The organism is Paractinoplanes globisporus DSM 43857, from assembly GCF_000379645.1.
Taxonomy (GTDB): Bacteria; Actinomycetota; Actinomycetes; order Mycobacteriales; family Micromonosporaceae; genus Actinoplanes; species Actinoplanes globisporus.
This window is the reverse complement of sequence record NZ_KB903300.1, coordinates 1-112,843: the sequence shown is the minus strand read 5'-3', so window position 1 is coordinate 112,843 and position 112,843 is coordinate 1. Positions and strand designations below refer to the sequence as shown.

Genomic DNA, 112,843 nt, shown 5'->3' with positions numbered 1-112,843 from the left:
AATGCCGCGGCCCCGGACCACCGCCCGCCGAGCATCCACCCACCCTGTGAGGGAGATCGTCATCGTGATGTTGTTCGAGTGCCTCGTCGAAGGCAAAGTCACCGCCGCCCCCGAGTCCGACACCACCGCCAACGGCAAGCCGTTCGTCCGCTTCACCATCGAGCACGAGCAGGGCTACCACGACGCCGGCCGCGGCTGGGTCACCACCGGCCGCACCGACTACCGCGTCACCTGCTGGGACAAGCGACTCATGCCGGCCCTGACCGGCATCCGCCGCGGCCAGCGAGTCCTGGTGCGCGCCACCCGGTTCAACATCCTCAACGACAACGACACCGGCGAGCCGATCTTCAACCTGACCCCCGACTACGTCCGCGTCCTCGAAGCCACCCCCGAGCGGCCCCGGCAGCGCGACGGGCACATGGTGCGCACCGCGCACGGCGAGGACATCCACGCCGACAAGTACCCCGACGTCGTCACCAACCGGGACCTGATCCATCACCGCTGACCCGACACGGCCGAGGGCCGCCCCGGTACACCCGGGCCGGCCCTCGGGTCGTTTCACGGGAAGGAGCATGCGTTGCCGTCGCCTCACAACCAAGCCGCCCGCCAGCCCCTGCCGACCACACCGATCACGTCACCTGATGCCGACAGGCTCGGAATGCAGGGCAGCCGCCGATCGGCCTGCCCCAGTGCAGCGGGCACCGAGCCGGGGCCCGACGCGGCGCGCTGGCCTGGACGCGCGCTGACCGACACCACCTGGTCGCCGACGGAGCAGCCGGCCACCTGCTGTGCCGGCTGGTACTTCGAGCACTCCATCGCATGCCCGGTACCGCACGTGCCCCGCAACTGCAGCGACTGCCACGCCGCGCCCGGCACCTCGCACGTCTACCCGGCCTGCTCCTGGTACCAGTAACCCGGCGAGCAACCAGCCCGCTGCTAACCCGCGCGATCGCCGACCGCCGCCCGTGAGCAGCTCAGGTCAGAGAGCAGCACCGGCCGACAGGCGTCGTTCATCGCCGGGACCTCGCGCTGCCACGGCCGCCCGTCCGACGCTCCCCGGCTGTTACGTTGGCCGGGCCCGCAGGGAGCGCCAGTGCCCGCCGCGTCCGTCGCCGGTCGTCACGGCGAACACGGCGGGGCGCGCCGAGCCGCCGCCCTCGCCAGCTCCCAGAGATGACCGAACCGGCCACAACCGGCAAGCCGGGAAAACATCTTGGAAGCGCAGCGCCGAAGATCCCCTCACGACCGGAACGCCGCGCTTCCAAGATCTTTTACCCCAAGAAACAGGCTTGCCCGCCGCGGCCGGCCCGGTCTCCCCGTGGCCCCTGTCAACGCGGCAGCCCCGGTGCGAACCGGTGAACGCCGCACCGGTCCGCACCGTCGGAGGCCACGCCATGAGCACCAACACCACCCCTGCCAGCTCCCACGAGCACTCCACCGCCGGCACCAGCGCCGCGACGGCTGAGCCCGAACCGGCTCAGCACATCTCCGGCGGCGAGGCCCCGCTCACCCGGCACCTGGCTCACTCGCTCGTTCACGTCGTCGGCCTGATCGCCGCGCACACCGCCGCTCTCATGGTCCTCGAGAAGACCCCGCTGCTCGCACTGCTCTCGCTGCACTGACGGCGCCTTCGCCCGGGTGGGTGTCTGATCCGGACATCCACCCGGCGCACCGCGCCGGCTGCGATCTGGCTCAGCCCGTGGACGACACGGCAGGACGCTTCGTTGCTCGAACGCGCGGCCGTGCACGGGCCCGCAGTGCTGGGCCGAACGCCGCGCGCCTGCTCGTCGGCTGCGGTGGCCACCGAGTGTCACCGGCGCTGCTTTACGTGGCGGAACACGGCCTGCGCATCTCACCACCATCACGTGGCCTCTCGCCCTGGCCGCACTGCGCGAGGAAGCCGCCAAACGGACCGTCCGCGTGACGGTCCGCATGGCCTCTGCGGGCGTGTGCCACCTGTCGAGACCGCGCGAGCGCCCCCGTCTATCCGAATCGCCAACACCCACCCCCGGAGACACTGATGGACAACGTCGTGACCGTTCGTGGCCCCTTCGCCGCCTCACCCACTGTCAGGCACTGCGACCTCGGCGCGCATCGCCTGCGCGACGACGAGCCCTGGTGGCAGGTGACCGACTTCAGCCGCGGCTGGGCCGACGGCAAGGGCGTCGCCTGCGCGGCACACCTCGCCGAAACCGAAGCAGCCTTCAGCGCCGGCCAGACCTACAAAGTCGGCGGCCTGTTCGACGCCGAACGAACCCGCTGGCCCCAGGGGCCGCATCTGTGGATGGACGACGAGGACGTCCCGGTCCGGCTGGCCATCTTCCTCACCGACCCCAGCCCCCGGGAGATCGCCGCCGTTGAGACCGGCAAGGCCCGCTTCGGCTGGACCGAGCAGGGCATCAACGGCTTCCTGCTGTTCAAGTACGGCGACTCGCCGTGGAACGACGCCCCGTTCAACCCGCAGCGACTCCACACGCCGTTCGCCCTGCAGCCGATGTCGCGAGGAACCCACACCCGGATGCTGACGTTCCTCGTGCACGCCGACACCGGCCGCATCGCCGCCATGCGAATGTTCAGCTGGCCGGCCTACTTCCTCAACCACGTCATCGCGTCCGCACGCCGGCTACAGGACGTTCCCTACGACGAGGCGGCGGCCAACCTGGCGCAGCAGGACTTCTACGACCGCTACCCCGACGGCCCGTCGCTGTACCGGCTCGTGCGCGCCCTGCCGCCGGAAGCGACCTGCACGGGCGGACAACGCGACGACCGACCCCACTGACACACCAGCACAAGGGCACACCACGCCGGCAGCGCCCTCGCCAACACCCCTGCTCGGGCACAGCCCGGGCGAGGCCATTCCGCCCACAATCCAGAGCGAAGCTGGAGATGACCGATGGCAACCCCACAAGCGAAAGCCGGCGACCGAGTCAAGCTCCTGCACTGCGCCGACCCCCACACCACACTCGACCCCGGCACACTCGGCACCGTCACCCTGGTCGACAGCCTCGGCACGATCCACGTTCTTTGGGACAATGGCATCGAGCTTGGGCTCGTCAGCGGCGAAGACGCCTTCGTCGTCATCGAACCCCCACGCTGAGAAACAACGGCGCGGATACAGCGGCACCACGTTTCATGGGACGGCCGTGGCGATCACCGCGTCTCGCTACCTACCAGCCCCGGCCAGTGGCTCCGCTACACCCACCGCTGTGCCACATCGCCGCAAGTTGCTCCTGCGGCGGTGGCTTCCGCAACCCCGACCCGCTCGCCGATCTCAACGCGGCATGGCGCGCCTGAGAAAAGACGGTCCTGCCGCGACACCGCACCGCCGGCAACCGCCTGTCATGCTCACTGCGGCCGGCCCTGGCGGGCCGGTAAAGCGGAGCGGCCTACGGCCGCGCTGCCGAGACCCTTTTCCGGCCGCTGGCTGCGCCAGCAGGATAGGTTGTGCGGCAGCCTCCACCAAATCCGCAGCGGGCGGGTAAAACATCATGCACATACCACATGATATTTTACCCGAAACCCCCCGCCACGAATTTGGCTCCAGCCACCGCACAACCTGGCGAGCAAGCTCGCCCCCACCGCCCGAAAAAGCGCCTCAACACCCAACCCCGCGCCATCTAGCTGCAAAGGTGCGCGGCCCGCCGCACTCAATGGCTCCGTCTATCTTCTTTTATTAGGCTTTCAGTGTATTGATACACGCCATTTTGATTGGTAGAGTTTTCTTTATCGGGAGCGGCAACTCCCGATAACGTCGAAAAAGCACCAGTTAAAGGGATGGTTTACCGTGAGCGCGCATCAACTCTACGATTTGGCGGACGGTATCGCGTTAGTGGTCGCCGGATGGGACCCCGGACACGGCTCGTATTACGTCAGCATCTACGAAGACGGCGACGCGTGGCCCTGCCCCAGCATCGAGCTCGGCGACGACGCTACGCCGATCGCCAAGCCGGAATGGGTCCTCGAGATTCTCGACGGGTACGCCACGGCCCCAGCAGGCTTCGTCGAGACCCTGCGCGCGGACGCGGAGAAGGAAGGCATCAGCGACATGCAAGCCGTACTCGCCGTCGCCCGACCCGCATCCGCCGCCTACCAACTCGACGAGTCAGACGTTCCGTTCTAGCGCCAGCGCCGCCGGGGGACCGATGGTTCCCCGGCCGTTCGGCGCCGCAGCGGCCGCGTCGACGCGCATCGAGCGCGCCGCCCCGGGCTGCCGCGCCCACCGCTCACGGCCGCACCACATCGACGCGGGCGCGAAGAAGGCCGACGGCCTCCCGAAGGAGGACACCCCGCGAAGGGTGTACCCAGCAAGGTCCGTCGGCCTAAACGTCGACCAAGCATCCGGCATCCGAAGACGCCGCAGGACGGTCAGCCACAAAGCTACCGCGCCGAGCCCAACACCGGCGACCCCGGGAACGCATCCACCGCGACAACCGGGCCGCATCGGCCGTCACGGGCCGCCCTACTCGCTTGCCTCGCCGAGCTCAGCGGCGCCGCGCCCTCGTTCTGACTCGGCGGCCGCTTCGACCGACGCTCGGCTCCCGCGCCGTCGCTGCATCGACGAGCCCGCCAACAACTGCTCGGCCTGCGCGTCCACCGCCGCGTCCGGCGCGCGCTGCACCGCCCGCCGAACCTCCGCCAGTGACGGTCCTACCAACACGGCAGCATCCTGCACCGACGCGCTCAGCCGCGCCAGCACCGCCACCGCAACATCACGACGCTGCACCGCGACCGCCACCGCCTCATTCAGCCGAGCCGTCACCACGTCCCGCTCCCGCTCGGCCGCCTCCACCGCCGCCTGACCCGCCGCCACACCATCCAATGCCCGCTTCTGCGCAGCCTGACGCCGCCGCAAATCCCGCTGCTCCGCCGCATGCTGCTGCCGCAGCCGCGCCACCGCATCATTCGTCGCTCTGCTAGCCATCCATCGAAGCTAGCTTTCCCCACACCTCATGCCCACACTTCAAGGTCCTCCTAAAACTAGCCAGAGTTTCCCAAGTTGCCTGCTATTTCTAGCCAGATCATGTCTATCCAGCAAAGACGCCCACGAGCTCTCTAAACCCTTCTCAAAATCAGCACACCACATGGCATTCACAATGTCGCAAAGGGCGCGGTGCGTGCATACGCTCGGCGGCATGCTCACGGTCACGCGGATCGCTCCGGGCGCCGGGATCAAGTACCTGACCCGGCAGGTCGCTACCGGCCGGCACGACTTCAAGCCGGCCGGGCGCAGCAGTGCAGTGGCGTATCACGCTGATCCGGGCGCGCATGGGGAGGCCCCCGGCTGGTGGGCAGGGCAGAGCGCAAGCCTGTTCGATGTGCACGGTGAGGTCACCGAACAGCAAATGCAGAACCTCATCGGCGAAGGCAAGCATCCGCTGACCGGCCAGCAACTCGGCCGCCTCTGGCGGCAATTCCCGGCGATGGACGACGCCGCCCGGAAGGCCGCCGTCGAAAAAGCATGGAAGGCATTGCCGGCAGATGCCACCTACGAGCAGATCGCGCAGGTCTGGCTACGGATCTGGACCGCCCCGGAACGGCATCCTGTCGCCGGATTCGACGTCACCGTCTCACCCCAGAAATCGGTAAGCCTGCTCTGGGCGTTCGGCGACGACCACGTCAAACACGAAGTAATGGCCGCCCACCACGACGGCGTCCGCGCCGCCCTCGAGCACCTACGTGCGCACGGCGCGTTCACCCGGCTCGGCACCAACGGCCTCGTGCAGGTCGACACCGACGGCCTCGGGGCGATGGTCTTCGACCACCGGATGAGCCGGGAGAAGGACCCGCAGCTGCACTCGCACATCATCGTCTCGGCCAAGGTGCGCATCCAGCGCGGCGGTCGCCAGGACTGGCTGGCCCTGGACAGCCGCGCGTTCTACCAAGCGACCATCGCGTCGCGGATCGCCTACGAACGCGCCGTCGAGCACCAACTCGGCCAGCGTCTGGGCATCCGGTTCACTGCCCGCGAAGGCTCCACGATCCGCGAAATTGCTGGGATCAGCAGCCGGGCGATCACGCACTACTCGAAACGGCGCACCGCTATCGAGCAGGAGATGACTGGCCGGCTGACCGACCCGGACACCGGCTGGCAGCGGCTGACCATCGGCCGGTGGAGGCGGAGCGCCCAGGACGCCACCCTGCGCACCCGTCATCTCAAAGACGCTCCCGAATCGACCCGCGACGCCGTTGCCCGCTGGCACCGCGAGGACCAGCACGCCGGTCTCGACACCGCAGGCGACGTCGAGCGGATCGTCGCCCGCCGCCTCAACACCGACCTGGACCGGCAAACCGCCGCCGTCATCCGTCACGCCACGCAGGCCCGCGGGAATCGCCGCGTGCGCCTGGACGACCTAGAAGCTGCGACCGCGGCGCTCGGCGTGGAGGGTGAGCAGTTGCGTGCCTCGGTTGTTGACGCCGCTGTGCGGCGGCTGCCGCACCTGGCCGTCGAACGCGCCATCACCGACCTGGCCGGCGAGCGGGCCGTGTTCAGCATCTCGCACCTCGAACTCGCCATCGGCCGCGTCCTGCACGTCGCCGTCGGCGTCAACCGGCAAGCCGACTGGCAGCGGGTGCAGCAGCTCGCCGCCGACGCCATCCGCACGAACGCCGGCGGGCTGCGCGTGCTCACACCCCCGGAACTCGTGGAATGGGGGCCGCAGCTCATCCGCTCGTCAGACGGGCAAAGCATCTACAGCCGACACCGCGACCTGCACCTGACCACTCTATCCGTGCTCGCCGCCGAGCAGGAACTGATCGCCTACGCCACCGGCCACGGCGCCACCGCCGCACCAGCCGCCCTGCTCGACCGCGTCAGCGACCAGCTTGATCTGTCAGCGGAGAAACGCGCCGCGCTGCGGTTCGCCGTCGGGGACACCCGCCGGGTGACCGGGATCGTCGGCCCGGCCGGAACCGGGAAAACCTATCTCCAGGCCGCTGTTGCAGTCGCTGCGCAGCAAGCGGGGGTTCCGATTGTCGGGCTCACAGTCGGGCAGAACGCCGCGTACGTGCTCGCCGACGCCACCCGCCTGGGTGGCCGGGCCGGGATCCGGACCGAGAACATCGCGATGTGGCTGCACGCGCAGCACACGCCGCCTGAAGGCACTAGCCGAGAGGACTGGGCCTTCCAGCCCGGTCAGTGGGTCATCGTTGACGAAGCGTCCCAAGCCTCGACCCTCGACCTCATCGAACTGACCGGACTCCTGCAGCCGGTCGGCGGGAAACTGATCCTGGTCGGCGACCCCGCGCAGATCTCCGCGGTCGGCCCCGGCGGCATGTTCCGGCACCTCGCCGCTCTCGGCCACACCACCACCTTGAGCGAGGTCCGTCGCTTCACTGACCCGTGGGAAGGCCCGGCCTCGCTGCGGTTACGCGACGGCGACACCACCGTGCTAGCCGAATACGACCGCCGCGGCCGGATCCTGTCCGGCCACCGCGCCGAGCTCATCGGGCAGGTCCTGGACGGCTGGGCCGCCGACATCCTGCAAGACCGGACCAGCCTGATCCTCGTCGAAACCGAAGCCGAAGCCGCCGACATCGCCACCCAGGCCCGCCGAATCCTTGTCCACGCCGGCCTCGTCGCCGACGGTCTAGCGGTCACTCTCGCGAACGGCACCCACGCCAGTCCCGGCGACCTGATCGTCACCCGCCGCAACAATCGGACTCTCATCGCCGGGGACAAATTCGTCGCCAACCGCGCCGCCTGGCGCGTCCTCGAGACCAGCCCGACCGGTGATCTGCTCGTCGAAAACACCAGCAGCCGGCATCACACCACCCTGCCCGCGGCGTACGTCGCCGAGCACGTGCAACTCGCGTACGCGGCGACCGTCGACTCCGCGCAGGGCCGCACGGTCGACACCGCCCGCGCCATCATTGACCCGGCGACCGACCGGGCCCGGGTCTACGTGATGGCCACCCGCGGCCGCCTGCTCAATCTGCTCGCCGTCGTCACCGCCGACCAGGCGCCCGAGGGCCACCCGCCGGCCGAGCCTACGGCCGGGATCACCGTGCTCGCCGACGTCCTGCGCGCCGAGGCCAGCGAGCGGTCCGCTACCGAAACCGAACAAACCCTCTGGGCTGACAACGACGCCCTGCACCGGCTCGGCCCCATCTACGACGACCTGCACGCCCGCGCCTCCGCACCCCATCACCTCGCCGTCGTCGAAGCCGCCACCAACCCGGCAACCGCCGCCGCGCTCGCCGCCGACCCCGCCCTCCCGGCCCTCATCAGCCGACTGGATGCCCTCGCCGCCGCCGGCTACGACCCGGACCAGGTCCTCACAGCGGTCGCGTCCCGACGCGAGCTCGATACGGCTCGCGACGTCGCCGCCGTGCTCGCCTGGCGCATCGACCACACCTACGACGGCATCACCCCCGACCCCGCTCAGGCCATCGACGCCACCCAAGGCACCTACACCAGCCGCGTCAGCGACCCCAACGGTGACGTGGGAGACGCACTGCGGCAGATCGCCGCGCTCTGCGACGCCCGAGTCGAAGCCCTCGCCGAACAGGCCGCCGAACGCCAACCGGTCTGGGCTGGCGCGCTCGGGCCGGTGCCCGGCGACGACACTGGACGGCGGCAATGGCTCGCCCGAGCCGCCGTCGTCGCCGCCTACCGTGACCGCTACCAGCACACCAGCGACGACCCCATCGGCCCGCAGCCATCCCACCGCGACACCACCCGGTGGGCCGCCTGGCACCGCGCCCAGGTCGTGCTCGGCGTCGCGACCCTCACCGGCCGCCTCGCCGCCGCTACCGACGCCGACCTCAACGACCTGATCACCGCCCAGCGCGCCGCCGATGCCGCCGCACCCACCTACGTCGCCGGGCAACTCCGCAACGCCCACATCGACCTGGTCGCCGCGGAACAACACCTACGCGACACCCGGCTCGAACTCGCCACCACCCAGCACGCCGCCAACGCCGCCACCACCCGCGCCGACCAGATCAAGCCACGCTGGTGGCGGCGCGGCCCGAGCCGTGCGCGCACCGCCGTCCAGCAGCAAACGGCGCGCGTCGCGGCCCTGCGCTCCACGGTCACCGCCGACACCCTGGCGACCCAGGTGGACAGCGCCGGCACCCGGCTGGCCGCGGCCCGCGACACCGTCAACGGCCTGGAACAACAACACCAGGCTTGGACGCGCTGGTACGACACCAACCTGCCCACCCGGTACGCCGCCCTCGCCGCAGCCGCCGAAACCGCCCGCCGAGCCCACGCCACCGCCGCGCAATCCGCGCGACTCGCCGACGCCGTGCGGACCACCACGGCACGCGTCCGCGCCGTCGACGCCACCCGGCCGCGGCCGCACGCCTACCCCGTCCCCGAGCACCTCGGCCAGGACGCAGCGGGCGCCTACCACCGAGTCATGGACCCGGACGAGCCGGTCGCGGACGAAGCGACTGCGGACCTCGACCATGCGTAGCCGCACATCGCAGGCACGTCGTCGGTTGCGGCGACGGAGGTCGCAGATGTTCGCTGGCCGCCGCCCGGGACCGCTGCCGGCGAGGGCGGGCCGATGACGAGGCATCCGGTCGCGTTCGTCGACGAGTCGTATCTGGACTATCCCGGGCACCCGGGCATGTACCTGCTCGCCGCGATCCTCGTCACGCCGGGCGAGTTGCCCGCCGTCATCGACGCGGCCGCGCGGCTGCCGGCCCGGCCGCGTATCACAGCACCCGGCTCTACCGGCGTGGCCATCTGACCCCCATCGAGAACATGCTCGACGCCACCCACGCCCACGCCGACTGGGCCTACCTCGTCGCCCAAGCGCCGCTGCACCCCGCCGGAACGGAAGCGGCCCGCCAGGACAACCTCGCTCGGTTGCTGCAGCTTCTCAATCAGCAGCGCGTCCGCGACGTCGTGCTCGACACCCGCGCCAACGACGCCGAACAACACCAAAGGCTGCTCGAAGGCCGCAAAACCCACCGCAGCGACCAGCCCGACCTGACCACCTACCGCCGCCTCGTCCGCGACGGCGACATCAGCCCCCGGATGCGCCTCATCCACGTCGACGACCGCCGGCAACCCGCGCTCTGGATGGCCGACGCCCTCGCCTGGGCCGCCCAACGCGCGCTCGTCTACGACGAACCGCAATGGTGGAGCCGCGTCACCGGCATCACCACCGTTTTCGACACCACCGGCGCGCATCTCAGCCTGGACAGCGAAAGGGCCGCTCCACCCGCAGTGAACCCCGCGGGCGATCGCGACCCCCGACACCAGAGCCCAAGCGCTCCAGCACCGTTACCCCGACATTATATGCTCAACGGGGGCACCACGAACCGTACGCACGGGCCCGGAGAGCACTACAAGCAGCTGCTCGATCAAGCGGGCGGCACCGACCTACAGGCCGCCCGCACCCGGCTCAGTTCCCAGGTCGCCGCGCTGTCCGATCACGTCGCAGAACTCACCGTCGCCATCAGCCAGCTCGCCGCCGCGGCCGCACCGGCACTCCCAGCCACGTGCGGCCGTGTTGCTCCCGACCCGCACACCGCCGAGCCCAGCCATCGCCACGCTGAACCAGAGCCGGACGTGAACTGACGAGAAACCCCGTCACTAGCCAGTACGCCCGCGCCGCCGAGGCCTTCGAACAGCTTTGTGGGCAGTCGCGCCAGGACCGCCTGCGTCCCGCTTCAACCTCACTAGACATCGGTGGCCCGGGCCACGGCGTCGGCGTCCGCGAGCGACAATCGGGTATGCCTCCGGTCTACCCGCATGATCACAGCATGCACATCCGACAGCGGATACGCGACAGGGCGGTCCACTTTGGTGTGGGGCTCGTCGTCGCCGCCGTCGGTGTCGTGGTGACCGGCTTCCTGTCGGCGTGGGTTGGCCCGGCAGGTTCCATGCTGATCACGGTTGCGTGGTGGTTTTGCGGGCTCCTCGCGGCGGTCGCGCTGCTCGGCCTCACGGTGACGGCGGGCTGGTACGTGTGGTATCGCCGCCGACGGCCGTCGCTGGACGCGGCTGGAGCCGAAGCCTACGGCGAACGACGCGCGCGACTCCACCGGCCCCGCGACGACGGCGCACCACGTTGACCCGGTGATGCGGGCGCTGGGCGCAGCAACGTCACCGACCGGCTGCGCCGCCGGGCAGAGCCAACGCGGAGATCGACAACCCGTCGCTGGCGGGGTGGCTGAGGTCCGGGCGATGCGTGAGATCCGCCGTCGGCGAGTGACGAAAGACGATCACGTGAGGCGGCAGAGATAGGTCGGCCAGCGAGTCCGCGGCGGCTCTGTGCCGCGGGCTGGCTCCGGTGGAGGTTGGCTCTGGCCGGAACCAGCCCGACGGCCTGCGGACGTTACTGTCTCAGTCGGGTCATCGCCTGACCTGCGATCTGCTCGAGCAGGTCTGCCGCCGTCCCGGCGCTGGCGGCGGTGACGTCGCCGATCAGGGAGATGGATAGGTAGAGGTTGCCGTCGTAGACCACGACGTGCGGGCCGGTCTGCGCATCGTTGTATCGGTAGGCGCCGTGCCCCAGGCCCGGGATGTCGGTGATGGTTTCCGACTTCTGGTGGGCGCCGCGGACGCCTTCGTAGTACGTCTGGGCGGTGTCTTGTTTGACGATCATGATGTCGAGGGAGACGAGGCTGCGGTCGCCGCGTGGCCCGTATTGGCGCTGGCAGCGAGCGAAGGTGGCGAAGCTGTTGGTTTCCGATCGCGGGGCGCCGAGGTTTCCGGCGTCCTGGCCCAGGGCGCCGGTCAGCAGTGTCTGGTCAAGGGCGGCGCACGCATCACGTGTGGCTTGGTACGTCCGCGGGGCGTCGGGTGCAGCAGACGCCGGCGGCGGCGACGCCGATAACGCGTTGGTAGTAACAGGGCGCGGCGATGGCCCGGCGGCCGTGCGGTGGCCGTCGCCGCAGGCGGTTAACCCGAGGCCGAGGGCGGTCAGCGCGGCCAGGGTCAGCGTGACGCGGCGTGCTGGTGATCGGTGATGCATGCTCGCAGGTTCCCTTCGACGGATGTGGTGTGACGCGGTGATGGCGCGCCTACTAGTGGCAGGTCGACAGATCGACGCCGGGCACGGATTCGGTGGCCTGATGCCGCAGCCAGCCGTTGATCACTTTTCGGGTGCTGGGGGCGCTGGTGTGCAGGTTGAGGGAGTGGCCGGTCGACGCGATCGTGACGGCGATCAGGCCCGTGTTGCTGGCGTACGTGGTCTGCTCGCGTTGGCAGATGTCGGCGCCGTGGGTGCAGGGCATCGTGGGCCCACAGAACAGGGCGTCGCGGGCGCCGACGACCAGCAGGATCGGCGCAGTGATGGCGCGGCTGTAGGCCAGTTCCTGCTGGGGCGTGTAGGTCAGTTCCCCGGTCGTGGCGGTGGTCTTGGTGGCCTCGTCCCACGTGGACGCTCCCGGTTCGGCGGTGGCGGGGTCGAGGAAATAGGCGGCGCGTCTGCCGGGAAGGGTGGTCAGGTAGCCCTCCGGGGACGCTGACTGGGCGAACTTCGGGTCGTCTCCGGCTGGGTGCAGGTCGGTGGTGAAGCGCGTCATCACGTCCAGGTCGATCTGGTGCAGCAGGCCTGTGAGAACCAGCGCGTCGACGTCGTGATAGGTCGCGGCCTCGGCCATCCAGACGACCGTGCCGAACGAGTGCCCGACCCCAGCGACCGTGCGATAGCGGCCCAGCGTGCCGTCGCGTAGCGCCTGGATCGCCTGGTGGACGACGGTGGCCTCGGCGGTGAGGGTGACCTGGTCGGCGGGTGGCCGGTCGCTGGCGCCGGTACCGATCCGGTCGATCAGATAGACGGCGTTGCCGGCGGCGACGGCCGCGGTGACGTAGTCGGTGCGCTGGTCGAGGCCGGTCCAGTACTGGTGGGTGTAGGTCAGCCCGGGGACGAGCAACTGCACCGTGCGGCCGGGGCGGCGGGGCTGGCACAGCCACCCGGCGAGCCGGTAGGTCGCCACATGCGGTGCCGGGGTGAGGATGACGGGCAGGTCCCGCCGCACGCAGTGTTGTTCTTGCTCGGCGTATGCCTGGGCGGGAGCGGCGGCCACCAGGGTCGCCGCCAGTACGACCGGTAGGGCCAGCCATCTGATGATCGCCTGCCGGCCGCGGCGCGGCGAGTGCAGCTGCTGACGGCGGGTTGGCTGGTTGGTGCGCTGGTTCACGGGTTCCTCCTAGGAGTGGTGTGCCGGTCAGGGCCGGCTGATGCGGTGCAGCGCGGCAACCGTGTCGCGCAGCGGAGGGTCGGTGGGGCGCTCGAGAAGCTCGGTCAGCGCCTCGGCCAGGTCGGTGCGCAGGGTCCGGGCGAGGTGCAGGCCGGCTGCGGTCGGCTGCAGCAGCCAGTACCGGTGGTCGTCGGCGCGGGGCAGCCGGCGGATCAGCAGCCGGGTGTTGAGGTCTTTGAGGGTGAGGTTCACGGTGGCTCGCGCCAGCCCGGTGATCTCGGCGATGGTGCGCGATTCGATGGAGCGGCGCCCGGTGACCAGTTGCAGCACGTCGTAGCCGGCCCAGGTCAGGCGGGCCTCGCGCAGTACCCGGTGTTCCAGATACCGGCGCAGGTGGTTGCTCGCTCGGCACAGCACCGCGACCTGGCGCAGCAGCTCGTCGGTCTCGGCAGGCGGGTGGCCGCCGAGGTTGTCCCGCGGGTCAGCGATCATGACTGCCCGGTTCCGCCGATCGGCGCGCCATGGTCCCTCATCCATACGAAGGGATCGATGGCATTCGCGCTCAGTAGCCGGCACCGGGTAGCGCCGCAGGTGACACCGGTGTGTACCTCGAAATGCAGGTGCGGGCCGGAGGAATGGCCGCTGCTGCCGACCAGGCCGATCGGCTGGCCGGCGTCGACGTGCTGCCCGTATACGACGTCGGGTTTGCGGACCATGTGGCAGTAGCGGGTGGCGATCTGCCCGGCGTGCAGGATCTCCACAAAGAAACCGCACCCGAGCGTGGTGGGGTTGCCCTCGTCGTCGAGCTGGCCGTCGATGTCGCAGTTGCCGGTGTCGTTGTCACAGCCGGCGAACACGACCTTGCCGGCCGCGGCGGCCCGGATGACCGTGTACCTTTTCGCGCCGAGGTCGTCGCCTTGATGGTTCGGCCGGGACGACGTCCGGAAGCCCGAGACGATCGGCGCGTGCACCGGCTGGGTCCACCCGCCAGGCGATACCACGGCTGGCTGGCCGCATTCGGCGAGGCTGGCTCCGGGCAGGTCCGAGATCGTGGCGGCGCCGGTGACCGCGGAGACGACCCGCTCGGCGTCGGACTCGTGCTCGGCGTACCGGTCGGGGAAGGCGCTCTTCTGAACCTTCTGGGCCGCGACGGTGACCGGCATCGTCTCCCAGCCCTGGATGCGTTTCAATGCCCGGTAGAAGGCGGTGGCGGAGTAGACGCGATCCAGCAGCTGGCCGGGTCGTCCCCAACCTTGACTCGGGCGTTGCTGGAACAGGCCGAGCGAGTCGTGGTCGTTGCGGGCGCCTAGGTCACCGAGGTTGGTCAGCCGGGACTCGGTCATCGCGGTCGCCACGGCGATCACCCAGGCCCGGGCCGGCATCGCCAGCTGCTGGCCGACCGCGACGATCACAGCGGCGTTGTCGACCTGCCTGGTACCCCACGACCCAAGCGCACCCGGATGCGCACGGATCTGCACGGATGCGCTTGCGGGGTCTCCCGTGCAGGCGGACGCGGCGGCGTCGTCACCGAGGACCGCGACGAGCGGCAGACCGCACAGGGCCAGCGCCACGGCGCTCGCGGCAGCCAGCGCGATGCCGAGTTTCATGACGACGCCGGTCGGGCGGTCGCGACAAGCCAACGGCCGCCCGCGTGGACGACGGTCACCTTTAGGGCGCCAGCGTCGGTCGCAACGGCAGCGACCACCACGGCGGTCGTGGACGACAGCACCCGGGCCGGGCCCACGACGGAATGCGCGGGCACGCTTGCCGGGTCGGTGTCGGCCAGCAGCCGCGCGTACGGCGGGATGACCAGCTTCCGCACGCCCGCGTACCACCTATCGGGCGCAAGCTCGGGTCGTGCCCAGGCGGTCACGAAGGCGAGTGCGGCAGCGACCGCTGCTGGTGCGGCGGGACTGCTCGATGCCACGCCCACGCCGTCCTCGCCGCCCGAATCGACCCAGGGGGCTGCGGTGACAGGAGAGGAACTGGGCGGCGCCGTCGCCGCCGCGGTGCCACATCCACCCGACACCAACGCCACGACGATCACCAAAGGCAGCAATAGGGTTCGGGTCACGGCGACGTCTCCTGCTCGAGGGCAGCGAGTCCCTCGTGCACCGCTGTGGTGACGCGGGCCAGGTGCTCGGCCAGCGTGGTGAGTGCGGTACGGCGCTGCCCGGCGGTGGAGGCGGTGTGCGCGACCGTGAGCGTCTGCACGGCGGCGGCGCCGTTCCGGCCGATCTCACGCAGCAGATCGAGATAGGCCGCGTACTCCCGCAGGGCGGCGTCGCCGTGGTCGACGTCGGCCGGCGCCATCAGACGTCCAGCTCCGGGTCGTCCGGGCTCGGCCCGTACCCGCCGCCGGGCTCGGTGTCGAGGCGGCGCCGGCGTTCGTCTTCCAGCTCGGCTTCACGGTCGAGGTCGTAGCCGCCGTCCGGTTCGGCGTCCGGTACGGGTTCCTCCGGTTCGCTGGTGTCGCGCTCGGGATCGTGCACTCGCTCGAAGAGCTCGTCGATGTCCAGGACCAGGACGCCGAGCTGGGCGTTGAGGCGGTCCCAGTAGTAGCTGCTGGTGATCTCGGCGGGCTGACTCACGACGGCACCCGTTCGGGCTCAGGCCCGGCAAGCTGAGGGCGACCGGTGAGGTCGTTGTTCGCGGCGTCGATCGCCTCGGCATGCCACTGGTCGGGCCAGATCAGGTCGCGAGCTCGGGTGGTGTGGGTGCCGTTGCGGCACCGGGTGTTGTCGTCCCAGCCGCGGAGCCGGTCACGGGCGCGGGTGAGGCGTTCGTGCCACAGCAGCGGCCCGTCCGGGTGCGCGGTGTCGTCGTAGCAGGCATGCCAGCCCGCGGCCAGGGCAGTGAGCTCCTCCACCAGCGGCGGGTGCTGCGGCCAGCAGGCGGGGATCTCCTCGGCGACCTCGTATCGGTCGGCGAACCAGCCGACCCAGTCGATCAGCCACGCCCACGTCTGGGCGGCGGCGTCGCGGTCGAGGTCGCGCCAGCGCAGCGGCCACGGCATCGCCTGCCCGCCGGCGGGGCCGGCACTGATCAGCTGCGAGCGCTCGACCGTCTCCCGTAACTGCCGGTGCTGCTGGTGCAGGGCGTCGACCGCGGCGGCCAGCTGGTGGACCGCGGTGCCGAGCTGGGCGATCGCCACGATGTCCGGCGGCGGATCCTCGGGCAGCTGGAAGTCAAAGGTGTCCATCATTCCGCCCTCGTGAGCATGGCGCGGAACGCGTCGCGGCCGCGGGCCAGGTCGGCGCCGTCGGGGCGCTGCCACCAAGCGGGCACCTGAATCTCGACCGGGCTCAGGTTGCCGACGAACGCGAGAGCTCTCCCCTCGGGCAGCGTGCGCAGGTCGGCGAGGTCGAGCAGGTGCTCGCGGCGTACCGTTTCACTGATCGAGGCGCGGCCGGCGCCCCAGCTGGCGCCGGAGTTGACCTCGCTGATCTGCCCGGCCAGGGCTTGGGCGTCGCGCAGCGCGCCGACGTCGCTGCTGCCACCAATGATCAGCCGGGCGTTCGCGGCGTCCGCGATCGCCTGCCCGCCCTTGTCGCCCCACCGTTCGCGCAGCTGGGGCAGGTTCTGGGCGAACACCGACACGGCGACGCCGGAGCCGCCACCTTCACTCATCAAGCTGGGCAGCGACGGCAGTGGGGCGATGTTGGCGATCTCGTCGCCGATGAAGTACAGCGGCGGCTCGATGCGCCCGCCCGGCATGGTCAACGCCCGGGTCTTCGCCTGGTAGATGAGGTCCTCGCTGATCGCGGCCAGCAGAGGAGCGATCAGGGCCTGGGCGTCGCGGGTGCCCACCAGATACAAGGTGCCGGACTCGGCCAGCCAGTCCAGGGGCTTGAACTGGGTGCCGCGCGGCGGTGAGCACGCATGCAGGACGCGGGGGTCGTTGAACGCGTCGAGGGCGCCGGCGACCACGGATTGGATGGTGTCGCGGGCCCGGCCAGTGGTTTCCCGGTGCCGGGCGAGCCGATCGGCCCAGTTGTCCACCCCATGCGCACGCAAAATCCGCTCGGGCCGCGGATTGCCAGGATTCTGGGACCAGGCGAGAACGTCGACCATCGTGGCGGTCTCGTCGAGGGCCGCAGCGTGCAGCAGACCGCGCAAGATGGTGGCGGCCTGGTCGCGGAACCAACGGCCGTTCTCCACGCTCTCGTCGCCGATCCCGGAGCCGGACGCGAAGCCGGTGGCGCGCAGCATCGCGACGATCTGATCGTCGGCGCCTTCGATCGGCGACCACCGCAACCGCGGTACCCCCGGGATTTCACCCTGCGGCTCGAAGATGAACGTCGGCCCGATCCCGGCGCGGCGGGTGTAGGTCACCTCGGCGACATCCAGCCGGGTCGAGGTGGTCAGCACTGCCCCGCGCGCATCGGTGACGGCGGGAATGACATAGCGGGTGGTCTTGCCGCCGAACCGGGGCACGGCAGCAGCCAGCAGCGTGTACTCGTTGGCCAAATACAGCGGCCGGCGGCTGACGACGTCGGTGCCGAGGAACCGGGCCGTCTCGAGCGGATCCGCCCGGCGGCGGGTTTTCGCCGCCGCGGTGACCGGGTTGTCGGCGCCGGTGACGGTCAGGCCGGGGCGGACGATGTCGACGCGGGCGAGGACCGCCTTGGCGGACAACAGCCGGTCGAGGTCGCGCCAGGTCGCGAAGCCGGGCCGGCGCGCGCGCCTGCGGGCGATCCGTACCGCCGGGATGATCGGCCCAGCCAGCAGACCTACGAACGTGATCAGCCAGCAGCTGTAGATCAGCCACGTGGGTCCCAGCGGGGCCCGGGCGGCGGCGGGCCACGCGGCGGCCGGATCGCCGGGATGACCGGGGATCCGCAGCAGGATGGCCGGTGCGTGGCGGATGCCGACCGGCGGCCAGCGGTGCTGGGCGAGCAGAGCGCTCAGCTGCCCGGCCAGCCACAGCGACAGCACGGCGGCGGCCAGCAGGACGGTGAAGATACCGAGCAAGAGCAGCCGTACGCTGATGTCGGCGCGCAAATGCCCTTGCCGGGGCGGCCGGTGCCCGGGCGAGGAGATCGGTGGCCGGCTCACGCTGCCACCCCTGCCAGGCCCGGCCCGGGTGTATCCACAGGGCCATCCACAACCTCCGCGCCGCGGGTAGCGGGCGGGACGGCGATCATCCGGCTGTCCGTGTGAACCATCGTGGTTTCGGCTCGGGACAGCTGGTGTTTCACCACGAACGAGTGCACGCCGATCTTCCATAGGCCGATGCCCTGGCGCAGGTAGCGCAGCAGGTCAGTTTCGGTATCGGAGGTGCCGAGGAATTCGCGGGCTTGCTCGAGGCTGCCGGTGGCCTGCCGGTAGGAGACCCGCACGCCGCAGTCCTCGATCAGTCCCCGGGCGATGCGGACCTGCTCGGAGTCCGCTGATCCGGACGCGGCCAGATCGGAGAAGCGGTGGAACGCGAGGACGTTCGCGACGCCGAGCGCGCGGGCGAGTTTCAACTGCTCGCGGGTGCGGCGGATCAGTGGCAGATGCCGGGCGATCAACGCGAACTCGTCGTAGAAACAGACCCGCGGCGGAGCGTCCGGCGCGGACAGCTCGGCCTCCAGCCAGGATTGGGCGCAGGTCATCGCCATCGCGGTCATCGCGTCCGACGAGCGGATTGCCCGCAAATCCAACACGGCGCCGGCCTGGCCGAAGTCCAGCTGGGCGGCCGAGGATTCTGGGCCGTCGAACACGCCGCCGAGCGCGCCGGAGACGAGGCGTTCGAGGGCGAGCCGGACCCGGCGGGAGTCCGCGACGAAGGTGTCGAGGGGGTAGGCGAGCCGGTCGAGGCGGTGTGCCCACTGCTCGGGCCGTCCGGTGGCGGCGAGCACTCCTGACAGGGTGGGGGTGGCCATCCGGCCGGGGGTGGCGTCGTGTTCGTGGGTGACCGCGTCGACCGCGTATTCCAGCAGCGAACGTTCTGGCTCGGTCAGCCGGCCGCCGAGCTGGATCTCCAGCAGACCCTCCAGCAGCAGCAGACGCCGCGCCCGCTGGATGTGGCGCCACTGCTGCTCGGTCTGACCGGGATGCCGGCGGATCCCGGCCAGGGGATTCATGACTACCCCGAGCCCGGGGCCGACCCGGACCGGCGTGATGCCCGCCAGCTTGGCGAGGTGCTCGTACTCGCCTTTGTAGTCGCAGGTGTAGAACCGGGTGCCGAACGGGATGCCCCGAAAGGCCAGGCACTTGAGCAGCGACGATTTCGCGGAGCCGATCTCCCCGGTGACGGCCATGTTCGGGGCGGTGACCGCTTTGGCCCGGTACAGCTCGTGCAACGAGAACGTGAACGCGGACCGGCTGTAGACCTCGGTGCCGATCAGCGGCCCGTCCACCGGCAGCCCCGGATCCGTCACGAACGGGAACACGCTGCACAGCTGGGCGGACGTGGTGACCAGCGGCGGCAGCCCCAGCAGCCACGCCACCCGCCCGGCCCGGCGGCCGTACCCGCCGTGCGTACCGGCGGCCGGTGGCCCGAGCAGCCGCTCGGTCGCCCGGTCCAGGCGATGCTGTTCCCGGGCATGGGCCTGTTCGGCGCGGGCGAGATCGAGGGCGGCACCGTGCCGGGTGATCCGGTCGGTGAGGGAGCCCTCGCGCCGCAGCCGGTTGCGGCGGGTCATGCCGCCCACCCCCGCATCGGCTTGAGGCCGCGGGCCAGCGGCAGCGCGGCCGCCGCGAACGCCTGATCCTGCTCGCCTGCCAACACCACGGCTTCGCAGCCGGCCCGCGACAGGATCCGCCGGACCTGCTGCACGTCCCGGTCCAGGCCGTCGAGGGAGCCGGCGGTCACCGTGACCATCAGCGCGTACCGGTAGCGGACGTGCCCGGCGGCCTGCTCCCGGTCGATCTGCTCGACCGCGCGGGCCTCGTCGTCCTCCCGCGCGGTGCGCACCAGCCGCAATTTGCGTTTGGTGACCTCGTCCCCGGCCCGCGCCACCTTCTCGCGGCGGGTCGCCAGCTGCGCGAGACTGGCCGGGACGGGTTGGGCGACCAGCGTGACGGTGCGGCGGCAGGTGGTGCGCATATACAGAGGTGTCAGCCAGGTCGCGCCGACCGGCTGGCGGGGCATCTGCGCCACCCACAATGTCCGCGAGTAGGCGGAGTCGTGTTGGTAGGTGGTCCAGCCGACCGTACGGGCGGCGGCCGGGCCGGCCAGCTGCGGCGCAGTCCCCGCCGGGACGCCGGGGCCGCCGGGCGGGGTGCTGCCGCGCAGGTCGACGGCTTCCTGGTCGTCAGGATCGAACTGGGTGCGCAGCACGGCGGCGTAGCCGCGCGGGGACAGCCAGCCGCCGGTCGTGACTCCAGCTTCGGCCACGGCGGCTTCGATGCCGGTCAGCCGGGTCAGGACCGCGGCGGCGAGGGCGGTGTCGGTGCCGCCGGCAGAGCGGACCTCGGCGGACAGCCGGGCGTGGTCGAATACCACGCTCAGGTAGATGTCGTGGCGTTGCGCGGCCGGGGCCGCCGCCGCGGTCAACTCCGCGAGGGACTGGTACGCGGCCGAGCCGGTGTCGATGGCACGGTTGGTCAAGTACCGCTGGGCCCGGTTCCCGGTGTCTGGCACGGCCCGGGCGGTGACTGCCCACCTGATCAGCCCGGCATCGCCGTAGTCGGTGCCGAGGATGTTGAGCAGCTGCGCCCAGTCGGTCAGCCGGCGGGTCTGTACGTCCCGGTCGGCCAGCAGCAGGTTCTCCCCGAAACACCGCAGCGCCGCGGTGACGGTCCGCTCGCGGCGGTGCACCAGCAGCCCGACCTCGGTGCGGCCGTCGGCGGCCACCGCCGTGAGCCACCGATACCCGGCCGCCGGGCCCGGCAGGTCCATGTGCTCGGCCACACCATTGGGCGCCCACGGGCCACCCCGGTATTCGCTCTGTCGGGCGGCCCGCTGGATCAACGCGGCGACCACGATGGGCAGCCATTCGGTCAGGCGGCGGCCCTTGAATCGCAACAGCGCCAGCAGGACCAGCAGGATTGTCAGCACGAACAGCCCACTGCCGGTGCCCGTCCGTCCGGCGGCGAGCAGGTTCAGACCGATCACGGCGGCGATCAGCGCACCGGCGACCATCGCGATCTGCGCCAGGGTGAAACCCATGAGCACTCCGCGGGTTGCCCGGGGCGGGAACTGAAACATCAGCGGCTTCCTTTTCGTCGATGCTGGTCAGAGCGGCACGATCGGCGTTTCGGCCGCGGCAGCGGCTCCGCGCGACCCGGATGCCGATGACTCGCCGGCCGGCTTGCCGCCGGCGGACGCGTTGCTGTCGGACTCACTGGTCGGCGAACTGGTGCTGGAGCCGGCAGGACTAGGCGTCTCCGGCAGCTGCGGTACAGGTGGCCCGGCAGGGCTTCCCGACGGCGCGGCAGCCGTTCCGGTACCAGCGCTGTGCTGTGCGGCCTGAGCTCCGGCGTGGACGCCGTCGGCCTCGTTCGCGTTGGGCTGATCGGCCGGACCAGCAGCGCCCTGTTGTTCGCCGGGCGCGTTCGCGGGTTGGCCGACCTTGCCGCCGTCGCCGCCCGTCGAAGCGGCGTCGGCTGCCTTGCGGCCGCTGCTGTCGCGGCCGATGCCGGCGGCGTTGGCGGGGGTCGTCGGCATGCTGGAGGTGTTGGCGGCCATCACCCCGGCCGCGTTCGCGTCGCCACCGCCCCCACCGCTGCCCGGGTCGGAAGCGCCGGCGGCGCCGGCGCGAACCCCATCGGCGAACGCTGGCCCCATCGCGAGGGGGTTGCCGGCGGCGGACATCAGGCCGTAGGCGTTGGGGTCGGACAGGTAGCCGTCCCAGATCGTCGTCAGCCGCAGCAGAATCCACGGGGCGGCCACCATCAGCCAGATCAGCAGCACCGCGCGCAGCACCGTCATCAGATCGTCCGACCCGTACGCCGATCGACTGCCGTAGATCCACAGTTCGGCGATCACGAACTTGCTCGAAGCGAGGGCGTTGACCGTCCAGAACCAGCGGCGGCCCCAGTGCCGGGTCTCGTGCATCACCTGCCCGGCCATCGCCACCGCACCGAACAGCGCGGCGCCGGTGGCGAGGATGCCGCGGAACAGCATGATGAAGAACAGCAGCAGCAGCCCGATGCAGCCGAAGATCGACAGGACCAAAGCGAGGAACAGGGTGCCGGCGCCGCCGGTCAGCCCGGTCAAGGCTTTGACCCACTGCGAGGGGTCCCACGGTGTCGCGGCGTTCGCGGCGATCACCGCGTTGGTGGCCTGATCCCAGGCGGTGACGATGAGGAACGCGATCCCGCCGGCGAACGTGATCCCCAGCATTGCTCGCACCAGGCCGCCGAGGGTGGCCATCGGTCCGGGGCCGGCGCTGGTCCGTAGCCCGTTGACGATCAGGGAGATGAGGAAGAACACCATGATCAGCAGGACCATGACGCCGGCCACGTTGTTGTAGACCGAGTAGAACGCGTCGTCCGGTGAGGAGATCGACGTCGCGGAGAACACCAGGCTCGCCAGTTTCGACAGCAGGAACACCATGGCCTGCACCGCGATGTCGACCAGGCCCTGGATCCCGGAGCGGATACCGCCGGCGAACGCGTCCTGAGCTTTACGTTGGATCTGGCAGGACGCGTCGGTCATGCCGCAGTCCGCCGGTTTCGGGTCCGGGTCGTAGACCTGCCGCGCCCACCCGGCCTTCTGCGCCGTGCAGGCGTCGCGCTTCACCCGCCATTGGGTTTCGTGTCCGGGGTCGGTGTCGTACAGGGTCTGGCCGGTCAGCAGTTCGCAGGTGATCAACCCGGCCGGGCCGCTGCCGCTAGTCGGGCCATCACCGAATACCGACGGGGACCCGTCGCGCGGCGACGGCGCAAGGGTGATTGACGCCGCGGCGCAGGCGCGACGATCCGCGTCAGTGGTGGCAACGCTGCACCGGGTCACCCAGTGCGAGCGGCCACCGAACGGCGGGGTGTCCACCCGCGCGACCCACGGCATGCACCACGCCACCGCGCCCGGTGCCCGTGCCGCGCAGTCAGCCGTCGACGGCGCCGACGGCGCAGGCGACGGCGACGCCGCGGCCGACGCCGGGACGCCCGGGACGATCAGCGCGACCAGAACGCCGATCACCACAGCCACCGCGGCAAACCGTGACCAGAGACGGGACGGGGCGGTGAGTGGGTGGCGGGTCATGCTTTCACCAGCAGGAACGCCATGACAGCGGTGAACGAGCCGACGCCGAACGCGACCAGCACGCCGCGCCACATCATCGTTCGGCCGCGATCCGACGAGATATGCGTGCCGAAGATCGGCCCGGCGCCGAACAGGATCAGGCCGGCCAACAGCGCGCCACCGGCGGCGAACCCGCCGATGTACAGCAGCCCGTTCATGAACGTGTAAAACAAGTCGGGCCGTGGCACCGCGCCGGGGTCGGGATGGATCCGGGTCCAGTCGATCCCGCCGCCCTGGCCCGCGCCGCCGCCGGTGGGCGTCGGTGTGGGCGGGGCGAGATACCGCGTCGCCGCGGCTGCCAGCAGCGCACCGGGCGTCATCGCGGCTGTCCAGCTGCAATCGCTGGGAGCTCTGGGGCAGCGCAGCGCAGTAGTACCTGGTCGGCCAGCCGGACCAGGGCGTGGCGGGTCGGCCGGTGCAACCGGCGCGGATCGATCGGCTCGGGCCCGGCCAGTCCTGGGTCGAACGGGATCTCGACCACGGTCGCGACGGCGCTCGCCTGCTGCGCGACGGCGCGGACCTCCCGCACCGTCCGCGGCGAGGTCGCCATGATCACCAGCACGCAGCGGTCGGCCACCGCCCCGTACCGGGCAGCCCGCAGCTGGGTCAGCAGTTGCAGCGCGTGGCGCAGGCTGTCCACGGTGGCGCGGGCCATCACGATCGGCGCTGCCGATGCAGCGATGACTCTCGCGTGGCCCACCTGCAAAGCCGGTTGCAGGTCGCAGACCGTCAGCACGGTCAGCCGGCGGACGGCCTCCACGACGGCGGCGGCCTCATGGTGCCGCGGTGGCCGGCGCCCGCGGACCTCGGTCTCACCCACCAACGCCAGCAGCCCGGACGGGCCCTGTTGCGCCCACCGTTGCAGTTCCCGCAGCGACGTCAACGCCTGCAGGTCGCGGACCGCGTCCCACACGCTGCCGGCGTGGTGCCGGCCGATCCGGTCGGCCAGGCCGCCCCACGGCGCGGGGACCATGTCGACGGCGGCGACCGGGCCTGCCACCGCCAGGGCGAGAACCCCGCCCAGCGCGGCTACCAGCGTGGACCGGCCGACTCCGCCGTCGGCGGACGACACCGCGACCAGCGATCCGGGCGGCACGGCCGCCGCGCGCTGCCAGGCCCGGTCGGCGACCCCTGCCGGCCCGAACTCGTGCGGCACCGGCTGGACCGGCCGCACCGGCAGCGGCCGCTGCTGCCCGCCTGCCGGGTCGACGGTGTTCGGCTGCGGTCCGAGCGCTGCCGCCGGTTCCGCGGATGGCGTCGCCGGCAGCCGCAGGGTGGGGGCGGGTGCCGGCGGGCCGGCGAGGACGGAGTCAATGAGCGAAGGCATGCCACTCCCGGACAGCAGAGGCGAAAGAGGGGGCAGCTGGCCGTGGCGACCGGTGGGGAGCAGCCGCGCACGGCCAGCCGGGACGAGCGCAGTCGGCCCCCCTCGGAGCAACCTCACGTCGGCTGCGCTGATCACTGCATCGACCCTCGCGCGATCACCGACCGCCCGGAAGTGGGCTCCGCTGGTCCGCGGTGGTCCCGCGAGGTCCTGTGTGGTCCCGGGCCAGCAGTCGATCAGCCGACAGGCGATCGCGAGCGGAGCGGCCCCAAGCTCGAGCTGGGAACGGGTGTCGGCGCCGGTTTCACCCGGCTCTGGTACGCGGGTACCGTGCGCGGCCGGAAGTCGACAAGATGGTTGCCATGGCGCGTACCTGGTTGTCCATCGAGGTGCAGCTGGTCTCGGGCCGCGGCGAAGTCCTGTGGCCGCGACCCGGGCGAGTCTTCGCGGCGGCGCGTTCGCACACCTTCGCTCAGCTTGCTGCCGCCATCAATACGGCGTTCGCTCGCTGGGACCTGGCGCATCTGCACCTGTTCACGCTTGCCGACGGCAGCAGCGTGGCGACGCTCAGCCACTTCGACGGCGACGCTCCGGATGGCACGATCGACGACGTGTCCGCGAAGCTGAGCCAGCTGTCTCGCGGGGAGACGTTCGCGTACGTTTTCGACCTCGGCGACGACTGGACGCATCTGTGCTCTGCGGCCGCGCACCGGATCGATCCGCTGGAGCAGCTCGGGGTCGTACCGGATGCGCCGACGGCGTACTGGGGATGGGGTGACCTGCCGGATCAGTACGGTCGGCGGTGGAACGGCGATGACGGCGAGAACCGCCCACCACGACGGCCGGCGGGCGGTCTGTGCGACCTTCCGCCACTGCTACCGGGGTGGGGAGTGCGGCCGTGACGGCGTTTCACAGGAATCGCGGGTGCAAATGGCGCTCGGCCCAGGGCGAGACCACCCAATGGGCCGCCGACGGCTCGATCTTGGGTGGCGGATCGGCGAGTCTGGTGCTTGTGTCCGGTCGCCGGACGCCTCATCGACCGGTTAGCTGACGCGGGGACCTCGCCGTTGCTCGGCAGGTGGGAGCGGCGGAACCCGTAGCCGGCGGCTTGAGCTGCGTGAATCCCGTTACCGGTCGCTGACAATCACCATCTGCTGGCCAGGTAGGCAATGACGGGCGATGGCCCGCAGTTCGCGTTCTGACGCGACGTACACCGTCACGTCCGCCAGGCTCTGCGCGACCTCCGGCGTGATGCGCGAGGCGACCGGGCAGATCACCGCTACCGGCTCACCGCAGAAGATCGAGACGCCCATCGCGTAGTCCGGGTCGCCTTCCTCCACACACCATGGTTTGATCCCGGTTTGCTCGGTGACCTGCCGCAGGACAGTAGGTTTCAGCCGGCGCTGACGCTCGCGCAGCGCGGCCAGGTTCGCGACATGCCGCTGCTGCTGTGACATTCGAAAATCCAGGCCCGGGGCCGGCCGGAGCGCCCGCCGCGGCAGCAGATCCGCCGCGGGTCGCCGCCGCTGTGGTGAACGCCGGTCCGTGCTTGACCACCGACGTGCCATGGCGTTGTCCGACTCGCGGTGCAGGCGCTCGCGCAGGTCGGCTGCCACCGCGTCAGCGGTCTGCTGGGCGTCGCGGATGGCATGCGCCGTCCGCAGGTCGCTGCTGCTTGTCCACCATCGTCGCTCGGCGAATTCAATCATCCTGGGGGCACCGGCCTTGGGGGTTGCAGGTCGGCCCAGCACCGGCAGGAGCCTGTGCTCGGCGCCGCGGCAGACCAGGCTGACGAAATCGTCCAAGGCCAGGTGGACCGCTTCCCAGGCGGCGTGTCTCGGGCAGGCCGGCCCCGACGGCAGGTCGCGGTATCGCACGCACCCGCCGGGTTCGCAGTGCCAGGCGTTCAGGCGGGCCACAGGGCCGGTGACCCGAATACTGCGGTCGTCGCCATCGACGGTGACGGAGACGCCGCGCTGCTCGCCGATGCGACGGCGACCGAATACCCACACGGTGTCGATGCCGTCTTCGGTGTAGCGGGCCGTTCGTGCTTGGGTCTGGTCGGCGGACTGGGCGGAAAGTTGTGCCTCCCATGCCACCGTACGGTTGTCGTCGGGTGCGATCGCGAGTACGTCCGCGCGCCAGCGCCGATCCGGCCCGGTCGCCTCGAGCTCAGCGCGCCACCCCGCCCGGCGCACGGCAGCGGCGATCGCCGACTTGAGCAGCCGGTGATCGACGGTCTCACCGTTCAGCGCGCAGTCGCGCTGCGCCGCGTCATGGGCGAAGAACCGCAACCCCAGTGGCGACACCTTCGCGTGCATGGCGTGGCCGCAGCCGGGACAGCGCAGCGGAATCCGGGGCCGGACGCGGTGGATACTTTGCCAGCAGACGCCGCCGCCGAGATCGTCGCGGGTGGCGTCGAGCAGCCCGCCGAGGCCGTTGGCCGTCAGCGGCATGGGTCTGCGGTCTGCTCGGCGGCGCCGTCCTTGGCGCGGCGTTCGCGGTGGCCGCGGCGTAGCCTGTCCGAGCCTGTTGCCGCGTGCCGCGGGCTGGCGACGGTGTGGCCACGGGGTTTCGGCATGCTTGCGTCGTCCGACACGGCGGCGTTCACCCCACCAGCTGGGGTGCGGTCTGCGCGGCCGGCGTGGAGTTAAGCGGGCTGCGTGGCAGTTCCCGGCGTAGGTCGGCGATGAGTTGGTCGATGTGCTGGCGGGTTCTGCCGGGCATGCAGATCAGGTGGCTCCAGCCGCCGTCGACCGGCAGCGGCCACCGCTTACGCAGGGATTCGGGGAGCGGCCTGATCATGACGGTGAGCGCGTCGGGGTTGCGCCAGCACGGCCAGCCCAGGGTGATCAGCTGCTGGTGGGCGTAGGCGGCCAGGTCGTGCCCGCGGGAGGCGCGGCGGCGGTGGCCGTCCTCGTCGTGGCGGGTGATGGCGTGCCAGAGCAGGAGTGAGGCAAGGCCGGCTCGTGATCCGGTGATGGTGGTGTCGTGGCTGCCGATGTAGTCGACCGGCCGGCCAGGAGAGGGATGCGGCCGGCGCGACAGGGTGATGCCGCACGGGATGGGGGTGCCCCACCATTTGTGGCCGGAGGTGGAGATGCTGTCGGCGCCGCCGGGGGCCAGGTCGAAGTCGCGGCGTCCGCGCAGCGCGAGGGGCAGGCCGGCGAGGGCGGCGTCGGCGTGGATCCAGCGGTCGCGGATACCGGCGACGTCGAGCGCCGCGTGGATGAGCGGCACGCTGTCGACGGCTTCGGTCATCGTGGTGCCGATGGTCGCGATCACGACCGCGGCCTGCCCGGAATGCTGCTCGGCGTGGGCGCGCAGGCTGCTGTAGTCCATTTCGCCGTCGACGGTGGCGGCGACCTGCACGAGCGGCAGCCGCAGGATCGCCGCGGCCTTGGCGACGCTGTAGTGGGCCGCCGCGGTGGCGTAGACGACGGCCTCGGGCAGAGCGGTCCGGGCGTGCAGCAGTCCGGTGAGCACACCTTCGGTGCCGCCGCTGGTGGTGTATCCGGTCCAGTCGGGTGGTGCCCGGAACAGGTCGGCGTACCAGGCCAGCACGTCGCGTTCGATGTCTTTGGTGTGCGCGGGATAGGTGCCGTCGGTGGTGGGGTCACCCACGTTGTTGATCATGTGGCCGAGGAACGGGGCGAACAGCCGGTAGTCGATGTCGGTGGCTGCGGGGAATCCGATGTTGGTGGGTGCGGCGGTGTTGATCCGTTCGAGGACCGCGGTCATCCGTGGGTCGAGGTCAGGCAGCGGCGGCGCGGTGCGGCGGTGGGCTCGTCGTTCCCGGCGCGGGGGTCGGCGGGCGTTTTCCGTGGCGGGCGGTGTGGCCGAACGTAGTGCGGGCATGGTGTGGGTCGGCGGCTCGGACGTGGGTGCAGTCGGGTTGGGGTGTGTGGCGGCGTGTTCGGGTGCGCTGGGTTGCTGTGCCGGCGGCCGGGCCGGTGGGCGGATGACGGGGGCGCCGACGACCAGCAGGGCGAGCAGGGCGGGGAGGATGAGTAGCGCCTTGCCGAGGCCGACGTGCATGGCGGCGGTGCCGATTACGACGGGTCCGGTCACGTAGCCCAGATAGCCCATGGCGGCCACCCGGGACAGGATCGCGCCGGGGCGGCTCGGGTCGAGGGTGCCGGCGGCGGAGTAGAGCAGTGGGATGACGCAGGACAGTCCGGCGCCGAGCAGGGCGAACCCGATGATCGCGGCGACGGGTGTGCGCAGGGTGACGCCTGCGGCCAGGCCGGCGGCGGCGATCGCGCCGCAGCCGCGCAGCAGTGGCACCGGCGGGGTGGCTGCGGTGATCCGGTCGCCGGCGAGGCGGCCGAGGGTCATGCAGCCGGCGAAGGCGGCGTAGGCGGCGGCCGCGAGGACCGGGGTGGCGCCGAGCCGGTCGAGGTAGACGGTGCTCCAGTCGGCGGCGGCCCCTTCGCTGATCAGGGCGCAGAGCGCAAGTGCGCCCAGCAGCAGGATGCGTCGGCGCTGCCCGCCCGCGGTGTGGCCGGTGGCGGCCGACGGTCGGTCGGTGGTGGCTGGGGACGCCGGGGCGAGGGGAAGCCGCCGGAGCGACGACAGGGCGACGACGGTCAGGGCGAGACCGACGATCGTGAAGGTGCGGGGGCAGCTGTACTGGACGTGGGCGCACAGGGCGGAGGCGGCGGCTCCGGTGGCGCCGCCGATGGAGAAGAACGCGTGGAAGCCGGTCATGATCGGCCGCTGGTAGGCGGTCTGGCAGGCTACTGCGGCCGCGTTCATGGCCACGTTGAGCGTGCCGTGAATGATGCCGAAGACCAGCAGCGCCGCGGTCAGAGCGGCGAGGCTGGGGGCAAGGGCGGTGACGGCGAGCGCGCCGCCCAGGATCAGCGCGGCCGGGGCGATGATCGCGGTGGTGCCGTGCCGGTCGACGAGCCGCCCGGCGAAGCGCATGCCGACCAGTCCGCCGGCTGCGAGGGCGAGCAGCGCGACGCTCAGTTGCCCGTCGGACAGGCGCAGGTCGTGTTGCATGGTGGGGATCCGGGCGGTCCAGGTGCCGATGGCCACGCCGGCGATGCCGAACATGGCGGTGATCGCGACCCGATTCGCCGATAGCTTCCTCGTGCCGGCGCCGGTGACGGCGGCACGGTGCAGGGCGATAGTCATGAGTGTGTCCTTGATGCGCGGGCGAGCCAAGGGTCGCGGCGACGCCGGCGGCCGGGCTCGGATGGGCGGCAAAGTCGCGGTGCCGCCCGGCGACAGTGCGCCGGGCGGCACCGCTGCGTGATCTCAGCGGAGAACGCCGGTGCGGCTGCTCAGCCGACGGTGGCGCAGGCGGTGCCCAGCGACTTGTAGCCGTTGACCGTCCCGGAGGTGCCGCCGGTCCAGTGCCAGAACTTCGAGCAGATCTTGGTGCCCTTGGCGTAGTTGCGGTTGACCTTCCACGTGCCGGTGGTGATCTCGTCGCCCCAGATGTGCTTCGAGCAGTACGTGTAGTCCTCGCCGCCGCCGGAGTCGGCGTAGTGGGCGCCGTTGATCAGCACCTGGCTGTGCCCGTAGATGCAGTTCTTGAAGGGCGGGGCGACGCGGCTCTTGATCCAGTTGACGTGCAAGCCGCTGCCGTTGACGCCGACGCAGCTGGCGTAGGCGTCGCCCACGCACTTGTCCGCGCTGGCAAGCGCGGGCGCGCCGACCGCGAGGGTGAGGCCAAGTGCGGCGGTAGCGACCGCAGCGGCGCGCGAGAGGAACTTCTTCACAGGGGTGCTCCTTTGATACGCAGGTCGAGTGGGAATTGGGGTGATCGGCTGCCGGCTCTGCCGACGCCGGCGGGCGGCGGTCCGCGGCTCCGGGCGGCGGCCGGGTCGCCGGCGCAACGATCGCGATGATCGGTGAAGGACATATCGGAGCTTTCTTCGTGAATCGGGCGGGATGAGGATGTGAGGGGTCGTCGCCGCGCCCCGGCGCGGCGATCGGCTGCGGTGGTCAGGTGAGGTGGATGCGGTGCCTGGTAAGCCAGGCGTTGATCTCCAGCAGGTAGGCGATGGCGCTGTGCCGGGCGTGGGCGTGCTCGGGGGTGCGGGCGAGCAGCGGGCGGATCTGGTCAGGGTCGAGCAGCGGCTGGAGGGGCTGCGAAGTGTCGGCCAGGACGGCGAGCATCCGGTCGCGCTGATCCGCCCGCCAGCCCGGCAGCAGATTCGCGCCGGGGAACGCCCGGCCCGGTAGCCAGGTCACGCTGGCCGGCAGCAGGTCGGCGACGGCGTGCCGTAGCAGGCCGAGCCGGACACCGTTGAGCTGCCGGACCGGCTCGGGCATGCGCAAGGTGTGCTCGGTGAGCCGCCAGTCCGCGAGAGGGCTGTGCACGCTCAGGCCCACGGCGCTGGCGAGCTCGTCCAGGCGCCGCAGCTTCGCCGGAAGTCCTTGGGACAGCGTGAGATAGGCGTTGCGGCGCCAGGCCCGCCGGGTTTCGCCGACGCCGGCGGGTGCGGGGATCGCGGCGACTGCTTCTCCGAGGCGCTGCTTGGCATAGGCGGTCGGCAGCAGATGCAGCCGCGCGTCGGCGGACAGCAGGTTCACCGGTGCGGCGTCGTACCGCTGCCAGGGGAAACCGATGCCGCCCGGAGAGCCGGGGGCGTCCCAGCCGAAAACGGCGTTGGCTCCGGCACCGGTGATGACGCCCGTCGCGGTGCTGGCCGCCTGGCTCAGCAGGGCGAACAGCGGCGCGTCGAGGCTGGCGTCGCCGGGCAGGTCGCGGATGCGGCGGGTGGCGGCGGCAAGGTCGGTCAGCAGGTCGGCGCCCGCGGTGACGAGGTGGTAATCGAGGTGCAGATGCCGGGCGACGCGGGCCGCCGCGGTGACGTCGGCGCCGATGCCGGGTGGCAGGCCCCACGGACCGGCCAGGGTCAGGGTGTACGCAGTGCGCCGGACGTCGATGGAGGCGTTCGGGGTGGTGCAGGCGGCTGCGGCAGCCGAGGCGATGCCCCCGGACAGCAGGACCGCCGTGTCGGCCTGGTCGCGCAGGGCGGCGGTGGATTCGGCCACGACGCGACGCACGATCGTCGCGGCGGCCGCTTCGTCGATCTCGGTGTCGGGTCCCTCGGCCTGCCAGTGGAAGTGCCGGTGGCTGCGGAACCGGCCGGGCGTCACCTGGGTGAGGTGGCCGGGCTGCAGCTCGTGCATGCCGTTGATGACCGCGTGTCCGGGGGTGCGTGCCGGGCCGAGGGTGATCAGCTCGTTGAGGCCGTCGCGAGTGACCACGGGTTCGATGCGCGGATGTGCGAGCAGGCCGCGGATCTTGGTGGCGAACGCGACGCTGCCGTCACGCATAAGTTGGTAGAAGAAGGTTTTGACGCCGAGCGGGTCGCGGATCAGCAGCAGTTGGCGGCGCAGCTGGTCCCAGATGGCGATGGCGTAGACGCCGTCGATCCGGTCGACCAGGAACTGGCCCCAGCGGCGGTAGGCGTGCAGCAGCAAGTCGGCGTCGCTGGCCAGCACACGGCATTGCCCGAGCTGGTCGGCCAGGACGTGCCGGTTGGACAGCCGGCCTTCGATCGCTACCGCGATGTCGGGGTCGGGCCGTTCGGGATGCCGCCAGTCCGCGTACCCGGTGTGCGGGCCCTGACTGCAGAAGCCGGCGTCGCGGCCGAGCCGCAGCAGAATCGGACCGGCGGGTACCGGCCCTGCCGCGGTGGTCATCGCGGCGAAGGTCGCACGCTCGTCGCGCAGGTCGGTGGGGGCGTTGACCCATCCGGACATCGCCATGGCAGTCTCCTCGTGTCCTGAGGGGCCTAGCCCTGCGCCGATCGGGCGGGCCAGGTGCCTTGGGTGGCATCAGCCGGGCGCCACATCGGCCACAGCTGCGGCCCGGCCGCCGCCATGAACGGCTCACCGGCCTGGTAGCCAGCCATGCCGAGCAGGTCGCGCTGGCTGAGGCTGTCGGCGAAGGCGTGCGTCGGTATGCCGGCCAGGTCGAGGCGGCGGAGTCGATGGGCCAGCAGCAGGGCAACCGCGGCGGGGTCGTCGGCCGCGAGGACCGCCAGGTCGAGGTGCGGGTGGCCCGGCCGGTTGCGGTGCAGCTGGTGGTACTGGCTCAGCAGCGCGATCGTGTGTTTGCCGCAGGCGGCGGTCAGCCGGCGCAGCGAGCTGCGCAGGTCCGGCGCCGGACCCGACCGGTCGATCCACGCCGCGACCGCGCTGCGGCCGGCGATCATGTCGACGCGGCCCTGACGCAGCGCCTGCTCGAGCAGCATCAGGTACCAGCCCTGGAGCACGACCGGTCGCTGTGTCCGGTCGGGCACCAGCCAGCAGCCGGTCGGCGTGTCCAGGGCGGAGGCGGTGGCCAGGCCGGCCAGCTCGGGCAGGTCGTCCCGGGTGGCCGCGACCACCGCCGACGGATGGTGGTCGACGTCGTGGTAGTCCGGCGTGCCGGGCTGCGTGGAGGCGGGCATACCGGTCAGCACCCGTCGTCCACACGAGCGGAGGCCGTGATCAGCACGGTCGAGGCGACAGGAGCCGGGCTTCCGGCGTTCGCCTTGCGCAGCAACGCCTCGTGGACCGATGCGGGCAGGTCAGGAAGGATCACCGGTGGCCGGTCCGGTTCCGCCGCGCAGGTGGCGACCGCGACATCGATGGTGACGGCCGGGCGGCTCCCACTGGCCGGCAGGCGAAGCCGCAGGCCTACGACCGTGGTGGAGCCGTCGAGGTTCCTGCGGCGGACATCGGCCGTCAGCGCACCGGCCGGCGTCAGGGCGCGCAGGCCGATCACGTGTGATTGCGCGGCGCCGTTGCGGCAGTAGGCGCTCACCGCGACTGCGCGGACCAGGCCGCCGGCTACCGACAGGTTCGAAACCTGGCTGCGGGCTTCGCCGTGGCCGGCGATTGGCCGTGACGACGCGAAGGTGACCAGCGATCCGGTAGCCGACTGGCCGCCGTTCGGCGGCTGCTGGCGCCGAGCGATCGGTACGACGTTTTCCTGGACGGCGATCAGTCGCACCGGGGCGACATGGCCGGGCGACGGGGCCGGGGCGGCGATGGTGATCACGCCGGCGGCGATGAACAACGGCGCCGCAGCGACCGCGGCGTAGGGCAGAGCTTTCATCTCCGACGTCCTTTGTGTTTCTCCGATGGGCCGGATGTGTCGGCCACGGTCAGGGGAAGATGCGCACGAGCGAGCCGCGCCGAGTCCGGGCCAGCACGGGCAACGCCGCGGGTGGCACGGTGATGCATCCCGGGTGGGGCGGCCCGGTGTGGATGGCGATCACACCGCTCGCGCCGCAGCCGGCATGGATGCTTGGCACGCTCAGGGGCAGCACGAGCGGGTCCGGCTGCCGCCGGGCGTCGCGGGCGACGGCCAGCACGAAGGTTCGGCCAACGAGGGTGGGGGTTTCCGGGGTGCCGCAACTGGCGGGCCAGGTCTTGGTGATCCGCCCGGCGAAGACCAGCTTCGCCCGGCCCGACCCCACAAGGACTCGGATCTCATGGCGGCTCAGCGCCAGCGTCACGCGCTCGGCGTCCGCCCAGCCGGTCGGAGCGGCCGGCCCGCTGGATCGCGCGGGTAGCAGCAGTTGCACCCAGCCAGGCTTTTTTCCGATTATCGGGAGCCACGCCTGGCCGCCCAGCAGCGTCGGCTCGACCCGGGCGAAAGCCTGGCCGCCGGGCAGATCGAACACGATCAGTGGACGGCGAGGATGCGCGACGATGCCCCCGTTGCCGTAGGACGGCGCTGCGTCGCAGGGCGCCAGCGCAACGATGGCCCCCGGGAGCGCTGCCGCCAGTCGACGCCGCGGCAGGCCGTCGACCTGCACGCCTGACAGTCGCCCTGCCGGGGCCGATGGCTCGACGGAAGAACTCGAGCGGCGGGCCCTGCTCAGCAGCGCCCCCGACACCAGCCCGACACCAGCGCCGAACAGCCCGACAGCGACCGCGCGCCGTCCCAGCGAATCCCCGTCACCGCTGGCTTCACGCGGCATGGAGCGACCTCGGGCCCGGCGCGTCGTGGGCAACCCGTGCCGCCTGGCCAGGTGCAGTGGACATGTGGCCGATCGGATACTCGCCCAACCCGACCCCCGCGGTCGCCCAGTCTCGCAGCGTCGCGCGGGCTCTGAACGGTTGCGCGGACCTGCCGGTCGCGGTGCGTGACGGTGCCGAAAGACAGGACAGGTGTAGTCCGGTGGCGGTGATTCGCTTGCTGGCCGCCCGCGGCGCGACGATGCAGCTACGGCGGATCCCCGGCCGCGACGATTGCAGATCCAGCCGGCCGGCCGCCGCTATCCCGCTCAACACCGCCGAGAGCCACACCGGCCGCGACTGCGGCGCACCCGCGCTGAGGAAGGATCGGCGGTTCGCGGGCTGCCCGGTGGCGTCCGCTCGGGCCGCCAACGGTATGACGACCGCGCCCGCGATGACGATTGCCATCAATGTCCGGCAGATCGCCTGACGCGCCGTCGGCGATGCAGCCGACGGCGATGCGGTTGGCACGTGTTCGCCGACGTTCCGCCCTTGGCCCCGATCCGGGACCTCGTTTACAGTGCTGAGAACCTTGGTCACGTCTTGACCCTCGGTCACCACGCACGCCGTCGGAAGTGGGCTCCGGTGGTCCGTGACGGTCCCCAGTGGTCCCCGATGGTCCCGGCCTGACAAGGTGGCAGGGAAGTTCTCGACCCGCGTGGGGCGGGGTCGACGGAGAAAATGGCGGGGCCAACGCCCGGCTAGGACGCTGGGGGCAACGGCACATGAGTGTGAATCTGCGGCAAGTCCTGCCCACGGATGCAGGCCTGAACCTCCCGGAGCCAGTCCGTCAGACACTCGTGGATCACGGCATAGCGTGCAATCTTGCCGCCGTTGCCGTAAACCAGGCGGCCCAACTCGATCAGCAAGCCGACGCCCAACACGACCACATCAAGGCATTACGCCGCGGAGAACCGGTCGCCACAGCGGCGGGCGACGTCGCCGAGGCAACGGATCGGTTCCGCAGCATCACTCTGGTCGCCCTGGCCCGGGCCGCAACGATGTACGCCGTCTACGCCACGCAGCTCGCCGTCCAGATCGCCGCCGGCGAACCAGTGACCGACCCCGGTGACGCGGCGCCGAGACCGAAACCCTCCGATCTGATCGCCGCGCTCAGCATGTACTTACCGCCTCTGTCATTCCAGCCGCGAGACGACAGCGAGCGCCAACAGGTGGCGGACCTCAACGCCGACATCCAGCGTTCCTACCGCGACCTGACCAACGTCATCACGCATCAACTGCACGGCGTGCAGGCCACCCTGTACGACGACCTGTCAGCTGCCACAAAGCTCGATTCCAAGATCGAGGTATTGGACGTCTTCCCGTTCGCGGTGTACGACTACGCCGCCACGGTTGCCTGGGCGGTGGGCATGCTCACTGGCCTCGACGAGGACGCCTGACCGCTGCTCCTACGCCTCAGGCGTCTGGGTCATCCTCGTCCGACTGGATGTTGTCCGCCGGATCGGCCGGTGAGGGCGGGGCATCCTCGGCGGTCGATTTCTGCCACACGAAGTCAGGGTCTACCGGCACACCGAGGTCCTCGACGGGAATGCCAAGTGTTTCGGCGAGCAGATGCAGATTGTCCTGACCGACAGACTTCTCGCCGCGCTCCCACTTGCTGATCATGCCCTTGAGGGAGGTCACCGTGGCGGATCCCCCGTAGTCAAGGCCGACTTTGTACATCCGCTCGGCGAGGCCCAACTGGCCCCACTTCCGCGCCATCCGAGCCCTTCGCAACCGGCGAGCGAAGCTCACGCCTTCACTGGGCCCTCCGGCTTTTCGGCTGGACTGATCCATCGTCGATCCATCTCCCCCGTCCACGGCACCTCGACCGAGCGCCGCCTTCGCACGAACTCAGCCGACGGGGCCACCCCGAACCGGCCATGATCACCGAACTGTCGGCATCCCACAGTGACCGTGCGCCACATCCTGCGACCGCCGCCACGAGGCCGCGGTTCAGCGGCCTACCACCTCCGCGTCCACGGCCCGGGCGTGTCCGGCACCCCGGCGAACCGCGGCCAACGGCACCGCCGCGGGACGGCTGCACGCCGCTGACCCGCCGCGGCGACGGCGTAAAACATCCCGGCTCCCGCCATGCGTACCCAGCACCGGCGATCCCTCCACGGCGCCCCGGAGCAAGACCCAGCCGCACGACGAGGCCTACACACCGAGGCTAGTACTCCTCAGATTTTGGAAGCCAACAGCTTGCACGTAGTGACCCCTGGTAACCACCGAGTTTGTATGTCCAAAGTTCCACTTTGGAGATGATCACTTTGGAGACGGGCGTCACACGATCAGGATGTCGGACCAGCCCTCAGAAACGCGAAACTATGACACGTTCCTAGATCAACACTGGTAACTTTGACCCTTCGTTTCGGCCATCTCGACAGGCCGGACGGGGACTCGAGGTAGACACCATGACATCCAGCCCCCCAGCCCCGAACGTCGCCATTCCGGACCGCGCTCCCAGCACGGAGCTCGCGAGGCACGTGCGAGCCTGGCGGATGCGCCTCAGCCCCGAGGACATGCCCGGCTACGAAGAAGCACGCGCGCGTGGACGGCGTCGCAGGATCGTCAGCCAAGAACAGGTCGCGGCCCTCATCGGCTACAGCACCCATTGGTACGCCCGACTCGAACTCGGCGTTCAGGACAGCTACAGCGATGACTTCATCAACCAGGTTGCTGACGTCCTACGTCTCGATCCTGTCGAGACCCAGCTGCTCCGCCTGCTCGCCGGCAAAGAGGCACCCAGCGCAATTCATAGCGCCACCCCCGAGGGCCTACAGCCCATCCTGGAAGGCCAACCCTGGCCCGCCTACATCAGCAACGAGGCCTGGGACGTGGTCGGCACCAACGAACAGCTGCGCTCCTGGTTCCCGGGCATCCTGGGACACGAAGCGAACGTCATGCTCTGGGCCTTCACCCACCCAGACGCCCGCCGGCGGCTCTACCGATGGGAAACCGACTGGGCCCCGAAGCTGCTCGGCCAACTGCGCACGGCACAACTGAGGTACCCCGACAACAAACGACTCGACGTCGTGATCACGGAGATCCTCCAGGCCAACGAGGATGCCCGGCGCCTCTGGGAGGGTCCGATCGCCTCTTTCCATCTCGACGGCGACATCCGCTCGCTCCACGTTCCCGGCCGAGAAAAGCCGCAGCCCATCCAGATCGTGGCGCTGGAGCCGCTCCGATCGCCCGGGCATCGATTGATCATGCTCGTACCGGTTCCCGGGAAGCCCTGACTGCCCCGGCCCTACCACTGGTCAGGGCCGAGCCGTGGCTTCAACTCGCCTGTCTGCGCTGACGAAAACAAGGGTCCGGCGTGGACACGATCCACAGAGTTGCGATGGTTCACGCCTACGTCTGTATACCGAGCCGGCGCAGCCACCGGCTCATTCCGGTGCGTTGGCCCGGCGCCTGCCGCGACACTCGATCGGATTGGCTGACGCCTCGACCGTGCCGGGTGACAGGTGACAGATGTCGGCTCGATCAGAGTTTTTCCAGCCTCGTGCGCGCACCACACACGCGCGCCCGCGCGCGTAGAGCCTCCAAACCGGAAGTCCCGTCACATCTGTCACCCGTCACCGTTACCCCCTTCGCGATCCACCAGCGCCAGTTGCTCGTCGTCGTCATCGCTGAGCAGAATGCCCGTGTAAAAGCGGCGGCCCTTGCTTCCCCGAGCCTCACCGATCCCGTGGCGTCGCAGGTCCTGGGTCAGCCGCTTGGCCGACACCGGGCGCTCACCGACCTCTTCACACCACTGCTCATATGCCTCCCGCAGCACCGTCGTGGCGATCCGCCCGGCGTCGTCAGGGACTCTTCGGCACATCTCCTCCGTAAACCGCCCGACCGTGTCGGAGTCGCGCGCGTACGCGTCGGTCGCTGAGGTGACCGCAGCTGGCTCACGCAGACCGCCTTGGTGGTAGGCCGCGGCGCCCGCGATCATCCACGCCAGAATCGCCGGTGCGTCCTCGGCCAGATGCTCGCCCAGGCGGCGATCCTGCTGGCTCGGCGGCACCACCCGCGTGAAGGGCAGAACACGGATCCGTCGCCAAAATGCCGGCCCGCCGGCCCGCGCAGCCGGCAAGTGATTGCCCAGCAGCCACAGCGTGTGGCTAGGCACGAAGGTGAACGGGTCGGCACGCATAAAACGTGCGTTGATCGAATCCCGGCCCGTCAGCTGTTTCACCTTGGCCTCCGCGAACCGCTGACCGTCGTCCAACTCCGCGCACACCACCAGCCGCGCTCCGGACAGCTGAGCGAGCTCGGCCGGGTGTTCAGCGTGGTGACGCACCATCAACATCTCCGACGACGCCGCGATCGCATAGCCCCCGTCGTCGCGACCCAACGCATGCATGGCCGCCTCAAGGAGAGTCGACTTTCCGTTCGCACCCGGGCCTACGGCGAACGGCAACAGCTGCTCCAGGACCGCGCCGATCGCCGACACGCCCAGCAACTGCTGAACGTAGGTAGCCAAGGCCAGATCCTCGCCGAATGTGTCAGCGAGGAACCGCTCGAACGCCTCGGAGCGTCGCTCGAAGTCCGGCGCCGCACCGGCACACCGCGTGTGAAACAGCGCCGGATCCGACGCCTGCACGGCACCCGTGCGCAGGTCAACCACCCCGCCCGGGGTATTCAGCTCGTACGGCCGAGCATCCAGCGCAGTCACCGGCACCGTGACCGCCGGATCGGACCGAGCCAGGCGAGCCACCCCGGAGACGCCGCCAGCAGACAGGGCTATCGCACGGAAGCGACGCCATCTACCGGTCTGCGGCAGATCCCGGGCCAATGCCCGAACGAACTCGCGGTGCCGCTCGGCGTCGTCCCACGCCCACCGGCAGCCATCCCACACCAGCCATTTGCTGCGCTGAGGGCAGTACCGCAACTCGTGACCATGGTGCGCGACCAGCGCTCGCGCCAAACCATCCTCGGTTGGCCCCCAGGCCGCGACGGGAGGAAGCGTCTCCCGGACCACGCTCGCCACAGGCAAGCGGCCGCCGCCCTCGACTCCCAGCTCTGCCTCCCGTGCATCACGCGCAGGCGGTGCGGCGGCGGCAACCTTTTCGTCCTCGCCAAAGCCCTCCCGACGCAACGCCCGCGCCGCCAGGGTGTGGTCGCCGCCATGATGCAGCACGGCGTAGGCGTGAAACTTCGTGATCGGCGAGTCGGAGGGAAACGCCGTACTCGTACTGAACACGAACAAACGGTCGCGATCAGCAGCGCGGCCGGTCGTCGCTGAAACGCCCACGGCTTTCCCCGGACGCCGCCAGTAGCGCGTCCGACCCGCCCGGTGTACCAACACCCAGCCTGCCGGTTGCAAGATGCTGGCCCAGTCCGTTCGTTGCTCGAAGTCATCGCCCGGCGACATGTCGGGGCTAGCGCGCTTCGGGGACGAGGCGACTTGCTGCGGCGCTGGACTCTCGACCGCATCCATCGAGCGGACCAGCGAAAATAGCGCCGTCCGTTCAGCGGCCGTGATCGTCGGGATGCGAGCAGGCGCTGCTCCTCCGAGAGCCGTCCACGGCCTGCCTGACTCATGGACCGTGCCATGCGAAGGCGCAACGATCGTGTAGCCGCCCTCCCCCCGCGTTTCCGCCAGCACTTTGATCGTGTCGTTTGGAGCCTCAGCCAACTCGGCCTCACTGGCGGGCCGCCGGGCCAGCTTGAGGTTCCGGCCCACCGCCGCGCCCTGCACCCGGTAGATCAGATGCACGCCACCGGAAGGCGTGCGTTCGGCGTAGCCGTCGACGGCGATCCGTTGCCAGAGTTCATCAAGGCCGGCCGCGCTGACGAGTTCGACGAGCTGCCGCGCTAGACCTTCGGCGACGGCCCTGCCTTCCAGCTCGAGCATCTCCAGACCGCCCGAGACTCCGCCGCACAGCACCGCCAGCCCCGGCGGAGCGCCCGAAAACCACTCCCGCACTTGCTCACGGGTGGCTCTCTCGCTCTGGTAACGGCGCCACGACATCCGGGGCGCTTTGCTTCCGTCGGCTCGTACGGGTATGACACTGCACCCGGCGTCATACCACGCCAATGCGGCCGCTTGCATTCCTTTGTCCGCGTTCAATTGTTCCCCACGGCTGAGCAGACCAAGGGAACCTGGCTTCGAGACCTTGCCATCTTCAATGAGCCGTTGTCGGCCTCGGCTCCGAACGCGCCGCCTGCCGCGCCTCCAAAGACGGCCAGTGAGTCGTTCCGGCTCCCACTGAACGCTAACGACCTTCTACGCACTGCAGTGGAGTTCGCTAGTGGTCCGCGGTGGCCCTTTGAGGTCCCCTGAGGTCCCTTGTGGTCCCGAGCGCATTTGTCAACGTCGCTCTACACCCCTCACGCAGCCGTCGCGGTCGTGTCAGGAAGAGGCACCTGCCAAGGACCATCGGGGACCATCGCAGACCACCGCAGACCACTTACGACCCCATCTTTTCCATGCGACTGTCAGACCGGCGCTTCGCTGCGCCGGGTCAACGCCAGAGATTCCAATGCCTCCTGGCTACCCACTCGGGCCGAACGGATTGCGGTCGACAATGCCACCTAAAACGACGAAGCCGGCTGGAGATGAGCTGCTGACGACCGAGGAAGTCGCAGCCATTTTCAAGGTTCCTGTGGCAACCGTTCGGAAATGGCGCAACAACCGCGAGGGGCCCGATGGCTTCCGCGTCGGCAAGTATGTGCGCTATCGGCGTTCTGTCGTAGATAAGTTCATCGCCGACCGGGAGCGTCAACAACGCGAATCGGACGGCTTCCACTAGCTAGCTCCAGAAGCAAGCAAATCCCTAGGCATAGCCGACCCACTTGCCGCTGATGCTGATGGGCAGCCAGATCGCGCGGATGCGCTTTAGGGGGTCACGCGCCACCCAGGGCCCCGGCAAAGTCGTCAGGTGATGCCGAGTAATGCCAGGGGTCGGGTGCTGTCGCGGGCGTGGTGACGGTTGGCGGCGGCGATGTTGGTGATGCCGGCGAGGCGGAGCGCGCCGATGGCGGCGTTGCGCAGGACGGCCATGACTTGTGGTCCGGTGCCGGTGCGGATCTGGGAGCGGTCTTCGTCGTAGGTGACGTCGCGGACCCAGTGGAGCTGGTTCTCGATGTGCCAATGGCGGCGGATCCACGCGGCGAGTTGCGCCGGTCGGGCTTGGTGCACACGCAGGTTCGTGATTGCGTAGATGGTCTCGGTGGTAAAGCGTTTCGGCTGGTCCAGGCGGTGTCGGCGGCGACGGATCCGGATCGCCTGGACGGCGTGCGGGAAGTCGATCCCGGTGGAGATGGTCAGGATCTTCAGGGTACGGATCTCCCGGCGGCCGTGGCCGCGGCCGGTGTCGCGGGTGGCATCCGGGACGGCCCGCCAGGGCAGACCGGCCAACTGCTGGTGCAGGGTCGGCTGGTTGCCCTTGACGGTCAGAATCCAGTCGGCGCCGCGTTCGGCCAGGTAGGCGACGTGATCACGCTGGCAGTGCAGCGCGTCGGCGGTGATCACAGTGTCGCGCAGGTCGCCGATCTGGTCGAGCAGCGGCGCGAAGCGGGTGATCTCGTTGGTCTTGCCGTCGACATCGGTACTCGCGAGGACGACGCCGGTGTCTTGGTCGCAGGCGGCGATGACATGCCGGGCGGTCGTGTCGGTGGTGCGGGAGCCTCGCAACGTCTTGCCGTCGACCGCGATCGCTCTTCTCGTAGCAGGTTGCCCGGTCCCGTCCCTGCCGGCGAGCCAGACACCGATCGCCGCGGTGAGCAGGTCAGGGTCCAGGGCTTGCAGCAGCCGGCGGATCATCGCTTCGGACGGCCGCCGGTCGGGGTCGATGCCCAGGGCGAGCACGGTCGTGGCCGGGACGTCGTCGATCCACTCAGCGATCGCCGTGTAGGAGCGGTAGCCAGCCACAACGGCGCAGACCGCCGCGCTGAGCACGACCGGCAGCCGATGCCGCACGCCACGGCGGGCGCGTGGATCCGGTAGGTGTGCCAGAGCCGCAGGTAAACCGGCGGTGTCGGGCACGGCGACACCCGTCGATGGACAGGACAGAGCAGAGATCAGCGATGATGGTGACGCGGGCATGGCTCACTTCGGACAGATCAACAAGGCGTAGAGAACCTTGATGATCTTCTGGAACTGTCATGCCCGCCCTGCTACCACCAGCAAGGGCGTGTCCCCCCCAACTACCCCAAGCCGGACACTCCCGACGTTGCCGGGGCCCTGTTGACCCACACCTCGGGCGTCCGGCCTACGGGGGGAAGCTCAGCTAGGGCTGAGTGCCTGGCAGGCATTCGATGGCGATTGTTGCCGCCATTGCCACGTTACCGGCGAAATGCGCTAGAAGGTCACCCTTTCGGATCTATCGTGTGGCGTAGCCGAGGTGGCGAATGGCACAGAGTGAGAGCAGGGCGATGATGGCGGATGCCGTTTCCAGTCGGGTTCGGGGCAGGTTCTCGTTCGCCGATCTGCGGGTCAACATCAAGATCCTCACCGCGGTAGCCGTGGCCGGGATGGTGGCGCTAGCTGTCGGTGTCACCGGGTTGGTCGCGCTCAGTCAGGCCAGCAGGTCGGCGCAGCAGATCTACCGCGGAAATCTGGCGAGCGTGGCCGCCCTCGGAGACCTGCGCGCGGACATGCTCCAGGCCCGGCTCGACGCGACCAGCCACTTCGTCGCTCCGGACGAGGCGTCCAAGACGACTGCCGCGGACGCCTTCACTACGGACGTCGCCAACGTTAACAAGGCGCTGGTTGCCTACGGGGACGACGCCACGGCGGTCGACCCGGCCGTGGTCAAGGGCATCACCACGCTATGGACGCAGTATGTGGACGTCGTCAAGAACAAGCAGATCCCGGCCGGCGAGCGTGGCGACGCGGTCACCTGGCTGGCGATCCGGAAATCGGAGACCACCCCACTGATCACCAGCATCTTCGACGACCTGGGCACGTTGCGGACTGCCGAGCAGAACGCTGCCGCCGCGTCCGCCGCGTCGGCGCATTCCGGGTATGTGTCCAGCCGGCTGGCGTCGATCGTGCTGCTCGTCCTCGGGCTGGCGGTGGCGCTGGCCGTCGGGATGCTGGTCGCCCGGCAGATCGTACATTCTCTCATCCGGGTCAAGGACGTCTGCTCGGCCCTGGCGGACGGCGATCTGACCCGCACCGCGGCGTTGACGTCCCGGGACGAACCCGGCCAGATGGGCCAGGCGCTGGACGTCGCGGTCCTGCGGATCCGGGATACGGTGTCGACCATCGACGGGTCGGCCGGGTCGCTGGCCGGCGCGGCCGAGCAGATGTCCAACGTCGCGATCCAGATCGCCGGGTCAGCCCAGGAGACCACCGGCCAGGCGCAGACCGTCTCGGCCGCCGCCGAACAGATCTCCCGCAGCGTCGACGCGGTCGCGGCCGGCAGCGAGCAGATGGGCGCGGCGATCCGGGAGATCTCGCAGAACGCCGCCGAGGCGGCCAAGGTCGCCAGTGAGGCCGTCGACCTGGCGTCGTCCACGTCGGTCACCATGAACAAGCTCGGTGAGTCGTCGGCCGAGATCGGCAACGTGATCAAGGTGATCACCGCGATCGCCGAGCAGACCAACCTGCTCGCGTTGAACGCCACCATCGAGGCAGCCCGGGCCGGCGAAGCCGGTAAAGGCTTCGCCGTGGTCGCGTCCGAGGTCAAGGACCTCGCCCAGGAAACCGCGCGGGCCACCGAGGACATCTCCCGCCGGGTGCAGACGATTCAGGGGGACACCGACGGCGCGGTCACCGCGATCGAAAAGATCACCACCGTGATCGCCCGGATCAGCGACTTCCAGACCACCATCGCCTCGGCCGTGGAGGAACAGACCGCCACCACTGGCGAGATGAACCGCAGCGTCGCCCAAGCCGCCACCGGCACCGGTGACATCGCGCAGAACATCACCGGCGTCGCCGAATCGGCCCGCACCACCAGCGAAGGCGTCGTGCAGACCCAGCAGGCCACCGCGGAACTGACCCGCATGTCGACCGATCTGAAACAACTTGTCAGCAGCTTCCGCTACTGACAGAGTCGCAGGACCCAGCGCGGCCGTCCACCGTGAGCTCACTGCGGCGCCGCCGGCGGACGGGGCCCGAGCCGGTGCGGCCCGCGCTGCGGGAGTGACTGGTGCGCTGGATCGAACGGGACAGCGATCTGCGTCGGGCGTTGGACTCGCTGTCCGTCGTGATCTCGAGAACCGCGATGATCTTCCGAACCGGTCATGCCCAGGTCATGCCCGCCCTGCTGCCACCAGCAAGGGCGCGTCTCCACCAATCGTCCCAAGCCGGACACACTCACGACTTTGCCGGGGCCCTGACGCGCCACCAGACCGGTCTCTCGACGAGCCTCCGGCTGAATTCGTCGAAGACTGCTACGGCTTCGCGCCCAAAGGCGCTCTCGAACCAAACTTCGACGCAGGGCGCAGCTTCGTGGTGGCCCAGGCGCGATTCGAACGCGCGACACCCGCTTTAGGAGAGCGGTGCTCTATCCCCTGAGCTACTAGGCCGCTGTAGGCAGGCTACCAGTCTCCAGACGAGCGTCGCGAAGACGCCGTCCGAGCCAGCCCGCGCGTGCCAGGCCCGTGCCACTGGCGTGCCATCCGCGACGAGAAACAGCTCGTCACGACGATCAACATCGACTATAGATGAGTAACTATCTCAGCAGCTCAGAGTAGATTTCAAGCCTCTGACCAGGGGGAACGTGACGAACGACACACGGTTTAGGAAACCGATGCTCTATCCCCTGAGCTACGAGGGCCTACGGCCCATATCGTACCGACCAGGGCGTACTCGTTCAGTGCCGGGGCGTCGCAACTAGTCCCACTCGATGCGCGCAGCGATGGAGCCTGCCGCTCCCACTGCGGTCCTCCAAATACTGCGAGCTGGGAACCCGGCGGGTCCGCAACCTCCAAGCGCGCCGGGACGTGAGCCTCGGCTGGATCCATTCCCCTACAGTCGGAGGATCCCATCGATGTGTATGACGCCGGGAGGTGCAGTGACCGACGAGGCGTGGATCGGTCCGAGTCTGGAGCGGATCGACGCGTGGGAGCGGGGGTTCGCCGAGCGGGCGGCGCAGGCCAAGACCCTGGCCGACCGTGCGTCCCGGTTGTCTGCCACCGCGCGTGAGGCCGATGGCCTGGTCGAGGTGACGGTCGGCCCGAACGGCCAGGTGACAGATTTGCGGCTGGATGAGGGTGTTCGCCGGCAACCGGCGTCGACCACCGCACGGCAGATCCTGTCTGCTATCGCGGCGGCAAAATCCGCACTCATCCGCAGCTACGGCGAGATCACGGCGGAGACGGTCGGCGCCGACAGTGAAACCGGCCGGGCCGTGCTGGCTGGTTTGCGCACTCGGCTGGGGATGGACGAGGACGAGTCGCGGTCATGAGCGGCAGCGGCGACCAGATGCAAGTCGACTCCGGCGAGTTGGTCGTCCATGCCGGGCAGGTCGACGGAATCGGGGATCAGCTGACTACCGCGCAGCAGGCTGGTTCGGCTGTACGGGTGGATTCGAGTGCGTACGGGCAGCTTTGCCAATTTGTCCCTGCGCTCCTCAGCATTCTTCAGGACCGCATGATCGAGGGGATCGCTGCCGCGGCGAGTTCCGCTCATGACACCGCGAACGCCCTGCGCTCGGTAGCCGCCGACTACGCCGGCTCCGACAGCCGGGCGGCCGAGCGGATCCGGAGCACTCGGTGAGTCCGGCGAATCCGCTGGTCGCAACCGCGGCGGACGGGCCGGCCGATCCATGGTCCGGAGTTTGGATCGCGCAGGACATCGAAGCACTGTGCCAAGGGGTCAGGGACGGCAGCTGGATCGAGGGCACGCTCGGCGCGGTCTCGGCCGGGCTGGATGCGCTGGCCCTGGTCTCCGACCCGATCGGCTCGCTGCTCCAATACGGCGTGGCGTGGATCATCGATCACGTCAAACCGCTGTCGGAGGCGCTCGACTGGCTCGCGGGTGACCCAGGCCAGATCTCCGCGCATGCGCAGACCTGGCGCAACGTCGCAGGCGCGCTGCGCGACCGGGCAGCCGACCTCGAGCGAGCGGTGCGCTGGGACGTCACCGAGTGGACCGGGTCGGCTGCCGATGCGTACCGCGGCTGGGTAAGCCAGCAGCAGGCCGCAGTCGGCGGCATGGCGCAAGGCGCCGAAACCCTTGCGACGATCACCGAGGCCGCCGGGTTGCTGGTCGCAGGCGTACGCATGATGGTGCGCGACGCGATCGCGACGCTGGTCTCCCGGCTGGTCGTCTACGCGGCGGAAGAGGTCGCCTCGTTCGGCTTGGCGACCGCCCTGGTGGTCGAGCAGGTCAGCACGCTGTGCGCGTCGTGGGCCGCGAGGATTGGAACTTGGCTGAGAGATCTGATCGGCAGCCTGAGCAAGCTTCGCGGCGTAGCCGGCAAGGTAGGCGAGCTGCTTGAGAAGCTCAAGGCGCTGCTCGGCCGGCTCGGTCGCAGCGGGCATGGAGGCGGTGGCGGTGGCGGCAAGAAACCGACAAAGGCTGCTGAACAGATCAAGAACGGCCAGCAGTACGCGGGCAGGAAGCTGCCGCAGCAGGGCGGTCCGCCGAACGGCACCCTCTACAAGCGCGATCCGCAGACCGGCGACGTCACGAACTACACCGTTTACGACGCCGATGGAAACGCGGTCAAACGGGTTGACCTGACCGGGCGCCCGCACGGCGGCGTCCCCACCCCACATGTCGTTGAATACGATACGAATGTCAATCCGAACACCGGGCAGGTCTTTGTGCGCCAGCAGCGATACGTCCGACCGGCGACGCCGGATGAGATCCCGTGATGGAGTCGTCGATGACCAGTGGAACCGGCGAGCGCGGCCACGACGCCGACCGTCCGCTCCCCGAGTTCTTCGTGCGCTGGCGGTCGGAATGGGGCGAGACCGCGGCCGACTGGACGCCCACCGACTACCTCAATCAGCAAACCGCTATCGGTGCGACCATCGCCGCCGGCTGGTTGTTCAACCCCACGACCGTACGGTATCGGGGTGGGGTCTTCCTGGCCGAGCGATTCGCCGCCCCGAACGTGGACGAGTGGTTCGAGCAATACCCGGATGAGTCGTCGCGTATCGAGTCCGTGGTCAATACGGTGGCGCTGTACGACTACTTCACCAACTGCGACACCGACCCCTACGAAGACGCCTTGCCGGGCTTGGCCGCCGACATCGGCGTCTGCTGGCGTGGCATTTTGACGGCGCGCTATCCCGATCTCACCATCCACGTCGAGGTATCCGACGGCACCGGCGCCGGCGACTATGGCCCTTCGGTCACCTTCTGGACGGAGCCCAAGCAAAACTGACTGGAGAGCATCTGGAACGGTATTGGAATAGTCCGCCATGACACCAATGCAGTTCGACGTCAAAGAAGTCTTCGACATTCCCACCCGCGGTGGGCCGATTGTCGTGGGTTCCACTGACAATGGCGACTTTGTCGGCGTTCCGCGCCTGCGGGATTCCATCACCGGACAGCCAGTCCACGTTCTCGGCGTCGACCACCCGACGCCCCGAACGATGCGCACAGGCGAGACCATCCTGGTCATCGAGCGCGCCGACGCCGAATATGTCCAGGTGGGACGCACCTGGATCCTGGAAAGGTAGTACCGCTCGACCGCATCGATCGGGACGACCAGACCGGCGACCTGGAGGGGAGGCACACATGACCCGTCTCATCGTCGAGAACGTGCATCGTGTCTCGAGTCGCCCGTGGGCCTTCGTGACCGGGCGGCTCGAAGGCGACGAGTTGCGCATCGGCGATGAATTGGTCGTGGCGCACGGTGACGTTCCCATAGGTTCCGCTGTAATCCGATCTATTGAGCTTCATAGTCCGCCGGGAAAGACCACCGTCGCCATTGACGCCGAGGTCGCCGACTCCATCCGGGATGGCGCCGTACTGACCCGCACCTGACGGCCCGGGAGGGCAGGCCGCATGACCGCATCGATCGGGATCTGGGCGCAGAGCGACCTCAGCGGTGACGTGGTGCTGTACCGGTGGGAAGCCGATGACCAGATCGGTTTCGTGGCGTTCGAGGTGTCGACGCTGAGGTTTCGACCGGCGGATGCCAGCGGTCTGGTTACCGGAGACCTGATGTACGACGGTGTCGCGAGCGAGGAGTCGGGCACCGCGGACGGGGTCAGTCGAAGGCTGTTTCGCATGGTGGTGGTGTCGATCCTGCGCGGATATCGACGAGGAGGAACGGCTCCGGCAACCGCGCACGCCTACTACTTCTGAGCGTTCGGAGATGACGGTGCCCGGCTGTGGCGCCTTAGCCGGGTCTTAACGGTCGCACAGCGTGCGCATAGGTGGATTCCGGCGATCGTTCTCGGCAACCGATCTACTGGAGGTCTGAGGATGAACAGGAAACGGCTTGTGGCAGTGGTTGCCGTGGCGAGCATGGCGGCACTGGGGGTTGCGGGGACGGCGCTGGCTTCGGGGAACGATGACGCGCGGCCTGCGCCGAGCGGCACGCAGGTGCGACCGGCGGTGAGCACGCCCACCGCCCGGCCCAGCGCGGACCACCACCGCGGGGAGGCAGAGCCGGGCGACGACCGCGGCCGTACGGCGGAGCCCGGCGACGACCGTAGCCGCACGGCGGAGCCGAGGGACGATCACGGCCGTACCGCCGAGCCCGGCGACGATCACGGTCGCGGCGCCGAGCCCGGCGACGATCACGGCCGCGAGGTCGAGCCCGGGGACGATCACGGCCGTACCGCTGAGCCCGGCGACGATCACGGCCGCGAAGCAGAGCTCGGAGACGACCGCGGTCGCGGGGCCGAGCCCGGGGACGATCACGGCAGCGGCAGGCACGGCGCCGACGACTGAGACGGGCGGGGCGGCTCGGAAGCTGATTCGTCTATATCGTCGGCGTTTGTGGAGCGTGCTGGCGCGGTGCTGCTGTTTGTCCCCTTCATCGTCGGGACGGTGTGGGTCTTCGCCGTCGTCATCCGGCGCCTGTTGGGCGTGCGGGTCGGATGGGTGCGGACGCTGCTGGCCGGACTGCTGGCGCTGCTGACGACGCCGCCCGTACTCGTGGCGCTCGCGCCGCCCGACCCGGCATCGGTTAGCGGCGGGGAAGCCTTTCTTCTGGGCGCGACGGCGATAGTCATTTCGGCGCTGTTGGCGATGGCCGCTCTGGTGATCCTTGAGGTGTTGCTGCCGACCGGGTCGCTGCCGGGGCCGGTGGAGATGTGGCGGGGTGCGCGCCGGCGAGTGGCGCGCACCCGGCGGTACTCGACGATCGTGCGCATCGCGGTCCGGCACGGGCTCGGTCGCTTCCTGCGGGGGCGGCCGGGCAGTGGCCCCCACTCGGCCGCGGCACGGCGAAAGGCCGCCCGGGAGCTGCGGGAAGCGCTCGACGAGGCCGGGGTCACGTTCGTCAAGATGGGCCAGGTGCTCTCCACCCGGCCCGAACTGCTGCCGGCCGAGTTCGTGGAGGAACTGACGGCGCTGCAGGACAAGGCAAACCCGGTGCCGTGGGCGAGCGTCGAGGCGGTTCTCACCACCGAGCTCGGGCGCCCGATCGAGGAGGCCTTCGCCGAGATCGATCCCGAGCCGATGGCCGCGGCCTCGGTCGCGCAAGTCCACCAAGCACGGCTGAAAGACGGCACACCAGTAGTGGTGAAGGTGCAGCGGCCGGGGATCGCCGCGATCGTCGAGCGGGATCTGGACATTCTGCTGCGGCTGGCGGGCACCCTCGAGGACCGTACGTCGTGGGGACGAAGCTTCGGCGCGCGCCGGCTCGCGTTGGGGTTCGCCGAGGCCTTAAGGGAGGAGCTTGACTTCACGATCGAGCGGGACAACCTGCAGACCGTGGCCGCGGCCCTCGCCGCATCGCCCGAACGCGGGGTGCGCGTGCCGGCGCCGCATGTCGAGCTCAGCTCCGAGCGCGTGCTGGTGATGGGCCGACTCGCCGGAAAACCGTTGGGGGCGGCCGAAGAAACGCTCGCCCGCCTCGGGGAACAAAGGCGGGACGCCATCGCGGCGAATCTCCTCGACAGCATGCTCGACCAAGTTCTCGTGTACGGGAACTTCCACGCCGACCTGCATCCGGGCAACCTGCTCGTGGACGACGACGGCGCGCTGGGCATGCTCGATCTCGGCTCGGTCGGGCGGCTCGACGCGGGAACCCGGACCTCGATCGGACAACTCCTCGGCGCGGTGGGCCGGGGCGACTCGGTGGCGGCCAGCGATGCGCTCCTGCAGCTGGTCGATCGGCCCGAGACCGTGGACGAGCGGGAGCTGCAGCGCGCGGTCGGTGTCCTTATTGTCCGGTACGCAACGCCGGGCAGCACCGTAGGCGTGGCGGCGGTGGGAGCGCTGTTGCGGACCTTCACCTCGTACGGCCTGGGCGTGCCGGCGCCGGTGGCGGCGGTGTTCCGGGCGTTCGCGACGCTCGAGGGCACGCTGACTTTGCTGCGCCCGGGCTTCGATCTGCTCGGCCAGGCGAGAGCGGCCGGCTCCCGGCGGATAGCGGAGGCGCTTGCCCCGGAACGGCTGCGCGGGACCTTCGAGGAGGAACTCGCCGCGCTGCTGCCCATGCTGCGCGGCCTGCCCCGGCGGATCGACCGGATCGGCGACGCTGTGGAGAATGGCCGGCTTCGCTTCAACGTACGGCTGTTCGCGGACGACCGGGATCGGCTGCTCGTGACCGGACTCCTTCACCAGGCGCTGCTGACGATCATCGGAGCGACCTGCGGCGTGATGGCCGCGTTGCTGCTCGGCTCCGGCAACGGCCCGCGGATCAGCACCGGGGTCGCTCTCTTTCCCCTGCTGGGGTACGGCCTGCTGATTGTCGCCGTCGTCCTCGTCCTCCGCGTGCTGGTGGTCATTTTCCGGCGGGACTGAGCAGGGAAAGCTGGACCATCGCACCACCGGTAGGGGCGGAACCCATCTCGAACTCAACGGCGATCTGGCGAGCGATGTCCAGGCCGAGACCGGTCGAGCCGCCGGATGACTCTCCCCGAGCGGCTGTCAAAGGAGGAAATCCGGGGCCCTCGTCGGCAACTACCAAGATCGCGCCTCCGGAAGGGCGCCTGGAAAGCGCGACCGAGAATGAAGTGCCGTCCGGAGTGTGCGCGAAGACGTTCCCCAGCAGCGCATCCAGCGCCGCGGCCAGGTCATCGGGTGCCACGAGAACCGGGAGCGGCGAAGACGGCAGGTCTTGCGTCATCGCGCGCCCGGTGTCCTCGGCCAAGACGGCCCAGAACGCGGCCCGATCGGCGACCACCGCCACCGCGTCGCAAACAACGGACGACGGCCCGGCGGCATCGCGGCGGGCCTGCTGGATGACGGCGGTAACCGCCCGCGCGACACCATCGGCCGCGGCCGAGACCCGCGCCGCCTCCGCCGGGTCGCGCAACGATTCCGCCTCCAACCGCAGGGCCGTCAGCGGGGTCCGCAGTCGATGCGAAAGATCGGCGACCCGCTCCCGCTCGGCGGCCAGCAGGTCCTGGATGCGGCCGGCGAGATGGTTGAGCGCGCCGGCCACCTCGCGCAGCTCCGGCGGCCCGGCCGGGACGGCCCGCGCGGTCAGGTCGGCCGACGCCAGGCGGTGCGAGACCGACGAGAGCGACAGGATCGGCGCGACGAGAGCCCGGGCCAGCCGATCGGCGACGAACAAGCTGAGCAGCACCAGGGCGACACCGAGGCCGAGCAGCGTCAGCCAGGCCCGATGCACGCCTCGGGAAAGAGAGGCGGACGTGACCACCGTCCGCACGACCGTCGTGCCCGAGGCCCCGACCACCGGGACCACCAGCTCCTGCCCGAGCGGCGTGTCGACGGTCAACGCCTGCCCGCGCTGAGAGGCCAGCCGCACCGCCGGGGTGGCCGACGCGGGAGCGCCGAGCACCGAGCCATCGGGGAGGAAGACGGTGACCGGCATGGGCTGCACCGGCAGCGCCAGCCGCAGCGCATCGGGATCGCCGGCCAGCGGCACGATCGTCTGCACCACGTCGTCGGCCCGGCTCAGCGCGCGGTCGGCGGCCACCTGCCGCACCAGCAGCGCCATCGGCACCAGGAAGGCGAGCAGCACCAGCACCGTGGTGGCCGCGACGAGCAGGGTCAACCGCGCCCTCATGACGGTGCGACCAGCTTGACGCCGACGCCGCGAACCGTATGGAGATAGCGCGGCGAAAGCGCGGTCTCCCCGAGTTTGCGCCGCAGCCAGGACAGGTGGACGTCGACCGTCTTGTCGGTACTCCCATACGGCACCTGCCACACCTCGGTGAGCAGCTCGCGCTTGGTGACCACCTGCCCGGCCTTGAGCGCGAGGTGGTGCAGCAGGTCGAACTCGCGGGGCGTCAGCTCGATCAAGGCGCCGTCGAGGGTGACCGAACGCGCGAGCGGGTCGATCGACAGCCCGCCGACGATCAAGGCTGACGAGGCCGGCGAGGACGAGGAGCGCCGGAGCACGGCACGAATCCGCGCATCCAGCTGGGCGGCCGTATAGGGCTTGACCACGTAATCGTCGGCGCCGGCGTCGAGGAGCTGGACCATCGAGGACTCCTCGTCGCGCGCGGTCGCGACGATCACCGGGATCGTGCTCACCGCGCGCAGCATGCGCAACAGCTCACGGCCGTCGAGATCGGGCAACCCCAGGTCGAGGACGATCAGGTCGGGCCGCGACGCCAGCGCCGTCTGCAACCCGTCCATGGCCGCGGGCGCGGCGGCGACCGCATGCCCGCGCTCGCGCAGGGCACGCAGCAACGGCTGGCGGATCGCCGGGTCGTCCTCGATGAGCAGGAGTCTGGCCACGGCTGAACGCTAGCCTCCGCCCCCGACAAAAAGAGGGGCTCTTAACCCTCCTTTAGCGTTACCGGATGCCGGGCTTAGGGGAGAAGGGCGCATAGTCGCCGTATGCGTCTGTTGGATCGGCTGGGCCGGCAACCCATGGTGATCATCGCCGGGTGGATCGTGGCCGCGATCCTCGCCGTACTTGTCGGCATTGTCGGGATCGGTGTGGTGGGCGCGGGCCTGACCTCCCGCCAGGGCGCCCCGATCAGCCAGGACGACGTGATCCGCGCCCTCGGCGAGTCGTCATCCCCGACACCCGAAATTTCCGAAAAATCGGGCGAGCCGAGCGCCGGCAGCCCAGAAGCGCAGGCGAAGCAAACGCGCGGCGGCACGGTGCTCATCAGCTGCGAACGCATTATCTCGATGGCCCCCGCCCAGGGCTTCCAGGTGCACGAGCAGAGCGAGAACGAGGGCGAGTTCCGCGGCATCAGCGACAATCACGACCGCGTCAAGGTCGAGCTGACCTGCACAAACGGCCAGCCCGACCTACGCATTCGCGACGAGGGCGACGACTAGAGCGTCTTCCAGAAATGCAGCAGCGGCTCGGCCAGATCCGCCGGCCTTTCGGCCGGGAAGAACAGGCGGGCGTCCGGCACCTCGATCACCTCACGCACACCGGGAATCAAATTCTTCAGCTCGTACGCCCATTTGCGCGCGAAAAACGCATCCCCGGTGCCCCAGACGATCTGGGTCGGCACGTCGAGCCGGCGGAGGGCGGGCTCGGCGGCGACCAGGTCGCGGGGGCGCAACGCGGACAGCCAACGCTCCATCTCCCGCGCCCGGGGGCCGGACAGCGGCGCCAGCCACTCCGCCACCAGCGCGATCGGCAGCGACTCGACGTTCTCGAGGCCGGGGCCGTAGAGCACCCTTCGCGCTCGGCGCGGGTCGCGTAGGAAGGCGCGCTGCAGCGGAGCGAGCAGGCGGGCCCGGGCGAGCCACACGGTCGGCGCGAACAGCTTCGGTGGCAGGTTCCCGATCGTGTCGCAGTTGGTGAGCGTGAACGAGCGCAGCAGCGAAGGGTGGCGGGCCGCGAAGATCTGGGCGATCGCGCCGCCGGTGTCGTTGGCGACCAGGTCGATCCCGGTCAGCCCGAGCGACTCGCAGAACGCGGCCACGAAGTCGGCGGTCTCGCCCAGCTCGTAGGACGCGGCGGCCGGCGTGCGCCCGTGCAGCGGCAGGTCGACCGCGACGCAGCGTCGCTCACTGCCGATCAGATCGATGACCCCGTTCCACAACGAGCTGCCGGTGCCGACGCCGTGGACGAACAGGGCGGCCTCGCCGGGCCCCGAGCCGGTGTCACGATAGGCGGCGGGCCCGCGGGCGGTGGCCGCGATCAGTGGTGGTGCCATGTCGTTCCCCTCCCCGTTCGGGGTTGGTACGGTCAGAAACCGACTGTCGGTCTACATCTTTCAGACCGACTGTCGGTCTGTCAATCGAGAGGGCACGAGTGAACAGGAACGTGGCACGCGGCCGCGAGACCCGCGAGCAGTTCATCCGGGTCGCCACCCGGCTCTTCGCGACGCACGGCTACGACGGCACGTCGATCGAGGCGGTCCTGCAGGAGACGGGAGCGAGCCGGGGCTCGCTCTACCACCATTTCCCGGGCAAGGAGGCGCTCTTCCTCGCGGTCCTGCAGGATTTCGAGGTACGCGTGATCGCACGAACCCTCGATGCCGTCGAGGGCATGACCGACCCGGTCGAGATCCTGAAAACGGCCTGCCTGGCCTGGATCAACCAGGCCGGCGACCCGGAAGTCCAGCAGATCGTGCTGACCGACGCCCCCGCCGTCCTCGGCTGGCAGCGCTTCCGCGAGCTGGACGAGCAGAACGTCCTCGGCGAGTTCCGGGCCGTACTCGGGGCCGCGGCGGCGGAAGGCCGGATCGACGAGCGTCACGTCGACGTCTTCGCCCACCTGGTACTCGCCTCGGTCAACGAGGCGGCGATGCTGGTCGCCCGCTCACCCGACCCGGCCGCGACCCTGACCGAGGCACAAGATGCCGTCGAGGAGTTCCTGAATCGGCTGCTGAGCTGAGGGCGAAGCCGGGAGGCGCGGTGGATACCTCCCGGCTTCGCCAAGGGGACGGAACTCAGAAGGCGATCAGATCTTGCCGGTGCCCGCGCCCGCGGTGACGATCGACTTGACGTTGTTGTTGGCGTCGACCGTGTAGGAGTACGGGATCGCGGCCACGCTGGCGCCGTTTCGGGTCGCCGGCGTGCCGGAGTTCACCAGGTAGTTGTTGAGCAGCTTGACGTTGCCGGCGGGGGACGAGCCGGTCGAGGTCACCACCGTGTTCGGAGTGTTCTCGAAGTAGTTGCGCTCGACGTAGACGCCCGCATTGCACGTGGTGGCGACGCCGTACGTGCCGCTGTTGTAGTAGTAGTTGTTGTAGACGTGCACGGGGTTGCCGAAGCGCACGCGCGGGCCGCGCTGGTCACAGTTGCGGAAGTAGTTGTGGTGGTACGTGACCCGCAGGTGGCCGGTGTCCTCGGAGGCGTTGTCGTCCGAGTGCCCGAGCAGGTTGCACTTGATGTGGTCGTGCTCGTAGTTCCAGGACACCGTGATGTAGTCGCCGGCGTGCGTGATGTCGATCAGGCCGTCGTAGTAGTCGGTGCCGTGGCTGGTGTCGCTGGACAGGTCGTTGTGGTCGATCCAGAGGTGGGTCGACTTCTCGACGTGGATGGCGTCGCCGTTGCCGTTGCCGGCCAGCACCTTCGCGATCTTCAGGTTGCGGATGATCACGTTGTTGACGCCCTTGAGCTTCAGTCCGCAACCGGTGAGGCCGGAGCTCGAGCCGACGCCGAGGATCGTCTTGTTGGATGCGACGGTGACGTCGGCGGAGCAGCTGAAGTTGCCGCTCACCTTGATCGTCTGCGAGGTGCCGGAGGCGGCCGCGCTGGTCAGCGCCGACAGGCTGGTGACGGTGACCGTCGTGCTGGTCGAACCGCCGCTGGTGCCGCCGGCCTGCGTCGACCAGCCCTCCTGGTTGTAGGTGGCGGCCGAGGCGGCGGGAGCGTACGCGAGCAGGGCGGCCGCGGTGGCTGCGGCGACGCCGGCGGCGAACAGAGGAGTGCGCCAGGAACGGGTGGACATCAGGGACCTCCGATGTGGTGTGTTCACCCAGACCGGGGGAGCGGCCCGCTTGAGGACGGGGCTAGGTAAGCGCTTTCCTGACACGGCACGGTATCGATTAGTTTCAATGCCGTCAAGGAGTCAGCCCAGTTGATCGCGGCGGCGCGCGAGTTCCGTGCGATTGCGGACGTCCAGCTTGCGGAAGATGTTGCCGAGGTGGAACTCGACGGTTTTCACCGAGACGAACAGGTGGTCGGCGGCCTCCTTGTTGCTCAGCCCGTCGGCCACCGCGACCGCCACCCGGATCTCGGCGCCGGTCAGCGCCGCCTCGCCCGGCTTCGCGGAAAGCGCCGGTGGCGGCGTGTACGCGGGCCGGCCGCCGGTCACCCGGCCCAGGTCGGCCTCGGCCAGCGCCAGCATGCCGCCCGCGCCGATCGCCGCGTAGCCCGCGCAGGCCGACTCCAGCAGCCGCACCGCGGGCGCGCGGCGGCCCGCCCGGCCGTGCTCGGCGCCGAGCAGCCAGGACATGCGGGCCCGGGGCAGCCGCTCGGCCGGTTGGACGAGCTCGGGCAGCACCGCCTCGAACTCGTGCATCGCCCGCTCGTCGCCGGGCCGCTCGATCCACGACCGCCAGGCGGCCATCGCCGGCCCGCCGGGCAGGTGCACCGGCGCCGGCGGCACGTCGCGCAGCAGCTGGGCGGCGGTGGCCGTGTTCCCCCGCAGGGCGTGGTGGGTGGCCAGCTCCCAGCGGTACTCGAAGACCAGCCCCGAGTCGACGCCCATCCCGCTCGCGACCATCAGCTCGAGCATCGCCACCCAGGCCTCGTAGTCGCCCTGGGCCAGGTGCAGCGTCGCCGAGCCCTCGACGATGTGCCCGGCCACCCACTCCGAGCCGTTGCGGGCCGCGAGCGATCGCGCCTCGGCCAGGTGAGCGGCCGACGACTCGAGATCGCCGCGCAGCGCCTCGCACTTGATCAGCCACGCGGTGACCTCGGCCTGCACGTCCGGACGGCCGGCCCGCACCGCGAGGTCGCGCGCCTCGAGCATCTCGGCCTGGCCGCGGACGAGATTGCCGGCCCAGGCGTCACCGAGGCCGATCATCGCGAGCAGCCGGGCCTTCGCGGCCGGGTCGAAGGTCAGGCGGTCGACGTACCCGGCGTATTTGAGGCGGGCCTCGTGCGGGCGGATCAGCGTGAGCGTCACGAAGATCGCGCACTCCAGATAGAGCGGGTCGTCGTGCAGCCGGTCCCGGTCGAAGATCTCGAGGGCCTGCGAAAGGTGAGCGGCCGCCGCGGGGTCGCCGGAACGGGACAAAGCGACCCCGGTGAGCACGTGGAAGAGGTACGGCTCGCGATCGGCGAAGCCGGCCATCTTCTCGACGAGCGGCAGCAGGTCACGCGCGCCGGCGTTCCGCGTCAGCACGAGGAACGCGGAGAACAGCAGGCGCGGATCGGACGTCCGGAGAGCCTCGGCCACAAGCCGGTCGGCCTCAAGATCGCTGGACACCGTACGAGCGTAAGGACTAGGGATTTCCCTGGTGTATCGACTGTCGGGTGATCAACAGACTTTGGTCAGACAGAAACCCACGCGCCGGTCGCGGCCGATCGCTCCAGAGCGTCGAGCGCCTCGGCGCTGCGGATCGCGTCGGCGAGGGTGGCGCCGTACGGTCGCCCATCCGCGATCGAGCGCAGGAAGCGGTACGCCTCGATGACCTTGAGATCGTCGTAGCCCATCGCGATGCCGGCGCCCGGCTGGAACTTCCCGAACTCTCCGTCGAGGGGGCCGACGAAGAGGGTGTGCACCGGTTCGTCCTGATAGGACGAGCCGGTGCTCACGCCCAGCTCGCCCATCCGCCGGAAGTCCCAGAACAGCGCGCCCTTGGTGCCGTGGATCTCGAAGCCGTAGTTGTTCTGCTCGGCCACCGCGACCCGGCTCGCCTCGAGCGAGACACGCGCGCCGTCGGCCATCCGCAGCAGCGCGCCGAGCCAGTCGTCGTTCTCCACCGGGCCCTGCTCGCCACTTCCGCGCTGGTGGCCGGCCGTGGCGCCGGTCGGCCGTGGCCGGGCCGGGATGAAGATCGCGGTGTCGGCGACGACCGCGTCGATCTCGCCCAGCAGGTACCGGATCAGGTCGATGCCGTGTGAGCCCAGGTCGCCCAGCACGCCGTTGCCGCCGCGTTCGCGCTCGAACCGCCAGCTCAGCGCGCCCTCCGGGTGGGCGGCGTAGTCGCTGAGAAGCCGGAACCGGGCATGGGTCACTTTCCCGATCTCTCCGTTGTGGAGGATTTCCCGGGCTTTTTCCACCGCCGGCGCGTTGCGGTAGTTGAAGCCCACGGTGACCTGGCCGTCGCCGGCGATGGCCCGCGCGTCGTCGGCCGTCAGCCCGACCGGCTTTTCGATCCAGATGTGCTTCCCGGCGGCGGCGAACGCGGCGCCCACCTCGCGGTGCAGGAAGTTGGGCAACGTGATGCTGACGGCCTGAACGCGCGGGTCGTCGACCAGTTCGCGCCAGTCGGCGGTGGCACTCGCGAAGCCGTACCGCTTCGCCGCCTCGACGGCCCGGCCGGGCACGTCATCGGCGACGGAGACCAGGGTGACGGGTGGCGCCTCGGGATAATGGTGCGGCATTCTCGCGTACGCCTGCGTGTGCACCCGCCCCATCCAGCCGAACCCGACCACGCCGACCCCGAGATAGCCCATGGTCACTATCCTGTCATCGATCGCCGGTCCGACTCGATGGCGACGGCGCGGAGGGCGGCGGCCAGCCGGGCGACGGGCTCCGCAGGTGGCTTGGGCAGTCTCGCGAGCAGGAGGCGGCGCTGCTCTCGCGGGCCGCCGCGCACCGGCAAGATGCGCACGCCGGAGGGCAGCGCGCCAGTCAGGCCGGCCGGCACCGTCGTGATGCCGCAGCCCGCCGCGATCAGGCGCAGCTTGGCCAGCCAGTCGCGGGCGGTGTGTGCGATCTCGGGGCGCTCGTCCAGGCCGGGCCAGACCCCCATGAGCCGGTCCTCGCCGGAGGTCGGCCCGGCGATCCACCGCTGCCCGTGCAGGTCGGCGACGTCGATGAACTCGCCGCGGGCCAGCGGATGGGCCTCCGGAACGGCCACGCAGAGGCTGCGCTCGACGAGGGTCTGCAGGTGCAGCGCGGGCGTCTCGCTGTCGGGCGGGCGGAACGGCGGCGCGGCGGCGAGCAGCGCCAGGTCGATGGTCTCGGCGCGCAGTGCCCGCACCAGGGCCGGCGTGCTGCCCTCGCGGGTGGTCACCGTGATGGCGGGATGGGTGCGGTGCAGCTCGGCCAGGGCGCGCGGCACCAGCCAGGCGCCCGCGCTGGCGAACCAGCCGAGCCGTACGGTGCCGTGCTCGTCGGGCAGTCCGGCCAGTTCCCGGGCCGTGGCGTCGACCTGGTCGAGCACGGTCGCCGCCCGGCGGAGCACCAGCTGGCCGGCCGGGGTGAGGAGCACCCCGTCGTGGCGCCGCTCCAGCAGTCGTGTGCCGGCCGCGCGCTCCAGCGAGGCGATCTGCCGGGACACGGCGGACTGCGTGTAGCCCAGAGCGACGGCCGCGGCGGTGAGCGTGCCGCGCTGGGCCACCTCCCGGAACACCCGCAACGCGGTCAGCGAGGCATCGGCGAAGCTCATGACATCTACGCATACCACGCTTGAGAAATTCTCGTTGGTGGCATGGGCCCTCGCTGCCTAGCGTCGTGGGCATGACCACCGCACCGAAGATCGCTCTCGTCACCGGCGCCACCCAGGGCCTGGGGCTGGCCCTGGTCGAGGGGCTCGCCGAGCGCCTGAGCCCGGCCGACACCGTGTACCTCACCGGCCGTGACCCCGACCGGGTCGCCGCGGCGGTCGGGTCGATACCCGGCAGCGGCGCCCAGGTACGCGGCGAGGTGCTCGATGTCGCCCAGCCCTCGGCCGCCGAGCGCCTGGCCGCCCGGCTGCGCGAACGCCACGGCGGCGTCGACATCGTGTTCAACAACGCGGTGATGCGCGTCGGGCCCGACGACGACCCGCGAGCGATCGTCGACGAGTACGTCGAGGTGAACAACTTCGGCATCACGCGGGTGCTGCGCGCGTTCGCCCCGCTGCTGCGCGACGGCGGCCGGCTGATCGTCGTCGCGAGCTCGCTGGGCACTCTGTACTACCTGGCGCCCGTCCTGCACGACCGGTTCGACGGCCTGACCTCGCTGGACGAGGTCGACAAGCAGGTCGTCGCGTGGCGGGACGCGGTGCGCGACGGCAGCGCCCGGGCCGGCGCCTGGCCCGGCTTCGTCAACATCCCGTCCAAGATTGCCCAGGTGGCGGCCGTCCGGGCGCTGGCACACCAGCGCCGCGACGACGATGCTGCCCGGGGCATCCTGGTGGCCGCCGCCTGTCCGGGCATGATGAACACTCCCACCTCCGCGCTGTGGTGGGACGTCAGCACCGCGCCGAGCCCGGCCCGGGCCGCCGGTCCCGTGCTCGGTCTGGCCCTCGACCCGATCGACCCGGACCACTACGGGGAATTGGTCCGCAATGGACGAAGACTGCCCTGGGCCCCCTGACCGCCAAGCGCAATCGCGCAGAGAAAGTTGTCACAAATCCCATGATGCGGGCGCCCGCGGGCCCGGCCTCGCGCCTACCGATCGGTAGTGAAGGCGCTGACCAGCGTGGATGTCCCGGACGCGGCCGATCGACAACGGCTTGACGACGACACGCCGACCGCGGTGCGGAAACCGAAATGACCGAGCCGCCGGTACGGTTCCGTCGTGTCCGACTTGATCGCCGAACGTTACCGCCTGGTAGGCACCCTGGGCGAGGGCGGGATGGGCCGGGTCTGGCAGGCGCGTGACGAGCTGCTCGGCCGGGACGTCGCGCTCAAGGAGCTGATCCTGCCGCGTGGCCTCTCCGCGGCCGAGGTCGCCGAGCTGCGGGAGCGCGCGATCCGGGAGGCGCGCTCGGCCGCGCGGATCAACCATCCCCATGTCGTACGCATCTTCGACGTCGTTCACGCGCAGGATGGGCCGTGGATCGTCATGGAGCTGGTCACGTCGCGCTCGCTCTACGACATGGTGCGCGAGGACGGGCCGATGCGGCCCGAGCGCGTGGCCCGGATCGGGCTCGACGTGCTGTCGGCTCTACGGGCCGCGCACCGGGCCGGGGTGCTGCACCGCGACGTGAAACCGGCGAACGTGCTGCTCGGCATCGACGGCCGGGTGGTGCTCACCGACTTCGGGCTGGCCACGGCGTCCGGAGACTCGGCGATGACCAGCACCGGGATTGTGCTCGGTTCTCCGTCCTACCTCGCGCCCGAGCGCGCCCTGGACGAGGGGATCACGCCGGCCGCCGATCTGTGGTCGCTCGGGGCGACGATGTACGCGGCCGTCGAGGGCCGACCGCCGTACGACAAGTCGACTCCGTTGGCGACGCTGGCCGCGCTGGCCACTCAGCCACCACGCCCGCCGGAGCGGGCCGGCGTGCTTGGCCCGGCCCTGGACGGCCTGCTCCGCAAGAACCCGGCCGAACGGATCGGCCCCGACGAGGCCGAGCGACTCCTACGCGAGGCGGCGGAGGGCAAACCGGCCCCGGCGGCGGCATCCGCGCCCACATCCACGGTCACACCTCCGGCGCCGACCGCGAAGATCCGCAAAGGGCGCGCCCGCTACTGGGCCGCCGCCGCGGCCGTGCTCGTCATCGGCGCCGGGATAGCCGCGCGCCCCATGCTCACCACCGCCCGCGCCGAGGAGGTCCCCGACCGCTCGCCCATCGCCGGGCAGCAGCAGTCGGCCTCACCCTCGGCCAGGCTCGAGGCAACCGCATCGCCGGCCGCCGCCGTGAACCACACCGTCCCGGGCGCCCACCCATCCGGCGGCAACACCCCGGTGACCCACGGCGGTCGCCCGTCTTCGGCCGCAGCCGGCGGCAACACCGGCAACATCGCTCAACCCCAGCTCGCCACCACCACCTCCCCGCCGCCGGCAGCGGTCGGCAGCCCGGTCTCCAACTTCGCGACCGGGGACTGCCTGCAACTCGACGCCGGCAGCGGCCGGATCGTCCTGTGGACCTGCAACGGCAGCGACGTGCAGAAGTTCGACTTCCCCGCGGACAAGACCATGCGCGTCCGGGGCCTCTGCGTGGAACTGCTCGGCACTGACGACGGCGCCCGCCTCGGCACGTCCGGATGCACCGGGGCCGCGGCGCAGCAGTGGAACTACAACACCTCGTACGACCTCGTGAACCTCATGGTCACCAAGTGCACCGACGTTCCCGACACGAGTTCCGCCGACGGCACCCCGGCGCAGGTCTGGGAATGCGCGGGCACCAGCAACCAGAAGTGGCACCGCTGACCACAGGCTCAGATGGTGGGCACCCCGGCCGATCTGGGCTGTCGTGCAGCACGCGCGGGAATCCGACGCCGAGCGACTGAGCGTCCTGCGGGCCACCGGCCTGCTCGACGCCGGCCTCCCGTCGCTGGACCGGTTGACCGGGCTGGCGGCCCGCCTGATCGGGGCGCCGGCCGCCCTGGTGTCGCTGGTCGACGCCGACCGGCAGCGGTTCGCGAGCGCGTGCGGCCTCACCGGCGAGCTGGACGAGACCCGCGAGACGCCGCTGAGCCATTCCTACTGCCGCTACGTCGTCGAGGACCGGCAACCGCTGATCATCGCGGACGCGCGCGAGGACGAGCGGCTGCGGAACAACCCGGCGATCACCGAATACCAGGCCATCGCGTACGCCGGTTTCCCGCTGCGCTCGCCCGAGGGGCACGTCCTCGGCTCGTTCTGCGTGGTCGACGACCATCCCCGGCAGTGGACCGAGGACGAGATCGCCACGCTCGCCGACCTCGCCGCCGCGGCCGAGTCGGAGATCGCGCTGCGGCTCGCCCACCGTGAGCAGCAGACGGCCGCCGCCCGGATGCAGGCCGTCCTGGACAGCGCCCACGACGCGTACGTGTCGATCGCCGCCGACGGCTCCGTGATCGCCTGGAACGCTTCCGCCGAGCGACTGTTCGGCTTCTCGGCCGCGGAGGCGCTGGGCCGCCAGGTGACCGAGCTGATCATTCCCGAGCGGTACCACGTGATGCACCTGGCCGGGCTGGCCCGGGTGCGCGAGACCGGCCGCTCGCTGGTCGCCGGCCAGCGCCTGCAGCTCGCCGCCGTCGACCGCAACGGCCGCGAGTTCCCGGCCGAGATGACCGTGCAGGTCGGCCGCGAGCGGGACGAGCCGGTCTTCCACGCGTTCCTGCACGACATCACCGACCGGATGGTCGCGCTCGCCGAGCTCGAGCGCCGCCGGCAGGAGCTCGACGACGAGCACACCTTCCTCCAGGCGCTGCTGGACAGCCTCGACACCGGGGTGGCGGCCTGCGACAGCGGCGGCCGCCTGACCTTCTTCAACCGCGCGCTGCGTGAGGTGCACGGCCGCGACGCGGCGCGCGGCGAGAGCGGGGAGACCTGGGCCCAGGCGTACGACCTGTACGCGCCGGACGGACGCACCCCGTTGCGGCCGGACGAGGTGCCGCTCTCCCGCGCCTACGCCGGCGAATCGGTGCGCGGTCAGCAGCTCGTGGTCAACGCCCCGGCCGGCCCGCGACGGTTCGTCACCAACGCCCGCCCGATCGACACCGCCGACGGCCGCCGGCTGGGCGCCGTGGTGGCCATGCACGACATCACCGAGGCGCACCGGGCCGAGGAGCTGCGCCGCGCCCGGCACAAGGTCGCGCAGGTGCTGTCCGAGGCGACGAACGCCGGGCAGGCCGCGCCGCGCGTCGTCGCCGCGATCACCGACGCGCTCGGCTGGCTGTGCGGCGAGTACTGGCAGGTCGACGACGGCCGGCGGCACATCGACCGGCTCAGCTCGCACACGGCCGGCGGCACCGATCTGCCCGGCTTCACCGGCGCCGGGCCGCTGTCGTTCGCCCGGGGCCAGGGCCTGCCCGGGCTGACCTGGAAGCGCGGATCCGCGGTGTGGAGCATGGTGGAACCGGACAACCTGCTGGCCGGCGGCCGGGTCGATGCGGCCCGGCGGGTCGGCATCCGCACCGCGATCGGCCTGCCGGTGCGCTCGGGCCGCCGCGTGGTCGGCGTGCTCGCGTTCTTCACCGACGCCGAGCTCGCCCACGACCCGGACATCGTCGAGATGCTCGAGGCGGCCGGCGCGCACCTCGGCCGGTTCGTCGAGCGCCGCCGCGCCGAGGACCTCACGCTCGCCCTGGCCGCCGCCCGCCGCGACTTCGACCGGGTGGTCGGCCAGCTCAACGACTACGTCTGGACGCTGGAGATCCTGCCGGACGGCCGGGCCCGCTCGGTCTACGCGAGCCCGAACGGCATGGGCGTCTTCGGCGGGACGCTGCCCACCGGCGGCGACATGAACGCGACCGTGCGCGCCCTGGTGCACGCGCAGGACCGGGCCGGCTTCGTCGCGTTCCACGATGGACTGGCCGCGGGCGGCGCCGAGGAGATCGAGTGCCGGTTCGTGGGCTTCGACGGCGTGACCCGCTGGATCTGGACGCGGGCCGCGGCCCGGCGCGAGAACGGCCGGGTCTACATCGACGGGATCAGCACCAACGTCACCGAGCGGCGGGAGGTCGCCGTGCAGCGCGAGCGGCAGGTCGAGCAGTTGCGCGAGCTCGACCGGATGAAGGACGAGCTGGCCGCCGTCGTCATCCACGAGCTGCGCAACCCGGTCGGGGTGATCCGCGGATACTCCGAGATGCTGATGGAGAACCCGGCCCTGGACGACCTCGGCCGCCGGCACGCGGCCATCGTCGATCGCACGGTCCTGCACCTGCAGCGGCTCGTCGACGATCTGCTCGATCTCGCGCGGCTCGACGCCGGCCACCTCAGCATCGAGCCGTCGCCGCTGGCCGCGGGCCGGTTGGTGCGCGACGTCGTCGACAACCACCGCCCCGGGGCGTACGCGAAAAGGCTTGTGATCGACGAGGAGCTGGACCCGCACCTGCTCGTGCTCGGGGACGCGCAGCGGCTCCGGCAGGCCCTCGACAACCTGCTGTCCAACGCGATCAAGTACACGCCCGAGGGCGGCACGATCACCGTGGCCGCCCGCGGCCGGGAGGACGCGGCGGTCATCGAGATCAGCGACACCGGCATCGGCATCCCGGCCGAGCAGTACCCGCACCTGTTCAGCCGCTTCTTCCGGGCCAGCAACGCCACTCGGGACGGCATCAAGGGCACCGGGCTCGGGCTCGCCGTGACCAAGGCCATTGTGGACGCGCACGACGGCATGATCGTGGCCTGCCCGGCGCCCGGCGGCGGCACCACGTTCACCGTGACGCTGCCCCTCCAGGCGACGCTCACGCCGGCATAGCAAACGGGCCCCGCTGCGGGGGCCCGTTTGCCGGAAGAGACCGGAAGAGATCAGACCAGCTCGAGTTGCTGCGGCTCCGCGTTCTCGACGGCGGTGGCCGGGCGCACCGACCGCAGCGACCAGAGCGCCACCGGCACCCCGACCGCGACCAGGACCGCGGCCACCACCAGCGAGAACTGGTAGCCGCTGAGGTAGCGGTGCAGCTCGGCGCCGCTGGCCGCGTTGGCCCGGTTGGTGAGGATCGCGCCGAGAATCGTGATGCCGAGCAGGCCGAAGACCTCGCGGGAGACGTTCAGCATGCCCGAGCCGACACCCGCCCGCTCGGCCGGCAGCGCGCCGACGATCACGTTGTTCAGCGGGACGAGCATGCCGCCGCCGACGCCGTAGAACAGGAACCAGGGGAGCAGGTCGGTGTAGGTGGTGCCCTCGCCGTACCCGGCGATTCCGAAGATCGCGACGGCCATGATGCCGAGACCGACTGCGACGGTACGGGCGGCGCCGAAGCGTGCCTCGAGCCGCGGTGCGACCGTGGCGGAGACGGCCATGATCAGCGCCATCGGCACGAACGCCGAGCCCGCCTCGGTCGGCGAGAAGCCGAGCACGTTCTGCAGGTAGATCGCCGTGTAGAAGTAGATGCCGAAGACGCCGAACGCCCACAGGCCCATGGCGAGCAGGCCGCCGGTGAAGACCCGCTGCCGCAGCATGCCCAGGTCCATCATCGGGTTGGCCGAGCGCAGCTCGATCACCACGAAGCCGATCGCCGCAACGGCCGCGACGGCGAACGACGCCAGGATCACGCCGGAGGTCCAGCCGCGCGACTCACCCTCGATCAGGGCGTACGTGAGGGCGAACAGCGCGACCGACGAGGTGAGCACGCCCGGCAGGTCGAAGCCGCGGGCCAGTCCGCGCCGGCCGGCCGGGACGCTGACCAGGGTGAGGATCGCGGTGGCCACGCCGATCGGCGCGTTGATCAGGAAGATCCAGCCCCAGGAGGCGTGCTGGGAGAGCCAGCCGCCGGTGAACGGGCCGATCGCGAGGGCGAGCGCGCCGACCGCGCCCCAGATGCCGATCGCCGTGCCGCGTTCGCGTGGGTTGGGGAAGAGCTGGGGGATCAGGGCCAGCGAGGCCGGGGTGAGCAGCGCCGCGCCGACGCCCTGCACCGCCCGCGCACCGATCAGCATCTCCTGGTTCTGCGCGAGGCCGGCCGCGACCGACGCGAGCGTGAAGACGGCCAGGCCGCCGAGGAACGCGGTGCGGGTGCCGAGCACGTCGGCGACCCGGCCGCCGGCGAGCAGCAGGCCCGCGAAGACCAGCACGTACGCGCTGGCGATCCACTCGAGGCCGGAGATGCTCAGCGCCAGGTCCCGCTGGATCGACGGCAGGGCCACGTTGACCACGTTGTTGTCGAGGTAGGTCATGAAGGTGCCGAGCGCGACCGCCACGAGCGCCCACCAACGCCGGTTCTTATCCACGGGAGTCCCCCTGTACAACGTCCTTGTACGGCGTCCTTGTACGTCGTACATGTACTTCGTATATCAGACCTGTACGTTGTATGGTTGTCAAGTGGCAGGCGAGAGATTGACCAAACAGGCGGTGGCCGAGCGGGCGCTGCGGCTCGGCGACGAGGAGGGGCTGGAGGCGGTGACCATCCGCCGGCTGGCCCAGGAACTGGGCGTCACGCCCATGGCCCTGTACTGGCATTTCAAGAACAAGGATGAGCTGATGGTCGGCATCGTCGACCACGCGCTGTCCACCGTCCGGGCCGACCGTTCGGCCACCGACCCGTGGCCGAAACAGCTGCGCGCGATGGTCGAGGCGCTGATCTGGGCGATGCGTGAGCACCCCGCGCTTGCCGACGTCATGCACAACGTCGCCAAGGAGGACGGGGAAAGCTTCACCCGTGCCTCCAACGACGCGCTGGTGCTGCTCACCGCCGGCGGCTTCGGCGTCGAGGAGGCGTACTGGGTGGCCTCCCACCTGCTGCACTCCGCGATCGGCCTGGTCGCCGCCCAGCCCGACTGCCCGATGAACGTGCCGGCCGACCAGGCCGACGAGTGGCGCCGGCAGAAGAGGCTGAAACTGGAGAGCCTGCCGGTCGACAAATACCCGCTGATGGTCGCGTTCGCCGCGAGCTACGCCCGGGTGCCCGACATCGAGCACTACTACGCCTTCGGCCTCGATCTCGTGATGGCCGGCGTCGAGGCGATGGCCCCCGGATCGGCCCACTCAACCGGGCCGAAATTGGATCAGACAATAATTGCTTCGCGCAGTACCGTCGAAGCGTGACGAGAGTCGACTTCTATTTCGATCCTGCCTGCCCCTTCGCCTGGATCACGTCCCGCTGGATGCTCGAGGTCGAGCGCCAGCGGGAGGTTGATCTCCGGTTCCACGTCATGAGCCTGTTCGTGCTCAACGAGAACCGCGACCTCCCCGAGTCGTACCGCGAGCTGATCAACCGCTCGCTCGGCACCGTCCGGGTGGTGACCGCCGCCAAGGAGAAACACGGCGACAAGATCCTCCGTGACCTGTACACCGCGCTCGGCACCCGCATTCACAACCAGGGCAACAAGGACTTCGGCGTCGTGATCCGCGAGGCGCTGGCCGAGCTGGGCCTCGAGCCCGAGCTCGCCGAGGCGGCCACCAGCACGGAGTACGACGAGGAGCTGCGCCGCAGCCACCACGAGGGGATGGACCCGGTCGGCGACGACGTCGGCACCCCGACCATCCACATCGACGGGGTCGCCTTCTTCGGCCCGGTGCTCTCCAGCATCCCGCGCGGCGAGGACGCGCTGAAGGTCTTCGACGGCGCCGTGGCGCTCGCGTCGTACCCGGACTTCTTCGAGCTCAAGCGGACCCGGACGGGCGGCCTGAATTTCGACTGAGTGCGGCGTTTGCCGGCACACGCACGATTCGATACGAACCGGCATAGTTCCGCCTTCCCGCTAAGAAGGCGGGCTGTGCCGCCGTATTCACGTACGTGGACTCGATCAGCGTCGTCATCTGCAGTTACACCGAGCGGCGCTGGGAGGACCTTCGCCGGGCGTGCGCCTCGGTCGAGCGGCAGCTCCACGGCGGCGACGAACTCGTCCTCGTGATCGACCACAACGACACGCTGCTCGAACGGGCCCGGGGCGAGTTTCCCCGGGCCCGCGTCGTCCCCAACGGCGGCAAGCCCGGCCTCTCCGGGGCGCGCAACACCGGCGTCGAGTCCAGCCGCGGCGACGTGGTCGCCTTCCTCGACGACGACGCGGTCGCCCGAACGGGCTGGGCCGACGCGCTGCGCGAGACCTTCGCCGGCGCGCACGTGGCCGTCGCCGGCACTGCCGTGGTCGCCGACTGGGAGGGCGGGCATCCGCCGCGCTGGTTCCCGGCCGAGTTCGGCTGGGTGGTCGGCTGCAGCTACCGCGGCCAGCCCCGGCACCGGGCGCTGGTGCGCAACCCGATCGGCGCGTCGATGGCCGTGCGCCGCAAGGTCTTCGACGAGATCGGCGGCTTCTCCGGGGCGATCGGCCGGGTCGGCGCGACCCCGGTCGGCTGCGAGGAGACCGAGTTCTGCATCCGGGTGACCGAGCACGACGCCGCCGACGTGGTGGTGCTCGACCCGGCCACCGCGGTCGACCACCACGTGCCGGCGGACCGGCAGACGATGCGGTATTTCGTCCGCCGCTGCTATCACGAGGGGCGGTCCAAGCGGATCGTCGCGCTGCTGCGGGGCGCCGACGCGGGCCTGTCGGCCGAGCGCACGTACGTGCGGGTCACGCTGCCGTCGGCCGTCCTGCGCGGGGTCGCCGGCGCGGCACGCGACCCGGGCGGCCTGCTGCGGGCCGGGGTGGTGGTCCTCGGGCTGGGCAGCACCGTCCTCGGCTACGCGGTCGAGTCGCTGCGGCGCGGAGCCCTCACTTCCGGATAAATCCGCATACGAGCGGATTGCCGGGGAGAATGAGCCCCGTGAGCGCTTCCGGCGGGATCTGGTGCTGCGACTTCGACCTGGCCGGCGACGAGACGTCGGCGATGGTGCCGCCCCGGGCCGAGACCACGATGCGCGTGCTGGTCCGCCTGCACGGCGAGCCGCTCGGCTATGTGACCCTGCCCCGCACCGGCACCCCGCGCGACCTCGACCTGATCCGGGTGGCGGCCCGGAAGGAGCTGGCCGGGCCGCTCGTGCGGCACCTGATGGCGGAGGGCGAGTCGATCGTCGAGGGCGAGGGCTGGCGGCCGGCCGCGCAGACACCGGCCTGTCCCAACCACGTCGTCGCCGACGACCTCGTCTCGGTCGTCGTCTGCACCCGCGACCGCAGCGAGTCGCTGCCCGCCTGCCTCGACCGGATCGCCGCGGTGACCTACCAGCGCGTCGAGTTCGTCATCGTCGACAACGCGCCGAGCGACGGCTCGACCAAGGCGGTCATCGAGCGGTACGCGGCCTACGACGACCGTTTCCGGTACGTCCGCGAGCCGCGGCCCGGTCTGTCCCGGGCCCGCAATGCCGGGATCGCCGCCGCGCGCGGGCGCTACCTCGCCTACACCGACGACGACGTGGCGGTCGACCGCCTGTGGATCCACGGGCTGCTCCGCGGCTTCCAGCGGCGCCCCGACGTGGCCTGCGTGACCGGCCTGGTCTGCACCGCGGCGATCAGCAACGGTCCGGAGGCGTACTTCGACGCCCGCCTGGCCAGTTGGTCGACCCGGTGCCGGCCGCAGTTCTTCGACCTGTCGATGCGCGACCGGTACGGGGTGCTCTACCCGTTCTCGGCCGGCATCTTCGGCACCGGCGCGAGCTTCGCCTTCGACCGGGAGAGCCTCGTGCGCGCGGGCGGCTTCGACGAGGCGCTCGGCGCGGGCACACCCACCCGCGGCGGCGAGGATCTCGACATCTTCGTCCGGATTCTGCTCGGCGGCGGGGCCATCGCGTACGAGCCGGCCGCGGTCGTCTGGCATCACCACCGGGCGACCGAGGAGTCGCTGCTTCAGCAGATGTACGGCTACGGAACCGGGCTCACGGCGTACCTGACGAAATTGCTTCTCGATCAGTCGACCCGCAGCCAGTTGCTGCGCCGCGTGCCGGCCGGTCTGCTGCGGATCGCCCAGATCCGGCACGGCACCAACGAGCGGCTCGGCGCGACCGTGGCCGCTCCGTCCGGGGCGATGCGCCGCGAGTTCACCGGGTACCTGGCCGGCCCGATGCTCTACCTGCGGGCCCGCCGGGCCGCGCGCACCCGGACCGGGCAGGTGGTCGCGCGGTGACGACCGTCGAGGACCTCGAGGCACCGGCTCGGGCGGACACCGCCGCCGCGGCGCCGAGCACGGCACAGGCCCGGCTGGTCATCTCGGCGCTGAGCCTGCTCGCGCTGGCGGCCGGCCTGATCGGCCTGATCCCCGGCCTGCACGGGCTGCGGGTCGTCGGCTTCGCCGGGTACTTCCTGTTCGGCGCGGGCGCGGCGCCGTGGGCGCTGCTCCGCCGGATCGACCTGCCGCTGCGGCTCGCGCTCAGTGTCGGCACATCGTTCGGCACTCTGGTGATCTTCTCGACCGTCATGCTCGAGGCCGGCATCTGGCAGACGGCCGTCGCCACCACGCTGCTGTGCGCGGTGACCGCGCCGCTGCACGTGGCCGCCCTGGTCGAGGTGCGCCGCTCGCGGCTTTCGATGGGCGTGCTCGGGCCGGGCGTCTACGTGGCCGGCACCGGGATGCTGCTCTGCCTGGTCGCGGCGCTCATGCACCGGCACACCGACCCCGGTATCTGGGGCTTCCTCGTGCAGATCGGGCCGCTCTGGTACATCGGTCTCGGCCTGATCGTGCTGTCGCTGGCGATTTCCCGGTCGTACGCCGAGGCGGCCACCGCGATCGGCGTGCTCGCGCTGGTCGTGGTGCTGACCGGCACCCAGGCGATCGTCTACGACATGCCTCGCATCCAGTCGAGCGCCAAGCACGTGGAGCTGGTCGAGCAGATCCGCCACCAGCACCTGCTCAAGTCGACGGTCGACGTCTACAACGGCTGGCCGGGCTTCTTCTCGGCGATGGCGTGGCTGGCCGACGCGGCCGGCATCCGCGACCCGATCAACCTGGCCATGGCGTGGCAGCTGCTGATCGGCCTCTACCGGCTGGTCACGATGCGGTACTTCGCCGCCCAGGTGATCAAGGACCGGCGGCTGGTCTGGCTCGCCGTCCTGTTCTGCGTGCTGCCCGACACGATCGGCCAGGACTATTTCTCGCCGCAGTCGGTCGGCTTCGCTCTCGGCATCCTGATCTTCGGCTTCGCGCTCTCCGATCTGCCGCTGCGGCTCAAGGTGCCGGCGATGATCGTGCCGGCCGTGACGATCTCGATCTCGCACCAGCTCAGCCCGTACATCGTCGGCGGCGCGCTCTGCGTGCTGGTGGTTCTTCGCCAGCTCCGGCCGTGGTGGCTGCCCGCGACCGTGCTCGTCACCGCCGTGGCCTGGGCCGGGATCAACTGGAACGACATCAGCAGGTTCGTCGACCTCGGCGGGCTGCTCAGCGCCGGCAACCTCGCCCCGCCTACGCCCGGCGCCGCCAGCGGCCTCGCCCGCCTGCCCGCGTTCCTGGTCACCGAGGCGGCGCTCGCCTTCAGCCTGATGATCCTCGGGCTGCTGAGCCTCGTCGTCCTGTTCCGGCAGCGTCGCAGTCTTCGGACCTGGGCGTACGCGGCCTGCCCGGGCGCCGGCGTCGCGATCGTGGTCGCCCACCCGTACGGCAAGGAGGGCATCTTCCGGGCCACCTTGTTCGCGCTGCCCTGGCTGGCCGTGCTCGCCGCTCAGGCGTTCCCTGTCGAACCGAGCCGACGCCGGCGGGCAGCACAGCTCGCGGTGATCGCGCTGCTCACGGGCGCCTTCCTGGCCGGCACGTTCAGCCTCGACGCCTCGAACGTCATGCGCCGCGGGGACCTCGACGCCTTCCAGGAGTACGCGCGGACGCCGACCGGGGACGACGTCAACTACTGCCTCATCATCGGCCCGGGCGACGTGCCGAGTGGGCCGAACACCGGCGAGCTCACCCGCATCAACGTCTACCGCGACACCATCGACCCGATCAACGGGTTCACCATCAAGACCCCGCCCGACACCACCACGGTCGCGGCGCTGACCGAGCTGCTCATCGAGTACTCCGGCTCGAACGACCCGACCGACCACCTGTTCGCGTTCTGGTCGCCCACCTCGTCCTACTACGGCTGGGAGTACGGCCTGCACACGCCCGAGCAGTTCATCGCCATGCGGGACGCGTTCGCCGCCTCGCCGCTGTGGAACGTGATCTTTTCCGAGGGCGGTTCGGTGCTGTTCCAGTACACGGGCTCCTGATGGGCGATGAGCGGGGCCACGTCGCGCAACTGTTCGGGCGGGACTCGCTCTACATGCTGATGTGGGCCGTGCAGATCATCTGCGCGGCCCTGCTCACCCCGGTCACCACCCGGGTCCTCGGCCTGCCCGAGTTCGGCACGATCACCTCGGCGAACGCGGTCATGCAGGTGCTGTTCGTCTTCGCCGGCCTCGGGCTGCAGACCGCCGTGCAGCGCGAGTACTCGACGTTCGAGAACCCGCGCGGCGCCCACCAGCTGATCTTCGCGGCGCTCGGCCTGACCGTCGGTGTCTCGGCGATCGCGTGGTTCACCGTGCCGCTCTGGGCCGGCGCGCTGGAGATGGGCGACCAACAGGTCGCGCTGCGCTGGGCGGTGCTGTGGGCCGGGTCGTCGGCGATGACCACGGTCTCCCTCGGTCTGCTGCGCAGTCTGGACCGGTTGCTGATGTTCGGGGCGGTCAGCTTCCTGCAGTCGGTGGTCGCCGAGGCGCTCGCCCTCGGCCTGGTCAAGTTCTACCGGCCGACTGCCGAGGCGTTCCTCGGCGGGCAGGTGGCCGCGCAGTTCGCCGCCGCGTTCCTCGGTCTGGTCGTGGCGCCGCCGGCCCTGCTGCTCGGTCGCGACCGGGAGGTGCTGGACCGCGCCCTGCGGTTCGCGTTGCCGCTGGTGCCGGCCGCGCTGAGCACGTTCGTGCTGTCGGTCTCCGACCGGCTCATCGTCGAGGCGCAGCTGGGCAGCGAGGCGGTCGCGCGCTACCAGGTCGCGTACAACGTGGCGTCGATGCCGATGCTGCTGCTGTCGGTGCTGAACTCGGCCTGGATGCCGCGGTTCTTCGGCATCTCCGACGAGGCCGAGCGGCGCAGCGTGCTGGCGTCCAGCCGGGACTCGCTCTACCGGCTGATGCTTCCGGTGGTGGCCGGCTTCGCCTGTGGCGCGCCGATCGTGCTGCGGGTCTGGGCGCCGTCCTCCTACCACCCGGAGAAGCTGCACTTCGTGGTCTGCCTCGTCCTGATCACGGCGATTCCGTACGCCGGGCAGCTCGCCGTCACCCGCACGCTGATGGCCGACGGGCGTACCGGCGCCTCGGCGGTCGTGACCCTGCTCGCCGCGCTGGTCAACGTCGGTCTCAACCTGGCGCTGGTACCGCGCTTCGGGCTCGAGGGATGTGCCTTCGCGACCCTCGCCGCGTACGTCTTCCTGTACGTCGCGCTCGAGGCGGTCGGGCGCGAGGCGCGGGTGCCGCCGTCACCGGGACGCCTCAAGCTGCAGCTCGCGGGGGCCGCGACGGCGGCGCTCGCTTCGGCCTGGGTGGTGGAGAACGCGCTCACCCTCACGCTGCGGGCGGTGGCCGGGGCGGCGACGCTGGCCTGGTTCCTGCGGGTGCTGGTGACGATCGGCGGGGAGAACCGGGCGACCGACGAGCGCACCCAGCCGGTCCGCGCGCCGGACGCCACGACCCAGATCCTCCTGGTCGGCCCGACCATCGCGATGTCGTCGATCATTCCCAACCGGCGGCGGGGCGAGCGGCGTGGATCGCGGCAGCAGCCTTACTGGGCGCTCGAGCGTCGCTTCGACGACCGGCGGGCGACCGGGCGGCACCGCCGGCGGACGGTCCCGACCAGCGCGCCGCCGCCCTGGCCCCCGATGCGGCCCCCGTCAGGCCCGGGCGGTTAGGCGGGCGATCAACGGGATCGGCAAATGTCCGATGCTGACGGGCTCCTTGCGTACGGAATCGAAGGTCTTCCCGGCGGCCCGAAGCGCACGCCGAAGGGCCCACCGCGCGTCATAGATCCAGAGCCGGCCGCCGGGGCGCAACACCCGGCGCAGGTCACGGACGCCGCCCTCGACGTCGCCCCAGTGATGCTGGCTGATCGACGAGACGATCAGATCGAACGTGGCGTCGGCGTAGGGGAGCGCCGCGACGTCACCGACCGTGAACGTCACCCGCCCGTCCGGGTCCTGCTGCCGGGCGTACTCGATCATCTTTGGTTCGAGGTCGACGGCGTCGATGATCCAGGACGGGCGCCGGGCGGCGAGGTCGCGAGGGATGCGGCCGGGCCCGGTGCCGGCGTCGAGCACGCGCGCGCCGTCGGGCAGCCCGGCGGCCGCGGCATCGGCGACGACCTTGGCGTAGAGCTTGGCGCCGAGCCGGCCGGCGTGCCGGTCGTAGCGCTCGGCGTTGGCGAAGAGGTGTGCGGCCTGCATGATTCCTCCCGAATACTTCATTCTCTTCCGAACATCGTGTTCGGTTATGCTGATCCGGGTCAACGGCCGATCCGGGGTATCCGTCCCGTACCGAACAGAGGTGGCGACATTGGCCGGGAACGATCGTCGAGTCCGGCGTACTCGTCGCTTACTGCAACAGGCGCTGGTCGCCCTCATCACCGAGCGTGGCTACGAGCGCGTCACCGTGCAGGAGGTGCTCGACCGGGCCGACGTCGGACGCACCACCTTCTACGCGCACTTCCGCGACAAGGACGCGCTCTTCGCCTCCTGCTTCGACGACCTGCGCGCCGACCTCGAGCGAGAGCTCGCCGCGATGGGCGGATCGCCGCCGGACGACCCCGCCTCACCGATCGGGGTGATCTTCGAACACGCGCATCGCAACCAGCCGGTCTATCGCGCGGTCGGCGCGGCGCACCTGCACGACCTGCTCTTCTCGGCGCTGCGTGATCATCTCGCAGGGCACGGCGCCCGGCTGCCGGTCGAGATCGTCGCGGAATACCATGCGAGTGCGCTGGTCGGCGTGCTCGGCTGGTGGGTGCGGGCCGGCTTCCCGCACGGCCCCGAGGCGATGGCCCGGATGTGCCGGGAGATGACCCAACCCGGTGTGATGGCCGCCCTGACTGAGATCCACGCCGGTGGGTAAGGATGGCGACATGACGTTTGTCGTGGTGGGTGGCGGCCTGGCCGCCGCCAAGGCGGTGCAAACCCTGCGGGACGAGGGCTTCGAGGGCCCGGTCACGCTCATCGGGTCGGAGAGAAATCGGCCGTACGAGCGACCGCCGCTCTCCAAGGGAGTGCTCCTCGGCACGGACCCCGAGGACAGCGTGTTCGTCCACTCTCCGGAGTGGTACCCGGAGCACGACGTCACACTGCGCAGCGGTTCGCGGGTGACCGCGATCGACCGGGCCGCCAAGGTCGTCCGGCTCGACGGCGGCGACGAGATCGCGTACGAGAAGCTGCTGCTCGCCACCGGCTCCTCGCCGCGGCCGCTCCCGGTGCCCGGCGGCGAGCGCGCGCTGCTGCTGCGGACCATCGAGGACTCACGCCGCATCTCCGAGGCCGTCACCGGCGATCGCCGGGTCGTGGTCGTCGGCTCCGGCTGGATCGGCCTCGAGGTCGCGGCGGCCGCCCGCAGCCGGGGCGCGACCGTCGACGTGGTCGGCACCACCCGTGTCCCGCTGGAGAACGTGCTCGGCCCGGAGATCGCCGAGGTCTTCGCCGAGCTGCACCGGGCCAACGGCGTCACCCTGCACATGGGCACCCACGCGGAGTCGGTCGACGCCAAGTCGGTGCGGCTCGCCGACGGCACGACGCTCGCGGCCGACGTGGTCGTCGCCGGCATCGGCGTCACGCCGAACGTCGAGCTCGCCGCCGACGCGGGCCTCGCGGTCGACAACGGCGTGCTGGTCGACCGGCGGCTCGCCACGAGCGACCCCGACATCTTCGCGGCCGGCGACATCGCGAACGTCGACCACCCGTTCCTCAAGCACCGCATCCGCGTCGAGCACTGGGCCACCGCGCTCAACTCGGGCCCGGTCGCGGCGAGGGCGATGCTCGGCCAGGACGTGTCGTACGACAAGCTGCCGTACTTCTACACCGACCAGTTCGACCTTGGCATGGAGTACACGGGCTGGGTGCCGCCGTCCTCGTCTCCGCAGGTGATCGTGCGCGGCGATCTCACGACCCGGGAGTTCATCTCGTTCTGGCTGGTCGACGGCAAGGTCGCGGCCGGCATGAACGTCAACGTCTGGGACGTGACCGAGCAGATCGAGGCACTGATCCGCTCGGGCCGGGCGATCGACCAGGATCGTCTCGCCGACCCTTCCGTGTCGTTGTCTGACCTTTTGGGCTGAGTCGCACCGGCTGTGCGTCGCCGATCCCACCCGGTCGGCGACGCTGACAGTCGTGGACGTGCATGCCCGGGTGCTCACGCACGAGCGACGAGGGGCGGACGTCGCCGTCTTCACCTGCCGTACCGGTGCGCCCTTGCCGTTCCGCGCCGGTCAGCACGTGAGCATCGAGTGCCCGTACCGGCCGTGGCAGTCCCGGGCGTACGCGATCGCGAACGCGCCGCGACCGGACCGTGTGCTGGAGTTCCACGTCCGCGCGGTCGGCGCGGCCGGTGTCTCGGCCGCGCTGGTCCGCCGGCTCAAGCCCGGCGACCTGCTGCGGCTGGGTGGGCCGCGGGGGACCCTCACGCTCGACCCGCTCTCCCGGCGTGACCTGGTCTTCGTCACCGGCGGTACCGGGCTGGCGCCGGCCAAGGCGCTCATCGACGAGCTCAGTCGCTTCAACCGCACCCGCTGGATCCATCTGTTCCGCGGCGAGCGTCACGCCCGGGACTTCTACGACCGGGACGGCGTCGACCGGCTCGCCCGCCGGCACCCGTGGCTCACCGTGGTCCGCGCGACCAGCGACGAGCCGGACGAGCACGGCGAGCAGGCGCCGATCTCGGAGGTCGTCGCGCGGCACGGGCCGTGGCCCGACCACGACGTGTACGTCTTCGGCTCGGCCGCGATGGTGGAGGCGACGCTGCGGCGCCTCGACCTGGCCGGGGTGCCGCCGGCGCGGATCCGGTCCGATGTGGTCGGTCCTACCCCGGCGCCATTCTGAGTCGGTGCTGCTCCGGCGCCATCTATCGCAGTGCCATTTTGAGCAGCCCGTTGCGGAGAGGGACGCCGTGCCGCATGCGGGTCAGGCGGCTCGCGGCCCCGGCCATCCGCACGAGGCGCTGCGTGCTGCGGCGACGGTCACGCTCGTATGCCGCTGGGCCGGCCCGGCCGAGGGTCACGGCGTCGATGATCGCCTCGCACGCGCCACGGCCCAGATCGGGCGCCATCGCGTGGGCGGCGTCGCCGATCAGCACCACGTTTCCCGACACATAGGACGGCAGCCTAGGCGTGACGTAGATGTCATGGCGGAGGATGCCCTCCTCGCGGACCGTGCCGAGGACCCGGGCCACCGCGGGGTCGGACCAGCCGCCGAAGATCTCGAGCAGCGCGTCGCGCTCGGCGCCCGGGTGGAAGCGGCCCTCGGGCAGTGCGGCGGAGGCGAACCAATTGGTGCGGCCGCCCTCCTGCGGGGTGACGCCGAACTTCACTCCGGCGCCCCAGATCTCGGCGAACGTGTCGGTGGCGAACTCGTCGAGGGTGCCACGCCAGGCGGTGCTGCCCGCATAGCGCGCCCGGGACCGGTCACCGAAGAGCTCCTCGCGAGTGCGGCTGAACACTCCGTCGGCCGCCACGACCAGGCCGAACTCGCGGCGCAGCGGCTCGACCGCGCCGACCGGCTCGCCTAAGCGCAGGTCACAGCCGTCGGCGGCGGCGTCGCGCAGGACGGTCAGCAGGGCCGGGCGGGAGATCAGGTGAATGCGGTCGCCGAGGCGGCGCTCCAGCCGGTCGACGTCCATGGCCGCGATGCGGGTGCCGTCGGGCCGCCGCAGCTCGCCATCGCTCTGCGGCACGCCCCGCTTGCGCACCTCGTCGCCGAGGCCGAGCTCGTCGAGTGCGCGGAGCGCGGCCGGCCAGATGCCGAGCGCGGTGCCGACGGCCGGGGTGGTCGTCTGTCGCTCGTGGACGGTGACCTGCCAGCCGGCCTGCCGCAGCGCGATCGCCGCCGCCAGCCCGCCGATGCCCCCGCCGATGATCGCCGCTGTCTTCGTCATACCCCGAGGCTACTACAGCTGTAGTGATTTCACTACCGGTGTAGTATCACCGACATGCCGTCCCGCCAGGAGCAGCTGCTCGACGCCGCCATCACCGTGCTCGGGAGCCAGGGGATCCGCCAGCTGACGCATCGTGCGGTCGACGCGGCGGCCGGGCTGCCCGCGGGGTCGGCGTCCAACTACTTCAGAACCAGGGACGCGCTGGTCAACGCGATCATCGAGCGGTTCGCCGAGCGCGAGCGAGCCTCGTGGGAAGCTCTCGCCGGCATGGTCACGCCGCGTACGCCCGAGGAACTGGCGGAGGTGCTCGCGGCCTATGTGCGGCGGGCCGTCGGGCCCGATCGGGTGGTGACGATCGCCCGGTATGGGATCTTCCTCGAGGCGGCATTGCGGCCGGAGTCGCGGGAGCAGCTCACCGCGTCGGCGCGGGAGATCCGGCGGTGGGGGGCCGAGTGGTTGCGTTCGGTCGGCGCGCCTGACCCCGGCCAGGCCTGCGAGCTGCTGCTCGATCAGATGGACGGGCTGATCCTGCACAACCTCGCCTATCCCGATCTGGTCGTCGACCTCGAGGCCCGGCTGACCGCCGCGGTGCGAGGGGTTTTTGATGTGTGCGGCGCCGACTAAAGTTTGATCGTGGATCGCATGGACACGTCGGTGGCGCACCCGGCTCGGCGGTACAACTACTGGCTGGGCGGCAAGGACCATTTCGCGGCCGACCGGGAGTCGGGCGATCTGCTGGCCGAGGCCTTCCCCACGGCGCGTGTTGCCGCGCTGGAAAATCGCGATTTCCTGCGGCGCGGCGTGCGTTTTCTGGCCGAGTCGGGGGTGCGGCAGTTCCTCGACGTCGGTACGGGGTTGCCGGTTCCGGACAATACGCATGAGATCGCGCAGCGGATGGCGCCCGAGTCGCGAGTGCTCTATGTGGACAACGATCCGATCGTGATGACCCACTCGCGGGCGCTGACCATCGGGACGCCGCAGGGGCGTACGGGATATGTCGAGGCCGATCTGCGGGAGCCGGAAGTCATTCTCGCCCACCCGGAGCTGCGGGCGGTGCTCGATCTGCGGGAGCCGGTCGCCTTGCTGCTGGTGGCGGTGCTGCACTTCATCCACGACGACAAACAGGCTCTGGCCGTGGTGTCGCGGTTGCTGGATTCACTGCCCTCGGGCAGTTACCTGGTGGCCAGCAATCTGACGCTCGACTACGCGCCGCCGGCCCAGGTCGCCATGCATGAGGAACTGCTGGCCTCCGGAAAGACCGATGCCCGGGCGCGCGACAAATCCGAGTTCGGCCGGTTCTTCGACGGGCTCGAGCTGGTCGAACCGGGGATCGTGGCGGTCAGCGACTGGCGACCCGACCGGGAAGAGCGGCCGACCGCCCAGGATGTCGCCATCTACGGAGCGGTCGGCCGGAAACCCTGAATCGGCGGACGTGCCCCGATCGCGGCGATGTCGGCGGATCGTCACTAGGGTCGAGGCATGGACATCCTCGTTGCGGGCGGCCACGGCAAGGTCGCCCGACGCCTGCTCGCTCTGCTGGCCGGTCAGGGGCACACCGCGCGCGGCCTGATCCGCAATCCCGATCAGGCCGATGACCTGCGTGCGGTGGGCGCGGTCCCGGTGCTCGGCGACATGGAGGCGGCGCCGTCGCTGGAGCCGTTCGTGGCGGGCGCCGACGCGGTGGTCTTCGCCGCCGGGGCCGGGCCGGGGAGTGGACCCGCCCGCAAGCGCACGGTCGACCTGGGCGGTGCCGTCAAGCTGGCCGATGCCGCAAAGGCTTTGTCCGTACGGCGTTACGTCATGGTCTCCTCGATCGGGGCGGAGAACCCCGCGGGTGGTGGAGCGATGCAGCCCTACCTGGAGGCCAAGGCGGAGGCCGACGCCTACGTGGTGGCGAGCGGGCTCGACTACACGATCGTGCGGCCGGGCAGCCTGACCGACGACCCGGGCACGGGCCTGGTCACGGTGACCCGCACGCTGGGCAACCGGGGGCGGGTTCCCCGGGACGATGTCGCCGCCGTGCTCGCCGCCTGTCTGTCGACGCCGGCGACCATCGGTGTGACCTTCGAGCTCTTCGCCGGGGAGACTCCGATCAGTGCGGCTCTGCGGCTATAGAAGCCAGCGCCCGGGCCTCGCCGCGTAGCTGTTCCGCACGGTCGGTGTGGCCGGCCCGGTCGTAGTCGTCGGCCGCCGCCTCGCGCTCGGCCACCTCGGCCCGCACGATCTGCTCGACCTCGTCGTCGGTCAGCGCGTGGCGGGCGACCTCGGTCGCGCCCACGCCGATCGCCACCTGCTCGATCGCCTGGCCACGCGGCTCGCCACCGGCCGGGGCGACCGCCTCGGCATTGTCGATCGCGGCGAGGGTGGCGCGCAGGGCCGCCGTCGCCACGCGGTCGCGCGACTTCATGGCGGCCGGCAGGGCGGCGCGCAGCCGCTGCCGCAGGGAGGTCTCGGTCATGACCGCGACGGTATCGACCGGCCCGGTCAGCGGAAACTCATTTCGCCGAACTCTCGCCGGCAATGGGGGAGCAGGGCGGCCAGGGCCGGACTGGTCCGCTCGCGCCACACCAGGGCGAGCAGCGCCGGAAGCGGGATTCCGGTGATCGGCACGGCCACCAGACCGGGGTGCGCCTTCGCCATCGACTCGCTCAACACCGCAATGCCCAGACCGCGCTCGGCGAGGTCGGCGACCGCGCCGGGCGCCGATGCCACGAGAACGACGTCGGGGATCAGGCTCGCGCTCACACACGCCTCGTCGAAGGCGGTGCGGATACCGGTTCCCGCGGGCAGCGTGACGAGGGGATGTGCGATCAACTCGGTCAGCGGCAGGGCCTTTTCGCTCGCCTGGGGATGACCGAGCGGCATCAGCGCCACCAGGCCCTCGCTGGCGATCACCTGGGCGGACAGATGCTCGGGCGGCGCGCCGGCGACGCCGACCAGGGCGATGTCGGCCAGACCGGTGCGGACCGCGCCGATCAGGTGGGTGGAGTTGTCCTCGACCAGCTCGAGCTCGATCCCGGGATGCTCGCGGTGGAAGGCGGCCAACGCGGCGAAGAGCGGCGTGATCTCGCACCCGGTCACCATGCCGACGGTCAGATGGCCGCGGACGAGCCCCTTCACGGCGTCGACGCTCTCGCGCAGGTCGGCGACGGCGTCGAGGGCCTGCCGCGCGTACGGGAGGGCGACCGTGCCCACCTCGGTGAGCCGTGCCACCCGGCCCGAGCGGTCGAACAGCTCCGCGCCCAGCTCGGATTCCAGGGCCTTGACCTGGGCACTCACCCCGGACTGGCTGATGTGGACGCGCTGCGCGGCGCGGGTGAAGTTGGCCTCCTCGGCCACCGCCACGAAGTACTCGAGCTGCCGCAGTTCCATAACCAGAGATTCTAGCTTCCATAAAAACCATGCGTTGGACTTCTACGGGCGCCCGGAGGAGGGTGGAGTCATGACCGAACGCGAGAGGGCTCGTAAGCCCGAAGACCTGACCCGTTTGTTCGTCGAGCGGGCGAACGCGAAAGACGCCGAAGGCCTCGCGCTGCTCTACGAGGAAGATGCCGTGATGGCCTATCCGCCCGGTCAGCAGACCGTGGGCCGGGCCGCGATTCAGAAACTGTGGGAGGAAGCGCTGCCGCACATGCCGGCGTTCGAGCCGGAGCAGCCGCTGCCGACGCTCATCAGCGGTGACCTCGCGCTGACCTCCACCCCGCCGAGCGACGGCGCCGGCGCCCGTGCCCAGGTCGTGCGCCGCCAGCCCGACGGCACCTGGCTGCGCGTGCTCGATCAGCCAGAGTTCGTCACGCCCCAGAGCTGACAGCCTCGACAGTGGTGCAGAAGACCGTGCCCAGGCCGGCTGCTGTGCGCCGCCCTGCACGAGCGTGGGCCGCACGCGGTCGACGTCCTGCCCGTCGGCCGGGTAGAGACGGACGATGTGGACGATCGGGCGGCCGGTCGCGCGGAAAGTTTCGGCGACCGTCACTCTGGCACGGCCCCGGCCGTGCGAGCCCGGCTGCCTGGGGGGATCGGGGGGTCAGGCAACCGGGGCCGCTAGGGGTGGATCAGAGAGCGATCCGCTGACCGGGGAAGATCAGGTTGGGGTTGCTGATGATGCTGCTGTTCAGGCCGTACAGGGTGTGCCAGCCGCCCTTGATGTGGTTGACGGTGGCGATGGCCGACAGCGTGTCGCCGGAGCGGACGACGTAGGTCTTGCCGATGGCCTTGACGGTCGTGGAGCGAGTGACCTTGGGGGTCGACTTCGTGGACTTCTTGGTCGCCTTGTGGGTCGCCGACTTCGAGGTCGCCTTGTGGGACGACGACTTGTGCGACGACTTGTGCGACGTGGACGACTTGGAGCCGCTCGTGTTCGAGGCCTTGTAGTGCTTCGACGAACCGGCCTTCTTGCCGCACACCGGCCACGCGCCGATGCCCTGGCCGCGCAGCACCTTCTCGGCGATCGCGATCTGCTCCGACCGGCTCGCCTTGTTCGCGGTGCTGGCGTACTTGGTGCCGCCGTAGGCCTTCCACGTGCCGCGGGTGAACTGCAGCCCGCCGTAGAAGCCGTTGCCCGTGCTGATGCTCCAGTTGCCACCCGACTCACACTGCGCGATCGCGTCCCAGTTCACACTGGACGCCTGCGCCGCGGAGGCCGGGCCGAGCAGGGCGGCCGTGCCCGCCACGCCGGCGGCCGTGAGGCCGAGCGCGAGACGGGCATGCTTGCGCGCCCGCGGTTTGCGGGCATGCTTGCGGATCTGTGCCATGACAGATAAACCTCCACGCCTACGAGGTCAGCTGTCGGGTTCGGGCCGAGGAGCCCGGCCGCCATCGTGCGGCGGCTTCACCCCGAGGCGCGCGCATCGCGCGCCGAGGAACGTGGGTCCCCCGCTTCCTGCCACAGGTTCGAAATCCGGCGGGCGGTGGCAGGAACTCGGCGTTCCACCCGCGGTGCCCGCGAACGCGGGACCGGCCGACGGTAACCACGAGCCCGGGACAACGACCAAGCTCGAAGCGGGAAAGGTGACGTTGTTCTCATCAATTGCCCGGTTTGATCTTGCTTTATGTCGAGAATGACCGATAGGGAGCCATCTCGAATTACCGATCGGTAACTTGTCCGGCCGGAACGGGAAACCTGATGGAGAATCGGCACCCATGAGCGACCAGGTCCGCGATCACGACATCGTCGTCTACGGCGCCTCCGGCTTCGTCGGGGTGCTGGTGGCGCAGTACCTGGCCGGCCATGCGCCGGCCGGCACCCGGGTCGCCCTGGCCGGCCGTTCCGAGCCCAAGCTCGCCCAGGTCAAGCGGCGTCTCGGGGTCGACTGGCCGATCCTCGTGGCCGACGCCGCCGACGTGCCGGCCCTCGAGAAGATCGCCGCATCGACCCGGGTCGTCGTCACCACGGTCGGGCCATATGCGAAATACGGCAAAGCGCTCGTGCGGGCCTGTGCCGCGGCCGGCACCGACTACGTCGACCTCACCGGCGAGGTGCTCTTCGCCCGGGAGAGCATCGACGACAACCACGAGCTTGCCCGCACGACCGGCGCTCGGATCGTGCACTCCTGCGGCTTCGACTCGATTCCGTCCGACATCGGCGTGCACGTGCTCGATCAGCAGGTGAAGGCGGACGAGGCCGGCGAGCTCACCGACACCACGCTGGTCGTCACGAGCCTCCGCGGCGGGATAAGCGGGGGCACGATCGACTCGATGCGACACCAGCTCGACGTGGTCAAGAACGACCGCAAGCTGCGCCGGGTCGCCGCGAGCGCCTACTCTCTGAGCCCCGACCGGGCCGCCGAGCCCGATCTCGGCCGGCAGGACGACACCGCGACCATCTCCGGCCCCGGGGTGCACCCGCGGCTGCGCGGCACGCTCGCCCCGTTCTTCATGGCCTCCTACAACACCCGGGTGGTGCGGCGCAGCAATGCGTTGCGGGGCTGGGCGTACGGGCGGGGTTTCCGCTACCGCGAGGCGATGAGTGTGGGCGGCTCGCCGCTGTCCCCGGTGGTCGCGCACGCCACCCGGCTCGGCCTCGGCGCGCTGATGGCCGGTCTGGCGCTGCCGCCGACCCGATACGTCCTCGACCGGGTGCTGCCCAAGCCGGGCGACGGGCCGAGCGCGAAGGCTCGCGAGAACGGCCACTTCACGATGGACCTGTTCACCACGACCACGTCGGGCGCCCGGTACACGGCGCGGTTCCGGGCGAAGGGCGACCCGGGCTACGCCGCCACCGCGGTGATGCTCGGCGAGTCGGCGCTCGCCCTGGTTCACGACCGCGACAGGCTGCCCGCGTCGGAGGGTGGCGTGCTGACCCCGGCGACCGCCCTCGGCGATGCGCTGGTGACCCGCCTGCGAGCCGCCGGCATGGAGATCACCGCCCGGAAGGAGACCCAGCGGGGAGGCGCGCCCGGCGAGAGGTGAGCCAGCTCACCCGAGCAGCACGGCCTTGCAGAAATCGGTCAGGTGGTCGGCGAACTGGTCGAGGTCGTCGGTCATCTCGCGGGACAGCCAGTCGATGATGACCTCGCTGAGCCCCGCGACCAGGGCGAGCAGCATCCGCTCGTGCCGCACCTCGTCGGTGGGACGAACACCCACCCGGCGCAGCATGCCCGCCAGGAACTGCGCGTCCTCGCGCAGCACCCCCCGCCGCCGGGTCTCCATGCGCGGCGCGTTGATGTAGATGACCTGGGCTCGTTCCGGGTTCGCGCGCAGCATCGTGAGCAGGCGGTGCACCGCGGGCTTCAGCGTCTCGTCGAGGGTGCCCGGCGTCTCCGGCACGGTCGCGACCACGCCGGCGAGCAGCCACTCGTTCTGCTCACGGTGCAGGGCGCGTACGAGATCCTCGCGGTCGACGAAATGCTCGTAGAAGTAGCGTTTCGAGACCTTCGCTCCGGTGCAGACATCGGCGACCGTGACGTCGTCGTAGTCGCGCGTGCCGAACAAGTGCAGTGCCGACGTGAGGATCCGGTCGCGCCGATCCGTCGCGCGTTCCAGGCGGGACCGGCCGCCGTAATTCTCGCCTCGTCGCGTCACCAAGGCAGTCCGCTCGTCCACGAGATCAACCGTAGGCCCACGAGCGGGCGGCACGCATCGGGGGAGACATGACCTACTGGCCTGAACCGGGCTCATTCGGGCAGGATCAGGTGGTGGTCGCCCGCCGTCTCCCCTTTCCGCTCACGTTGACGGGCGACGGCATCGTGCTGCGCGAGTGGCGCCCGGACGATCTCGACGATCTGATCGACCTGCTCGACGATCCGGACATCGCCCGCTGGACCCCGATGCCGTCGCCGTTCGACCGCGAGGCCGGCGTCGCGTACCTCAAACGTGCCTACCAGGGCCGCACCAGCGGGCAGCGCCTCCAGCTCGCGATCACCACGAACGGCGGCCGGCCCCTCGGCGAGGTGCTGCTCTTCGGCATCGACGCCGGCCTCAAGGAGGCCGAACTGGGCTACCTCGTGGGCGCGCGCCATCGCCGGCTCGGGCTCGCATCCCGGTCGCTCTCCCTTCTTTCCGCGTACGCCGGAAGCACGCTCCGACTGAGTCGCTTGCTGCTGCGGATCGATCCCGCGAACACGGCGAGCACGGCGGTGGCCCGCCGCTGCGGGTACACGCTGACCGGGGAGCCCCCGATCCTGCAGGTCGGCCCGCACGGCCCGAGCAGCCTGGCCACCTGGGAGATGCTGACCGGCCACCCCGGCAGCCGCCTTGATCGACTGAAAAATGTCGCAGCCCGGCGGTACGGTCGTCGAACCTAGAAAGCAGCGGGAGGTGCCATGATCAGCGTTGATCGTGCACAGGTGATGGCGTACCGCGTGGCCGCACTCGGCCTCGCCGAGCGGGGCGACCAGCGTCCCGCCGACCTGCCCGTTCTGGATCTCGGCGTCCAGGAGTATTCACCCGGCTCCCAGGCCGTCGCCCTGGCCGCCCGCACCGCCGCCGACCTCGACGACGAGCGGCTGATCACCGTCTGGGCCGCCCGCGGCGCGCCGCACCTGCATCGCCGCGCCGACCTGCCGGCCCTGGTCAAGCAGCTGTGGCCGGTCAGCGACGCCGACGCCACCTCGCGCATCCAGAGTGGCCAGATCCGCGAGGGCATGCGGCTCGGCATCGCCGCGTTCACCGCGACCGCCGCCGCGTTCCGCGAGGTGGTCACCGATTCGATGCCCCGCGGCGTGGCGAGCACCGAGGTGAGCCGGCGGGTGCCGCGCGAGCTGACCTACAACTGCCGCAGCTGCGGCGCCCGGCACATCGCGGGAAACGTCTGGCAGCACTCCGGTCTCGCCGGCGGCGTCGAGGTCGAGTCGCGCGGCCGTGACGCGACGCTCGGCCCGATCCCCGACGCGCCGCCTCAGCCCGATCACAACGAGGGCATCGCCGATCTGATCACGGCCTATCTGCGCCTGCTCGGCCCCGCGACCCCCGCCGAGCTGGGTAAATACCTGGGCAGCACGACCACCGAGATGAAACGCGTGTGGCCGGCGTCCGGCCTGGCCGAGGTCCGGGTCGGCGGGCGCAAGGCATGGCTGCCCGAGTCGTCAGTGGACGATCTGGCCAAGGCCGAGACCCCCGAGGGCGTGCGCCTGGTCCCCGGGATGGACCCGCTTCTCCAGGCCCGCGATCGCGACCTGCTGGTCCCCGACAAGGCACAGCAGAAAGAGGTGTGGCGCATCCTCGGCAACCCCGGCGTCCTCCTGCTCGACGGCGAGATCCTCGGCGTGTGGCGGTCCAAGATGGCCGGCCGTAAACGGGTCGATCTCTCGATCACCTCGTTCGTCCCGCTCCCGCCCGCGCGCCGTAAACAGATCGAGGCCGAGGCGGCCGAGGTCGCCCGCGGCCGGGGTGTCCCCGACGCGACGGTCACCTTCGACTGACGTCCGCGCCGCCAGCGTTGCCGGTCGATGGGTTTCGTCGTTTCGTGGTTTGGGACAAGGGGAGGGGATAAATCCGGCGATGGCGGGGAACTGGCATCCGGCGGAGGTATCCCGAGAGCAACGGGCGAGTAACAATGAGATAGATCGAGATGGCTCGCCCTCGATCGCGGGAAGGCCCGGTGCCGACCGGAGGTGACGACATGCTGAGCAGGGAAGACAACCGCCGGCTGGCGGAGCTGGAACGCCAGCTGAGACATGATGACCCAGATTTCTGCGCCCGCATGACCGGCGGCATGGCCAGTCCGGCCCCGCGCCGCGGCCCTACCCTGTCCCTGATCATCACCGCGATCGTCATCTGGGCGGCCGCGATCACGCTGGCCGTGCTCGGCTGGTGGATAGCCGCCGTGGTCGCCGCCGTGTGTGCGACCACAGTGGCCTCCGTGCTGACCTTCCGCCTGGTCCGCCGCCGCGCCGACTCCACCTGACCAGTTGCCGCCGGCCACCCTGGCCCACTCCGCCCGGGTGGCCGCCACCGGTCGCGCCGCCGGCCATCGCGCCGATTCGCCTGAGCGGCGGTCCACCCGGCTTACTCATTTGAGCGTCTGTCGCCAATGGCGCGGGACGCCGCCCTGCGCCTGCTGGCCTGCGCTGCCGACGGCCCGGGCCTAGCGGCATTTGGCAGGTTAACGCGGGGCCCGCATGAGTCGGCCGGAGCGATGGCGGGCGGACTGGACGTGTTGAAGGCGGCGCCGAAACTCGGCGCCGCCTCCCCTCGGGCTTACGTGGTGCCGGGGAATTCCCGCGTTGCGTCCTGCAGCGCGGGCGGCACGGGTCAGGCCGGGGTTTGGGAGCCGCGGCGGGAGCGGAAGACCCAAATGCGCAGCATCAGGAAGCGGACCGCGGTGGCCAGCAGGTTGGCCAGGACCAGCACGGCCAGTTCGACCTTTTTGGGCGGGCTCGTGCTGATGGCGTCGAGCAGGGCGAGCGAGCCGCTGGTCAGGGCCAGGCCGATGCCGAAGACGATCAGGCCTTGGGCCTGATGCCGCCAGGCGCCGTGGTTGCCGCGGACGCGGAAGGTCACGCGGCGGTTCACGGCGGTGTTCGCGATCGCGGTGACGAGCAGGGCCACCAGGTTTGCCCACTGTGGGCTGACGGCGGTGCGCAGGACGGCGTACAGAATCAGGTAGGCGAGCGTGCTGGCGACGCCCACCGCGGCGAAACGCAGCAGTTGTCCGGTCAGGCCGGCGGGCACGCCGGCCACCGGGAGCGGGTTGCGCCCGAGCTGTTCGCGCAGCGTGCCCAGCGGCAGGCGGCCCGAGCCGAGCGCGCGCAGCAGCCGCACGATGCCCTTGAGGTCGGCCATCGCGGTCGAGACGATGTCCACCCGGCTGTCGGGGTCGTCCACCCAGTCGACCGGCACCTCGTGGATGCGCAGCCCGGCCTTCTCGGCCAGCACCAACAACTCCGTGTCGAAGAACCAGCCGGTGTCCTCGACCATCGGCAGCAGGCGCTCGGCCACGTCGGCGCGGATCGCCTTGAAGCCGCACTGGGCGTCGGAGAAGCGCGCCGACAGCGTGCCGCGCAGGATCAGGTTGTAGCTGCGCGAGATGAACTCCCGCTTCGCGCCGCGCACCACTCGGGAGCCGCGGGCCAGGCGCGAGCCGATCGCCAGGTCGGAGTGGCCGGAGATCAGGGGCGCGACCAGCGGAAGCAGCGCGCCCAGGTCGGTGGAGAGGTCCACGTCCATGTAGGCCAGCACGGCCGCGTCGGAGTTGGTCCAGACGTACTTGAGCGCCCGGCCCCGGCCCTTCTCGGGCAGATGCACCGACGCGACGCCGGGCAGTTCCTCGGTGAGCCACTTGGCGACATCGGCGGTCGAGTCGGTGCTCGCGTTGTCGGCGATGGTGATCCGGAAGCGGTACGGGAAGTGTGCCGACAGGTAGGCGTGCAGGCGCCGCACGCACGGCTCGAGATCGATCTCCTCGTTGTAGACGGGGACGACCACATCGAGCACCGGAGCGTCGATCCGGGGCGGGTCGGCGTCGTGCGATGCCAGCGTCTCAAGACTCATGTCATCCAAATTCGTCGGCACAACTGGGGGATACGTGAGGCGAGCCTGTGTCGGTTCTGTGAGTCTGTTTTCGAGTACGTGAAACGTGCGTCAACGGATGAACAGAGTGGTGGACGACACCCTCGGTGAGGGTGCCGCCCACGGGACGTGATGGAAGATCAGGCCGGCGAACTCAGGTCGTAGACCGTGGTGTTGCCGACGGTCGTGGCCGTGAAGTTGTCGGCCACCCACTGGGCGATCTTCGACGCGTCGTTGCTGCCGCCGGTGTTGCTGCCACCCCCGCCGCCGAAGCCCGTACCGCCGCTGCCGATGAAGTAGTGGATCTTTCCTTCGGACACGTACTTCTGGAACTGGGCGAGCGTGGGGGACGGGTCGGTGCCGTTGAAGCCGCCGATCGCCATCACCGGATCGCCGGTGGCCAGCTGGTAGCCGGACGCGTTCTGCGAGCCGGCCGCGGCCGCCACCCAGGTGTACTTCGACGCGTCGGCCCGCAGCAGCGCCTTCATCTCGTCGCTGACCGTGGCGGCGTCGAGGAGACCGCCCATGCCACCGCCGCCGCGGCCGAAGCCACCGCCACCAGGGAAGCCGTTCTGGGTGGTGGTGCCGTTCTGCGCGCCGGTGCCGCCGCCGCCCGGGAAGCCGCCGCCGCCCGGGAAGCCCCGGCCGCCGAAACCGCCGCCACGACCGCCGCCGCCACCGGGCCCGCCGAATCCACCGGTCGTCGCCGGCCCGGCGGACGGGATCGACCCGGTGTGCGCCTGGGACGCCGTCTGTACCGCGTACGCGGAAGGACCAGCAAGCACCGCGACCAGAGCAGCCCCGGCCGAGACGAGGCCGAGCCGCGCCGAAAGGCGCTGGCTCGCCAGTAGGCCCACCGCCGCGACCAGCCCGCCGATCAGTACCACCCAGCGCAGCCAGGGCACGAAGTCCGGGCTGCGACCGAGCAGGTGGTAGCACCACCAGGCGGTGATCGCGACCGCCGCCGCCAGCGTCGAGGCCGCCACCACGTTGCGCCGCGCGCGCCACAGCATCACCGATCCGATGCCGACGACCGCGCCGACGGCCGGGGCCAGCGCCACCGTGTAGTACGCGTGGAAGATCCCCTGCATGTAGCTGAAGACCAGCCCGGTCCCGACCAGCCAGCCGCCCCACAGCACGAGCGCGGCCCGCTGCCGATCGGTGCGCAGCCGCGGCGCCGTCAGCACCAGGCCCGCCACCAGCACGATCAGCGCACCCGGCAGCAGCCAGGAGATCTGCCCGCCCTGCGAGCTGTCGAACATCCGCAGCAGCCCGGTCTCGCCCCAGCCGCCGCCCCCGCCCCCACCGCCGACGCTGCCGGTCTCGTCGCCGGAGAGGCGGCCGAACCCGTTGTAGCCGAGGGCAAGCTCGAGGATGCTGTTGTTCTGCGAGCCGCCGATGTACGGCCGCATCGAGGCCGGCACGAGCTCGACGATCGCGATGTACCACCCGGCCGAGACGACCAGCGCGAGTCCCGAGATCAGCAGCTGGACGATGCGCTTGCCGAGCTTCGGCGGGCCGGCGATCAGGTAGGCGAGCGCGAAGGCCGGCACCACCAGCAGCACCTGCAGCATCTTGGTGAGGAAGCCGAAACCGAGGAACACCCCGGCGAGCGCGAGCCACTTGGTCGAGCCGTTCTCGATGGCTCGGGTGGTCGCCCACGCGCCGGCGATCATCAGCAGGACCAGCAGCGCGTCCGGGTTGTTGAAGCGGAACATCAGCACGGCGATCGGGGTCAGCGCCAGCGTCGCGCCGGCGATCAGGCCCGCCGCCGGGCCGAACCATCGCTTGACCGTGCCGTGCAGCAACCCGACGCTGGCCACGCCCATGAGCGCCTGCGGAACGAGGATGCTCCACGAGTTGACCCCGAAGATCCGGGCGGAGAGCGCCATGACCCAGAGGAACGCGGGCGTCTTGTCCACAGTGATCGAGTTGGCCGCGTCGGACGAGCCGTAGAAGAACGCCTTCCAGCTGGCCGAGCCGGCCTGGGCCGCCGCCGAGTAGAAGGCGTTGGCCCAGCCCGATTTGCCCAGCCCCCAGATGTAGAGGACGCCGGTGAGCAGGAGGAGAACATAGAGCGCCGGTCTGGCCCAGGCCGGGTCCCGGCGGCGCTCGGGCGGAGCCGGGGCCTCAGGCGGCTGTGGCAGAACGACGGGCAGCGTCGAGGTCATGGCCCCACTGTCGGCGCGCCCGCTGTCTCGTCTTTATGCCGCGACTGTGCGCCTGCTGTGAGCAGCGGTGGCGAGTCTCTCCAGCACCTCGACGGTCGTGTCCCAGCCCATGCAGGCGTCGGTGACCGACTGGCCGTAGGTGAGCTCGCCGCCGAGGTCCTGCCGCCCGGGGACGAGGAAGCTCTCCAGCATCACGCCGCTGATCCCGTTCTGCCCCTCGGCGACCTGCCCGGCCACGTCGTCGGCGACCAGCGGCTGGCGCAGGTGGTCCTTGTTGCTGTTGCCGTGCGAGCAGTCGATCACCAGCCGCTCGGGCAGCGAAGCCTTGCGCAGCAGCTGCAGGGCGGACGAGACGTCGTCGGCGCTGTAGTTGGGGCGGCCGCCGCCACCGCGCAGCACCAGGTGGGTGTCGGGGTTGCCGGTGGTGTGCAGGATCGCCGGGGTGCCGGAGAAGTCGATGCCGGGGAAGACGTGCGGCACGGCAGCGGCCTGGATCGCGTCGATGGCGGTCGAGATGCTCCCGTCGGGCCGGTTCTTCATGCCGATCGGCATCGAGAGACCGGAGGCCAGCTGCCGGTGCACCTGCGATTCCACCGTACGGGCACCGATCGCGCCCCAGGCCACGGTGTCCGCGATGTACTGCGGCGTGATCGGGTCGAGGAACTCGACGGCGGTCGGCAGGCCGCGCCGGACGATCTCGAGCAGCAGCTTGCGGGCGATCCGCAGGCCGGTGCCGACGTCGCCGGTGCCGTCCAGGGCCGGGTCGTTGATCAGGCCCTTCCAGCCGACTGTGGAGCGCGGCTTCTCGAAGTAGACCCGCATCACGATCAGCAGGTCGTCGGCGAGCCGGTCGGCCTGCTCGCGCAGCAGTCCCGCGTACTCGCCGGCGGCGACCGGGTCGTGCACCGAGCAGGGACCGACCACGACCAGCAGCCGCGGATCTCGGGCGTTGAGCACGTCCTCGACCTGGCGGCGGCCGTCGAGCACGTTGTCGTGCAGGTCGGACGTCAGCGGCAGCTCGTGGTGGAGCAGCGCGGGGCTCATCAGCGGCACGACGGCGGCGATGCGCTGGTCACGGACGCGCTGAACCTCGGGGATGGTCACGATCTTCATCTCCTTCGGGCCGGCGCCCGGGGCGAGAGCCGGCAAACAAAAAGGCAGCGACGTCGTCGCTGCCTCGGCCGGCTCTGGCGGGTGTCTCAGGTCATGCGGGCACAACCGAGGCACCGGCGAAAGCCGGCCTCGTAAACCGCAGATAGCTCCTGGACACGTCGGCAAGCATAACGCGTCACCCGGCTCGCTGGGCCAGTTGGGGCCCAGCTGTTGGGACGAGGCCGGGCGGTACGAGCGGCAGGACCACGGTGAAGACCGTCTGGCCCGGGACGCTCTGCACGGACACGTTGCCTCGATGAGCGGTGACCACGGCGTGCACGATCGACAGGCCGAGACCGGTGCTGCCGGCCGCCCGGGAGCGGGAGCTGTCGCCGCGGGCGAACCGCTCGAAGATGTGCGGCTGGAGCTCGGCCGGGATGCCGGGACCGCTGTCGATGACGTGCACCACGGCGGAGTCGTCGTTGGCGCGCACCGAGACCGTCACGCTGGTGCCGTCGGGCGTGTGCGTCCGGGCGTTGGCCAGCAGGTTGGCCAGCACCTGGTGCAGGCGGGCGCCGTCGCCGATCACGGTGACCGGCTCCTCGGGCAGGTCGAGCTGCCAGTAGTGGCGCGGCCCGGCGGCGTGCGCGTCGCTGACCGCGTCGACGGCCAGCATGGTCAGGTCGACCGGGTCGTGGGCGAGCGGGCGGCCGGCGTCCAGGCGGGCCAGCAGCAGGAGGTCCTCGACGAGCACGGTCATCCGCTTGGCCTCGGACTCGACCCGGTAGAGCACGTGCGCGATCTCGTCGGAGATCGGGGCGCGGCTGCGGCGGCTGAGCTCGGCGTACCCGCGGATCGCGGCGAGCGGGGTGCGCAGCTCGTGGCTGGCGTCGGCGACGAACTGGCGTACCTGCATCTCGCTGGCATGCCGGGCCTCGAGGGCGCTGCCGACGTGGTCGAGCATCCGGTTGAGGGCCGCGCCGACGGCGCCCACCTCGGTGCGCGGGTCGGTGTCGGCCTCGGGCACGCGCTGGGCCAGTTCCACCTCGCCGCGGTCGAGCCGCAGCTCGGAGACCCGGCTGGCGGTGGACGCGACCCGGCGCAGCGGGCGCAGCGTGAACCGCACGATCAGCGCGCCGGCCCAGCCGGCGATCACCAGCGCGATCAGCACCGCGCCGCCGGTGACGAGGGCGACCCGGAGCAGCGTCGTGTGCAGGTCGCTGAGCGGCAGGCCGGTCACGATGACCATGCCGTCCTGGTCGGTGTTGGCGACGAGCCGGTACTCGCCGAGCGAGCCGAGGTCGACGTCGCGCGGGTGGTTGTCGAGGGCGATGGTGGTCACCGCGGTCTGTGCATCGGCCGGCAGGGCCTGGATGCCCTGGGTGCCGTCGGTGCCCGAGTCGCTCAGGATGCCGCCGTAGACGATCGTCTTGTCGGTCGGGGACAGCTGGACCATGACAGTCTTGTCCTGAACGCCGTTGGGCGGGCCGCCGCCGGGCAGGTAGCCGCCGCCCGGGCCGTGCGGCGGGGTGTTCTGTCCCTGCTGCTGGTCGGACAGGGCGAAGTGGGCGCGGCGCTGGGCGTCCTGGAGCTTCGTGTCGATCTGGTCGTACAGCTGCTTGCGCAGGAAGATCTCGCCCGTGCCGCCGACCGCGACGCCGAGCACGGTGAGCAAGATGATCATGGTCGCCACGATGCGGGTACGCAGCGGCCAGCCCGCCGGGCTGCGCCAGCGGGCGGGACGGCCGACGGGGGACTCAGTCAGCGGGCTTGAGGACATAGCCGGCTCCGCGCATGGTGTGGATCATCGGTGCGCGACCCGCGTCGATCTTCTTGCGCAGGTACGAGATGTAGAGCTCGACGACGTTGGCCTGGCCGCCGAAGTCGTAGTTCCACACCCGGTCGAGGATCTGGCTCTTGCTGAGCACGCGGCGCGGGTTACGCATGAGGTACCGAAGGAGCTCGAACTCCGTGGCGGTGAGCGTAACGAGGTCGCCACCCCGGCGCACCTCATGGCTGTCCTCGTCGAGCGAGAGGTCGCCGACGATCAGCTGCGAGTCGGTACGCATCGGCGAGTGCCCCATCCGGCGCATGAGCCCGCGCAGCCGCGCCACGACCTCCTCGAGGCTGAACGGCTTGGTCACGTAGTCGTCGCCGCCGGCGGTGAGGCCGGTGATGCGGTCCTCCACCGAGTCTTTCGCCGTGAGGAAGAGCACCGGCACCTCGGGCGACTCGCCGCGCAGCCGGCGCAGCACCTCGAGCCCGTCGATGTCGGGCAGCATCATGTCGAGGACGACGGCGTCGGGGCGGAACTCGCGGGCGGTGCGCACGGCGGTCTGGCCGTCGCCGGCGCTCTTCACGTCCCAGCCCTCGTAGCGCAGGGCCATCGAGAGCAGCTCGGCAAGTGTCGGCTCGTCGTCGACCACGAGGACTCGAACCGGGCCACCGTCGGGGCGGCGGAGTTCGGTGCCGGATTCTTGGTTCGCCATCGTCATGCCCCTACTGTCACGGGTCACGCTTTGAGCCGCCTTTTCGATTCCTGTGTACCACCTGTGAAGGGCGTACATAGGAAGGCCTGAGAATCCGCACAGCCAGATGACACCGTACGCCCCGAATGTGGTGGTCATGACGCAGACGAAGAGGCACGGGATGCTCGGTTGGCGGCGGCGTAGCGGCCTGGCGGTGCTCGGCGCCGCCGTCGCGGTGGCCGCCGTCCTCGGCCCGGAGACCCTCGCCACCACCCGGCTCGGCGCCGCGAGTGAGCTGTCCGGCTATGCGACGGTGACGGCGGCCGACACGATCACCAGCCATGCGATCTTGGAGGAGGTCGCGGCGGCATGAGCGCGTGTCATAAGCCACCAAAGCGTATAAAACGCCCATAATGGTTGCATGTGGATCACGCGTCGGGTATTGGCGATCTTGGCCGTGATCGCGACGCTTTTCCTGGTCGCCCCCGCACCGGCCGTGGCCGACGGATGCGACGGCGTCTGCCGGGACCGCCTGGTGCAGGTCGGCCTCCAGGGCCGGGTCGTGCAGCTGGTCGCCGACGGGGAGAGCACCTGCGCGCTCACCGAGGCCGGCGACGTCTACTGCTGGGGCGCGGACTATCCGAAGCCGCTCGGGCCGAGCCGGAGCCCACTGTTGCTGGTGACGATCGGCGCCCTGCTGCTCGCCGCCGGCACCACGCTGCTGCTGCTCAGCCGCCTGTGACGGACAGGGCCGCGTCCCGGAAGGCGGAGGCTCCGCTCTTGAGCCGCTCGGTGTAGAGGGGCACGTTCCAGGTGCTCCAGGTGACCTGACCGGCCACCTGGTCGGTGCCGGAGGCCGAGAGCGAGACGCCGACCCCCGGGCTGGTCGAGAACGTCAGCTTTCCGGATCTCGGCACTCCGACCTCGTGCGAGGACGGGTCGGCGAACGCCAGCATCGACCACGGCACCCGTACGGTGAGCTCGTCCTTGTCGATCTCCCACAGGACGCCGTGCCGCAGCAGGCCCGCGTTCTGCAGCTCGATCGGCTTCGCCCGGTCGACGAGCAGCTCGAACGCCCGCCATCCGTCCGGCGCCGGCCCGCGCTGCGATTCGGGCACCGCCTGATCCAGCGGAATCGGGTCGAGCTGCTCCCGGACGTACGCCTGCCCGGTCTTGCCGACGAGGTTGAGCGCGAAGATCGCGTCGGGCCGCCGGTCGGCGCTTCCGGTCATGGGTGTGCCGCTCAGGCTCGGCAGCACGTCGAAGCCGACGCGGAGCGATCCCGGCGGCGAGTCGCCCAGCTTCACGTCCAGATGGAGGAAGGACTCGTCGACGCGCGCGCTCACCCGCTGTGCCGGCCAGCCACCGCTTCCGTCCAACAGCGTCGTCTCGGTGGCCAGCGGGCCGGGATCGGTCGCGAGCAGCCCGAACCACTGCTCGTTGGTGAGCGGGTCGTGCCACAGCTGGCGGCGGCTCGCGTCCTGGTGGGTGATCGTGTTCCAGGCGAGCCGGTACCACTCGTCGGCCCACTCGAAGAGGAACCCGCCGGCCAGCCCCCGGTCCTTGATCAGCCGCAGCAGCTCGCCGTCGATCCGCGTCGCGTCGGTCTCGCTGTGTTCGCCCTGGTCGCGGCCGAGCGGACCGTAGTGCGCCGAGCCGATCGACGACGGCACGCCGAACTCGGTGACCATGGTCGGCATCGTCGCGTGGTGCTTGTGCAGGGTGGTCAAATACTCGGCGTAGGGGTCGCCCTTCTGCAGGCCGGGCTCGCGCCGCAGGAAATCCGGGTAGTAGGGAAAGGCGTGGTAGCTCGCGAAGGTGCCGGCCGGCCAGTTCGACGTCGGCGCCACGTGGTTCGCGTCGAGCTGGTACAGATCCTCCTGTTTGAGGGGCTCCTGCGGGTGCCGCAGCGGGTCGGTGGTCGGCCAGTTGACGAACGCGATCGGCTCGCTCAGCCCCTTCGCGGCCTGGTAGCCGGCCAGCTCGTTCATCCGCGCCGCGAGCCAGCGCTCGGTCGGGTTCGCGCCCGCGGTGCTGCGGAAGAACCGGCCGGACACCGGCTTGGCGTTCCGGTTGCGCCGGTCCGAGGCCATGATCGCGTACGGATCCAGCTCGGTCCCGATGATCCAGCCGGCGAGCCACGGCGTGACGTCGGTGTCCCATGCGCCGTCGGTCGTGGTCAGCTCCCCGGAGACGGCCTTCGCCGCGTCCTTCAGCTCGCCCTTGAACGCCTGGGTGACCTGCTTGTCGTACAGGTTCTTCCGGTAGATGTACGCGTCGGTCGGCAGCGCGACCCCCTGCATCAGGTAGAGCGGCCGGTCCGGGTTCTCCCGGTTGTACCCGGCCAGCTGCTGGTAGAACGCCGGCCGGTGGATCGTGTAGATCCGCACCACCCGGATGCCGAGCAGGCTCATGGCCGCGAACCAGGCCCGGTACTGCGCCGCCGAGATCGACGGATCGCCCGGCACGTGTCCCGGGGTCGTGTCGCCCAGGTCGACGCCGGGCAGGAAGTCCTTGTCGCCGGCCGCGGTGTGCAGCAGGAACCGCTGCCCCTGGGTGCTCGCCACCATCCGCAGGCCGTCGACGGTCAGCGGGGCGGGAGTCCACGGCTGACCGGTCGGCGCGGACGGGATGTCCCGCATCCCGGCGATCAGGAAGGCCGGCGAGCGCAGCACCGGCGACGCGCTCCCGCCCGCCAGCATCAGGCACAGCACGAGGGCGAAGACCCCGACCGTGCCGGCCCGGGTTCGTCCGAATCGTGGACGGGCCGGCACGGACACCACATGACTCGGAAAGTCCCCCACGCAGGCATTGTCCGGCGGGGAAGTTGCCGAATACGGTGATTTGTCGGGAAGCTTGGACCGGCGGAACACTCGCCGTTGGGCGCTTGTTGTGCCAGCGTTGGAATCTGGCGGGTCGGCGCGAGCGTGGGGAGCGTGCACGTGGATCTTCTCGAGGAGTACCGCAGAGCAACCTTTTTCTTCGAGTCCGGTGATCCGCTCGGCGCCTCCCGCCTGCTCGAGCCGATCGTCGAGGCCGAGCCGCACAACGCCGCCGTCCGCCAGCTGCTGGCCCGCGCGTACTTCAACTCGGCCCAGCTCGCGGGCGCCGAGGCCCAGCTCAGAGCGCTGATCGAGCATGATCCGTCGGATCACTACGCACACCACGTGCTCGGCCGGACCCTGGAGAGGGCCGGCCGATTCCGTGAGGCGCTGCCGCACCTGAGGCTCGCCGCCGCGATGAAGCAGCAGGCCGACTACGCCGAGGCCGTCCGCCGGGTCGAGGAATGGCTCGGCGCGCATAGGATCGACAAGTGAAGCTCAAGCTCGACCTGCACGACATCTTCAACAAGGGCACCGAGATCGACCGGGCCCTGCGCGGCATCATCGACGAGGCCATCGAGAAGAAGGCCACGCTCGTCGAGATCATCCCCGGCAAGGGCAGCGGCGCGCTGAAGAAGAAGGTGCTGCGCTTCCTCGACCAGCGCGAGATCAAGCAGCTCTACCACCGGGTGGAGAAGGACGGCGACAACTGGGGCCGCCTCTTCATCCACTTCCGGCACAACGTATCCACCGGCCGCCGCGGTCGGGGTAGGTAAGTCACAACGTGTAGGTCTTGGCGACCGCCAGCAGCTCGCTGGTGTGTGAGCCGGCGATGCCGACGCCGGTCGGGCGGGCGTGGAAGCCGGGCAGGGCGGTCAGGCCGTCGCTGCCGTCCATGGCCCGGAATTTCACCGGGCCGGTCGCCTTCACGGTCAGGGTGATCTCGACACCTTCCGTCGGCGGTGCGTGGAACACGAAGCCGAAGCCCCACGGGCCGTCCTTGTCCTTCTGCGGTTTCTCCACCTTTGCCGCCGGGATCTCGCGCCCGCCGACGGTGGCCGCGGTTACCGTCACCGCCGCGTCGACGTGCAGCGTGGTGAGCCGCACCTGTCGCTGGGGCTGGAGCAGCAGCTTCAGCACCCGGCCGTCGCCCGTGCGGGTGTCCGACTCGAGGGTGAGTTTCGGAGCCGGGAGCGAGGCGGCCTCGGCTTGGCCGGTGCGCATCTGTTCGGGGCCGAACGCGGGCAGCGTCGCGTTGACCTTGTGAAGGTCGCCGGAGACGTACTGCGAAGTCCACTTCTGGGTGACCGACTCGTCGCTGAGCCACTGCGCGGTGCCGTTGTCGGCGTCGAGCGCGTACATGAGCTGGGTGAGCGCCGGGTGCTCGGCGTCGAAGCGGTCGACCGACAGGCCGACGACCGTGCAGATCACGGTGGCCAGCAGCGCGGCGAGGGCGGGCAGGGCGCCGCGGCGGCGGGCACGCAGCGCGTCGAGGCCGCGCTGGCCGCCGGCGAGCGGGTGGAGCAGCTCGATCGCCGGGAGCAGGGCGAGGCCGAGCAGCACCGCCAGGAACGCGCCGACGCCGGCCATCGGCATGCCGAGGGCCGGGAACAGCATGATCACCGTAGGCAGCAGGATGATCACCGCGACGGCGCCCCCGAGGGTGATCGCGAGCACCGACCACCAGCCGCGCACCAGAATCGCCACGATGCCGGCCACGGCGCCGGCCAGCGCGGGCACGGCGCCCAGGTAGGAGCCGCCGGGCATCGGGCCGGCCAGGGCCAGGCCGAGCACGGCCAGCCAGCCGAGGCCGGCGATGGCCAGCGCGTCGGGACCGGCCCGGCGGGTGCGGTGGAACCACGCGTACCACCCGAACACCACCACGGCGGTCAGCGCGAGCACGGCCAGCCGGAACCAGCCCGGGCGGTACGGGTCTATCGGGAGTTCCGCGTACTCCGGGCGGATCAGCTTGAGCAGCAGCCAGAAGAGCTGAGCCAGGACCGGCGCCACGATGATCGGCAGCAGTGTGACGATCGACGCACCCACCAGCTTGCGGCCGGTGGTGAGGCCGCGCCGGCGAGCCAGCCAGCCGAGCGCGACGACGGCGACCAGGGCGAGCCCGGCCAGCGGCCAGACCAGCTCGCCGGGGTAGCGCACCAGCAGGCCGGGGGCGGGGAAGTAGGTCGCGTCGTCGGACGAGGTCAATGTCGAGAGGTCGCGGCCGGCGAGGTCACGGGTGATCTCGAGGGCGTTGTCGCCGTGATGCTGCAGGCTGTCGTGGTCCATCGACGACGGCAGGTCGGTCGGCGCGTGATACACCGCCGCGCCGTCGATGTACGCCGAGTTCAGCCCCGTGAAGCCGGCCTCGCGGAACGCCGTGAAGTCGGTGTCGTTGGGGAGCAGGCGGTAGATCTCGACCGCGAACGACGTGCCGACCGGCTTGGGGGCGTGCGCGTAGACGTCGACCAGTGCGCGGTTGTCGGCGGCGGTCTCGAACATGATCGCCGGGCCGCTGCTGCCGCGGGCCTCCAGGTTGAGCACGATGCCCCCACCCTGGGCGAGCGGATGCTGGTCGACGAACGCCTTGGCGCCGCAGAGGCAGGCCTCCTCGCCGTCGGTGAGCACGAGCACGACGTCGTTGCGCGGGCGGGGGCCGCTGGTCAGGGCGCGGGCGATCTCGAGGATCGCCGAAACCCCGGCCGCGTCGTCGTTGCCACCGGGGCCGACCTGCACCGAGTCGGTGTGCGCGACCAGGAAGATGCGCCCGGTGGAGGCGGTGCCGGGGATGAGAGTGACCACATTGCGCACGTGGGCGAGACTGGCGCCGCCGGCGCTGGAGGAGAGCTCGCCGCCCTCGATGGAGACCGTGTCCTGGATCTCGGGGGAGAGCCCGAGCCCGCGCAGGGTCGTGACCAGATGGTCGCGAACCTTGTCCTGCGCGGCGCTGCCGACCGGATGCGGCTCGGTGGCGATCGCCTGGACCTGCTGGAACGCGCGCGCGGCGCTGAATCCGGTCGCCGTCGCGTCGTGCGCGGCGGTCGGGCGTACCGACCAGATCGCCGCGAACCCGATCAGGGCCAGAACGACCACCGTGGCCAGCGCGGCGATCGCCCGGCGTGGTCCGACGGCGAGACCTGGATCACTCATGGGTGCCATTTAAGCGGTTGGGTACGCCACCGGGTAGCCGGAAGATCGTTTACGGCGTGCAATAGCGTTGTCGGGGTGAGCTCGCCGTTCGACCCTGCCGCCGTGATCGCGAAGTTCATCGACAACGTCGCCCCCTACGACCCGAACCCGGAGGCCGACCCCGTCGCGATGGTCGGGGTGCGCACCGCGCTCGGCGAGGGCGTCTTCGCGGTCAGCGACCACGTGATCCGCGCGATGTGCCGTGCCCTGGAGTCGTACCACGACCCGGAGGACCGCGGCACCTGCGTCGAGTGCGGCAGCCGCCGCCTGGACGAGAACCTGCACTGCCCCGACTGCGGCCGCCTGCACGGCATCCTCGGCCAGGTCATCGCCGATCACGCCCGCCGCGTCGCGGCCGAGGACGCTGTTCCCTCCGAGGACCGAGCGTGATCCTCGTGGAGTTGTGCGCTCGCCGGTCGTGGTACACGATCGTCGGGTCCGATCGGGTGGAAACGAGTGGGGTAACGGCATGACTGAACGGTCGGTCGCCCCCGTCGCTGCCCGGACCGGCTCCGCGGCCGGCCAGGAACGGCTGCGCGTGCTCCTCGTCGAGGACGACGAGGGCGACGCGTTCCTCGTCCGCGAGCTGCTGAACGAGGCCGAGGCGCCGTTCGACCTCGAGGTGGCGACGACGCTGCGCGAGGCCAAGACCAAGATGCGCGGCGTCCAGTGCATCCTGCTCGACCTGGGACTGCCCGACGCCGAGGGCATCGACGGCCTGCGCAAGCTGCTCGCGGTCGCCGGCAGCGCCGCGGTCTGCGTGCTGACCGGCCGCTCCGACGAGCACCTGGGCGTCGTCGCGGTCGCCGAGGGCGCGCAGGACTACCTGGTCAAGGGCCAGGTCGACGGGGTTCTGCTGACCCGCTCGCTGCGGTACGCGGTCGAGCGCAAGCGCGCCGACGAGAACGCGCAGCGGCTGCGCGAGGTCGAGCTGCGCCAGGCCGAGTCGGCCCGCCTCGAGCGCGGCCTGCTGCCCCAGCCGCTGATGTCGACCGACGCGCTCCAGGTGCACACGTTCTACCGCTCGGGCCGGGCCATGGGCCTGCTCGGCGGTGACTTCTTCGACGTCGTCCAGGTCGGCGACGACCGGCTGCACGTGATCGTCGGCGACGTCTGCGGGCACAGCGTCGACGAGGCCGCGCTCGGCGTCGAGCTGCGGGTCGCCTGGCGAGCGCTGGTGCTGGCCGGCGTGCCCGACGACCAGGTGCTCGGCTCGGTCGAGCAGGTGCTGATGAGCGAGCGCCGGGCCCGCGAGGTCTTCGCCACGGTCGCCACCGTCGTCTTCGACCTGCCGGGCAACCGCGCGACCGTACGCCTGGCCGGCCACCCGCCGCCGGTGCTGCTCTCCGGCGGGCACGCCAAGCCGGTCGCGGCCACGCCCGGCATCGTGCTCGGCGTCCGGCCCAAGCCGGCGCCGGTCACCGAGCTCCATCTGGTCGGCGACGACTGGTCGCTGTTGATGTACACCGACGGCCTGATCGAGGGGCACACCGGAGCCGGGGCCGAGCGGCTCGACGTGGACGGGCTCTGCGGGCTGCTCGACGAGCCGTCCGCCCGCGGGGTGCCGCTGCCGGCGCTGCCGGCCTGGCTGGTGGGGCAGGCCGACCAGGCCAACGGCGGCCCGCTCGCCGACGACGTGGCGATGCTGCTGATCACTCACGGCGGTGGGCGATGAGCCTGCGTCGCTGGACACTGCGGGCACGGATCACCGCGCTCTGCGTCGCCGCGGGCCTCCTGCTCGGCGCGCTGGCCGTCTTCGCGGCGCTCACGGCGGCGCAGAACAACCGGCAGCTCGACGACGTGCTCAACCGGGCGAGCCCGATGCGCGCCGCCGGCGAGGCGCTGAACACGGCGTACGTCGACCAGGAGACCGGCATCCGGGGCTACGCCATCACCGGATGGCCGGCGTCGCTGGACCCGTACAACCAGGGCATCGCCGCCGAGCAGGAGAACATCGCCCGTATCGAGGAGCTGCTGCACCCCGGCGACACGGCGATCCGCGATTCGCTCGGGGTGGTGCGGCAGCGCGCGGCCGCGTGGCATGACGCGGTCGCCAACCCGGTGATCAACGCGGTCCGCACCGAGGGCCCCGCGGCCGGCCGGACGCTGATCAGCGCGGGCTCGACCGGCTACTTCGACGATCTGCGCCGGGCCATCTCGGCCATGCAGGACGAGATCCAGGTGCTGCGCACCAGGTCGGCGACCGCGGCGCGCGACTCCAGCCAGACCATGGTGGCGATCCAGATCGCCGCCGCCGCGATCATCATCCTCGCCGGGGCCGGCCTGCTCCTGCTGCTCGACCGCCTGGTCAGCCGGCCGGTGGGCGAGCTCGCCGAGCAGGTGCGACAGGTAGCGGCGGGGGAGTACGACAAGCACATCGAGGGCGGCGGCTCGCCCGACCTCGCCAAGCTCGCGGCCGACATCGACGGCATGCGACAGAAGATCGTTTCGGACCTGGCCGAGGTGCGCGAGGCGCGCGCCCAGATCGAGTGGGTGAACGAGCAGCTCAAGCAGCAGGCCGAGGAGCTCACCCGGTCCAATCGCGACCTCGAGCAGTTCGCCTACGTCGCCTCGCACGACCTGCAGGAGCCGCTGCGCAAGGTGGCCAGCTTCTGTCAGCTGCTGCAGCGCCGCTACGCCGGCCAGCTCGACGAGCGCGCCGACCAGTACATCGCGTTCGCCGTCGACGGCGCCCAGCGCATGCAGCGGCTCATCAACGACCTGCTGGCGTTCTCCCGGATCGGGCGGATCACGGCCGGCTTCACCGAGGTCGACCTCGGCCGGGTGCTCACCGACGTCAGTTCCCAGCTGGAGGGGCGGGCCGGCGAGGACGCCCAGATCACCTGGGCCGACCTGCCCGTCGTGGAGGGTGAGGAGCCGCTGCTCACCACCCTGTTCGTCAACCTGATCGGCAACTCGCTGAAGTTCCGCCGCCCCGACGTCCCGCCGGCCGTGCGGATCAGCGCGCGGCGCGACGACGGCGAGTGGGTGATCAACGTCCGCGACAACGGCATCGGCATCGAGGCCGAGTTCGCCGACAAGGTCTTCGTGATCTTCCAGCGGCTGCACGCCCGCGACGCCTACGAGGGCACCGGGATCGGGCTCGCTATCGTCAAGAAGATCGTCGAATACCATGGCGGACGGATCTGGCTCGACCTCGAGGTCGAGGAGGGCACGTCGATCAACTTCACGCTTCCGGTGCTGCCGGGCGCGCTCGAACCCGCCCCCGCGACGGAGGAAAGGACGGAGGTCAACGCGTGACCGATCCAATACGCGCCGACGGCACGCCGATCGAGGTCCTGCTGGTCGAGGACGATCCCGGCGACGTGCTCATGACGCAGGAGGCGTTCGAGGAGCACAAGGTCCAGAACCGGCTCAGCGTCGTCTCGGACGGCGCCGAGGCGCTGGCCTACCTGCGCCGCGAGGGGCAGTACGCGGAGGCCGTGCGCCCCGACCTCATCCTGCTCGACCTCAACCTGCCGCGCCGGGACGGCCGCGAGGTGCTCGAGGAGATCAAGAAGGACGACGACCTCGGCCGGATCCCGGTCGTCGTGCTCACCACCTCGGCCGCCGACGAGGACATCCTGCGCAGCTACCAGCTGCATGCCAACGCGTACGTGACCAAGCCGGTCGACTTCGAGCGGTTCATCACGGTGATCCGGCAGATCGACGAGTTCTTCGTCAGCGTCGTGAAGCTGCCGCCGCGTGCTTGACCAGGTCGCCGATCTCATCCGGGAGGTCGCGGCGACGATCGTGCTTCCGCGCTTCCGTCACCTCGCCGCCGGTGAGATCCACGAGAAGTCGCCCGGCGACGTCGTCACGATCGCCGACCAGGAGTCGGAACGGGCACTGACCCGCGGGCTCACCGCGCTGCTGCCCGGCTCGATCGTGGTCGGCGAGGAGGCGGTGGCCGCCGACCCCCGGGTGCTCGATCGGGTCGGTGACCCGGGCGCGGTGTGGATCGTCGATCCCGTCGACGGCACCAACAACTTCGCGGCCGGCAAGACGCCGTTCGCCGTGATGGTGGCGCTGGCGCGGGACGGCGAGCTCACGGCGTCATGGATCCTCGACGTCCCCGGCAACCACCTGACGGTGGCGGAGTCGGGCGCGGGGGCCTATCGGGACGGCGTACGCGTGAAAACGCGCACCGATGATCCGGGCGCGGCCCACCTCCGCGGCGTCGTCGCGCGGCATTACCTGCCGCGGCATCTGCGCGAGGTCGCGACGGCCAACGCGCCGAAGCTGGGCGAGGTCACCAACGGTCACCACTGCGCCGGGTACGAATATCCGGCCGTGGCCACCGACGAGCAGCAGTTCGTGCTGTTCTGGCGGATCCTGCCGTGGGATCACGCGCCCGGCGCGCTGATCGTCCAGGAGGCCGGCGGCACGGTCCGTCACCTCGACGGCTCGGCGTACCACCCGACGAACAGCGAGCGTGGCCTGCTTGTGGCGCCCAACGACGACGTCTGGCACACCGTTCGGGACACCCTCTTCCCCGATCCCTCGATCTTGTAGGCCGCGGCGTGACGACGTACCTCCGCGAGGTTTTTGGTCTTGAAGGACGCACGGCCGTCGTGACCGGTGGCAGCTCGGGCATCGGTCGTGCGATGGCGGTCGCGCTCGGCCGCGCCGGCGCCCGGATCCTGCTGGTGGCACGGCGCGAGGCGCCGATGGCCGAGGTGGTCGCCGAACTGCGCGGATTCGGCGCGGAGGGACACGCGATCTCCGCCGATCTCGCCGATCGTGCGGCCGTCACGCAGGTCATCGACAAGATTCTGACCGGGTACGGGGGACCCGACGTGCTGGTCAACTCGGCGGGCATCAACCGGCGCCCACCGATGGACGAGCTCACGGATGACGACTGGGACGCCACGCTCGCGGCCAACCTCACCGCGCCGTTCCTGCTCGGCCAGGCGTTCGGCCCACGGATGGCGGCCCGCGGCTGGGGACGGATCATCAACGTCGTCTCCCAGCAGGCGTTCCGGGCGTACGGGAACAGCGGGGCGTACGGCGCGGCGAAGGCGGGCCTGGTCGGGCTCACCCGGTCGCAGGCCGAGGCGTGGTCGCGGCACGGGGTCTGCTGCAACGCGATCGCGCCCGGCGTCGTGCACACGCCGCTCACCGAACCGGTCTTCGCGGACCCGGCCACGGTGGCCCGGCACGCGGCACGCACGATGATCGGCAGAAACGGCGTACCGGAAGATTTCGGGGCTTGTGCGATCTTTCTGGCGAGCGATGCTGCGGTCGCCGTGACCGGCCAAACACTCTTCGTCGACGGCGGATACTCGGCGACCTGATCGATCTGCCCATCCCTTGGTCAACGCGGTAAAGTCTCCGCGCTGACTCTTGGGAGGTATCCGTGGCGGCGGTATTCCTGCGGCGACTCAGCGCGATTGTCGCGCTGCTCGTCGCCGTGTCCGTGCTCTGGGTGGGCGGCGTTTCGTCGCCGGCGATGGCCGACCCCGACGAGGGCGGCAGCAAGACGCTGACCGACGCGCTCGAGTCGGCGGCCAAGGGTCAGGCCGACGCGATCCAGAAACTCAACGCCTCCAAGAAGCGCCAGACCCAGCTGCAGGCCACGGTGAAGCAGGCGCAGGCCGAGGCCAAGTCGCTCAAGGGCCAGGTCGGCCAGATCGCCAACCGGTCCTACCGGCTCGGCCGCACCAGCACGATGAGCATGCTGCTCAACTCGACCTCGCCCGACTCCTTCCTCGAGCGGATCCAGCAGATCGACATGCTCGCCCAGCTCGACGGCCAGATTCTCCAGCAGTACCGGGACGATCTGGCCAAGGCGACCGCCGCCAAGGCCGCCGTCGACAAGGAGATCGTCGAGCAGCAGAAGCAGGTCACGGCGCTCACCAAGAAGAAGAGAGAGGCCGAGGTCGCGCTGGGCAGCGTCGGCGGTGGTGGCGCGGCCGGCGGCTTCGTGAGCGTGAACTCGCCCCTGGCCCAGCCCGCGCCGCGCAACTCGGACGGCTCGTGGCCCAAGGAGTCGTGCACGGTCAACGACCCGACCACGACCGGGTGCATCACGCCGCGCACCCTGCACGCCATGCAGCAGGCCAAGGCGGCCGGCTTCACCCACTACGTCGCCTGCTTCCGGCACCAGGACAGCGGCGAGCATCCGAAGGGACGGGCCTGCGACTTCGCGGCGCACTCGACCGGGTTCCTGGACGAGGCGGCGACCGGCGCCGACAAGACGTACGGCAACAACCTGGCGGCGTACTTCGTGAAGAACGCCGACCGGCTCGGGATCATGTACGTGATCTGGTACCGGCAGATCTGGATGCCGGGCACGGGCTGGAAGGCGTACAGCGCGAGCGGCGGACCGTCCGTCGTGCACACCAACCACGTACACCTGTCGATGCTGTGACGTATCGGGCTCTGCCCTCGGGGCTGGCCTCGACCCTGGTCTTCTCGGCGAGCGGCGCGGTCCTCGTGCTGGAGATCGTGGCGTTGCGCCTGGTCGGGCCCTATGTGGGCGTGACACTGCAGGTGAGCAGCTCGGTCATCGGGATTTCTTTGGCCGCCATCGCGTACGGGACGTGGCTCGGCGGCCGCCTCGCGGACCGGTTCGACCCGCGCCTGCTGCTGACTCCGGCGCTGGTGCTCGGGGCGATCGGGACGGCCGTGACGCTGCCGCTGGTCCGCTACGGCGGGGAGGTGTTGCGGGGCGGGGCGGCGCCGGCGGTGCTCCTGCTCGCGGCCCTGGCCGTCTTCCCGCCCGCGTTCCTGCTCTCGACGATCAACCCGATGGTGGTGAAGCTCCAACTCGGCGACCTCGACCGGACCGGGTCGGTGGTCGGGCGACTGTCCAGCATCGGCACGCTGGGGGCGATCACGGCCACGCTCGCGACCGGGTTCGTCCTGGTGGCGGCCATGCCGACCAGCTGGATCGTGCTCACGCTGGCCGGGTTGCTGGCGGTCGGCGGCATAGCGCTGCACCTCTGGCTGCGGCGGCCCACCTTGCCGGGGCAGCCGAGGACCCGGGCGACGCTGGTGACGCTGGGGCTGGTCGGGGCCGGGCTGGGGGTGGTGGGGCCGAATCCGTGCGACGTCGAGACGGCCTATCACTGCGCCCGGGTGCAGGCCGATCCGGCGGTTCCCGGTGGGCGGTTGCTGATCCTGAACTCGGCCCACCACTCGTACGTCGACCTGCGGGATCCTCGGCATCTGGAGTTCGCGTACGTGCAATGGATCGCGGCGGTGGCGGACTCGCTGCCGGCCGGCGCGATCGATGCCCTGCACCTGGGTGGGGGCGGGTTCACGCTGCCCGGCTATCTGCGGGCGACCCGGCCCGGGAGCCGGCAGCAGGTGGTTGAGCTCGACGGTGGGCTGGTCGCGCTGGACAAGCGGAAGCTGGGGCTGGTGACCGGGCCCGACCTGCGGGTTCGGGTGGGTGACGCGCGGGTGGGGCTGGCGGCGCAGCCCAGCGCCTCGTACGACCTGGTGGTGGGGGACGCGTTCGGGTACCTGGTGGTGCCGTGGCATCTGGCCACCAGGGAGATGGCGCAGGACATCGCCCGGGTGCTGCGGCCCGGCGGCGTCTACGCCCAGAACGTGATCGACTATCCGCCGGACCGCTTCATCCGGGCCGAGCTGGCGACGGTCGCCTCGGTGTTTCCGTACGTGGCTCTGATCGCTCCGCCCGATGCGTTGTCCCGTGCGGCCGGCTCCAACTTCGTGATCGTCGCGTCGCACTCGCCGCTTCCGGATCTCCGCTCCCGCCTGGCCTCGGTCTCGCCGCCTCCTTCGGTGCGCGAGGGTGCGGAGTGGGCCCGTGGGGCGCGAGTCCTCACTGATGACTACGCGCCCGTGGATCAGCTTCTGTCCCGCTGATCCCGTTTCCGAATCCGGACATATCTCCTAGGTTTCTCCGTGCGGCGCCAGGGGCGGTACACCTCGGGTCACAATCGGCACATGGGGCGGACGGAGCGAAACGGTCAGGATGCTTCGCCTCGCATCGCGGGACGATATCGACTCGTCGAGAAGCTCGGCACCGGCGGAATGTCGGTGGTCTGGCGCGGCTACGACGAGACCCTGGGCCGATCGGTCGCCGTCAAGGTGCTGTCGCCACGGCTCGCCGAGGATCAGAGCTTCCGCGACCGGCTGCGGCAGGAGGCGCTGGCCGCGGCCCGGCTCTGCCATCCGCACATCACCGGGATCTTCGACTTCGGCGAGTCCCCGCTCAATCAACACCTGACCGTTCCGTACGTGGTGATGGAGCTCAACGACGGCGAGTCGGTGGCGGCCCGCCTGCACCGGCAGGGCCCGCTCCCGTGGCGGGAGGCGGTGACGGTCGCGACCGAGGTGGCGTCGGCGCTGGCCACGGCGCATGCGCGCGGGGTGGTGCACCGCGACGTGACCCCCGCCAACGTGATGCTCACGGTGACCGGGGCGAAGGTGGTCGACTTCGGGATCTCCGCGGTGGTCGGCGAGCGGGACGCGGCCCCCGACGGCAGCCTGCTGGGCACGCCGGCGTACCTGGCGCCCGAACGGCTGGCCGGCGCGCAGGTCTCGGCGGCCACTGATGTGTACGCGCTGGGGCTGTTGCTCTATCGCCTGCTGACGGCCCGCCTGCCCTGGCCGGCCGAGACGACGGCCGAGGCGTTGCGCGCCCATCTGTACGCCGATCCGGCCCCACTGCCGCCGCGGCCGGAGATGCCGTCGGCGGTGAGTGAGCTGTGTCTGGCGTGCCTGGCCAAGAGCCCGGCGGATCGGCCCGACGCCGCTGCGGTGGCCCGAGTCCTGGCCGGGGCGGTCGGTCTCCAGCCGGTGCTGCCGCCGGTGCGGGAGCGCCCGGACGACGCGCCGCCGCCGGTGCGGGCTTCCGCCCCTGCTCCTCGGCGCTGGGCTCCGACGCCCGCGCGTGGTGGGCCTCGGCGGCGTGTGTTCGCCGGTGGGCGCGTCCACCGGCAGAGGCTCACTTCCCTGCGGTTGCGCGCCGGCCTGCGTTTCGGCAGCTGGGTGCGGCTTGGTGGGGTGCGGCCGCTCGGTGGAGGCCTGTTCAGCGGCGGAGGTCCGTTCCGGGGCAGGTTGGGTGGCGGCGGTTCGGTCGGCGGCCGCCGACTTGGTGGTGACGGTCTGCTCGGTGGCGGCCGGCTGGGCGGTGGCGGCCGGCTGGGCGGCTTTGCCGGTGGCGGCCTGGCCCGAGACATGCTGACGGGCCGGCATCGGGTGCAGGTGGCCCTGGTGACCGCCGGCCTGCTGGCGGTTGCCGGAATCGGTTGGGCGACAACCCGCGAATCCCCCGACGTGGAGCAGGCGCAGGCGGCCGGAGCCGGCCCCGGCGCGGTCGGCCCGGCCCGAACGGAGTGCGCCGTCCGCTACCAACTCCGCCGCGACTCCGGCCGCGAATACGAGGCAGTGCTGACGGTGGCCACGAGCGACGAGGTGGGCCGCTCCTCGTGGCGGGTCGTCTTCGCCTACCCCGGATCGCAACGCCTGACCGGTGCCCCGAAGGCCGTAACCCAGACCGGCCGCAAGGTAACCGCCAACGGCCACGGAACCCGCAAGACATTCACCCTGCGCGGCGCCTACAGCGGGAACAACCCACTACCGCTCGCCTTCACCCTCGACGGCCGCAAATGCCGAGCCGAAGTCCTGGCCAACACCGCCCCCGACTCCACCGGCGAACAAATCAGCGAAGCCGCCGGCGAGAAGCGCCCCCCAGCCCGAAGCGTCGGCGGCAACGACAAGCGCGACCGCCCACCCCGCAAGAGCAGCACGCCCCAGAAGCGCTTCCACAACTCAAAGCCCGCCACCCCACCGGAAACGCCCTCCCTGCCACCGCCCAAACCCCGCAAGGGCGGAGGCTTCTCGCTCGCCCTCTGACCGCACGACTCCCATGGCGTGGTCGTGCTGCCCCGCCACTGCGGCCCGGCCACCTGCGCCCGCTCGCCGTGCCCGGCTGCCGCCCGGTTTTTGCGCCCGGTCGCCGCGCCCGGCTGCCGCCCGCTCGCCGCGCCCGGCTGCCGCCCGGTTTTGCGCCCGTTCGCCGCGCCCAGCTGCCGCCCGGTTTCTGCGCCCGGCCGTCGTCGGACGGCGCAGACCGGCGATGTGGTTCCGATCGGGACGGTGCGTGGCCAGCGTCATGCGTTTCGCGGCGGCGAAGTGGGCTGCGGGCGGGCGAGGGCGTCGTTAGGGTCGGGGCATGTCGAGGCTTGCGGTGGTCAGCGGTGGCGGAACCGGCATCGGACGGTCGACGGCGGGCATGCTCGCGGGGGAGGGCTACGACGTCATCATCGTCGGCCGCCGCCCCGACGTGCTGGCCGACGCCGTGAAGTGGATCGGCCCGCAGGCGTCCGCGGTGACCGCCGACGTCTCCGACCCGGCGCAGATTCCTGCCGTGGTCGAGGCGGTCGGCAGCCGACCACTCGACGTGCTGGTCAACAACGCCGGCGCCTTCGTGCCCGGCGACGACTCCACACTCGACCAGGTGGCCGAGCAGTGGCGCGCCAACTTCGACTCCAACGTGCTCACGGCCGTCCTGATGACCACCGCCCTCCTGCCGTCCATGCGTCGTCCCGGCGGTCGCATCATCCTGACCAGCTCGATCGCCGCCCAAAAGGGTGGAGGCGGCCCCTACTCTGCCGCCAAGGCCGCCCTGCACGGCTACGCCCTCGACCTGGCCACCGAGCTCGGCGAGTCCGGCATCACCGCCAACGTCATCTCCCCCGGCTATATCACCGACAGCGAGTTCTTCACCGGCCGCATGACCCCCGAAGGCCACCAGGCCCGCGTCAACGCCACGCTGGTCAAGCGCGCCGGCGAGCCCCAGGACATAGCCGAGGCCGTCCGCTGGCTGACCGGCCCCGGCAGCGGCTACGTCACCGGCCAAATCATCAACGTCAACGGCGGCTCCGTCCTCGGCCGCTGACCCTCATCACCCGACTTCCCCGACCGATCGCGACGAGCACAGCGCGAGCAATGGTCGGCGGCGCCGTGACCTTGACCCGCGTGGCCTTGACCCGCGTGGCCCTGGCCCGCGTGGCCCTGGCCCGCGTGGCCCTGGCCCGCGTGGCCCTGGCCCGCGTGGCCCTGGCCCGCGTGGCCCTGGCCCGCGTGGCCCCGATCGGCGTGGCCGCACGCCGCGTGGGCCCGACGCAGGCGGACCCGGAGGTGCCCACGCGGTGGGCTAGTTCGCGCCGCCGGTGAAGCGGCCCTCGTCCTCGCGGTTCGGCCGGAAGCGCAGGCCCGACCAGCGGTCGTCGATCGCGACCT

107 protein-coding genes, 1 tRNA gene and 1 riboswitch are annotated in these 112,843 nt (G+C 70.7%); of the genes, 60 read left to right on the top strand and 48 right to left on the bottom strand.

From position 1 onward, the window contains the following. The first annotated feature begins 46 nt into the window (after positions 1–46). The 5 genes from A3CQ_RS0114855 to A3CQ_RS0114830 all read left to right on the top strand — a co-directional run bounded on the left by A3CQ_RS0114855 (position 47) and on the right by A3CQ_RS0114830 (position 4,120). Entirely contained in the window at positions 47–505 is a 459-nt protein-coding gene (locus A3CQ_RS0114855; protein ID WP_020511728.1) for a single-stranded DNA-binding protein, read from the top strand. Between the two features lie 889 nt (positions 506–1,394). Next, on the top strand, positions 1,395–1,622 hold the full coding sequence (locus A3CQ_RS0114845; RefSeq protein ID WP_157295864.1) for a hypothetical protein: 228 nt from the start codon (positions 1,395–1,397) through the stop codon (positions 1,620–1,622). A 398-nt stretch (positions 1,623–2,020) separates the two neighbouring features. Next, positions 2,021–2,779 carry a hypothetical protein gene (locus A3CQ_RS0114840; RefSeq protein ID WP_020511725.1) on the top strand — a complete coding sequence of 253 codons (759 nt, stop codon included), beginning with the start codon at positions 2,021–2,023 and terminating at the stop codon, positions 2,777–2,779. A gap of 114 nt (positions 2,780–2,893) precedes the next feature. Further along, the gene (locus tag A3CQ_RS0114835; protein ID WP_020511724.1) at positions 2,894–3,097 is read left to right on the top strand and encodes a DUF4314 domain-containing protein; all 204 of its coding nucleotides are present in this window, start codon (positions 2,894–2,896) and stop codon (positions 3,095–3,097) included. A gap of 687 nt (positions 3,098–3,784) precedes the next feature. Further along, complete coding sequence (locus A3CQ_RS0114830; RefSeq protein ID WP_020511723.1) at positions 3,785–4,120, top strand: hypothetical protein; 336 nt, start codon at positions 3,785–3,787, stop codon at positions 4,118–4,120. A 339-nt stretch (positions 4,121–4,459) separates the two neighbouring features. Here A3CQ_RS0114830 and A3CQ_RS0114825 read toward each other — a convergent pair whose 3' ends face one another. After that, positions 4,460–4,921 (bottom strand): hypothetical protein, encoded by a 462-nt coding sequence (locus tag A3CQ_RS0114825; protein ID WP_157295862.1) that lies wholly within the window; start codon positions 4,919–4,921, stop codon positions 4,460–4,462. A 211-nt stretch (positions 4,922–5,132) separates the two neighbouring features. Here A3CQ_RS0114825 and mobF point away from each other — a divergent pair, with 211 nt between their 5' ends. From mobF to A3CQ_RS0114805, 4 genes are all read left to right on the top strand, one after another. Continuing rightward, positions 5,133–9,419, top strand: a complete 4,287-nt coding sequence (gene mobF / locus A3CQ_RS63640) for a MobF family relaxase (RefSeq protein ID WP_026205710.1) — start codon at positions 5,133–5,135, stop codon at positions 9,417–9,419. A 93-nt stretch (positions 9,420–9,512) separates the two neighbouring features. Continuing rightward, positions 9,513–9,698: a hypothetical protein gene (locus A3CQ_RS60775; protein WP_020511721.1), complete on the top strand. Its 186-nt coding sequence runs from the start codon at positions 9,513–9,515 to the stop codon at positions 9,696–9,698. A 14-nt stretch (positions 9,699–9,712) separates the two neighbouring features. Next, positions 9,713–10,534: a hypothetical protein gene (locus A3CQ_RS60770; protein ID WP_020511720.1), complete on the top strand. Its 822-nt coding sequence runs from the start codon at positions 9,713–9,715 to the stop codon at positions 10,532–10,534. A 185-nt stretch (positions 10,535–10,719) separates the two neighbouring features. Then, on the top strand, positions 10,720–11,031 hold the full coding sequence (locus A3CQ_RS0114805; RefSeq protein WP_020511719.1) for a hypothetical protein: 312 nt from the start codon (positions 10,720–10,722) through the stop codon (positions 11,029–11,031). Between the two features lie 263 nt (positions 11,032–11,294). On the opposite strand, the gene A3CQ_RS60765 is transcribed toward A3CQ_RS0114805, so the two are convergent. From A3CQ_RS60765 to A3CQ_RS0114735, 14 genes are all read right to left on the bottom strand, one after another. Beyond that, a complete protein-coding gene (locus A3CQ_RS60765; RefSeq protein ID WP_157295861.1) occupies positions 11,295–11,933 on the bottom strand; it encodes a hypothetical protein in 639 nt (212 codons plus the stop codon). Between the two features lie 52 nt (positions 11,934–11,985). Further along, a complete protein-coding gene (locus A3CQ_RS57380) occupies positions 11,986–13,104 on the bottom strand; it encodes an alpha/beta hydrolase (protein WP_020511717.1) in 1,119 nt (372 codons plus the stop codon). A 27-nt stretch (positions 13,105–13,131) separates the two neighbouring features. Further along, positions 13,132–13,596: a MarR family winged helix-turn-helix transcriptional regulator gene (locus A3CQ_RS57375; RefSeq protein WP_020511716.1), complete on the bottom strand. Its 465-nt coding sequence runs from the start codon at positions 13,594–13,596 to the stop codon at positions 13,132–13,134. Then, entirely contained in the window at positions 13,593–14,711 is a 1,119-nt protein-coding gene (locus tag A3CQ_RS63635; protein WP_020511715.1) for a M23 family metallopeptidase, read from the bottom strand. Before A3CQ_RS63635 ends, A3CQ_RS57375 begins: the two co-directional genes overlap by 4 nt. Further along, positions 14,708–14,926, bottom strand: coding sequence for a hypothetical protein (locus A3CQ_RS0114780; RefSeq protein WP_020511714.1), 219 nt, complete (start codon positions 14,924–14,926; stop codon positions 14,708–14,710). The genes A3CQ_RS63635 and A3CQ_RS0114780 overlap by 4 nt, the downstream gene beginning before the upstream one ends. A 248-nt stretch (positions 14,927–15,174) precedes the next feature. Continuing rightward, positions 15,175–15,417 (bottom strand): hypothetical protein, encoded by a 243-nt coding sequence (locus A3CQ_RS0114775; protein WP_020511713.1) that lies wholly within the window; start codon positions 15,415–15,417, stop codon positions 15,175–15,177. Then, entirely contained in the window at positions 15,417–15,695 is a 279-nt protein-coding gene (locus A3CQ_RS0114770) for a hypothetical protein (protein ID WP_020511712.1), read from the bottom strand. Before A3CQ_RS0114770 ends, A3CQ_RS0114775 begins: the two co-directional genes overlap by 1 nt. Then, the gene (locus A3CQ_RS0114765; RefSeq protein WP_169516276.1) at positions 15,692–16,309 is read right to left on the bottom strand and encodes a hypothetical protein; all 618 of its coding nucleotides are present in this window, start codon (positions 16,307–16,309) and stop codon (positions 15,692–15,694) included. Before A3CQ_RS0114765 ends, A3CQ_RS0114770 begins: the two co-directional genes overlap by 4 nt. Continuing rightward, positions 16,306–18,162, bottom strand: coding sequence for a type IV secretory system conjugative DNA transfer family protein (locus tag A3CQ_RS0114760; RefSeq protein ID WP_245577231.1), 1,857 nt, complete (start codon positions 18,160–18,162; stop codon positions 16,306–16,308). The genes A3CQ_RS0114765 and A3CQ_RS0114760 overlap by 4 nt, the downstream gene beginning before the upstream one ends. Next, positions 18,159–19,736, bottom strand: coding sequence for a putative type IV secretion/conjugal transfer ATPase (locus tag A3CQ_RS62750; RefSeq protein WP_020511709.1), 1,578 nt, complete (start codon positions 19,734–19,736; stop codon positions 18,159–18,161). The genes A3CQ_RS0114760 and A3CQ_RS62750 overlap by 4 nt, the downstream gene beginning before the upstream one ends. Then, the gene (locus A3CQ_RS0114750; RefSeq protein ID WP_040432411.1) at positions 19,733–21,244 is read right to left on the bottom strand and encodes an SCO6880 family protein; all 1,512 of its coding nucleotides are present in this window, start codon (positions 21,242–21,244) and stop codon (positions 19,733–19,735) included. The genes A3CQ_RS62750 and A3CQ_RS0114750 overlap by 4 nt, the downstream gene beginning before the upstream one ends. 27 nt (positions 21,245–21,271) lie before the next feature. Continuing rightward, positions 21,272–23,188, bottom strand: coding sequence for a hypothetical protein (locus A3CQ_RS0114745; protein WP_157295859.1), 1,917 nt, complete (start codon positions 23,186–23,188; stop codon positions 21,272–21,274). 50 nt (positions 23,189–23,238) lie between these two features. Continuing rightward, positions 23,239–23,601, bottom strand: coding sequence for a hypothetical protein (locus tag A3CQ_RS0114740; protein WP_020511706.1), 363 nt, complete (start codon positions 23,599–23,601; stop codon positions 23,239–23,241). After that, positions 23,598–24,608 carry a CpaE/TadZ family protein gene (locus A3CQ_RS0114735; RefSeq protein ID WP_020511705.1) on the bottom strand — a complete coding sequence of 337 codons (1,011 nt, stop codon included), beginning with the start codon at positions 24,606–24,608 and terminating at the stop codon, positions 23,598–23,600. Before A3CQ_RS0114735 ends, A3CQ_RS0114740 begins: the two co-directional genes overlap by 4 nt. A gap of 359 nt (positions 24,609–24,967) precedes the next feature. Between A3CQ_RS0114735 and A3CQ_RS0114730 the strand changes: the two genes are divergently transcribed. Next, positions 24,968–25,507 (top strand): IS1096 element passenger TnpR family protein, encoded by a 540-nt coding sequence (locus A3CQ_RS0114730; RefSeq protein ID WP_020511704.1) that lies wholly within the window; start codon positions 24,968–24,970, stop codon positions 25,505–25,507. 225 nt (positions 25,508–25,732) lie between these two features. Here A3CQ_RS0114730 and A3CQ_RS57370 read toward each other — a convergent pair whose 3' ends face one another. The 7 genes from A3CQ_RS57370 to A3CQ_RS0114690 form a co-directional block, all read right to left on the bottom strand. Continuing rightward, positions 25,733–27,061: a competence protein CoiA gene (locus tag A3CQ_RS57370; RefSeq protein WP_020511703.1), complete on the bottom strand. Its 1,329-nt coding sequence runs from the start codon at positions 27,059–27,061 to the stop codon at positions 25,733–25,735. Positions 27,062–27,212: 151 nt separating this feature from the next. Continuing rightward, entirely contained in the window at positions 27,213–29,747 is a 2,535-nt protein-coding gene (locus A3CQ_RS60760; protein WP_020511702.1) for a histidine decarboxylase, read from the bottom strand. A gap of 149 nt (positions 29,748–29,896) precedes the next feature. Beyond that, entirely contained in the window at positions 29,897–30,337 is a 441-nt protein-coding gene (locus tag A3CQ_RS0114710; RefSeq protein WP_020511701.1) for a hypothetical protein, read from the bottom strand. Between the two features lie 226 nt (positions 30,338–30,563). After that, positions 30,564–32,339 (bottom strand): asparagine synthetase B family protein, encoded by a 1,776-nt coding sequence (locus tag A3CQ_RS0114705; RefSeq protein ID WP_020511700.1) that lies wholly within the window; start codon positions 32,337–32,339, stop codon positions 30,564–30,566. Between the two features lie 26 nt (positions 32,340–32,365). Beyond that, a complete protein-coding gene (locus tag A3CQ_RS57365) occupies positions 32,366–33,025 on the bottom strand; it encodes a hypothetical protein (protein WP_157295858.1) in 660 nt (219 codons plus the stop codon). A 5-nt stretch (positions 33,026–33,030) separates the two neighbouring features. Further along, positions 33,031–33,675: a hypothetical protein gene (locus A3CQ_RS60145; RefSeq protein WP_020511698.1), complete on the bottom strand. Its 645-nt coding sequence runs from the start codon at positions 33,673–33,675 to the stop codon at positions 33,031–33,033. A 49-nt stretch (positions 33,676–33,724) separates the two neighbouring features. After that, the gene (locus A3CQ_RS0114690) at positions 33,725–34,546 is read right to left on the bottom strand and encodes a L,D-transpeptidase (protein ID WP_157295857.1); all 822 of its coding nucleotides are present in this window, start codon (positions 34,544–34,546) and stop codon (positions 33,725–33,727) included. Positions 34,547–34,746: 200 nt separating this feature from the next. Here A3CQ_RS0114690 and A3CQ_RS0114685 point away from each other — a divergent pair, with 200 nt between their 5' ends. Together A3CQ_RS0114685 and A3CQ_RS60755 are read left to right on the top strand one after the other, a co-directional pair. Next, on the top strand, positions 34,747–35,013 hold the full coding sequence (locus A3CQ_RS0114685) for a hypothetical protein (RefSeq protein WP_020511696.1): 267 nt from the start codon (positions 34,747–34,749) through the stop codon (positions 35,011–35,013). A gap of 295 nt (positions 35,014–35,308) precedes the next feature. Further along, positions 35,309–35,983: a hypothetical protein gene (locus A3CQ_RS60755; RefSeq protein WP_157295856.1), complete on the top strand. Its 675-nt coding sequence runs from the start codon at positions 35,309–35,311 to the stop codon at positions 35,981–35,983. Positions 35,984–35,999: 16 nt separating this feature from the next. Here the strand turns inward: A3CQ_RS60755 and A3CQ_RS0114670 are convergent, their stop codons facing one another. Further along, complete coding sequence (locus A3CQ_RS0114670; RefSeq protein WP_157295855.1) at positions 36,000–36,380, bottom strand: helix-turn-helix domain-containing protein; 381 nt, start codon at positions 36,378–36,380, stop codon at positions 36,000–36,002. Between the two features lie 707 nt (positions 36,381–37,087). Here A3CQ_RS0114670 and A3CQ_RS0114665 point away from each other — a divergent pair. Further along, the gene (locus A3CQ_RS0114665) at positions 37,088–37,828 is read left to right on the top strand and encodes a helix-turn-helix transcriptional regulator (protein WP_020511692.1); all 741 of its coding nucleotides are present in this window, start codon (positions 37,088–37,090) and stop codon (positions 37,826–37,828) included. A 332-nt stretch (positions 37,829–38,160) separates the two neighbouring features. On the opposite strand, the gene A3CQ_RS52820 is transcribed toward A3CQ_RS0114665, so the two are convergent. Further along, positions 38,161–40,635, bottom strand: a complete 2,475-nt coding sequence (locus A3CQ_RS52820; RefSeq protein ID WP_040432409.1) for a phage/plasmid primase, P4 family — start codon at positions 40,633–40,635, stop codon at positions 38,161–38,163. Between the two features lie 475 nt (positions 40,636–41,110). On the opposite strand from A3CQ_RS52820, the gene A3CQ_RS59010 reads away from it, so the two are divergent. Continuing rightward, a complete protein-coding gene (locus A3CQ_RS59010) occupies positions 41,111–41,335 on the top strand; it encodes a helix-turn-helix domain-containing protein (protein WP_084699067.1) in 225 nt (74 codons plus the stop codon). 125 nt (positions 41,336–41,460) lie between these two features. Here the strand turns inward: A3CQ_RS59010 and A3CQ_RS0114655 are convergent, their stop codons facing one another. Continuing rightward, positions 41,461–42,630 carry an ISAs1 family transposase gene (locus tag A3CQ_RS0114655; RefSeq protein WP_281171477.1) on the bottom strand — a complete coding sequence of 390 codons (1,170 nt, stop codon included), beginning with the start codon at positions 42,628–42,630 and terminating at the stop codon, positions 41,461–41,463. Between the two features lie 305 nt (positions 42,631–42,935). Here A3CQ_RS0114655 and A3CQ_RS0114650 point away from each other — a divergent pair, with 305 nt between their 5' ends. Continuing rightward, on the top strand, positions 42,936–44,582 hold the full coding sequence (locus tag A3CQ_RS0114650; RefSeq protein ID WP_245577230.1) for a methyl-accepting chemotaxis protein: 1,647 nt from the start codon (positions 42,936–42,938) through the stop codon (positions 44,580–44,582). A gap of 404 nt (positions 44,583–44,986) precedes the next feature. On the opposite strand, the gene A3CQ_RS0114645 is transcribed toward A3CQ_RS0114650, so the two are convergent. Then, positions 44,987–45,062 (bottom strand) — tRNA-Arg (locus tag A3CQ_RS0114645). Positions 45,063–45,550: 488 nt separating this feature from the next. On the opposite strand from A3CQ_RS0114645, the gene A3CQ_RS0114640 reads away from it, so the two are divergent. The 7 genes from A3CQ_RS0114640 to A3CQ_RS0114610 are packed head-to-tail and all read left to right on the top strand — an operon-like array spanning position 45,551 to position 48,801. After that, positions 45,551–45,943 (top strand): YbaB/EbfC family nucleoid-associated protein, encoded by a 393-nt coding sequence (locus tag A3CQ_RS0114640; RefSeq protein ID WP_020511688.1) that lies wholly within the window; start codon positions 45,551–45,553, stop codon positions 45,941–45,943. Beyond that, positions 45,940–46,254, top strand: coding sequence for a type VII secretion target (locus A3CQ_RS0114635; RefSeq protein WP_020511687.1), 315 nt, complete (start codon positions 45,940–45,942; stop codon positions 46,252–46,254). Before A3CQ_RS0114640 ends, A3CQ_RS0114635 begins: the two co-directional genes overlap by 4 nt. Next, the gene (locus tag A3CQ_RS62100) at positions 46,251–47,357 is read left to right on the top strand and encodes a polymorphic toxin type 24 domain-containing protein (protein WP_020511686.1); all 1,107 of its coding nucleotides are present in this window, start codon (positions 46,251–46,253) and stop codon (positions 47,355–47,357) included. The genes A3CQ_RS0114635 and A3CQ_RS62100 overlap by 4 nt, the downstream gene beginning before the upstream one ends. Positions 47,358–47,368: 11 nt before the next feature. After that, positions 47,369–47,872, top strand: a complete 504-nt coding sequence (locus tag A3CQ_RS0114625) for a hypothetical protein (protein ID WP_026205706.1) — start codon at positions 47,369–47,371, stop codon at positions 47,870–47,872. A gap of 46 nt (positions 47,873–47,918) precedes the next feature. After that, a complete protein-coding gene (locus A3CQ_RS0114620) occupies positions 47,919–48,170 on the top strand; it encodes a hypothetical protein (protein ID WP_020511684.1) in 252 nt (83 codons plus the stop codon). A 58-nt stretch (positions 48,171–48,228) separates the two neighbouring features. Further along, complete coding sequence (locus A3CQ_RS0114615) at positions 48,229–48,477, top strand: hypothetical protein (protein ID WP_020511683.1); 249 nt, start codon at positions 48,229–48,231, stop codon at positions 48,475–48,477. Positions 48,478–48,498: 21 nt separating this feature from the next. Beyond that, entirely contained in the window at positions 48,499–48,801 is a 303-nt protein-coding gene (locus A3CQ_RS0114610; protein ID WP_020511682.1) for a hypothetical protein, read from the top strand. Between the two features lie 45 nt (positions 48,802–48,846). Here the strand turns inward: A3CQ_RS0114610 and A3CQ_RS60750 are convergent, their stop codons facing one another. Further along, on the bottom strand, positions 48,847–49,377 hold the full coding sequence (locus A3CQ_RS60750; RefSeq protein ID WP_157295853.1) for a hypothetical protein: 531 nt from the start codon (positions 49,375–49,377) through the stop codon (positions 48,847–48,849). 63 nt (positions 49,378–49,440) lie between these two features. On the opposite strand from A3CQ_RS60750, the gene A3CQ_RS0114600 reads away from it, so the two are divergent. Continuing rightward, on the top strand, positions 49,441–51,414 hold the full coding sequence (locus A3CQ_RS0114600) for an ABC1 kinase family protein (RefSeq protein WP_157295852.1): 1,974 nt from the start codon (positions 49,441–49,443) through the stop codon (positions 51,412–51,414). Here A3CQ_RS0114600 and A3CQ_RS0114595 read toward each other — a convergent pair. Beyond that, positions 51,395–52,645 carry a HAMP domain-containing sensor histidine kinase gene (locus A3CQ_RS0114595; protein ID WP_026205704.1) on the bottom strand — a complete coding sequence of 417 codons (1,251 nt, stop codon included), beginning with the start codon at positions 52,643–52,645 and terminating at the stop codon, positions 51,395–51,397. The two genes, A3CQ_RS0114600 and A3CQ_RS0114595, sit on opposite strands and share 20 nt — an antisense overlap. Further along, positions 52,642–53,322 (bottom strand): response regulator transcription factor, encoded by a 681-nt coding sequence (locus tag A3CQ_RS0114590; protein WP_020511679.1) that lies wholly within the window; start codon positions 53,320–53,322, stop codon positions 52,642–52,644. The genes A3CQ_RS0114595 and A3CQ_RS0114590 overlap by 4 nt, the downstream gene beginning before the upstream one ends. A gap of 135 nt (positions 53,323–53,457) precedes the next feature. Between A3CQ_RS0114590 and A3CQ_RS0114585 the strand changes: the two genes are divergently transcribed. Next, on the top strand, positions 53,458–53,877 hold the full coding sequence (locus tag A3CQ_RS0114585) for a hypothetical protein (RefSeq protein WP_245577229.1): 420 nt from the start codon (positions 53,458–53,460) through the stop codon (positions 53,875–53,877). Here A3CQ_RS0114585 and A3CQ_RS0114580 read toward each other — a convergent pair. Beyond that, on the bottom strand, positions 53,874–54,710 hold the full coding sequence (locus A3CQ_RS0114580; protein ID WP_020511677.1) for an alpha/beta fold hydrolase: 837 nt from the start codon (positions 54,708–54,710) through the stop codon (positions 53,874–53,876). The two genes, A3CQ_RS0114585 and A3CQ_RS0114580, sit on opposite strands and share 4 nt — an antisense overlap. Before the next feature lie 98 nt (positions 54,711–54,808). On the opposite strand from A3CQ_RS0114580, the gene A3CQ_RS0114575 reads away from it, so the two are divergent. Continuing rightward, positions 54,809–55,393, top strand: a complete 585-nt coding sequence (locus A3CQ_RS0114575; RefSeq protein WP_026205703.1) for a TetR/AcrR family transcriptional regulator — start codon at positions 54,809–54,811, stop codon at positions 55,391–55,393. Between the two features lie 66 nt (positions 55,394–55,459). Here the strand turns inward: A3CQ_RS0114575 and A3CQ_RS0114570 are convergent, their stop codons facing one another. From A3CQ_RS0114570 to A3CQ_RS0114555, 4 genes are all read right to left on the bottom strand, one after another. Then, positions 55,460–56,452 carry a pectate lyase family protein gene (locus tag A3CQ_RS0114570; protein ID WP_020511675.1) on the bottom strand — a complete coding sequence of 331 codons (993 nt, stop codon included), beginning with the start codon at positions 56,450–56,452 and terminating at the stop codon, positions 55,460–55,462. Between the two features lie 120 nt (positions 56,453–56,572). Then, positions 56,573–57,937, bottom strand: a complete 1,365-nt coding sequence (locus A3CQ_RS62095; RefSeq protein WP_211216593.1) for a helix-turn-helix transcriptional regulator — start codon at positions 57,935–57,937, stop codon at positions 56,573–56,575. Between the two features lie 65 nt (positions 57,938–58,002). After that, the gene (locus A3CQ_RS0114560; RefSeq protein WP_040432425.1) at positions 58,003–59,130 is read right to left on the bottom strand and encodes a Gfo/Idh/MocA family protein; all 1,128 of its coding nucleotides are present in this window, start codon (positions 59,128–59,130) and stop codon (positions 58,003–58,005) included. Positions 59,131–59,135: 5 nt separating this feature from the next. Then, positions 59,136–60,068, bottom strand: a complete 933-nt coding sequence (locus A3CQ_RS0114555; RefSeq protein WP_020511672.1) for a LysR family transcriptional regulator — start codon at positions 60,066–60,068, stop codon at positions 59,136–59,138. A 71-nt stretch (positions 60,069–60,139) separates the two neighbouring features. Here A3CQ_RS0114555 and A3CQ_RS0114550 point away from each other — a divergent pair, with 71 nt between their 5' ends. From A3CQ_RS0114550 to A3CQ_RS57360, 3 genes are all read left to right on the top strand, one after another. After that, positions 60,140–60,979: an SDR family NAD(P)-dependent oxidoreductase gene (locus tag A3CQ_RS0114550; RefSeq protein WP_020511671.1), complete on the top strand. Its 840-nt coding sequence runs from the start codon at positions 60,140–60,142 to the stop codon at positions 60,977–60,979. 204 nt (positions 60,980–61,183) lie between these two features. Then, positions 61,184–62,761 (top strand): serine/threonine protein kinase, encoded by a 1,578-nt coding sequence (locus A3CQ_RS52805; protein ID WP_051115245.1) that lies wholly within the window; start codon positions 61,184–61,186, stop codon positions 62,759–62,761. 43 nt (positions 62,762–62,804) lie between these two features. Beyond that, complete coding sequence (locus A3CQ_RS57360; RefSeq protein ID WP_020511670.1) at positions 62,805–65,738, top strand: ATP-binding protein; 2,934 nt, start codon at positions 62,805–62,807, stop codon at positions 65,736–65,738. 50 nt (positions 65,739–65,788) lie between these two features. On the opposite strand, the gene A3CQ_RS0114530 is transcribed toward A3CQ_RS57360, so the two are convergent. After that, positions 65,789–67,210: a DHA2 family efflux MFS transporter permease subunit gene (locus tag A3CQ_RS0114530; protein ID WP_026205702.1), complete on the bottom strand. Its 1,422-nt coding sequence runs from the start codon at positions 67,208–67,210 to the stop codon at positions 65,789–65,791. Between the two features lie 91 nt (positions 67,211–67,301). Here A3CQ_RS0114530 and A3CQ_RS0114525 point away from each other — a divergent pair, with 91 nt between their 5' ends. From A3CQ_RS0114525 to A3CQ_RS0114500, 6 genes are all read left to right on the top strand, one after another. After that, complete coding sequence (locus tag A3CQ_RS0114525; RefSeq protein ID WP_245577228.1) at positions 67,302–68,024, top strand: TetR/AcrR family transcriptional regulator; 723 nt, start codon at positions 67,302–67,304, stop codon at positions 68,022–68,024. Further along, entirely contained in the window at positions 68,021–68,620 is a 600-nt protein-coding gene (locus tag A3CQ_RS0114520) for a mycothiol-dependent nitroreductase Rv2466c family protein (protein WP_020511667.1), read from the top strand. Before A3CQ_RS0114525 ends, A3CQ_RS0114520 begins: the two co-directional genes overlap by 4 nt. Positions 68,621–68,715: 95 nt before the next feature. After that, on the top strand, positions 68,716–69,648 hold the full coding sequence (locus A3CQ_RS52795; protein WP_020511666.1) for a glycosyltransferase family 2 protein: 933 nt from the start codon (positions 68,716–68,718) through the stop codon (positions 69,646–69,648). Between the two features lie 38 nt (positions 69,649–69,686). After that, entirely contained in the window at positions 69,687–70,979 is a 1,293-nt protein-coding gene (locus A3CQ_RS0114510; protein WP_020511665.1) for a glycosyltransferase family 2 protein, read from the top strand. After that, a complete protein-coding gene (locus tag A3CQ_RS0114505) occupies positions 70,976–73,048 on the top strand; it encodes a hypothetical protein (protein WP_020511664.1) in 2,073 nt (690 codons plus the stop codon). Before A3CQ_RS0114510 ends, A3CQ_RS0114505 begins: the two co-directional genes overlap by 4 nt. Next, complete coding sequence (locus A3CQ_RS0114500) at positions 73,048–74,718, top strand: lipopolysaccharide biosynthesis protein (protein ID WP_020511663.1); 1,671 nt, start codon at positions 73,048–73,050, stop codon at positions 74,716–74,718. The genes A3CQ_RS0114505 and A3CQ_RS0114500 overlap by 1 nt, the downstream gene beginning before the upstream one ends. Here A3CQ_RS0114500 and A3CQ_RS0114495 read toward each other — a convergent pair. Further along, entirely contained in the window at positions 74,701–75,249 is a 549-nt protein-coding gene (locus tag A3CQ_RS0114495) for a class I SAM-dependent methyltransferase (RefSeq protein WP_020511662.1), read from the bottom strand. The genes A3CQ_RS0114500 and A3CQ_RS0114495 overlap by 18 nt on opposite strands. A 100-nt stretch (positions 75,250–75,349) precedes the next feature. Between A3CQ_RS0114495 and A3CQ_RS52790 the strand changes: the two genes are divergently transcribed. Genes A3CQ_RS52790 through A3CQ_RS52785 form a run of 3 tightly spaced genes read left to right on the top strand, consistent with a single transcriptional unit; the run spans position 75,350 to position 77,883 of the window. Further along, positions 75,350–75,913, top strand: a complete 564-nt coding sequence (locus A3CQ_RS52790; protein WP_157295851.1) for a TetR/AcrR family transcriptional regulator — start codon at positions 75,350–75,352, stop codon at positions 75,911–75,913. Between the two features lie 10 nt (positions 75,914–75,923). After that, positions 75,924–77,123, top strand: a complete 1,200-nt coding sequence (locus tag A3CQ_RS0114485; protein ID WP_020511660.1) for an NAD(P)/FAD-dependent oxidoreductase — start codon at positions 75,924–75,926, stop codon at positions 77,121–77,123. A 52-nt stretch (positions 77,124–77,175) separates the two neighbouring features. Further along, positions 77,176–77,883 carry an FAD-binding oxidoreductase gene (locus tag A3CQ_RS52785; protein ID WP_020511659.1) on the top strand — a complete coding sequence of 236 codons (708 nt, stop codon included), beginning with the start codon at positions 77,176–77,178 and terminating at the stop codon, positions 77,881–77,883. A 22-nt stretch (positions 77,884–77,905) separates the two neighbouring features. On the opposite strand, the gene A3CQ_RS0114475 is transcribed toward A3CQ_RS52785, so the two are convergent. After that, complete coding sequence (locus A3CQ_RS0114475) at positions 77,906–78,934, bottom strand: FAD-dependent monooxygenase (protein WP_020511658.1); 1,029 nt, start codon at positions 78,932–78,934, stop codon at positions 77,906–77,908. A gap of 54 nt (positions 78,935–78,988) precedes the next feature. On the opposite strand from A3CQ_RS0114475, the gene A3CQ_RS62090 reads away from it, so the two are divergent. Genes A3CQ_RS62090 through A3CQ_RS0114460 form a run of 3 tightly spaced genes read left to right on the top strand, consistent with a single transcriptional unit; the run spans position 78,989 to position 81,049 of the window. After that, positions 78,989–79,558: a TetR/AcrR family transcriptional regulator gene (locus tag A3CQ_RS62090; protein WP_020511657.1), complete on the top strand. Its 570-nt coding sequence runs from the start codon at positions 78,989–78,991 to the stop codon at positions 79,556–79,558. An 18-nt stretch (positions 79,559–79,576) separates the two neighbouring features. Next, positions 79,577–80,356: an SAM-dependent methyltransferase gene (locus tag A3CQ_RS62085; protein ID WP_020511656.1), complete on the top strand. Its 780-nt coding sequence runs from the start codon at positions 79,577–79,579 to the stop codon at positions 80,354–80,356. Between the two features lie 57 nt (positions 80,357–80,413). Then, positions 80,414–81,049, top strand: coding sequence for an SDR family oxidoreductase (locus A3CQ_RS0114460; RefSeq protein WP_020511655.1), 636 nt, complete (start codon positions 80,414–80,416; stop codon positions 81,047–81,049). Here the strand turns inward: A3CQ_RS0114460 and A3CQ_RS0114455 are convergent. Together A3CQ_RS0114455 and A3CQ_RS0114450 are read right to left on the bottom strand one after the other, a co-directional pair. Continuing rightward, on the bottom strand, positions 81,027–81,392 hold the full coding sequence (locus A3CQ_RS0114455) for a GatB/YqeY domain-containing protein (RefSeq protein WP_020511654.1): 366 nt from the start codon (positions 81,390–81,392) through the stop codon (positions 81,027–81,029). The genes A3CQ_RS0114460 and A3CQ_RS0114455 overlap by 23 nt on opposite strands. A gap of 26 nt (positions 81,393–81,418) precedes the next feature. Continuing rightward, on the bottom strand, positions 81,419–82,306 hold the full coding sequence (locus A3CQ_RS0114450) for a LysR family transcriptional regulator (protein WP_020511653.1): 888 nt from the start codon (positions 82,304–82,306) through the stop codon (positions 81,419–81,421). Positions 82,307–82,376: 70 nt separating this feature from the next. Here A3CQ_RS0114450 and A3CQ_RS0114445 point away from each other — a divergent pair, with 70 nt between their 5' ends. Next, on the top strand, positions 82,377–82,742 hold the full coding sequence (locus tag A3CQ_RS0114445; RefSeq protein WP_026205699.1) for a YybH family protein: 366 nt from the start codon (positions 82,377–82,379) through the stop codon (positions 82,740–82,742). A gap of 244 nt (positions 82,743–82,986) precedes the next feature. Here the strand turns inward: A3CQ_RS0114445 and A3CQ_RS0114440 are convergent, their stop codons facing one another. Further along, complete coding sequence (locus tag A3CQ_RS0114440) at positions 82,987–83,685, bottom strand: LysM peptidoglycan-binding domain-containing protein (protein WP_020511651.1); 699 nt, start codon at positions 83,683–83,685, stop codon at positions 82,987–82,989. 1 nt (position 83,686) lies between these two features. After that, positions 83,687–83,847, bottom strand: a riboswitch (cyclic di-AMP (ydaO/yuaA leader). 226 nt (positions 83,848–84,073) lie between these two features. Between A3CQ_RS0114440 and A3CQ_RS0114435 the strand changes: the two genes are divergently transcribed. Continuing rightward, positions 84,074–85,342 (top strand): saccharopine dehydrogenase family protein, encoded by a 1,269-nt coding sequence (locus tag A3CQ_RS0114435; RefSeq protein ID WP_020511650.1) that lies wholly within the window; start codon positions 84,074–84,076, stop codon positions 85,340–85,342. Between the two features lie 6 nt (positions 85,343–85,348). Here A3CQ_RS0114435 and A3CQ_RS0114430 read toward each other — a convergent pair whose 3' ends face one another. Then, complete coding sequence (locus A3CQ_RS0114430; RefSeq protein ID WP_211216590.1) at positions 85,349–85,975, bottom strand: TetR/AcrR family transcriptional regulator; 627 nt, start codon at positions 85,973–85,975, stop codon at positions 85,349–85,351. 47 nt (positions 85,976–86,022) lie between these two features. On the opposite strand from A3CQ_RS0114430, the gene A3CQ_RS0114425 reads away from it, so the two are divergent. The 3 genes from A3CQ_RS0114425 to A3CQ_RS0114415 all read left to right on the top strand — a co-directional run bounded on the left by A3CQ_RS0114425 (position 86,023) and on the right by A3CQ_RS0114415 (position 88,277). Then, positions 86,023–86,676, top strand: coding sequence for a GNAT family N-acetyltransferase (locus A3CQ_RS0114425; RefSeq protein ID WP_020511648.1), 654 nt, complete (start codon positions 86,023–86,025; stop codon positions 86,674–86,676). A gap of 18 nt (positions 86,677–86,694) precedes the next feature. Beyond that, a complete protein-coding gene (locus A3CQ_RS0114420; protein WP_026205698.1) occupies positions 86,695–87,792 on the top strand; it encodes a DNA glycosylase AlkZ-like family protein in 1,098 nt (365 codons plus the stop codon). A gap of 200 nt (positions 87,793–87,992) precedes the next feature. After that, positions 87,993–88,277, top strand: coding sequence for a DUF3040 domain-containing protein (locus A3CQ_RS0114415; protein ID WP_026205697.1), 285 nt, complete (start codon positions 87,993–87,995; stop codon positions 88,275–88,277). Between the two features lie 347 nt (positions 88,278–88,624). Here the strand turns inward: A3CQ_RS0114415 and A3CQ_RS0114410 are convergent, their stop codons facing one another. From A3CQ_RS0114410 to A3CQ_RS0114390, 5 genes are all read right to left on the bottom strand, one after another. Next, entirely contained in the window at positions 88,625–89,863 is a 1,239-nt protein-coding gene (locus tag A3CQ_RS0114410; protein ID WP_020511645.1) for a bifunctional glycosyltransferase family 2/GtrA family protein, read from the bottom strand. Between the two features lie 158 nt (positions 89,864–90,021). Continuing rightward, positions 90,022–92,052, bottom strand: coding sequence for an ArnT family glycosyltransferase (locus A3CQ_RS0114405; protein WP_020511644.1), 2,031 nt, complete (start codon positions 92,050–92,052; stop codon positions 90,022–90,024). Positions 92,053–92,085: 33 nt separating this feature from the next. Beyond that, positions 92,086–93,165, bottom strand: coding sequence for a 3-deoxy-7-phosphoheptulonate synthase (locus tag A3CQ_RS0114400; protein WP_020511643.1), 1,080 nt, complete (start codon positions 93,163–93,165; stop codon positions 92,086–92,088). 175 nt (positions 93,166–93,340) lie between these two features. Beyond that, entirely contained in the window at positions 93,341–94,924 is a 1,584-nt protein-coding gene (locus A3CQ_RS52780) for a sensor histidine kinase (protein ID WP_040432407.1), read from the bottom strand. Further along, the gene (locus A3CQ_RS0114390) at positions 94,902–95,639 is read right to left on the bottom strand and encodes a response regulator transcription factor (RefSeq protein ID WP_020511641.1); all 738 of its coding nucleotides are present in this window, start codon (positions 95,637–95,639) and stop codon (positions 94,902–94,904) included. Before A3CQ_RS0114390 ends, A3CQ_RS52780 begins: the two co-directional genes overlap by 23 nt. A 130-nt stretch (positions 95,640–95,769) precedes the next feature. Between A3CQ_RS0114390 and A3CQ_RS0114385 the strand changes: the two genes are divergently transcribed. Both A3CQ_RS0114385 and A3CQ_RS0114380 read left to right on the top strand, forming a co-directional pair. Further along, positions 95,770–95,985 (top strand): hypothetical protein, encoded by a 216-nt coding sequence (locus A3CQ_RS0114385; RefSeq protein WP_157295849.1) that lies wholly within the window; start codon positions 95,770–95,772, stop codon positions 95,983–95,985. Positions 95,986–96,033: 48 nt separating this feature from the next. Further along, a complete protein-coding gene (locus tag A3CQ_RS0114380; RefSeq protein WP_157295848.1) occupies positions 96,034–96,354 on the top strand; it encodes an RCC1 domain-containing protein in 321 nt (106 codons plus the stop codon). Here A3CQ_RS0114380 and A3CQ_RS0114375 read toward each other — a convergent pair. Beyond that, positions 96,341–98,416: a hypothetical protein gene (locus tag A3CQ_RS0114375; protein WP_026205695.1), complete on the bottom strand. Its 2,076-nt coding sequence runs from the start codon at positions 98,414–98,416 to the stop codon at positions 96,341–96,343. The genes A3CQ_RS0114380 and A3CQ_RS0114375 overlap by 14 nt on opposite strands. A 138-nt stretch (positions 98,417–98,554) precedes the next feature. On the opposite strand from A3CQ_RS0114375, the gene A3CQ_RS0114370 reads away from it, so the two are divergent. Both A3CQ_RS0114370 and A3CQ_RS0114365 read left to right on the top strand, forming a co-directional pair. Beyond that, on the top strand, positions 98,555–98,929 hold the full coding sequence (locus A3CQ_RS0114370; RefSeq protein ID WP_026205694.1) for a tetratricopeptide repeat protein: 375 nt from the start codon (positions 98,555–98,557) through the stop codon (positions 98,927–98,929). Then, positions 98,926–99,210 carry a Smr/MutS family protein gene (locus A3CQ_RS0114365; protein ID WP_020511636.1) on the top strand — a complete coding sequence of 95 codons (285 nt, stop codon included), beginning with the start codon at positions 98,926–98,928 and terminating at the stop codon, positions 99,208–99,210. The genes A3CQ_RS0114370 and A3CQ_RS0114365 overlap by 4 nt, the downstream gene beginning before the upstream one ends. Position 99,211: 1 nt before the next feature. Here A3CQ_RS0114365 and A3CQ_RS0114360 read toward each other — a convergent pair whose 3' ends face one another. Further along, entirely contained in the window at positions 99,212–101,581 is a 2,370-nt protein-coding gene (locus A3CQ_RS0114360) for a M28 family peptidase (protein ID WP_020511635.1), read from the bottom strand. A 75-nt stretch (positions 101,582–101,656) separates the two neighbouring features. Between A3CQ_RS0114360 and A3CQ_RS0114355 the strand changes: the two genes are divergently transcribed. The 11 genes from A3CQ_RS0114355 to A3CQ_RS60135 all read left to right on the top strand — a co-directional run bounded on the left by A3CQ_RS0114355 (position 101,657) and on the right by A3CQ_RS60135 (position 112,777). Beyond that, the gene (locus A3CQ_RS0114355) at positions 101,657–102,010 is read left to right on the top strand and encodes a hypothetical protein (protein ID WP_020511634.1); all 354 of its coding nucleotides are present in this window, start codon (positions 101,657–101,659) and stop codon (positions 102,008–102,010) included. Positions 102,011–102,089: 79 nt separating this feature from the next. After that, on the top strand, positions 102,090–103,295 hold the full coding sequence (locus A3CQ_RS0114350) for a PP2C family protein-serine/threonine phosphatase (protein WP_020511633.1): 1,206 nt from the start codon (positions 102,090–102,092) through the stop codon (positions 103,293–103,295). Continuing rightward, positions 103,292–104,881, top strand: a complete 1,590-nt coding sequence (locus A3CQ_RS0114345; protein WP_020511632.1) for a sensor histidine kinase — start codon at positions 103,292–103,294, stop codon at positions 104,879–104,881. The genes A3CQ_RS0114350 and A3CQ_RS0114345 overlap by 4 nt, the downstream gene beginning before the upstream one ends. Then, positions 104,878–105,333 (top strand): response regulator, encoded by a 456-nt coding sequence (locus tag A3CQ_RS0114340; protein ID WP_020511631.1) that lies wholly within the window; start codon positions 104,878–104,880, stop codon positions 105,331–105,333. The genes A3CQ_RS0114345 and A3CQ_RS0114340 overlap by 4 nt, the downstream gene beginning before the upstream one ends. Then, positions 105,326–106,135, top strand: a complete 810-nt coding sequence (locus A3CQ_RS0114335) for an inositol monophosphatase family protein (protein ID WP_020511630.1) — start codon at positions 105,326–105,328, stop codon at positions 106,133–106,135. The genes A3CQ_RS0114340 and A3CQ_RS0114335 overlap by 8 nt, the downstream gene beginning before the upstream one ends. A gap of 8 nt (positions 106,136–106,143) precedes the next feature. Next, positions 106,144–106,917 carry an SDR family NAD(P)-dependent oxidoreductase gene (locus tag A3CQ_RS0114330; RefSeq protein ID WP_026205693.1) on the top strand — a complete coding sequence of 258 codons (774 nt, stop codon included), beginning with the start codon at positions 106,144–106,146 and terminating at the stop codon, positions 106,915–106,917. 62 nt (positions 106,918–106,979) lie between these two features. After that, positions 106,980–107,993: a coiled-coil domain-containing protein gene (locus A3CQ_RS0114325; protein ID WP_020511628.1), complete on the top strand. Its 1,014-nt coding sequence runs from the start codon at positions 106,980–106,982 to the stop codon at positions 107,991–107,993. After that, the gene (locus A3CQ_RS0114320; protein ID WP_020511627.1) at positions 107,990–109,459 is read left to right on the top strand and encodes a fused MFS/spermidine synthase; all 1,470 of its coding nucleotides are present in this window, start codon (positions 107,990–107,992) and stop codon (positions 109,457–109,459) included. Before A3CQ_RS0114325 ends, A3CQ_RS0114320 begins: the two co-directional genes overlap by 4 nt. 81 nt (positions 109,460–109,540) lie before the next feature. Further along, positions 109,541–111,454: a serine/threonine-protein kinase gene (locus tag A3CQ_RS0114315; protein ID WP_026205691.1), complete on the top strand. Its 1,914-nt coding sequence runs from the start codon at positions 109,541–109,543 to the stop codon at positions 111,452–111,454. 319 nt (positions 111,455–111,773) lie between these two features. Beyond that, positions 111,774–112,499, top strand: coding sequence for an SDR family NAD(P)-dependent oxidoreductase (locus A3CQ_RS0114310; protein ID WP_026205690.1), 726 nt, complete (start codon positions 111,774–111,776; stop codon positions 112,497–112,499). Positions 112,500–112,579: 80 nt separating this feature from the next. Further along, complete coding sequence (locus tag A3CQ_RS60135; protein ID WP_157295846.1) at positions 112,580–112,777, top strand: hypothetical protein; 198 nt, start codon at positions 112,580–112,582, stop codon at positions 112,775–112,777. The last annotated feature ends 66 nt before the right edge of the window (positions 112,778–112,843 follow it).

What these genes read in the sequence shown, in the direction of transcription:
- A3CQ_RS0114845 (WP_157295864.1), top strand. Translation starts at nt 1,395, where the DNA reads ATGAGCACCAACACCACCCCTGCCAGCTCCCACGAGCACTCCACCGCC.
- A3CQ_RS0114840 (WP_020511725.1), top strand. Translation starts at nt 2,021, where the DNA reads ATGGACAACGTCGTGACCGTTCGTGGCCCCTTCGCCGCCTCACCCACT.
- A3CQ_RS0114835 (WP_020511724.1), top strand. Translation starts at nt 2,894, where the DNA reads ATGGCAACCCCACAAGCGAAAGCCGGCGACCGAGTCAAGCTCCTGCAC.
- A3CQ_RS0114825 (WP_157295862.1), bottom strand. Translation starts at nt 4,921, where the DNA reads ATGGCTAGCAGAGCGACGAATGATGCGGTGGCGCGGCTGCGGCAGCAG.
- mobF (WP_026205710.1), top strand. Translation starts at nt 5,133, where the DNA reads ATGCTCACGGTCACGCGGATCGCTCCGGGCGCCGGGATCAAGTACCTG.
- A3CQ_RS60775 (WP_020511721.1), top strand. Translation starts at nt 9,513, where the DNA reads ATGACGAGGCATCCGGTCGCGTTCGTCGACGAGTCGTATCTGGACTAT.
- A3CQ_RS60770 (WP_020511720.1), top strand. Translation starts at nt 9,713, where the DNA reads ATGCTCGACGCCACCCACGCCCACGCCGACTGGGCCTACCTCGTCGCC.
- A3CQ_RS0114805 (WP_020511719.1), top strand. Translation starts at nt 10,720, where the DNA reads ATGCACATCCGACAGCGGATACGCGACAGGGCGGTCCACTTTGGTGTG.
- A3CQ_RS60765 (WP_157295861.1), bottom strand. Translation starts at nt 11,933, where the DNA reads ATGCATCACCGATCACCAGCACGCCGCGTCACGCTGACCCTGGCCGCG.
- A3CQ_RS57375 (WP_020511716.1), bottom strand. Translation starts at nt 13,596, where the DNA reads ATGATCGCTGACCCGCGGGACAACCTCGGCGGCCACCCGCCTGCCGAG.
- A3CQ_RS63635 (WP_020511715.1), bottom strand. Translation starts at nt 14,711, where the DNA reads ATGAAACTCGGCATCGCGCTGGCTGCCGCGAGCGCCGTGGCGCTGGCC.
- A3CQ_RS0114775 (WP_020511713.1), bottom strand. Translation starts at nt 15,417, where the DNA reads ATGGCGCCGGCCGACGTCGACCACGGCGACGCCGCCCTGCGGGAGTAC.
- A3CQ_RS0114765 (WP_169516276.1), bottom strand. Translation starts at nt 16,309, where the DNA reads ATGATGGACACCTTTGACTTCCAGCTGCCCGAGGATCCGCCGCCGGAC.
- A3CQ_RS62750 (WP_020511709.1), bottom strand. Translation starts at nt 19,736, where the DNA reads ATGACCCGCCGCAACCGGCTGCGGCGCGAGGGCTCCCTCACCGACCGG.
- A3CQ_RS0114750 (WP_040432411.1), bottom strand. Translation starts at nt 21,244, where the DNA reads ATGTTTCAGTTCCCGCCCCGGGCAACCCGCGGAGTGCTCATGGGTTTC.
- A3CQ_RS0114740 (WP_020511706.1), bottom strand. Translation starts at nt 23,601, where the DNA reads ATGACGCCCGGTGCGCTGCTGGCAGCCGCGGCGACGCGGTATCTCGCC.
- A3CQ_RS0114735 (WP_020511705.1), bottom strand. Translation starts at nt 24,608, where the DNA reads ATGCCTTCGCTCATTGACTCCGTCCTCGCCGGCCCGCCGGCACCCGCC.
- A3CQ_RS0114730 (WP_020511704.1), top strand. Translation starts at nt 24,968, where the DNA reads ATGGCGCGTACCTGGTTGTCCATCGAGGTGCAGCTGGTCTCGGGCCGC.
- A3CQ_RS57370 (WP_020511703.1), bottom strand. Translation starts at nt 27,061, where the DNA reads ATGCCGCTGACGGCCAACGGCCTCGGCGGGCTGCTCGACGCCACCCGC.
- A3CQ_RS60760 (WP_020511702.1), bottom strand. Translation starts at nt 29,747, where the DNA reads ATGACTATCGCCCTGCACCGTGCCGCCGTCACCGGCGCCGGCACGAGG.
- A3CQ_RS0114705 (WP_020511700.1), bottom strand. Translation starts at nt 32,339, where the DNA reads ATGGCGATGTCCGGATGGGTCAACGCCCCCACCGACCTGCGCGACGAG.
- A3CQ_RS57365 (WP_157295858.1), bottom strand. Translation starts at nt 33,025, where the DNA reads ATGCCCGCCTCCACGCAGCCCGGCACGCCGGACTACCACGACGTCGAC.
- A3CQ_RS60145 (WP_020511698.1), bottom strand. Translation starts at nt 33,675, where the DNA reads ATGAAAGCTCTGCCCTACGCCGCGGTCGCTGCGGCGCCGTTGTTCATC.
- A3CQ_RS0114690 (WP_157295857.1), bottom strand. Translation starts at nt 34,546, where the DNA reads ATGCCGCGTGAAGCCAGCGGTGACGGGGATTCGCTGGGACGGCGCGCG.
- A3CQ_RS60755 (WP_157295856.1), top strand. Translation starts at nt 35,309, where the DNA reads ATGAGTGTGAATCTGCGGCAAGTCCTGCCCACGGATGCAGGCCTGAAC.
- A3CQ_RS0114670 (WP_157295855.1), bottom strand. Translation starts at nt 36,380, where the DNA reads ATGGATCAGTCCAGCCGAAAAGCCGGAGGGCCCAGTGAAGGCGTGAGC.
- A3CQ_RS0114665 (WP_020511692.1), top strand. Translation starts at nt 37,088, where the DNA reads ATGCGCCTCAGCCCCGAGGACATGCCCGGCTACGAAGAAGCACGCGCG.
- A3CQ_RS52820 (WP_040432409.1), bottom strand. Translation starts at nt 40,635, where the DNA reads ATGCAAGCGGCCGCATTGGCGTGGTATGACGCCGGGTGCAGTGTCATA.
- A3CQ_RS59010 (WP_084699067.1), top strand. Translation starts at nt 41,111, where the DNA reads ATGCCACCTAAAACGACGAAGCCGGCTGGAGATGAGCTGCTGACGACC.
- A3CQ_RS0114655 (WP_281171477.1), bottom strand. Translation starts at nt 42,630, where the DNA reads ATGCCCGCGTCACCATCATCGCTGATCTCTGCTCTGTCCTGTCCATCG.
- A3CQ_RS0114650 (WP_245577230.1), top strand. Translation starts at nt 42,936, where the DNA reads ATGGCACAGAGTGAGAGCAGGGCGATGATGGCGGATGCCGTTTCCAGT.
- A3CQ_RS0114635 (WP_020511687.1), top strand. Translation starts at nt 45,940, where the DNA reads ATGAGCGGCAGCGGCGACCAGATGCAAGTCGACTCCGGCGAGTTGGTC.
- A3CQ_RS0114625 (WP_026205706.1), top strand. Translation starts at nt 47,369, where the DNA reads ATGACCAGTGGAACCGGCGAGCGCGGCCACGACGCCGACCGTCCGCTC.
- A3CQ_RS0114620 (WP_020511684.1), top strand. Translation starts at nt 47,919, where the DNA reads ATGCAGTTCGACGTCAAAGAAGTCTTCGACATTCCCACCCGCGGTGGG.
- A3CQ_RS0114615 (WP_020511683.1), top strand. Translation starts at nt 48,229, where the DNA reads ATGACCCGTCTCATCGTCGAGAACGTGCATCGTGTCTCGAGTCGCCCG.
- A3CQ_RS0114610 (WP_020511682.1), top strand. Translation starts at nt 48,499, where the DNA reads ATGACCGCATCGATCGGGATCTGGGCGCAGAGCGACCTCAGCGGTGAC.
- A3CQ_RS0114595 (WP_026205704.1), bottom strand. Translation starts at nt 52,645, where the DNA reads ATGAGGGCGCGGTTGACCCTGCTCGTCGCGGCCACCACGGTGCTGGTG.
- A3CQ_RS0114585 (WP_245577229.1), top strand. Translation starts at nt 53,458, where the DNA reads ATGGTGATCATCGCCGGGTGGATCGTGGCCGCGATCCTCGCCGTACTT.
- A3CQ_RS0114580 (WP_020511677.1), bottom strand. Translation starts at nt 54,710, where the DNA reads ATGGCACCACCACTGATCGCGGCCACCGCCCGCGGGCCCGCCGCCTAT.
- A3CQ_RS0114570 (WP_020511675.1), bottom strand. Translation starts at nt 56,452, where the DNA reads ATGTCCACCCGTTCCTGGCGCACTCCTCTGTTCGCCGCCGGCGTCGCC.
- A3CQ_RS0114560 (WP_040432425.1), bottom strand. Translation starts at nt 59,130, where the DNA reads ATGGGCTATCTCGGGGTCGGCGTGGTCGGGTTCGGCTGGATGGGGCGG.
- A3CQ_RS0114555 (WP_020511672.1), bottom strand. Translation starts at nt 60,068, where the DNA reads ATGAGCTTCGCCGATGCCTCGCTGACCGCGTTGCGGGTGTTCCGGGAG.
- A3CQ_RS0114550 (WP_020511671.1), top strand. Translation starts at nt 60,140, where the DNA reads ATGACCACCGCACCGAAGATCGCTCTCGTCACCGGCGCCACCCAGGGC.
- A3CQ_RS0114500 (WP_020511663.1), top strand. Translation starts at nt 73,048, where the DNA reads ATGGGCGATGAGCGGGGCCACGTCGCGCAACTGTTCGGGCGGGACTCG.
- A3CQ_RS0114495 (WP_020511662.1), bottom strand. Translation starts at nt 75,249, where the DNA reads ATGCAGGCCGCACACCTCTTCGCCAACGCCGAGCGCTACGACCGGCAC.
- A3CQ_RS0114485 (WP_020511660.1), top strand. Translation starts at nt 75,924, where the DNA reads ATGACGTTTGTCGTGGTGGGTGGCGGCCTGGCCGCCGCCAAGGCGGTG.
- A3CQ_RS0114475 (WP_020511658.1), bottom strand. Translation starts at nt 78,934, where the DNA reads ATGACGAAGACAGCGGCGATCATCGGCGGGGGCATCGGCGGGCTGGCG.
- A3CQ_RS62090 (WP_020511657.1), top strand. Translation starts at nt 78,989, where the DNA reads ATGCCGTCCCGCCAGGAGCAGCTGCTCGACGCCGCCATCACCGTGCTC.
- A3CQ_RS62085 (WP_020511656.1), top strand. Translation starts at nt 79,577, where the DNA reads ATGGACACGTCGGTGGCGCACCCGGCTCGGCGGTACAACTACTGGCTG.
- A3CQ_RS0114460 (WP_020511655.1), top strand. Translation starts at nt 80,414, where the DNA reads ATGGACATCCTCGTTGCGGGCGGCCACGGCAAGGTCGCCCGACGCCTG.
- A3CQ_RS0114455 (WP_020511654.1), bottom strand. Translation starts at nt 81,392, where the DNA reads ATGACCGAGACCTCCCTGCGGCAGCGGCTGCGCGCCGCCCTGCCGGCC.
- A3CQ_RS0114450 (WP_020511653.1), bottom strand. Translation starts at nt 82,306, where the DNA reads ATGGAACTGCGGCAGCTCGAGTACTTCGTGGCGGTGGCCGAGGAGGCC.
- A3CQ_RS0114445 (WP_026205699.1), top strand. Translation starts at nt 82,377, where the DNA reads ATGACCGAACGCGAGAGGGCTCGTAAGCCCGAAGACCTGACCCGTTTG.
- A3CQ_RS0114440 (WP_020511651.1), bottom strand. Translation starts at nt 83,685, where the DNA reads ATGGCACAGATCCGCAAGCATGCCCGCAAACCGCGGGCGCGCAAGCAT.
- A3CQ_RS0114435 (WP_020511650.1), top strand. Translation starts at nt 84,074, where the DNA reads ATGAGCGACCAGGTCCGCGATCACGACATCGTCGTCTACGGCGCCTCC.
- A3CQ_RS0114425 (WP_020511648.1), top strand. Translation starts at nt 86,023, where the DNA reads ATGACCTACTGGCCTGAACCGGGCTCATTCGGGCAGGATCAGGTGGTG.
- A3CQ_RS0114420 (WP_026205698.1), top strand. Translation starts at nt 86,695, where the DNA reads ATGATCAGCGTTGATCGTGCACAGGTGATGGCGTACCGCGTGGCCGCA.
- A3CQ_RS0114415 (WP_026205697.1), top strand. Translation starts at nt 87,993, where the DNA reads ATGCTGAGCAGGGAAGACAACCGCCGGCTGGCGGAGCTGGAACGCCAG.
- A3CQ_RS0114410 (WP_020511645.1), bottom strand. Translation starts at nt 89,863, where the DNA reads ATGAGTCTTGAGACGCTGGCATCGCACGACGCCGACCCGCCCCGGATC.
- A3CQ_RS0114405 (WP_020511644.1), bottom strand. Translation starts at nt 92,052, where the DNA reads ATGACCTCGACGCTGCCCGTCGTTCTGCCACAGCCGCCTGAGGCCCCG.
- A3CQ_RS0114400 (WP_020511643.1), bottom strand. Translation starts at nt 93,165, where the DNA reads ATGAAGATCGTGACCATCCCCGAGGTTCAGCGCGTCCGTGACCAGCGC.
- A3CQ_RS52780 (WP_040432407.1), bottom strand. Translation starts at nt 94,924, where the DNA reads ATGTCCTCAAGCCCGCTGACTGAGTCCCCCGTCGGCCGTCCCGCCCGC.
- A3CQ_RS0114390 (WP_020511641.1), bottom strand. Translation starts at nt 95,639, where the DNA reads ATGACGATGGCGAACCAAGAATCCGGCACCGAACTCCGCCGCCCCGAC.
- A3CQ_RS0114385 (WP_157295849.1), top strand. Translation starts at nt 95,770, where the DNA reads ATGACGCAGACGAAGAGGCACGGGATGCTCGGTTGGCGGCGGCGTAGC.
- A3CQ_RS0114380 (WP_157295848.1), top strand. Translation starts at nt 96,034, where the DNA reads ATGTGGATCACGCGTCGGGTATTGGCGATCTTGGCCGTGATCGCGACG.
- A3CQ_RS0114360 (WP_020511635.1), bottom strand. Translation starts at nt 101,581, where the DNA reads ATGAGTGATCCAGGTCTCGCCGTCGGACCACGCCGGGCGATCGCCGCG.
- A3CQ_RS0114350 (WP_020511633.1), top strand. Translation starts at nt 102,090, where the DNA reads ATGACTGAACGGTCGGTCGCCCCCGTCGCTGCCCGGACCGGCTCCGCG.
- A3CQ_RS0114345 (WP_020511632.1), top strand. Translation starts at nt 103,292, where the DNA reads ATGAGCCTGCGTCGCTGGACACTGCGGGCACGGATCACCGCGCTCTGC.
- A3CQ_RS0114315 (WP_026205691.1), top strand. Translation starts at nt 109,541, where the DNA reads ATGGGGCGGACGGAGCGAAACGGTCAGGATGCTTCGCCTCGCATCGCG.
- A3CQ_RS0114310 (WP_026205690.1), top strand. Translation starts at nt 111,774, where the DNA reads ATGTCGAGGCTTGCGGTGGTCAGCGGTGGCGGAACCGGCATCGGACGG.